This is a genomic window from Enterobacter sp. PI-10 (assembly GCF_027947695.1).
GTDB lineage: Bacteria > Pseudomonadota > Gammaproteobacteria > Enterobacterales > Enterobacteriaceae > Enterobacter > Enterobacter vonholyi.
Genome location: NZ_JAJNOG010000001.1, coordinates 1 through 115,050, shown reverse-complemented (window position 1 = coordinate 115,050; position 115,050 = coordinate 1). Strand labels below are relative to the sequence as shown.

General features: G+C 55.7%; 105 protein-coding genes and 3 tRNA genes (1 of these 108 only partly in view). 30 read left to right on the top strand and 78 right to left on the bottom strand.

Annotation, left to right across the window (positions count from 1 at the left end):
* Both dxs and LRM19_RS00535 read left to right on the top strand, forming a co-directional pair.
* Window positions 1-1,468, top strand: the 3' portion of a protein-coding gene (gene dxs, locus LRM19_RS00540) for a 1-deoxy-D-xylulose-5-phosphate synthase (protein ID WP_271366881.1). 395 nt of this gene lie to the left of the window's left edge; 1,468 of the gene's 1,863 nt are visible here — the last part of the coding sequence; its start codon lies off the left edge, out of view; the stop codon is at window positions 1,466-1,468.
* A 62-nt stretch (window positions 1,469-1,530) separates the two neighbouring features.
* Window positions 1,531-2,505 carry an aldo/keto reductase gene (locus LRM19_RS00535; protein ID WP_271366880.1) on the top strand — a complete coding sequence of 325 codons (975 nt, stop codon included), beginning with the start codon at window positions 1,531-1,533 and terminating at the stop codon, window positions 2,503-2,505.
* 62 nt (window positions 2,506-2,567) lie between these two features.
* Here LRM19_RS00535 and thiL read toward each other — a convergent pair whose 3' ends face one another.
* The 5 genes from thiL to nrdR all read right to left on the bottom strand — a co-directional run bounded on the left by thiL (window position 2,568) and on the right by nrdR (window position 6,173).
* Window positions 2,568-3,539 (bottom strand): thiamine-phosphate kinase, encoded by a 972-nt coding sequence (gene thiL, locus LRM19_RS00530; protein WP_115874341.1) that lies wholly within the window; start codon window positions 3,537-3,539, stop codon window positions 2,568-2,570.
* A gap of 77 nt (window positions 3,540-3,616) precedes the next feature.
* Window positions 3,617-4,036, bottom strand: a complete 420-nt coding sequence (gene nusB / locus LRM19_RS00525) for a transcription antitermination factor NusB (protein ID WP_006809908.1) — start codon at window positions 4,034-4,036, stop codon at window positions 3,617-3,619.
* A 21-nt stretch (window positions 4,037-4,057) separates the two neighbouring features.
* Complete coding sequence (ribH, locus tag LRM19_RS00520; protein ID WP_006176874.1) at window positions 4,058-4,528, bottom strand: 6,7-dimethyl-8-ribityllumazine synthase; 471 nt, start codon at window positions 4,526-4,528, stop codon at window positions 4,058-4,060.
* Window positions 4,529-4,615: 87 nt separating this feature from the next.
* Complete coding sequence (gene ribD / locus LRM19_RS00515; RefSeq protein WP_127729763.1) at window positions 4,616-5,719, bottom strand: bifunctional diaminohydroxyphosphoribosylaminopyrimidine deaminase/5-amino-6-(5-phosphoribosylamino)uracil reductase RibD; 1,104 nt, start codon at window positions 5,717-5,719, stop codon at window positions 4,616-4,618.
* A gap of 4 nt (window positions 5,720-5,723) precedes the next feature.
* A complete protein-coding gene (nrdR, locus tag LRM19_RS00510) occupies window positions 5,724-6,173 on the bottom strand; it encodes a transcriptional regulator NrdR (protein ID WP_008503337.1) in 450 nt (149 codons plus the stop codon).
* A gap of 152 nt (window positions 6,174-6,325) precedes the next feature.
* Here nrdR and LRM19_RS00505 point away from each other — a divergent pair, with 152 nt between their 5' ends.
* Both LRM19_RS00505 and LRM19_RS00500 read left to right on the top strand, forming a co-directional pair.
* Window positions 6,326-6,865 (top strand): DUF3251 domain-containing protein, encoded by a 540-nt coding sequence (locus tag LRM19_RS00505; RefSeq protein WP_111963494.1) that lies wholly within the window; start codon window positions 6,326-6,328, stop codon window positions 6,863-6,865.
* 270 nt (window positions 6,866-7,135) lie between these two features.
* Window positions 7,136-8,014 carry a nucleoside-specific channel-forming protein Tsx gene (locus LRM19_RS00500; protein WP_271366876.1) on the top strand — a complete coding sequence of 293 codons (879 nt, stop codon included), beginning with the start codon at window positions 7,136-7,138 and terminating at the stop codon, window positions 8,012-8,014.
* An 88-nt stretch (window positions 8,015-8,102) separates the two neighbouring features.
* Here LRM19_RS00500 and LRM19_RS00495 read toward each other — a convergent pair whose 3' ends face one another.
* From LRM19_RS00495 to queA, 7 genes are all read right to left on the bottom strand, one after another.
* Complete coding sequence (locus tag LRM19_RS00495) at window positions 8,103-8,783, bottom strand: helix-turn-helix transcriptional regulator (protein WP_111963426.1); 681 nt, start codon at window positions 8,781-8,783, stop codon at window positions 8,103-8,105.
* 14 nt (window positions 8,784-8,797) lie between these two features.
* Entirely contained in the window at window positions 8,798-9,163 is a 366-nt protein-coding gene (locus tag LRM19_RS00490; RefSeq protein WP_115874339.1) for a VOC family protein, read from the bottom strand.
* 142 nt (window positions 9,164-9,305) lie between these two features.
* On the bottom strand, window positions 9,306-10,277 hold the full coding sequence (secF, locus tag LRM19_RS00485) for a protein translocase subunit SecF (protein ID WP_008503342.1): 972 nt from the start codon (window positions 10,275-10,277) through the stop codon (window positions 9,306-9,308).
* A 10-nt stretch (window positions 10,278-10,287) separates the two neighbouring features.
* Entirely contained in the window at window positions 10,288-12,135 is a 1,848-nt protein-coding gene (gene secD, locus LRM19_RS00480) for a protein translocase subunit SecD (protein WP_071957349.1), read from the bottom strand.
* Between the two features lie 27 nt (window positions 12,136-12,162).
* A complete protein-coding gene (gene yajC, locus LRM19_RS00475; protein WP_003859109.1) occupies window positions 12,163-12,495 on the bottom strand; it encodes a preprotein translocase subunit YajC in 333 nt (110 codons plus the stop codon).
* A gap of 22 nt (window positions 12,496-12,517) precedes the next feature.
* Entirely contained in the window at window positions 12,518-13,645 is a 1,128-nt protein-coding gene (gene tgt, locus LRM19_RS00470) for a tRNA guanosine(34) transglycosylase Tgt (RefSeq protein WP_003859110.1), read from the bottom strand.
* Between the two features lie 53 nt (window positions 13,646-13,698).
* Window positions 13,699-14,769 carry a tRNA preQ1(34) S-adenosylmethionine ribosyltransferase-isomerase QueA gene (gene queA / locus LRM19_RS00465; protein ID WP_115874337.1) on the bottom strand — a complete coding sequence of 357 codons (1,071 nt, stop codon included), beginning with the start codon at window positions 14,767-14,769 and terminating at the stop codon, window positions 13,699-13,701.
* Window positions 14,770-14,860: 91 nt separating this feature from the next.
* Between queA and acpH the strand changes: the two genes are divergently transcribed.
* Together acpH and LRM19_RS00455 are read left to right on the top strand one after the other, a co-directional pair.
* Window positions 14,861-15,442: an ACP phosphodiesterase gene (acpH, locus tag LRM19_RS00460; RefSeq protein WP_115874336.1), complete on the top strand. Its 582-nt coding sequence runs from the start codon at window positions 14,861-14,863 to the stop codon at window positions 15,440-15,442.
* A 251-nt stretch (window positions 15,443-15,693) separates the two neighbouring features.
* Complete coding sequence (locus tag LRM19_RS00455) at window positions 15,694-16,296, top strand: peroxiredoxin (RefSeq protein ID WP_008503347.1); 603 nt, start codon at window positions 15,694-15,696, stop codon at window positions 16,294-16,296.
* A 43-nt stretch (window positions 16,297-16,339) separates the two neighbouring features.
* Here LRM19_RS00455 and LRM19_RS00450 read toward each other — a convergent pair whose 3' ends face one another.
* The 7 genes from LRM19_RS00450 to phoB all read right to left on the bottom strand — a co-directional run bounded on the left by LRM19_RS00450 (window position 16,340) and on the right by phoB (window position 27,595).
* The gene (locus LRM19_RS00450; protein WP_271366868.1) at window positions 16,340-17,725 is read right to left on the bottom strand and encodes a DUF3999 domain-containing protein; all 1,386 of its coding nucleotides are present in this window, start codon (window positions 17,723-17,725) and stop codon (window positions 16,340-16,342) included.
* Entirely contained in the window at window positions 17,722-20,337 is a 2,616-nt protein-coding gene (locus LRM19_RS00445) for a DUF2339 domain-containing protein (RefSeq protein ID WP_271366866.1), read from the bottom strand. Before LRM19_RS00445 ends, LRM19_RS00450 begins: the two co-directional genes overlap by 4 nt.
* Window positions 20,338-20,423: 86 nt before the next feature.
* A complete protein-coding gene (gene malZ / locus LRM19_RS00440) occupies window positions 20,424-22,241 on the bottom strand; it encodes a maltodextrin glucosidase (protein WP_271366864.1) in 1,818 nt (605 codons plus the stop codon).
* Between the two features lie 163 nt (window positions 22,242-22,404).
* On the bottom strand, window positions 22,405-23,778 hold the full coding sequence (proY, locus tag LRM19_RS00435) for a proline-specific permease ProY (RefSeq protein WP_008503261.1): 1,374 nt from the start codon (window positions 23,776-23,778) through the stop codon (window positions 22,405-22,407).
* 81 nt (window positions 23,779-23,859) lie between these two features.
* Entirely contained in the window at window positions 23,860-25,179 is a 1,320-nt protein-coding gene (gene brnQ / locus LRM19_RS00430) for a branched-chain amino acid transporter carrier protein BrnQ (RefSeq protein ID WP_111963434.1), read from the bottom strand.
* Window positions 25,180-25,588: 409 nt separating this feature from the next.
* The gene (gene phoR / locus LRM19_RS00425; RefSeq protein ID WP_045909799.1) at window positions 25,589-26,884 is read right to left on the bottom strand and encodes a phosphate regulon sensor histidine kinase PhoR; all 1,296 of its coding nucleotides are present in this window, start codon (window positions 26,882-26,884) and stop codon (window positions 25,589-25,591) included.
* A 21-nt stretch (window positions 26,885-26,905) separates the two neighbouring features.
* Window positions 26,906-27,595: a phosphate response regulator transcription factor PhoB gene (gene phoB / locus LRM19_RS00420; RefSeq protein WP_008503265.1), complete on the bottom strand. Its 690-nt coding sequence runs from the start codon at window positions 27,593-27,595 to the stop codon at window positions 26,906-26,908.
* Window positions 27,596-27,782: 187 nt separating this feature from the next.
* On the opposite strand from phoB, the gene sbcD reads away from it, so the two are divergent.
* Window positions 27,783-28,988 (top strand): exonuclease subunit SbcD, encoded by a 1,206-nt coding sequence (gene sbcD, locus LRM19_RS00415; RefSeq protein ID WP_271366863.1) that lies wholly within the window; start codon window positions 27,783-27,785, stop codon window positions 28,986-28,988.
* A complete protein-coding gene (gene sbcC / locus LRM19_RS00410; RefSeq protein WP_271366862.1) occupies window positions 28,985-32,116 on the top strand; it encodes an exonuclease subunit SbcC in 3,132 nt (1,043 codons plus the stop codon). Before sbcD ends, sbcC begins: the two co-directional genes overlap by 4 nt.
* A gap of 76 nt (window positions 32,117-32,192) precedes the next feature.
* On the opposite strand, the gene mak is transcribed toward sbcC, so the two are convergent.
* A complete protein-coding gene (gene mak, locus LRM19_RS00405; RefSeq protein ID WP_271366861.1) occupies window positions 32,193-33,098 on the bottom strand; it encodes a fructokinase in 906 nt (301 codons plus the stop codon).
* Between the two features lie 123 nt (window positions 33,099-33,221).
* On the opposite strand from mak, the gene rdgC reads away from it, so the two are divergent.
* Window positions 33,222-34,136 carry a recombination-associated protein RdgC gene (rdgC, locus tag LRM19_RS00400; RefSeq protein ID WP_023310540.1) on the top strand — a complete coding sequence of 305 codons (915 nt, stop codon included), beginning with the start codon at window positions 33,222-33,224 and terminating at the stop codon, window positions 34,134-34,136.
* 48 nt (window positions 34,137-34,184) lie between these two features.
* On the opposite strand, the gene ppnP is transcribed toward rdgC, so the two are convergent.
* The 5 genes from ppnP to LRM19_RS00375 all read right to left on the bottom strand — a co-directional run bounded on the left by ppnP (window position 34,185) and on the right by LRM19_RS00375 (window position 36,822).
* A complete protein-coding gene (gene ppnP, locus LRM19_RS00395; RefSeq protein ID WP_008503270.1) occupies window positions 34,185-34,472 on the bottom strand; it encodes a pyrimidine/purine nucleoside phosphorylase in 288 nt (95 codons plus the stop codon).
* A 71-nt stretch (window positions 34,473-34,543) separates the two neighbouring features.
* Window positions 34,544-35,221: an AroM family protein gene (locus tag LRM19_RS00390; RefSeq protein ID WP_032661586.1), complete on the bottom strand. Its 678-nt coding sequence runs from the start codon at window positions 35,219-35,221 to the stop codon at window positions 34,544-34,546.
* 237 nt (window positions 35,222-35,458) lie between these two features.
* On the bottom strand, window positions 35,459-35,650 hold the full coding sequence (gene yaiA, locus LRM19_RS00385) for a protein YaiA (protein WP_023334675.1): 192 nt from the start codon (window positions 35,648-35,650) through the stop codon (window positions 35,459-35,461).
* Between the two features lie 44 nt (window positions 35,651-35,694).
* Window positions 35,695-36,219 (bottom strand): shikimate kinase AroL, encoded by a 525-nt coding sequence (aroL, locus tag LRM19_RS00380; protein ID WP_271366860.1) that lies wholly within the window; start codon window positions 36,217-36,219, stop codon window positions 35,695-35,697.
* Between the two features lie 144 nt (window positions 36,220-36,363).
* Window positions 36,364-36,822: a YaiI/YqxD family protein gene (locus LRM19_RS00375; RefSeq protein ID WP_010428006.1), complete on the bottom strand. Its 459-nt coding sequence runs from the start codon at window positions 36,820-36,822 to the stop codon at window positions 36,364-36,366.
* A 97-nt stretch (window positions 36,823-36,919) separates the two neighbouring features.
* Here LRM19_RS00375 and proC point away from each other — a divergent pair, with 97 nt between their 5' ends.
* Entirely contained in the window at window positions 36,920-37,729 is an 810-nt protein-coding gene (gene proC, locus LRM19_RS00370) for a pyrroline-5-carboxylate reductase (RefSeq protein ID WP_111963440.1), read from the top strand.
* Between the two features lie 14 nt (window positions 37,730-37,743).
* On the opposite strand, the gene adrA is transcribed toward proC, so the two are convergent.
* From adrA to LRM19_RS00340, 6 genes are all read right to left on the bottom strand, one after another.
* The gene (gene adrA, locus LRM19_RS00365) at window positions 37,744-38,847 is read right to left on the bottom strand and encodes a diguanylate cyclase AdrA (protein WP_111963441.1); all 1,104 of its coding nucleotides are present in this window, start codon (window positions 38,845-38,847) and stop codon (window positions 37,744-37,746) included.
* 102 nt (window positions 38,848-38,949) lie between these two features.
* The gene (gene psiF / locus LRM19_RS00360) at window positions 38,950-39,270 is read right to left on the bottom strand and encodes a phosphate starvation-inducible protein PsiF (RefSeq protein ID WP_008503278.1); all 321 of its coding nucleotides are present in this window, start codon (window positions 39,268-39,270) and stop codon (window positions 38,950-38,952) included.
* 89 nt (window positions 39,271-39,359) lie between these two features.
* Complete coding sequence (gene phoA, locus LRM19_RS00355; protein WP_271366857.1) at window positions 39,360-40,775, bottom strand: alkaline phosphatase; 1,416 nt, start codon at window positions 40,773-40,775, stop codon at window positions 39,360-39,362.
* Window positions 40,776-40,874: 99 nt separating this feature from the next.
* Entirely contained in the window at window positions 40,875-41,135 is a 261-nt protein-coding gene (gene iraP / locus LRM19_RS00350) for an anti-adapter protein IraP (RefSeq protein ID WP_024906786.1), read from the bottom strand.
* A gap of 209 nt (window positions 41,136-41,344) precedes the next feature.
* Window positions 41,345-42,559 carry a multidrug efflux MFS transporter gene (locus tag LRM19_RS00345; RefSeq protein ID WP_115874325.1) on the bottom strand — a complete coding sequence of 405 codons (1,215 nt, stop codon included), beginning with the start codon at window positions 42,557-42,559 and terminating at the stop codon, window positions 41,345-41,347.
* 168 nt (window positions 42,560-42,727) lie between these two features.
* Window positions 42,728-43,411 (bottom strand): extensin-like domain-containing protein, encoded by a 684-nt coding sequence (locus tag LRM19_RS00340; protein ID WP_271366855.1) that lies wholly within the window; start codon window positions 43,409-43,411, stop codon window positions 42,728-42,730.
* Between the two features lie 103 nt (window positions 43,412-43,514).
* On the opposite strand from LRM19_RS00340, the gene ddlA reads away from it, so the two are divergent.
* Window positions 43,515-44,615, top strand: coding sequence for a D-alanine--D-alanine ligase (gene ddlA, locus LRM19_RS00335; protein ID WP_271366854.1), 1,101 nt, complete (start codon window positions 43,515-43,517; stop codon window positions 44,613-44,615).
* On the opposite strand, the gene LRM19_RS00330 is transcribed toward ddlA, so the two are convergent.
* Window positions 44,612-44,848: a DUF2754 domain-containing protein gene (locus tag LRM19_RS00330; protein ID WP_032646131.1), complete on the bottom strand. Its 237-nt coding sequence runs from the start codon at window positions 44,846-44,848 to the stop codon at window positions 44,612-44,614. The genes ddlA and LRM19_RS00330 overlap by 4 nt on opposite strands.
* Before the next feature lie 247 nt (window positions 44,849-45,095).
* Between LRM19_RS00330 and LRM19_RS00325 the strand changes: the two genes are divergently transcribed.
* A complete protein-coding gene (locus LRM19_RS00325) occupies window positions 45,096-45,395 on the top strand; it encodes a DUF2755 family protein (protein WP_008503287.1) in 300 nt (99 codons plus the stop codon).
* Here LRM19_RS00325 and LRM19_RS00320 read toward each other — a convergent pair.
* The 3 genes from LRM19_RS00320 to LRM19_RS00310 form a co-directional block, all read right to left on the bottom strand.
* Window positions 45,392-46,489 carry a DUF1615 domain-containing protein gene (locus tag LRM19_RS00320; protein WP_271366852.1) on the bottom strand — a complete coding sequence of 366 codons (1,098 nt, stop codon included), beginning with the start codon at window positions 46,487-46,489 and terminating at the stop codon, window positions 45,392-45,394. The genes LRM19_RS00325 and LRM19_RS00320 overlap by 4 nt on opposite strands.
* A gap of 14 nt (window positions 46,490-46,503) precedes the next feature.
* Window positions 46,504-47,724, bottom strand: coding sequence for a peptide antibiotic transporter SbmA (gene sbmA, locus LRM19_RS00315; RefSeq protein ID WP_104949290.1), 1,221 nt, complete (start codon window positions 47,722-47,724; stop codon window positions 46,504-46,506).
* Between the two features lie 115 nt (window positions 47,725-47,839).
* Window positions 47,840-48,373, bottom strand: a complete 534-nt coding sequence (locus LRM19_RS00310; protein WP_115874321.1) for an isochorismatase family protein — start codon at window positions 48,371-48,373, stop codon at window positions 47,840-47,842.
* A 204-nt stretch (window positions 48,374-48,577) separates the two neighbouring features.
* On the opposite strand from LRM19_RS00310, the gene ampH reads away from it, so the two are divergent.
* Window positions 48,578-49,738, top strand: a complete 1,161-nt coding sequence (gene ampH / locus LRM19_RS00305; RefSeq protein ID WP_271366850.1) for a D-alanyl-D-alanine-carboxypeptidase/endopeptidase AmpH — start codon at window positions 48,578-48,580, stop codon at window positions 49,736-49,738.
* Window positions 49,739-49,740: 2 nt separating this feature from the next.
* Here ampH and LRM19_RS00300 read toward each other — a convergent pair whose 3' ends face one another.
* Together LRM19_RS00300 and LRM19_RS00295 are read right to left on the bottom strand one after the other, a co-directional pair.
* Window positions 49,741-50,364 (bottom strand): helix-turn-helix domain-containing protein, encoded by a 624-nt coding sequence (locus LRM19_RS00300; protein ID WP_127729731.1) that lies wholly within the window; start codon window positions 50,362-50,364, stop codon window positions 49,741-49,743.
* A 93-nt stretch (window positions 50,365-50,457) separates the two neighbouring features.
* On the bottom strand, window positions 50,458-53,232 hold the full coding sequence (locus LRM19_RS00295) for an autotransporter outer membrane beta-barrel domain-containing protein (RefSeq protein WP_271366849.1): 2,775 nt from the start codon (window positions 53,230-53,232) through the stop codon (window positions 50,458-50,460).
* A gap of 452 nt (window positions 53,233-53,684) precedes the next feature.
* Between LRM19_RS00295 and hemB the strand changes: the two genes are divergently transcribed.
* Window positions 53,685-54,659, top strand: a complete 975-nt coding sequence (hemB, locus tag LRM19_RS00290; protein ID WP_248172652.1) for a porphobilinogen synthase — start codon at window positions 53,685-53,687, stop codon at window positions 54,657-54,659.
* A 127-nt stretch (window positions 54,660-54,786) separates the two neighbouring features.
* The gene (locus LRM19_RS00285; RefSeq protein WP_271366848.1) at window positions 54,787-56,511 is read left to right on the top strand and encodes a lysophospholipid acyltransferase family protein; all 1,725 of its coding nucleotides are present in this window, start codon (window positions 54,787-54,789) and stop codon (window positions 56,509-56,511) included.
* Between the two features lie 63 nt (window positions 56,512-56,574).
* Here LRM19_RS00285 and tauD read toward each other — a convergent pair whose 3' ends face one another.
* The 6 genes from tauD to mmuP all read right to left on the bottom strand — a co-directional run bounded on the left by tauD (window position 56,575) and on the right by mmuP (window position 62,485).
* Window positions 56,575-57,426: a taurine dioxygenase gene (gene tauD, locus LRM19_RS00280; protein ID WP_111963457.1), complete on the bottom strand. Its 852-nt coding sequence runs from the start codon at window positions 57,424-57,426 to the stop codon at window positions 56,575-56,577.
* Window positions 57,423-58,250: a taurine ABC transporter permease TauC gene (tauC, locus tag LRM19_RS00275; RefSeq protein WP_271366847.1), complete on the bottom strand. Its 828-nt coding sequence runs from the start codon at window positions 58,248-58,250 to the stop codon at window positions 57,423-57,425. The genes tauD and tauC overlap by 4 nt, the downstream gene beginning before the upstream one ends.
* Window positions 58,247-59,014, bottom strand: a complete 768-nt coding sequence (gene tauB, locus LRM19_RS00270; RefSeq protein ID WP_111963460.1) for a taurine ABC transporter ATP-binding subunit — start codon at window positions 59,012-59,014, stop codon at window positions 58,247-58,249. The genes tauC and tauB overlap by 4 nt, the downstream gene beginning before the upstream one ends.
* A gap of 10 nt (window positions 59,015-59,024) precedes the next feature.
* The gene (gene tauA / locus LRM19_RS00265) at window positions 59,025-59,987 is read right to left on the bottom strand and encodes a taurine ABC transporter substrate-binding protein (RefSeq protein WP_271366844.1); all 963 of its coding nucleotides are present in this window, start codon (window positions 59,985-59,987) and stop codon (window positions 59,025-59,027) included.
* Window positions 59,988-60,165: 178 nt separating this feature from the next.
* The gene (gene mmuM, locus LRM19_RS00260) at window positions 60,166-61,098 is read right to left on the bottom strand and encodes a homocysteine S-methyltransferase (RefSeq protein WP_271366843.1); all 933 of its coding nucleotides are present in this window, start codon (window positions 61,096-61,098) and stop codon (window positions 60,166-60,168) included.
* Window positions 61,085-62,485: an S-methylmethionine permease gene (gene mmuP / locus LRM19_RS00255; protein ID WP_008503244.1), complete on the bottom strand. Its 1,401-nt coding sequence runs from the start codon at window positions 62,483-62,485 to the stop codon at window positions 61,085-61,087. Before mmuP ends, mmuM begins: the two co-directional genes overlap by 14 nt.
* 334 nt (window positions 62,486-62,819) lie before the next feature.
* On the opposite strand from mmuP, the gene LRM19_RS00250 reads away from it, so the two are divergent.
* Both LRM19_RS00250 and LRM19_RS00245 read left to right on the top strand, forming a co-directional pair.
* Window positions 62,820-63,929: an AI-2E family transporter gene (locus LRM19_RS00250; protein ID WP_271366841.1), complete on the top strand. Its 1,110-nt coding sequence runs from the start codon at window positions 62,820-62,822 to the stop codon at window positions 63,927-63,929.
* Between the two features lie 119 nt (window positions 63,930-64,048).
* Entirely contained in the window at window positions 64,049-65,833 is a 1,785-nt protein-coding gene (locus tag LRM19_RS00245; RefSeq protein ID WP_271366839.1) for a diguanylate cyclase, read from the top strand.
* Window positions 65,834-65,864: 31 nt separating this feature from the next.
* On the opposite strand, the gene LRM19_RS00240 is transcribed toward LRM19_RS00245, so the two are convergent.
* Both LRM19_RS00240 and LRM19_RS00235 read right to left on the bottom strand, forming a co-directional pair.
* Window positions 65,865-66,374: a hypothetical protein gene (locus LRM19_RS00240; RefSeq protein ID WP_115874312.1), complete on the bottom strand. Its 510-nt coding sequence runs from the start codon at window positions 66,372-66,374 to the stop codon at window positions 65,865-65,867.
* A gap of 16 nt (window positions 66,375-66,390) precedes the next feature.
* On the bottom strand, window positions 66,391-67,290 hold the full coding sequence (locus LRM19_RS00235; RefSeq protein WP_271366838.1) for a LysR family transcriptional regulator: 900 nt from the start codon (window positions 67,288-67,290) through the stop codon (window positions 66,391-66,393).
* Window positions 67,291-67,399: 109 nt separating this feature from the next.
* Here LRM19_RS00235 and LRM19_RS00230 point away from each other — a divergent pair, with 109 nt between their 5' ends.
* From LRM19_RS00230 to catA, 4 genes are all read left to right on the top strand, one after another.
* Window positions 67,400-68,605, top strand: a complete 1,206-nt coding sequence (locus tag LRM19_RS00230; protein ID WP_271366837.1) for an L-dopachrome tautomerase-related protein — start codon at window positions 67,400-67,402, stop codon at window positions 68,603-68,605.
* Between the two features lie 695 nt (window positions 68,606-69,300).
* On the top strand, window positions 69,301-69,795 hold the full coding sequence (locus LRM19_RS00225) for a molybdopterin-dependent oxidoreductase (RefSeq protein WP_008503255.1): 495 nt from the start codon (window positions 69,301-69,303) through the stop codon (window positions 69,793-69,795).
* Window positions 69,796-69,812: 17 nt separating this feature from the next.
* Window positions 69,813-71,744, top strand: coding sequence for a putative bifunctional diguanylate cyclase/phosphodiesterase (locus LRM19_RS00220; RefSeq protein WP_025912596.1), 1,932 nt, complete (start codon window positions 69,813-69,815; stop codon window positions 71,742-71,744).
* Window positions 71,745-71,807: 63 nt separating this feature from the next.
* Entirely contained in the window at window positions 71,808-72,485 is a 678-nt protein-coding gene (gene catA / locus LRM19_RS00215; protein ID WP_271366834.1) for a type A chloramphenicol O-acetyltransferase, read from the top strand.
* Between the two features lie 351 nt (window positions 72,486-72,836).
* Here the strand turns inward: catA and LRM19_RS00210 are convergent, their stop codons facing one another.
* The 5 genes from LRM19_RS00210 to proB all read right to left on the bottom strand — a co-directional run bounded on the left by LRM19_RS00210 (window position 72,837) and on the right by proB (window position 78,649).
* The gene (locus LRM19_RS00210; protein WP_262808681.1) at window positions 72,837-74,444 is read right to left on the bottom strand and encodes a hypothetical protein; all 1,608 of its coding nucleotides are present in this window, start codon (window positions 74,442-74,444) and stop codon (window positions 72,837-72,839) included.
* A 9-nt stretch (window positions 74,445-74,453) separates the two neighbouring features.
* Complete coding sequence (locus tag LRM19_RS00205) at window positions 74,454-75,152, bottom strand: hypothetical protein (RefSeq protein WP_262808682.1); 699 nt, start codon at window positions 75,150-75,152, stop codon at window positions 74,454-74,456.
* 941 nt (window positions 75,153-76,093) lie between these two features.
* Window positions 76,094-76,169, bottom strand: a tRNA-Thr gene (locus LRM19_RS00200).
* A gap of 111 nt (window positions 76,170-76,280) precedes the next feature.
* The gene (gene proA / locus LRM19_RS00195; protein ID WP_232927822.1) at window positions 76,281-77,534 is read right to left on the bottom strand and encodes a glutamate-5-semialdehyde dehydrogenase; all 1,254 of its coding nucleotides are present in this window, start codon (window positions 77,532-77,534) and stop codon (window positions 76,281-76,283) included.
* A gap of 11 nt (window positions 77,535-77,545) precedes the next feature.
* Window positions 77,546-78,649, bottom strand: a complete 1,104-nt coding sequence (gene proB / locus LRM19_RS00190) for a glutamate 5-kinase (protein WP_021242883.1) — start codon at window positions 78,647-78,649, stop codon at window positions 77,546-77,548.
* A gap of 304 nt (window positions 78,650-78,953) precedes the next feature.
* On the opposite strand from proB, the gene phoE reads away from it, so the two are divergent.
* Window positions 78,954-80,006 carry a phosphoporin PhoE gene (gene phoE, locus LRM19_RS00185; RefSeq protein WP_111965853.1) on the top strand — a complete coding sequence of 351 codons (1,053 nt, stop codon included), beginning with the start codon at window positions 78,954-78,956 and terminating at the stop codon, window positions 80,004-80,006.
* Between the two features lie 69 nt (window positions 80,007-80,075).
* Here the strand turns inward: phoE and crl are convergent, their stop codons facing one another.
* From crl to gpt, 3 genes are all read right to left on the bottom strand, one after another.
* Window positions 80,076-80,477 (bottom strand): sigma factor-binding protein Crl, encoded by a 402-nt coding sequence (gene crl, locus LRM19_RS00180; protein ID WP_008500249.1) that lies wholly within the window; start codon window positions 80,475-80,477, stop codon window positions 80,076-80,078.
* A 57-nt stretch (window positions 80,478-80,534) separates the two neighbouring features.
* Entirely contained in the window at window positions 80,535-81,779 is a 1,245-nt protein-coding gene (frsA, locus tag LRM19_RS00175) for an esterase FrsA (RefSeq protein ID WP_111965855.1), read from the bottom strand.
* Window positions 81,780-81,883: 104 nt separating this feature from the next.
* Complete coding sequence (gene gpt / locus LRM19_RS00170) at window positions 81,884-82,342, bottom strand: xanthine phosphoribosyltransferase (RefSeq protein ID WP_010427903.1); 459 nt, start codon at window positions 82,340-82,342, stop codon at window positions 81,884-81,886.
* Between the two features lie 260 nt (window positions 82,343-82,602).
* Between gpt and pepD the strand changes: the two genes are divergently transcribed.
* Window positions 82,603-84,060 (top strand): cytosol nonspecific dipeptidase, encoded by a 1,458-nt coding sequence (pepD, locus tag LRM19_RS00165; protein WP_271366828.1) that lies wholly within the window; start codon window positions 82,603-82,605, stop codon window positions 84,058-84,060.
* A 77-nt stretch (window positions 84,061-84,137) separates the two neighbouring features.
* On the opposite strand, the gene dinB is transcribed toward pepD, so the two are convergent.
* From dinB to LRM19_RS00125, 8 genes are all read right to left on the bottom strand, one after another.
* Window positions 84,138-85,196, bottom strand: a complete 1,059-nt coding sequence (gene dinB / locus LRM19_RS00160) for a DNA polymerase IV (RefSeq protein WP_111965857.1) — start codon at window positions 85,194-85,196, stop codon at window positions 84,138-84,140.
* Between the two features lie 107 nt (window positions 85,197-85,303).
* Window positions 85,304-85,507, bottom strand: a complete 204-nt coding sequence (nqrM, locus tag LRM19_RS00155) for a (Na+)-NQR maturation NqrM (RefSeq protein WP_023615899.1) — start codon at window positions 85,505-85,507, stop codon at window positions 85,304-85,306.
* On the bottom strand, window positions 85,507-86,730 hold the full coding sequence (gene nqrF, locus LRM19_RS00150; protein ID WP_223581313.1) for an NADH:ubiquinone reductase (Na(+)-transporting) subunit F: 1,224 nt from the start codon (window positions 86,728-86,730) through the stop codon (window positions 85,507-85,509). Before nqrF ends, nqrM begins: the two co-directional genes overlap by 1 nt.
* Before the next feature lie 10 nt (window positions 86,731-86,740).
* Window positions 86,741-87,337 (bottom strand): NADH:ubiquinone reductase (Na(+)-transporting) subunit E, encoded by a 597-nt coding sequence (nqrE, locus tag LRM19_RS00145; protein ID WP_023334613.1) that lies wholly within the window; start codon window positions 87,335-87,337, stop codon window positions 86,741-86,743.
* Window positions 87,338-87,343: 6 nt separating this feature from the next.
* Entirely contained in the window at window positions 87,344-87,982 is a 639-nt protein-coding gene (locus LRM19_RS00140) for an NADH:ubiquinone reductase (Na(+)-transporting) subunit D (RefSeq protein WP_045330387.1), read from the bottom strand.
* A complete protein-coding gene (locus LRM19_RS00135; protein ID WP_115874296.1) occupies window positions 87,975-88,769 on the bottom strand; it encodes a Na(+)-translocating NADH-quinone reductase subunit C in 795 nt (264 codons plus the stop codon). Before LRM19_RS00135 ends, LRM19_RS00140 begins: the two co-directional genes overlap by 8 nt.
* On the bottom strand, window positions 88,762-89,997 hold the full coding sequence (locus tag LRM19_RS00130; RefSeq protein WP_271366822.1) for an NADH:ubiquinone reductase (Na(+)-transporting) subunit B: 1,236 nt from the start codon (window positions 89,995-89,997) through the stop codon (window positions 88,762-88,764). Before LRM19_RS00130 ends, LRM19_RS00135 begins: the two co-directional genes overlap by 8 nt.
* A gap of 3 nt (window positions 89,998-90,000) precedes the next feature.
* Window positions 90,001-91,344, bottom strand: coding sequence for a Na(+)-translocating NADH-quinone reductase subunit A (locus LRM19_RS00125; protein WP_271366821.1), 1,344 nt, complete (start codon window positions 91,342-91,344; stop codon window positions 90,001-90,003).
* 298 nt (window positions 91,345-91,642) lie between these two features.
* Here LRM19_RS00125 and dpaA point away from each other — a divergent pair, with 298 nt between their 5' ends.
* Window positions 91,643-92,383, top strand: coding sequence for a peptidoglycan meso-diaminopimelic acid protein amidase (gene dpaA, locus LRM19_RS00120; RefSeq protein WP_111965861.1), 741 nt, complete (start codon window positions 91,643-91,645; stop codon window positions 92,381-92,383).
* Here the strand turns inward: dpaA and LRM19_RS00115 are convergent.
* Window positions 92,354-93,121: a class II glutamine amidotransferase gene (locus LRM19_RS00115; protein ID WP_008500262.1), complete on the bottom strand. Its 768-nt coding sequence runs from the start codon at window positions 93,119-93,121 to the stop codon at window positions 92,354-92,356. The genes dpaA and LRM19_RS00115 overlap by 30 nt on opposite strands.
* A gap of 46 nt (window positions 93,122-93,167) precedes the next feature.
* A complete protein-coding gene (lpcA, locus tag LRM19_RS00110) occupies window positions 93,168-93,746 on the bottom strand; it encodes a D-sedoheptulose 7-phosphate isomerase (protein WP_021242877.1) in 579 nt (192 codons plus the stop codon).
* A gap of 239 nt (window positions 93,747-93,985) precedes the next feature.
* Here lpcA and fadE point away from each other — a divergent pair, with 239 nt between their 5' ends.
* A complete protein-coding gene (gene fadE, locus LRM19_RS00105) occupies window positions 93,986-96,430 on the top strand; it encodes an acyl-CoA dehydrogenase FadE (protein ID WP_115874293.1) in 2,445 nt (814 codons plus the stop codon).
* 108 nt (window positions 96,431-96,538) lie between these two features.
* Complete coding sequence (locus LRM19_RS00100) at window positions 96,539-97,309, top strand: amidohydrolase (RefSeq protein WP_023343415.1); 771 nt, start codon at window positions 96,539-96,541, stop codon at window positions 97,307-97,309.
* 51 nt (window positions 97,310-97,360) lie between these two features.
* Here the strand turns inward: LRM19_RS00100 and LRM19_RS00095 are convergent, their stop codons facing one another.
* The 9 genes from LRM19_RS00095 to dnaQ all read right to left on the bottom strand — a co-directional run bounded on the left by LRM19_RS00095 (window position 97,361) and on the right by dnaQ (window position 106,454).
* The gene (locus LRM19_RS00095) at window positions 97,361-98,962 is read right to left on the bottom strand and encodes a gamma-glutamyltransferase family protein (RefSeq protein WP_271367673.1); all 1,602 of its coding nucleotides are present in this window, start codon (window positions 98,960-98,962) and stop codon (window positions 97,361-97,363) included.
* A gap of 9 nt (window positions 98,963-98,971) precedes the next feature.
* Window positions 98,972-99,847: an ABC transporter permease gene (locus LRM19_RS00090; protein ID WP_111965866.1), complete on the bottom strand. Its 876-nt coding sequence runs from the start codon at window positions 99,845-99,847 to the stop codon at window positions 98,972-98,974.
* Between the two features lie 2 nt (window positions 99,848-99,849).
* Window positions 99,850-100,791: an ABC transporter permease gene (locus LRM19_RS00085; protein WP_023310491.1), complete on the bottom strand. Its 942-nt coding sequence runs from the start codon at window positions 100,789-100,791 to the stop codon at window positions 99,850-99,852.
* A gap of 18 nt (window positions 100,792-100,809) precedes the next feature.
* On the bottom strand, window positions 100,810-102,324 hold the full coding sequence (locus LRM19_RS00080) for an ABC transporter substrate-binding protein (protein ID WP_271366815.1): 1,515 nt from the start codon (window positions 102,322-102,324) through the stop codon (window positions 100,810-100,812).
* A gap of 2 nt (window positions 102,325-102,326) precedes the next feature.
* Window positions 102,327-103,409, bottom strand: a complete 1,083-nt coding sequence (locus LRM19_RS00075; RefSeq protein ID WP_127729680.1) for an ABC transporter ATP-binding protein — start codon at window positions 103,407-103,409, stop codon at window positions 102,327-102,329.
* Window positions 103,406-104,419, bottom strand: coding sequence for an ABC transporter ATP-binding protein (locus LRM19_RS00070; RefSeq protein WP_271366813.1), 1,014 nt, complete (start codon window positions 104,417-104,419; stop codon window positions 103,406-103,408). Before LRM19_RS00070 ends, LRM19_RS00075 begins: the two co-directional genes overlap by 4 nt.
* Complete coding sequence (locus LRM19_RS00065; protein WP_023334601.1) at window positions 104,416-105,135, bottom strand: FadR/GntR family transcriptional regulator; 720 nt, start codon at window positions 105,133-105,135, stop codon at window positions 104,416-104,418. Before LRM19_RS00065 ends, LRM19_RS00070 begins: the two co-directional genes overlap by 4 nt.
* A 378-nt stretch (window positions 105,136-105,513) precedes the next feature.
* Window positions 105,514-105,590, bottom strand: a tRNA-Asp gene (locus LRM19_RS00060).
* 132 nt (window positions 105,591-105,722) lie between these two features.
* Window positions 105,723-106,454, bottom strand: a complete 732-nt coding sequence (gene dnaQ, locus LRM19_RS00055) for a DNA polymerase III subunit epsilon (RefSeq protein WP_048029949.1) — start codon at window positions 106,452-106,454, stop codon at window positions 105,723-105,725.
* Between the two features lie 64 nt (window positions 106,455-106,518).
* Here dnaQ and rnhA point away from each other — a divergent pair, with 64 nt between their 5' ends.
* Window positions 106,519-106,986 carry a ribonuclease HI gene (gene rnhA, locus LRM19_RS00050; protein ID WP_008500276.1) on the top strand — a complete coding sequence of 156 codons (468 nt, stop codon included), beginning with the start codon at window positions 106,519-106,521 and terminating at the stop codon, window positions 106,984-106,986.
* On the opposite strand, the gene LRM19_RS00045 is transcribed toward rnhA, so the two are convergent.
* Window positions 106,987-107,703, bottom strand: coding sequence for a class I SAM-dependent methyltransferase (locus tag LRM19_RS00045; protein ID WP_271366808.1), 717 nt, complete (start codon window positions 107,701-107,703; stop codon window positions 106,987-106,989). It abuts the gene before it with no gap.
* Window positions 107,704-107,735: 32 nt separating this feature from the next.
* Here LRM19_RS00045 and gloB point away from each other — a divergent pair, with 32 nt between their 5' ends.
* Window positions 107,736-108,494, top strand: a complete 759-nt coding sequence (gene gloB, locus LRM19_RS00040) for a hydroxyacylglutathione hydrolase (protein WP_115874288.1) — start codon at window positions 107,736-107,738, stop codon at window positions 108,492-108,494.
* A 68-nt stretch (window positions 108,495-108,562) separates the two neighbouring features.
* Window positions 108,563-109,927, top strand: coding sequence for a murein transglycosylase D (gene mltD, locus LRM19_RS00035; protein WP_115874287.1), 1,365 nt, complete (start codon window positions 108,563-108,565; stop codon window positions 109,925-109,927).
* A gap of 52 nt (window positions 109,928-109,979) precedes the next feature.
* Here mltD and LRM19_RS00030 read toward each other — a convergent pair whose 3' ends face one another.
* The 3 genes from LRM19_RS00030 to LRM19_RS00020 all read right to left on the bottom strand — a co-directional run bounded on the left by LRM19_RS00030 (window position 109,980) and on the right by LRM19_RS00020 (window position 112,941).
* Window positions 109,980-110,753, bottom strand: coding sequence for a class I SAM-dependent methyltransferase (locus LRM19_RS00030; RefSeq protein ID WP_271366806.1), 774 nt, complete (start codon window positions 110,751-110,753; stop codon window positions 109,980-109,982).
* 75 nt (window positions 110,754-110,828) lie between these two features.
* Window positions 110,829-111,629 carry an endonuclease/exonuclease/phosphatase family protein gene (locus tag LRM19_RS00025; protein ID WP_024909448.1) on the bottom strand — a complete coding sequence of 267 codons (801 nt, stop codon included), beginning with the start codon at window positions 111,627-111,629 and terminating at the stop codon, window positions 110,829-110,831.
* Window positions 111,630-111,765: 136 nt separating this feature from the next.
* The gene (locus LRM19_RS00020) at window positions 111,766-112,941 is read right to left on the bottom strand and encodes an MFS transporter (RefSeq protein WP_271366804.1); all 1,176 of its coding nucleotides are present in this window, start codon (window positions 112,939-112,941) and stop codon (window positions 111,766-111,768) included.
* 104 nt (window positions 112,942-113,045) lie between these two features.
* Here LRM19_RS00020 and yafC point away from each other — a divergent pair, with 104 nt between their 5' ends.
* On the top strand, window positions 113,046-113,951 hold the full coding sequence (gene yafC, locus LRM19_RS00015) for a DNA-binding transcriptional regulator YafC (protein WP_045909864.1): 906 nt from the start codon (window positions 113,046-113,048) through the stop codon (window positions 113,949-113,951).
* A 29-nt stretch (window positions 113,952-113,980) separates the two neighbouring features.
* On the opposite strand, the gene dkgB is transcribed toward yafC, so the two are convergent.
* Together dkgB and LRM19_RS00005 are read right to left on the bottom strand one after the other, a co-directional pair.
* Entirely contained in the window at window positions 113,981-114,784 is an 804-nt protein-coding gene (gene dkgB / locus LRM19_RS00010) for a 2,5-didehydrogluconate reductase DkgB (protein ID WP_271366801.1), read from the bottom strand.
* A 160-nt stretch (window positions 114,785-114,944) separates the two neighbouring features.
* Window positions 114,945-115,021: transfer RNA gene (locus LRM19_RS00005), tRNA-Asp, on the bottom strand.
* Window positions 115,022-115,050: the final 29 nt, after the last annotated feature.

The window sequence follows — 115,050 nt, the reverse complement described above, 5'->3', positions numbered from 1 at the left end:
TATTGCCGTTGCCGCCGAGAAAGAGAATAGGCAGCGCCGCACCGTCTGCGTGATTGGCGACGGCGCCATCACCGCCGGTATGGCCTTCGAAGCCATGAACCACGCGGGCGACATCAAGCCGGACATGCTGGTTATCCTCAACGATAACGAAATGTCGATTTCCGAAAACGTCGGCGCGCTGAACAACCATCTTGCTCAGCTGCTCTCCGGCAAGCTTTACTCGTCGCTGCGTGAAGGCGGTAAAAAGGTCTTCTCCGGCGTACCGCCGATCAAAGAGCTGCTCAAGCGTACCGAAGAGCACATCAAAGGCATGGTCGTGCCGGGTACCCTGTTTGAAGAACTGGGCTTTAACTATATTGGGCCGGTTGACGGTCACGACGTGCTGGGTCTGGTGACCACGCTCAAGAACATGCGCGACCTGAAAGGCCCGCAGTTCCTGCACATCATGACCAAAAAAGGGCGCGGCTACGAACCGGCGGAAAAAGATCCGATCACCTTCCACGCGGTGCCTAAATTTGACCCGTCCAGCGGCTGTCTGCCAAAAAGCAGCGGCGGCATGCCGAGCTATTCAAAAATCTTCGGCGACTGGCTGTGCGAAACCGCCGCAAAAGACAACAAGCTGATGGCGATCACCCCGGCCATGCGCGAAGGCTCCGGCATGGTGGAGTTCTCCAGAAAATACCCGGACCAGTATTTCGACGTGGCCATTGCCGAGCAGCACGCGGTGACGTTTGCAGCGGGCCTGGCGATCGGCGGCTACAAGCCGGTTGTCGCTATCTATTCCACCTTCCTGCAGCGCGCCTACGATCAGGTGATCCACGACGTGGCGATTCAGAAGCTGCCGGTGCTGTTTGCTATCGATCGTGCGGGCATCGTCGGTGCCGATGGTCAGACGCACCAGGGCGCGTTTGACCTGTCGTTCCTGCGCTGCATTCCGGATATGGTTGTCATGACGCCAAGCGACGAGAACGAATGTCGTCAGATGCTGTTTACCGGCTACCACTATCAGGATGGCCCAAGCGCCGTTCGCTACCCGCGCGGCAATGCGGTAGGCGTTGAGCTTCAGCCGCTGGAAAAACTGCCGCTTGGTAAAGGAGTGGTTAAGCGTCGCGGTGAAAAAGTGGCGATCCTGAACTTCGGCACGTTGATGCCCGAGGCCGCGAAAGTGGCTGAAACGCTGAATGCCACGCTGGTGGATATGCGCTTTGTGAAGCCGCTCGACGAATCTCTGATCCTGAGTATGGCTGAGGCCCACGACGTGCTGGTGACGCTGGAAGAAAACGCCATCATGGGCGGTGCGGGCAGCGGCGTGAACGAGGTACTGATGGCAAATCGTAAAGCCGTGCCGGTGCTGAACCTCGGCCTGCCGGATCATTTCATTCCGCAAGGTACCCAGGACGAAGCCCGCGCGGCGATTGGCCTGGACGCTGCCGGTATGGAAGCTAAAATCCGCGCCTGGCTGGACTAATCCCTCCCCTTTTCCGCTCCTGCTATGCTTAAACCTGGTGTTTAAACAGCAGGAGCGGAACCGTGCAATACACAACATTAGGAAAAACGGACCTTAAGGTTTCCCGACTTTGCCTGGGCTGCATGACCTTTGGCGAGCCCGATCGGGGGAACCACGCCTGGACGCTGCCGGAAGAGAGCAGCCGTCCGATTATCAAACGCGCCATCGAGGGCGGCATTAACTTCTTTGACACCGCCAACAGCTACTCCGACGGCAGCAGCGAGGAGATTGTCGGCCGCGCCCTGCGCGATTTTGCCCGTCGGGATGACGTTGTCGTTGCCACCAAGGTCTACTACCCGGTGGGTGACCTGCCGCAGGGCCTTTCTCGCGCGCAGATCCTGCGCTCCATTGATGACAGCCTCAGACGCCTGAACATGGATTACGTCGACCTGCTGCAAATTCACCGCTGGGATTACAACACGCCGATCGAGGAGACGCTTGAGGCGCTCAACGACGTGGTCAAAGCCGGTAAAGCACGCTACATCGGCGCGTCGTCTATGCATGCGTCGCAGTTTGCCCAGGCGCTGGATCTGCAGGCGCAGCACGGCTGGGCGTGCTTTGTCACCATGCAGGATCACTACAATCTGATCTATCGTGAAGAAGAGCGTGAGATGCTGCCACTGTGCCATCAGGAGGGCGTGGCGGTCATCCCGTGGAGCCCGCTCGCGCGCGGTCGCCTGACCCGTCCGTGGGGCGAAACTACGGCCCGTCTGGTCTCGGATGAAGTGGGAAAAAATCTCTATGAAGGAACAGAGGCCAGCGATGCACTGATTGCCGAACGCCTGGCCGGGATTGCCGATGATACCGGCGCAACCCGCGCCCAGGTGGCGCTGGCGTGGCTGCTGGGCAAGCGCGGCGTCGCGGCTCCCATTATCGGCACGTCCCGGGAAGAGCAGTTGGACGAACTGTTAAACGCGGTGGATATCACGCTGACGCCCGAACAGGTTGCCGAGCTGGAGACGCCGTATCAGCCGCATCCGGTGGTGGGGTTTAAATAAGCCCCATCTTTTGTAGGCCGGGTAAGGCGGAGCCGCCGCCCGGCAATACAAAGCGTACAAACTCACGCGAAGTGATCGTACCCTTTCCAGTCCAGCGTAACCGGCGCACCGTCTTTCACAAACTTCAGCCCTTCACTCTCCGGCATGATCTGACCTATGCAGGTGAATTTCGCACCAAGGTGCGCTAACGCCACGTCGAGCGTTCCGCGGTTCAGCTCCGGAACGGTAAAGCACAGCTCGTAATCTTCGCCACCGGACAGCGCCCAGCGCAGCGCCTGCGCAGGTTCGACATGACGAAGCAGTTCCTCTGACAGCGGGAACAGATCCAGATCAACGCGCGCCCCAACGCCGCTGGCCTTTAAAATATGGCCAAGGTCTGAGATCAGCCCGTCAGAGAGGTCGATAGCAGAGCTCGCGCGCTCGCGCAGCGCCTGGCCGTGCAGAATACGCGGCGTCGGGCGCAGATGGCGTTTCACCAGATACGCCGCGTCGTCGGCATCCTTTACGGTTAAGCGATCCTGGAGAATCGCCAGCCCTGCCGCACTGTCGCCCGGCGTACCGGTGACGTAGATCCAGTCGCCGGGTTTTGCACCCGAGCGCTTCAGCGCGCGGCCGAGCGGCACATAGCCGTGGATCGCCAGCGTCATCGACAGCGGCCCGGCAGTGGTATCACCGCCAATCAGCTGCATATCGTAGTAGTTAAGCTGCTCAAACAGCGCATCGCTGAAAGCTTCAAGCCAGGCTTCGTCTACCTCTGGCAGCGTCAGCGCCAGGGTTAACCACGCGGGATCGGCCCCCATCGCCGCTAGATCGCTGACGTTAACCGCCAATGCTTTATACGCCAGATCGGCAGGATCGATATCCGGTAAGAAATGACGGCCGCACACCAGAGTGTCGGTGCTGATGGCCAGCGTCTGTTTTTCTGGAATATTGAGAAGTGCACAGTCATCGCCGATGCCGGTTTCAACATCAAGACGAGAGGTTCTGACACGGTCGAAATAACGGGCAATCAGGGAGAATTCGCCGCATGCCATACGTTATGCCTCAGCAAATAAAAGAAAAAACCGGAGCCGCACCGCCCGTCAGGCAATGCAGGACTCCGGTTTGCGGATCACTTTTTGTGGGGACGGATCGCAGGTGCTGCTTTATCAAGTACGCCGTTTACAAACTTGTGGCTGTCTTCAGCGCCGAAGGTTTTCGCCAGTTCGATCGCTTCGTTGATGGCCACTTTGTACGGCACATCATCACGTTTAGACAGCTCAAACAGCGCAATACGCAGCACTGCTTTTTCTACCTGGCCCAGCTCTTCGAGCAGACGGGACAGATAAGGCTTCATCAGACCATCGAGATACGCGCTATTAGTCGCCACTCCCGACAGCAGTTCACGGAAGTACAGAACGTCAACGTCTTTCACGTCCTGTTCTGACAGGAACTGGTATTCAACATCAGCGATGTCGTTCTGGGACAACTGCCAGGAGTAAAGTGCCTGGACGGCACATTCACGGGCGCGGCGACGAGCAGCAGGTTTCACGGAATTCCCCTTACAAAAAAATCAGGCCTTGATGGCTTTCAATACATTAATCATTTCAAGCGCGGTCAGTGCAGCTTCTGCACCTTTGTTACCGGCTTTGGTGCCAGCACGTTCGATGGCTTGTTCAATACTTTCGGTGGTCAGCACGCCGAATGCGACAGGAATTTCAGCATCCTGCGCAACGTGTGCCAGGCCGTTGCTTGCACCGCCCGCAACGTATTCGAAGTGCGCAGTGCCGCCACGAATAACGGTACCCAGCGCAATCACCGCGTCGTATTTACCGGTTTTCGCCAGCGCGCCTGCCGCCAGTGGCAGTTCGTAAGCGCCTGGAACCCAAACAACGGTAATGTTGTCATCTTTAACCTGGCCGATACGTTTCAGGGCGTCAATCGCACCTTCCAGCAGGCTGTCGTTGATGAAGTTGTTGAAACGCGCAATGGTGATGGCGACGCGAGCGTCCGGGGTAGCTACAGCAGCTTCAATAATGTTCATACTCTTCCTTTACGGGTTCATTTGGCCCCGCAGGGGGGCGGATTTTATCATAATACTTTGCGCACTGCTTCCCTATTTCAGGAGCAATTACGCTGTCGTTAAGTGGAGGCAGACATCCGGACCTACCGGACGAATCTCGCTAAATGTGAGTTGCGGTGCGTCGGCCAGTTTTTCAAGGCCGGGCAGCACAAAGAGGCCGCGCGCGTCGTGGCCTAACAGTTTAGGCGCAACGTAAACAAGCAGTTCATCCACCAGCCCGGCCTGTAAGAGCGCACCGGCGAGCGTTGGCCCCGCCTCTACCCAGATGCTGTTCACCTGCTGCTTGCCGAGCAGCATCATCAGCACCACCAGATCCAGATGGCCGTTATGCTCCGGCACCAGAATGCTGCGCACGCCTTCCGGCCATTCGCGCGTATCTTCTTTGGTGCGGGCAATCCAGGTCTCACCAGGCTGCTGGACGATGCGGTGCTCCGGCGTCACGCGGTTCTGGCTATCAATGACAATACGCAGCGGCTGACGCAGGTTCTCCTGCGGGTAAAGAGCCTGGGTATCGGCATTCAGCTCGTCCCAGCGCACGGTCATGGCCGGATCGTCAGCCAGAACGGTTTCACTGCTGGTGAGAATAGCATGGCTTTGCGCGCGCAGACGTTGCACATCGCGCCTTGCCTGTGGAGAAGTGATCCACTGGCTTTCACCGTTTGCCATTGCCGTACGGCCGTCCAGCGAGGCGCCCAGCTTGAGCTGAATATACGGGAACCCCGTGCGCATGCGCTTCAGGAAACCTTTATTGAGCGCTTCCGCATCCTGCATCATCAGACCATGGCTGACGTCAATGCCTTCCTGCTGCAGACGATACAGACCGCGTCCCGCCACCTGCGGATTTGGGTCCTGCATCGATGCGACCACGCGTGAAACACCCGCCGCGATCAACGCTTCACAGCACGGCGGCGTACGCCCGTGATGGCTGCAGGGCTCCAGCGTGACGTAGGCTGTGGCACCGCGCGCCTTCTCACCGGCCATGCGCAACGCATGAACCTCGGCATGCGGTTCGCCCGCCCGATAGTGAAACCCCTCTCCGACAATCTCGCCATCGTTGACGATAACGCACCCGACGTTCGGGTTGGGATGGGTAGTAAAACGACCGCGCTGCGCCAGCTTCATGGCTCGCGCCATGTAAATCTCATCCTGCATGAGCTTAATCCTGTAAGCGGGCGATCTCTTCGCCAAACTCTTTGATGTCTTCGAAGCTGCGGTAGACCGAGGCGAAGCGGATATAGGCGACCTTATCGAGCTTTTTCAACTGCTCCATCACCAGGTTGCCGATCATTTTGCTTGGCACTTCACGCTCACCCAAACCACGAAGGTAAGATTTTATGTGGTTTAACGCCATCTCCACGTCGTCCGCGCTGACGGGACGTTTTTCGAGGGCCTTCAGCATCCCGCTGCGCAGTTTCTCTTCGTTAAACGGCTCGCGCACGTCGTTACTTTTTACCACGCGCGGCATTACCAGCTCTGCAACCTCAAAGGTCGTGAAACGCTCGTTGCACACCAGACACTGCCGACGACGGCGTACGGATGACCCTTCGCCCACAAGACGAGAGTCGATGACTTTGGTATCCACAGCGGAGCAGAATGGGCAATGCATACGGTATCCCTGTTATCTGGTTAACTAATTTTCATTTTACCCTGATCTGGCCTGACAACAAAGGAAGAGCTTTTTGAGACAAAGGATCTATATCTCACATGATGATGCTGGTTAACATTAAGGCGATCCGTTATTTCAAGGAAATAAACGCAATGACAAGACGTTACCTGAAAATCTTGCTGGTGGGGAGCCTCTTCACCCTTAGCGCCTGTGCACAGCAAACCGAAGTCCGTCAGTTGAAACAGAGCGTCAATACGCTCAATACGGCGATGGACAAGCTGAACAAAGAAACGGTGAAAATCACCCAGCAAAACGCGCTGAATGCCAAATCCAGCAGCGGGGTTTATCTGCTGCCGGGCGCGAATACGCCTGCGCGTCTCAATAGTCAGATCGGCACGCTAAAAATGTCTCTGGTGAATGTGGCGGCGAACGCAGATGGTACTCGCGCAACATTACGCATCCAGGGAGAGTCCAACGATCCGCTGCCAGCCTTCAGCGGCACCGTCGAGTGGGGGCAGATCCAGGGCACAACGGAGAACTACCAGGAGGTGAACGTGAAGAATCAGCTCTTCACCGCCCCGGCCAGTGTTTTAGCACCAAGCGATGTGGATATTCCGCTTCAGTTAAGCGGCGTTACGCCGGAACAGTTAGGCTTTATCCGCATTCACGACATTCAACCCGCCGCGCACTAATCCCCTCCTTTTTAGCGGAGCGCAATGTCACTCCGCTAACATTTACATTTCGTATGGATTGGCAACATAAATGATTGCCGCTACAATCCCGCCCGTTTAAAGTACGCAAACGTGAACGCAATCGATTACGCGCATGAGAGATATGTGAAACAACACATATTTTTGTGAGCAGGGATTCCTATAATAGGCACCGCAGAAACACGAAATATTTAGAAACGCAATTCGCGCATTTTTCACTCCCGAAAGGGAATTTCAATCAGTGGCATGATTATGAAAAAAACATTACTCGCAGCTGGCGCCGTGCTGGCACTTTCTTCCTCTTTCACTGTTAACGCAGCGGAAAACAATAAACCACAATACCTCTCCGACTGGTGGCACCAGAGCGTTAACGTAGTCGGCAGCTACCACACCCGTTTCGGACCACAGATCCGCAACGATACCTACCTGGAGTACGAAGCATTCGCCAAGAAAGACTGGTTTGATTTCTACGGCTACATGGATGCACCGGTCTTCTTCGGCGGTAACTCTCAGGCAAAAGGTATCTGGAACCACGGTTCTCCGCTGTTCATGGAGATCGAGCCGCGCTTCTCCATCGACAAGCTGACCGGCACCGACCTCAGCTTCGGTCCGTTCAAAGAGTGGTACTTCGCGAACAACTATATCTACGACATGGGCCGCAACGAGTCTGGTCGTCAGAGCACCTGGTATATGGGTCTGGGTACCGATGTTGACACCGGCCTGCCAATGAGCCTGTCCCTGAACGTTTACGCGAAATACCAGTGGCAGAACTACGGTGCAGAAAACCAGAATGAGTGGGATGGCTACCGTTTCAAAGTGAAATACTTTGTACCAATCACTCAGCTGTGGGGCGGTAACCTGAGCTACATCGGCTTCACCAACTTCGACTGGGGTTCAGAACTGGGAGATAAGAGCGGTTACGCAGAGAACGGTATTAAACAGCGTACTAACGACTCCATCGCCTCCAGCCACATCCTGGCGCTGAACTACGATCACTGGCACTACTCTGTAGTGGCGCGTTACTGGCACAACGGCGGTCAGTGGAACGACGATGCCGACCTGAATTGGATGAAAGAAAACGTCCGTTCTACCGGTTGGGGTGGTTACCTGGTTGTAGGTTACAACTTCTAATCAGTGTGGGTTTCGCCCGGTGGCGCTACGCTTACCGGGCCTACGACCCAAATGTAGGCCGGGTAAGGCGTAGCCGCCACCCGGCCTTTTACTGCTTCACCTTCCGCAAAAAATCCGCCAGAGACCTGTCCGCGCTCTCGCTAAAACGCCTCTCCGTAGCCACAATATTGAGGCATCGGTCGAGCCGGAAACAGCGATAGTCATCGCGCCGTTCACACCACGCAGCCAGCAGCCAGCGCTCTCCCCAGAAGAATAGCCCCAGCGGCTGAACCTCGCGCTTTGAGAGCTGTCCTGCTTCATCACGGTAATGCAGCGCCAGCACGCGCTGGGCGGAAATCGCCTGATGAATCATGTCAAAATCGCTGCGGGAGTGGCTTTGCATGCAAAAGTCCGGGGCGTAGATCCGCGTCTGCTCCGCCTTTCGGCGGCTCTCCTCGGGCAGGATAGCCAGCACCTTCTCCTGAGCCGACTCCAGCTCGCGCGACAGCGATTCCCCACCCCAGGTTTTGAGCAGGCGAATCGCGACGATCAGCGCCTCGGACTCCTTATTTGTCAGCATCAGCGGCGGCAGGTCAAAGCCCGACATCAGCCGATATCCACTTCCCGCCTCACCTTCCACCGGCACGCCGGAAAGCGACAGGTCGCGGATATCGCGATATACCGTGCGCTCGGACACGCCAAGCCGGTCCGCGAGATGCGCTGCCGTTGTCAGACGCCTGCCCCGCAGGATCTGCACAATCTGAAACAAACGGTCAGCGCGTCGGGTCATAACTTTGTCCGCTCTCAGGCAGGTTGATGGAGCCCGACGCGGTTGCCCTCGCTGTCGGTAAACAAGGCGATAGTGCCAATGCCATGCGGCAGTTCCAGCGGGCCAAACACGCACTCGCCGCCCGCAGAGGCGATGCGATCGAGCGTGGCCGCCAGATTGTCAGTATGCAGGTAAATAATAGCGCCCTGCAAAGACGGTGTAACGCCGTCAAATTTTGCCAGTGCGCCTCCGGTACCCGGATCCTCATGCGGGAAAACGGCCAGCTCCGCACAGTCCATTTTCTCGCGACGCAGCGCAAGCTGCATCACGGGCTCATAAAATTTGATGGCGCGCTCCATATCCGAGACCGGAATTTCAAACCAGTTAATGACGCTTTTCATACATCCTCCTGCCTGTTGTTTGGGTTCAGAAGGAGTCTACGACAGGGCTCCTGACAGCATACTGTCAGGAGTGTTTGTCAGGAGCAGATAAAAAAAATCCCGGTCAACCGACCGGGATTTCGATAACGCGCTAAACGTCGCCTTACGGCAGAATGGACGGCTGATCCGCCCCTTCTTTCTCGACTTTCTGCTGGAGCAGGTGCTCGCGCTTCATGCCGAGTTTCAGTGCCAGGGCGGACGCAACGTAGATAGACGACGCCGTACCGATGGTGACACCAATCAGCATGGTCAGCGAGAAGCCTTCCAGTACCGGACCACCGAAGAGGAACAGCATCAGGATCACCATCAGGGTGGTACCGGATGTGATCAAGGTACGGTGCAGCGTCTGGGTCAACGACACGTTAAAGATCTCGTACGGCGTACCTCGACGGATCTTACGGAAGTTTTCACGGATACGGTCAGATACCACGATACTGTCGTTCAGCGAGTAACCGATAACGGACATCAGTGATGCCACGATCGTCAGGTCAATCTCAATGTGGAACAGCGACAGTATGCCCATGGTGATCACCACGTCGTGCGCCAGGGCGATAACCACACCGGCCGCCAGTCGCCACTCAAAGCGGAAACCGACGTACACCAGGATGGAGATCAGCGCCACCAGCAGCGCCATCGCGCCGGTCTGCGCCAGGTCAGCACCTACGCTTGGGCCGACGAACTCAATACGCTTAACCGCCGCGTTCTGGCTGGTTGTTTCGTTAATCACGCTAACAACCTTACTGCCCAGCTCCTGGCTGCCGTTGGCATCGTGCACTGGCGGCATACGTACCATAATGTCGCGGCTGCTGCCGAAGTTCTGCAGCAGCGGCTCTTCAAAGCCCGCTTTCTGCAGCGATTCGCGCATCTGGTCCATATCGACCGGTTTTTCCAGGGAGATTTCAATTACCGTACCACCGGTAAAATCGAGCCCCCAGTTAAAGCCTTTCACGCCCATAATGACGATGGACAGAATCAGCAGGAAACCTGAAATGCCGAAGGCCCAGTAGTCCCAGCGCATAAAGTCCCAGACTTTACGGCCGTGGTTCAATTGTTCAACAGTATATTCCTGTGCCACAACGCACTCCTCAGATAGACAGCTTTTTGACGCGCTTGCCGCCGTACAGCAGGTTCACGATGGCACGGGTGCCGACAATAGCGGTAAACATTGACGTTGCGACACCGATACCGGTTGTAATCGCAAAGCCTTTGATAGCGCCGGTACCCACTGCATACAGGATAAGAACCTTGATCAGTGTTGTTACGTTCGCATCGAAGATAGAGCTGAACGCGCCTTTATAACCTTCGTCAATCGCCTGCTGAACAGAACGACCGTTGCTCAACTCTTCTTTGATACGTTCGTTAATCAGTACGTTGGCGTCGACCGCCACCGCAAGGGTCAGAACGATACCCGCAATACCCGGCATGGTCAGCGTCGCCCCCGGCAGCAGGGACATGATGCCGATAATCAGCACCAGGTTCGCAATCAGCGCAGAGGTCGCAATCAGACCAAACTTCTTATAGAAGAAGATCATGAACAGAATAGAGACCACCAGACCGGCCAGACACGCTTCCAGGCCCTGCTGGATGTTTTGCATACCCAGAGTTGGACCAATGGTACGTTCTTCAACAATCTGAATTGGCGCAATCAGCGCACCGGCACGCAGCAGCAGGGAGAGCTGACGCGCTTCGTTCGGGTTGTTGATGCCGGTAATACGGAAGCTGTTACCCAGACGAGACTGGATATTGGCGATGTTAATCACCTCTTCCTCTTTCACCAGCACAGCACGGCCGTTTGCATCTTTCTTACCGCTGTCTTTGTACTCCACGAACAGGGTTGCCATCGGTTTACCGATGTTGTCCTTGGTGAAGTTAGACATGATGTTACCACCCGCGCTATCGAGCGAGATGTTAACCTGCGGCTGGTTGTATTCGTCCTGGCTCGACGTGGAGTCGGTGATGTGATCACCGGTCAGAATCACGCGTTTGTACAGCACAACTGGCTGACCTTCGCGGGTCTGTTTCACTTCGGAGTCACCCGGAATACGGCCAGAAGCGGCAGCAGACTGGTCAACGTTGGTATTCACCAGACGGAATTCCAGGGTTGCGGTCGCACCCAGAATCTCTTTCGCACGCGCGGTGTCCTGAATACCCGGCAGTTCAACCACGATACGGTCAGCACCCTGACGCTGTACAAGCGGCTCGGCCACACCCAGTTGGTTTACACGGTTACGCAGAATGTTGATGTTCTGCTGAACGGCATATTCACGCGCTTCTTTCAGGCGCGCATCGGTCATCACCGCACGCAGCTGGTTGCTGCCCTGCGAGGAGATCACCAGGTCACGGTGACGTTGAGTCAGATAATCTACAGCCTGATCGCGCGCCGCGCTGTCGCGGAACGTGATGCTCATGCCGTAGTTATCTTCTTTACGCACGGTGGTGTAAGCGATGCCTTTATCACGCAGATCGCTGCGCAGGCTGTCGATATTCTGTTCCTGCAGCTTGCCGAGCGCGGTATCCATATCCACTTCCATCAGGAAGTGAACGCCGCCACGCAGGTCAAGACCGAGTTTCATTGGCTCTGCCTTCATCGCAGCCAGCCAACGCGGGGTTGCAGGGGCAAGGTTAAGCGCCACGACGTATTTGTCACCCAGCACGCCCATCAGCGCTTCGCGAGCGCGGAGCTGCGTGTCGGTGGTGTCGAAGCGAGCAAGAATTGCGCCCTCTTCCAGAGCCACAGACTTAGCGGTAATTTTTTCTTCTTGTAACGTTTTCTGGACCTGGATCAGCGTTTGCTCACTGGCGGCGACACCGCGCGCGCCAGTGATTTGAACAGCCGGATCCTCACCATACAGGTTGGGAAGCGCGTACAGCAGGCCGACGAGAATCACGACGACCAGCATGATGTACTTCCACAAAGGATAACGGTTTAACACGGCAGTTCCCTTTGGGAAAAGTTGGGATTACAGCGCCTTCATGGTGCCTTTCGGCAGAACGGCAGCTACGAAGTCACGTTTGATGACCACTTCAGTGGTGTCGTTCAGGGCGATAGCAATGTAGCCGTTTTCAGCCACTTTGGTTACGCGACCGACCAGACCACCGTTAGTCAGCACTTCATCGCCTTTCGCAATGGAGTTCATCAGGTTTTTGTGCTCTTTGGTGCGCTTCTGCTGTGGACGCAGGATCATGAAGTAGAAGATCAGACCGAACACAACCAGCATCAGAATCAGAGACATCGGGCTGCCCTGCGCTGGAGCACCTGTTGCCGCTACCGCATCAGAAATAAAAAAGCTCATTCAAATTCCCTCATTATTAAAATTAATCAACGTTCAACGGTGGAACATCCCGCCCCTGACGTTGGTAGAAATCGGTCACGAAGCTCTCTAATTTACCCTCTTCGATAGCCTTACGTAAACCAGCCATTAAGCGCTGATAATAACGAAGATTATGAATGGTATTGAGACGCGCGCCCAAAATCTCGTTGCAACGATCGAGATGATGCAGATACGCGCGAGAATAATTGCGACAGGTATAGCAATCGCACTCAGAATCGAGCGGGCTGGTGTCACTCTTATGCTTCGCGTTACGGATTTTCACCACGCCATCGGTAACGAACAAATGGCCGTTACGCGCGTTGCGGGTTGGCATGACGCAGTCGAACATATCAATGCCGCGGCGCACGCCTTCAACCAGATCTTCCGGTTTCCCCACGCCCATCAGGTATCGTGGTTTATCCGCAGGGATTTGCGGGCAGACATGCTCCAGAATGCGGTGCATGTCTTCCTTCGGCTCACCTACAGCCAAACCGCCGACAGCGTAGCCATCAAAACCTATCTCTACCAGACCTTTAACAGAGATATCGCGTAAATCTTCGTAAACGCTGCCCTGGATAATGCCGAACAGCGCATTTTTGTTCTGCAGGGAGTCAAAGCGGTCACGGCTACGCTTCGCCCAGCGCAGAGACATCTCCATTGAACGCTTGGCGTAATCCCAGTCGGCCGGGTATGGCGTACATTCGTCGAAGATCATCACGATATCAGATCCGAGATCGTACTGAATCTCCATCGATTTTTCCGGATCGAGGAAAATCGGATCGCCGTTGATCGGGTTACGGAAGTGAACGCCCTGTTCGGTGATCTTACGGATATCGCCCAGGCTGAAGACCTGGAAGCCGCCGGAATCGGTCAGGATTGGGCCTTTCCACTGCATGAAATCGTGCAGGTCGCCGTGGAGCTTCATGATCTCCTGACCCGGACGCAGCCACAGGTGGAAGGTGTTGCCGAGGATAATCTGTGCGCCCGTGGCTTCTACTTCTTCCGGCGTCATCCCTTTTACGGTGCCGTACGTGCCCACAGGCATAAACGCGGGGGTTTCCACCACGCCGCGATCAAACACCAGGCGACCGCGACGCGCGCGACCGTCGGTGGTATCGAGTTCAAATTTCATTTTTTCTCCGACGTCAGAAAAACAGTCCAACGTTGTAAAACGGTGCCGCGGACTTATTCCCCGACACGCTCATTCAAAGCCAGCGGATTGTACGTGATAAACATCGCGTCCCCGTAGCTAAAAAAGCGATATTTTTGTTCTACCGCAGACTTGTAGGCCGCCATAGTGTGCTGATAACCGGCAAACGCGGAAACCAGCATAATCAGCGTCGATTCAGGCAGATGGAAGTTGGTCACCAGCGCGTCAATTACTTTGTACTGATAGCCCGGGTAGATAAAGATCTGCGTATCGCCAAAGAATGGCTCAATAAGATCGTTCTTCGCTGCCTGCGCGGCGCTCTCAAGTGAGCGCACGGAAGTCGTACCGACCGCCACGACGCGGCTGCCGCGCGCTTTCGCCGCCAGCACCGCGTCCACCACGTCCTGAGGCACTTCAGCATACTCAGAGTGCATGATGTGATCTTCAATGCTGTCCACGCGCACCGGCTGGAAGGTCCCCGCGCCGACGTGGAGCGTCACGAACGCCATCTCCACGCCCTTCGCGCGCAGTTTCTCCAGCAGCGGCTCATCAAAATGCAGGCCCGCGGTCGGCGCAGCGACGGCGCCAGGCTTCTGGCTGTAGACGGTCTGGTACAGCTCGCGGTCAGCCTCTTCGTCCGGACGCTCAATATACGGCGGCAGCGGCATGTGGCCGATGGCGTTCAGGATATCGAGCACCGTGCGTTCGTCGTTGAACTCCACCTCGAACAGCGCGTCGTGGCGCGCGGTCATGGTCGCTTTGATGCTCTCATCATCGCCCAGCAGCAGCTCCGCGCCCGGCTTTGGCGCCTTAGATGCGCGAATATGTGCCAGAATACGTTTATCATCGAGCATACGTTCGACCAGCACTTCAATCTTGCCGCCGCTGGCTTTGCGGCCGAACAGGCGCGCCGGGATCACGCGGGTATTGTTAAAGACCAGCAGATCGCCAGGGTTGAGCTTGTCGAGCAAATCGGTGAAAGTACCGTGCGTCAGCTCGCCCGTTGGCCCATCCAGTGACAGTAAGCGACAGCTGCTGCGCTCAGGCATGGGATAGTGAGCAATCAGGGATTCAGGTAGTTCAAATGAGAAATCGGCGACGCGCATGACGTATACTCGTGACTTAAAAACAGGCGGCATAGTCTAGTGCTCACACCCTTTTGCTGCAACAACTAGCCGCCCCCGGACAAAAAAACGCATGAATTTTCTCGCTCACCTGCATCTCGCACACCTCGCTGACAGCTCCCTTTCCGGCAATTTGCTGGCCGATTTCGTTCGCGGCAACCCCGCGGAGGACTACTCCCCTGAGGTTGTCGACGGGATTTTTATGCACCGCCGCATCGACGTGCTGACGGATAAACTGCCGGAAGTGACGGAAGCCAAAGCGTGGTTCCGCCCTGAAACGCGCCGCGTTGCGCCGATCACGCTTGACGTGATGTGGGATCACTTCCTGTCGCGCCACTGGGCACAGCTCTCGCCGGAGCTACCCCTGCCCGAATTTGTGCGCTATGCCCACCAGCAGGTGTCGATCATTCTGCCCGACTCGCCGCCGCGCTTTGTGAATCTGAACAACTATCTGTGGTCGGAACGCTGGCTGGAGCGCTATCGCGAGATGGACTTCATCCAGAACGTGTTGAACGGGATGGCGAGCCGTCGCCCGCGCCTGGATGCGCTGCGGGATTCCTGGTATGACCTGGATGAACATTACGATGCGCTGGAGACCCGCTTCTGGCAGTTTTACCCGCGCATGATGGTGCAGGCGAAAAACAAACAGCTTTAAATACACGTCATCCTTCAAGCTGCCTCTGCGTTGGCTACGTCTGCTCACCCCAGTCACTTACTTCAGTAAGCTCCTGGGGATTCCCAGACTTGCCGCCTTGATGCAACTTGAATGATTTTGTGTATAAAAATGACATTGATAGGTAAAAGCTGGCGGAACGATTGTCACCACCTCTTTGTCTTATCGATGCACACTCTCTATACTGGCTCGCGTTGCGTTCCAAATAACCTTAGTATCTACAGGAGAATCATATGGTTCTGGTAACTCGTCCGGCTCCGGATTTTACAGCTGCAGCAGTTCTGGGCAACGGTGAAATCGTTGAAAACTTCAACTTCAAACAGCACACCAACGGTAAAGCGACCGTTCTGTTCTTCTGGCCAATGGACTTCACTTTCGTTTGCCCGTCTGAGCTGATCGCATTCGACAAACGTTATGAAGAATTCCAGAAGCGTGGCGTGGAAGTTGTTGGCGTCTCCTTCGACTCTGAGTTTGTACACAACGCATGGCGTAACACCCCTGTCGACAAAGGCGGCATCGGTGCGGTGAAATACGCAATGGTTGCGGACATCAAACGCGAAATCCAGCAGGCTTACGGTATCGAACATCCGGACGCTGGCGTTGCGCTGCGCGGTTCCTTCCTGATCGACGCGAACGGCATCGTTCGTCACCAGGTTGTGAACGATCTGCCGCTGGGTCGTAACATCGACGAAATGCTGCGCATGGTTGACGCGCTGCAGTTCCACGAAGAGCACGGCGAAGTGTGCCCGGCTCAGTGGGAAAAAGGTAAAGAAGGTATGGCTGCTTCCCCAGACGGCGTAGCTAAATACCTGTCTGAGAACGTATCCAGCCTGTAATCGGCACGGTTTACGAAAAAGGCCCGCTTATGCGGGCCTTTTTTTATGCCTTACGCTGCGTCTCTCGCCAGATGCGCCAGGCCATGCCCGCCAGCAGGATCACGCCCGCAATCAGTACGCCCCATACCAGCAGGGCGTTCAGCCAGCTCGCCCGCTCAGCTGCAGAGGTGGCGTTCAGCCGCCCCTCGCCGCCCAACGCGACATCATCCACAATATCGGCCTGCGGCAGGTTCGCCATATCATAGGTCTTGCGCAGGTCGGCTGGGATCAGCATGTCAGGCTCCACGCTGGCAGGCTTTGCGGCACCGTTGCCCCATGCGAGGACGTACGGCGCTTTCCCCTGCGCGTTGAACACAAGATCATAGCGGTCGCGATGCCCCGTAACGCTCGGCAGGTATTCTGGCAGACGCGCATTCAGCGTCGTGATTTTCACTGCCTGCACCGGGCCCCCGCTAAGCGAAACCGGTCCGGACGTTTTCCCCTCCAGACGGTAAATCACCTCTTTCTTCAGGGGGTGCCATGCCTCTTTTTCGGTACTCCGCCACGCTATCTCCACGGGAAGGACGCCATCGCCGTTCAGCGAGATGCTGACAGCACTCAGCGGCTGCGGGCGCGCCCAGCGCCACTGAGCTTCACTTGTCGATAGCTGCTCACCTTCCCCTTCAAGACTAATCTCTTCCGGGGCCGCCTGGGCAGGTGCGCTGATTGCGTTTACGCCGGTCAACGTTACCCCCTGGCTCTGCGTATTCAGCACCACCATGAGATAGCGATTCGCATCGGGAGATAAAACCGTATCGGTATCGAGCCGATCGAGCTTAAGACGATCCTGACCGCTGACGACGTCCAGCAGCGGCATATCCTCGCGCAGGGTATACCACCGCTTGAGATCCTCGCTGTAATAGACCGACGCCGTTCCCTGCCACGGCGTCTCATGGGTATTCCAGAGGAGCTGCAACTGGGATATGACCAGTTCACCCGTCGTCTGCTCCGGCAGGGTCAGCAGGTAATGTTGCCCGGCCGCGGCGGCTTTTTGCCCCTCCAGCACAATCTCAATGCCGTTTCGGGAACGGAGCCGGATCTTATCGCTGTCACCGGCGTCTGAGGCAGCCGCGAGCGGCGAGGCATCCAGCGGAAAGAGGCGCAGCGCCGTGGACTGCGCTGTCGCCTGCGGGCGCGTCGCGGCGATCAGGCTAAAGGGAACCGGCTCACCCGACTGGTTAAAGACGCGGACATCGTGCAGATCCGGCGACGTGCTTTGCTCATAGACGGCAAGCGGCAGCATTACCCGATACCACCGGGAAGGAACGGACGTGTCGAGTGAACGACCAAAGGCATAGTCACGGGGCGATTCCGTTGGTACTTCGTCGCAGAACGCCGGGCCGGAAAGCGCCAGTAGCGCGGTACACGCAACCGCTTTCATCCATTTCATTTTTCATCTCCTGTTTTTGGCGGTAGCGGCGAGAAATAGCCCACTATCAGTACCAGTATCGCCACGCCGATAAACGCCACCGCGCGCGACAGACCGCCTCCGCCCGCGCTGTCCACCAGCATCAGTTTCACCATCACCACACCCAGCAGCGCGGCACCGCAAAGCCACTCCTGCCGGGAAGCCTTGCGGGTGGCATGGATCATGACCACCAGCGCGCTCAACATCCAGAACAGGGCAAAGCTTGTCTGGATCAGCCGCGAATCCCACAGCGATGCCATATTCCAGGCCACGTCGCCGTACCAGGCCAGGGCGCGCATCAGCACACCGTTTAGCCACCAGAAGCCAAACGCCATAATCGCGACGGCAGGCCACGGGCGCGCTTGCGCAAGCCATGACGGGTAGTAGCGATCCACCGCCCGATAAAAGATCACCAGCCCCAGCAAGGCGAACGCAGCACCTTCCTCGAGCGGGTTCACCAGCGGCAGCCAGGTCTGACGATAGATCACGCCGTCCTGGAAATTGGTCACCACCAGCAATACCAGCAGCGCCACGACGACAGGGATCGATGCCAGACACGCATAGAGCGCAGGCCACTCCCGGAACGGCCACACGCGACGCCGTACGGCTGCAGAAAGCGCCATAATAATCCCGCCACCTGCGGCCATCGCTAATCCGCTTCCCCAGGCCGCCATTCCCCACGGCAGAGACCGGGCAAACCAGTAAAGCTCCGCGGCCAGCGCCAGCAAAATCATCCAGAACAGCGACAAATGCAGCCCCATCGCGATGCGCGGCAGGAGTCTTTCACCATCGCGCCGTAACAGCATTAGCGCGGCAGGAAGCGCAACGCACCAGGCCAGGTTTGACCAGCCGGCGGTAACGATCTGCTGATGCCAGAGCTGATAACCCACCATCAGCAGCATAACCGGCCACAGCAGCCATTTGCTGGCGTCCAGCTCCCGCCACGTCAGGCGAGCAGCCACCTGCCGCCAGCCCCAGACCGACGCCGCCGTCAGCGCCAGCACGCCCGCCAGAATCGGTAATTCCTTCGTCAGTACCAGCTGCGACGCGCCCAGCTGCGCCACTATCCAGAACAGCAGCCCGCCTGCCAGTAGCGCCCAGCTGACCGGCAGAAAGAGATTCCGCCACAGCCAGGCCGCCGCCAGCCAGCAAAGGCTGAGGATGGCGAAGATGAGGAGCAGGCTCAGCGCCGTAACGCCGTCCGTTTGTGCCCACAGCGCGCTGCCGAGCGCCAGCAGCAGCAGCGCCGTCCCGCTATAGCTCATGCGCCGCTGATGCTGCTGCACGCCCAGCCAGAGAATCCCCAGCCCCTCCAGCGCCCAGGCCATCGCCGTCCAGCGCGCCGACAGCGCCAGCGGAATGGCGAGCGTGGCGAACCCGCCGCCGATCGCCAGCGCCGCCATGACCAGCGGTCGTCCGAGGGAGGGGTAGCGACGCAGCGCGAGGAACGCGAGGGTAAGATAAAAAGCACCATATCCGAGGGCACTCAGCGCCGGGCCATAGTCCCAGTGTCGGGTCATGCCGTACTGCATCCCGAAGCCGATCAGCGGCGGGGCGAACAGCAGCACGCCGTCGATAATCTGCTTCCCTTTCTCCTGCGCCCGCAGCGACAGCGCCACGCTCAGCACGCCGAATATCAGCGTATTGGCAATCAGGAACAGCTGGCAGATCCAATAGTCTTCAGGCTGGTAGTCATTCAGCCCCCACAGGCCGCCCACGCCGAACGTAAACAGCAGCCCGAGCAGGTTCAGCTCGCGCCAGTGCTGCCAGATGCTGATCGCGAGAATGCCGATGGACAGCAGAAGATAGAAAGAGAACAGCGCGACAAAGCTGCCGCCCCCGGTAGATAAGAGCAGCGGCGCGAGATATCCGCCAAGGCTCGCCAGCATGGCAAGGCTCAGCGCCTTCTGCAGCACCGCCAGCCCGACGCTCGCCGCGCAAATCACCACCAGCAGCGTAAAGGCCAGCGTCATCGGCAGCATTTGCCAGAGCCGAAATGCACCAAACACCGTCAGGTAGAGCACGCCGGTCGCCCCGCCCTGGAGGATCAGCGCATAGACGCGCTGCCTGTGCCGCACCCGCCACCCAATCGCCAGCAGAACAACGGCAAACAGCGCCGTTGCCACGAGGCGCAGCTCAAGCGGGAACAGGGAATGTTCGACGGTATAGCGCAGCAGGAAAGAGAGGCCGAGGAAGAGCAGCAGAATGCCAAGCTTCGCCAGCGGATTGCCCTGCATGAACCAGCCCGCAAGCGACGTCAGGATGCCGCCAAAGGCTGAAGGCTGTTTTGCCGCTGGCGCAGGCGCCAGAGCGGGTTCTGCCACGGCAGCGGAAATATCGGGGCGCCAGGGGTCAACAGCCGCGGGAGCTTCCTCCACTATCGGCGCGGTAACAGCCTCCGGCGCGGCGGTCTGCACCGGTTCCGGCGCCTTCTCAGACACGCCGCGCTGCTCAAGCGCCTCAATGCGCTGGCGCAGCAGGGCTATCTCCTGCCGCGCTGCCGTACTTCGATTAAACCCGATAACCGCAAGCACGGGCGCAACCAGCAGCGCAAAAACCAGGAATAAACAGCCAAGGATGTAAAGCTCGTCCATGTTTCCACCTTCACCGTAAACGATCTGTTAAGATTGACACAAATCGTTGCATTTGCGCCATCTTAAAAGGTGGAAACATTAGCGCATTAGCTGCCGAACCAGATCGTCGCGGATATCGCAGGCAGCGCCAGCACGCCGTCCTGAATCGTGGCCTTGCCCTCTTTACTCTTCCACGCTGCCACCTTCAGCAGCGGCGAATCATCCAGCACCACTTCGCAGGCCTCGCCCCGGTTTATCGCCACCAGCACGCGCTGCTGGTTATAGATGCGAGCAAACACCACCACGTTATCGTGGGCGTACACCACCTGACAGCCGCCATAGCGCATGGCGAGACTCTGATTACGCAGCTTCGCCAGGCGCTGATACAGGCTGAACAGCACCTTGTCCTGTTTCGCTGGCTCCCAGGGGAAAGTTTTGCGGCAGAACGGATCGTTGTTGCCGTCCAGCCCCACTTCGTCTCCATAATAGATACACGGCACGCCCGGCCAGGTGAAGAGCCAGGTCACCGCCAGCGGCAGACGCGCAACATCCTTGCCGAGCAGGGATTTAAAGCGCGCGGTATCGTGGCTATCGAGCTGGTTAAACATCCGCAGCTGCTGCTGATGCGACAGGCCGGCGCGGTAGTTCTCCATCCACGCCATGCAGGTTTCAGCATCGATATGATTCGGATCGTAGGAGATATCGGTGTTGGCGAGGAATCCCCACAGCGGGAAGGTAAAGCCGCGATAGTTCATCGCCGCATCTTCCGCATCGTTCTGCAGCCACTGGCGCGCGTCACCAAAGTGCTCGCCAAAAACGAACGCCTCCGGCTGAGCCGCTTTCGCCGAGCGCGTGATCCCGGCGACGTGCTGAAGGTTATTCCGCGCTCCGCCCGCTTCACCGAGCATATGCACCACGTCCAGGCGCCAGCCGTCCATATTCCATGGTGCCTTCAGCCAGTGGCGCACGATGCTGTCTTCCCCGCCGTAAATCTCGTTCACCAGAGACGGCGACTGGAAATCCAGCTTCGGCAGGCTTGGGTAACCCAGCCAGTCCAGCGCACGCCCCTCCTCGTTAAAGCTGTACCAGTCGCGCTGCGGCGAGTCCGGGTTATGACATGCCCCGCCCATCGACTGGTTATGCCGGTCAAACCACGTATGCGAATCTCCGCTGTGGTTGAACACGCCGTCCAGAATCAGGCGCATGCCTTCGTTTTGGGTGTTCCTACGCAGGCGCAGCAGCGCCTCGTCACCGCCAAACTGCGCGTCAACGTGGCGATAATCTTCGGTATCGTATTTGTGTACGCTCGGGGCTTTAAATACCGGGTTGAGATACAACGCCGTCACGCCGAGTTTTTTCAGGTACGGCAGCTTTTCGCTGATGCCGTCGAGATCGCCGCCGTAGAAGGTCGATCCGCCCGCCTGCGCGGTTAATGGCTCGTCCCACGCTTTCAGAATAATGTCATGACCCGCCGCATGGTGGTGATAGATCTTATCCTGGTCGGCAGTGCGCTTTTCGCTGCGCGCAAAACGGTCCGGGAAAATCTGGTAAAAGACCTGATCGTTAACCCACTGCGGGCCGTTATCCGGGTAATCGACCGCAAACTGTTCCAGCCGTGCGGGCGGGAAACGATTAAATCCCTGCGGGGTAAACCACAGCTGGCGGTTGTTCCATAAAAGCTTAAAGCTGTAACGGCGGCGCGGCTGCCCGCTGCGCAGGTCGATATTCGCCCGCCAGGCCGTGATGCCAGGCTGCGGCTGGCTGCGCAGCTTGTGCATTTTCAACCCGGTCTCTTCGTTATCGATTTCGGCGCGGAGCGTCACGCGTTCAGGCTGATTTTCCCCCGCCAGCCAGAGCGTAATCACAAGGTTGTCTTTGTTTTGCTTAACAAATGGGGCAACCGGAAGGTGCCAGGCATTTAACATCACGAATCCCCTTTGATGAAATTGACGTCACCTTGCCACAGGGTGGTTAAGGATAGCTCACCATGATGGGATTTATTGGGGGAGGAGGACGGGGGAGGAGGCACCAGTGCAGCCTGATGCCCTCACCCCAACCCTCTCCCACAAGGAGAGGGAGAAAAAAAGATTACTGCGCTTCCGCCAGCTGACGGTCGCGGCGGCATTTAAACACCCAGCCCACCAGCAGCAGCACAATCCACGCGCAGCCCACGTACAGTGAAATGCGGGTGTCCGGATGGTAGCCAATCAGGCCAATGATAAACACCAGGAAGATCAGCCCCACGACGGTCGTCGCAACGCCGCCCGGTACTTTGAACTTCAGCGCTTTCGCCTCATCCGGCGACAGGCGACGGCGGAAGGCAATCTGCGACAGCAGGATCATGATCCACACCCAGACGGTTGCGAAGGTCGCCAGGGATGCAATCACCAGGAAGACGTTCTCCGGCATGATGTAGTTCAGGTAAACCGAGAACAGCAGCGCCACGGTCATCACCACGACGGTCACCCACGGCGTGCCGCGGCGTGAGGTTTTGGCGAACACCTTCGGCGCACTGCCCTGCTCCGCCATGCCGTGCAGCATACGGCCTACGCCAAAGACGTCACTGTTAATCGCCGAAAGCGACGCGGTCAGCACCACAAAGTTCAGAATGCTGGCCGCAAAGGCAATGCCCATATGCTGGAAGGTCAGGACAAACGGGCTACCGTTGGTGCCTACCTGGTTCCACGGGTAAATGGACATGATCACGAACAGCGTACCCACGTAGAACACCAGAATACGCATCGGCACAGAGTTGATGGCGCGCGGAATGGATTTCTCCGGATCTTTCGCTTCCCCGGCGGTGATACCGATAATCTCGATACCGCCGTAGGCGAACATCACCATCTGCAGCGACATCACCATCCCGAGCCAGCCGTTGCTGAAGAAGCCGCCGTTGCTCCAGAGGTTGTGGATCCCGGTCGGCTGCCCGCCGTTGCCAATCCCCCAGATAATAATCCCGAAACCGGCCACAATCATGATGATGATGGTCGCGACCTTGAAGAAGGAGAACCAGAACTCCAGCTCGCCGAACACCTTCACGCTCATCAGGTTGACGGCGCAAATGATCAGCACCACGCTCAGCACCCAAATCCAGTGCGGTACCGCCGGGAACCAGACGCCCATATAGATGCCAAACGCCGTCACGTCGGCAATCGCAACAATCAGGATTTCGAAGCAGTAGGTCCAGCCGGTGATAAACCCGGCCAGCGGGCCGAGGTTTTCCTGCGCGTAGCGGGAGAATGAGCTGGCGGAGGGGTTGTGAACCGACATTTCGCCGAGGGCGCGCATGATGATATACGCCGCCACGCCGCCGATAATGTACGCCAGCAGAACGCTAGGACCGGCCATTTTGATGGCATCTGCCGAGCCATAAAAAAGACCGGTGCCGATAGCAGAGCCCAGCGCCATAAAGCGGATGTGGCGCGTGCTCAATCCACGTTTAAGTTTGTTAGTGCTTTCCATTTAAATCTTGCCATTCAACACGAAAAAAACAAAAAACCACGGGGCCTTAAGCCCCGTGGTTAAACAGTTTGTTGCCGTTGATTAATGAGCGTTCGATGCGACCTGACGCCCTGCAGCACGGTCCCAGATAATCGCCAGAACCAGTGCAACAACGGTAGGCATCAACCAGGCCAGACCCTGCTCGGACAGCGGCAGACGCTGTGTCCATGCCGGCAGTATGTGCGCGAAAGCTGATGCTTTAATCCCGTCAAGGATACCAAAAATCAGGCTGATAAACATGGCTGGCGCAATAATTCGTGAAGAGTTGTTCCACCACGGACGAGTAAAGCTCAGCACTACCAGTACGATGCACGGCGGATAAATCGCCGTCAACACCGGAATAGAGACCTGAATCAGGTGGCTCAGACCGAGGTTAGACACCGCCATGGAGAAGATACCGAGGATAAATACTAGGGTGCGGTAAGAAAGCGGCAGATACTGTGCAAAGAACTCTGCGCAGGCGCAGGTCAGGCCAACCGCGGTAACCAGACAGGCCAGGAAGATCAGCGCTGCCAGCAGCATACTGCCCGCACCGCCGAAGGTGTGCTGCACGTAGGCGTGAAGGATAGCCGCACCGTTGGCGTTCTGCTCAACCAGCATGGCGCTATCGGAACCCAGACGGAACAGCGCCAGATACAGCAGGGTCAGCCCCACACCGGCCATCAGACCGGCCCAGATGGTGTAGCGGGTCAGCAGACGCGCTTCGGTCACACCGCGGGAACGCGCGGCGTTAACGATAACAATACCAAACACCATGGCGCCTAGCGTATCCATCGTCAGGTAGCCGTTCACGAAGCCGTTAGAGAACGCGGCGTTTTTATAGGCGTCCATCGCGTCGCTAATCGGGCCGGCTGGCCAGACGATGGCCGCTACCGCCAAAACAATCAGCGCCACAATTTTCAGCGGAGCCAGGAAGTTACCCACGGTATCCAGCAGTTTGCCCGGATAGAGGGAAACCAGAATCACGATCGCGAAGTAGATCAGGCTGTAGATAAACAGCGGCATCGCACCGTCACCGGTCAGGGGAGCAATACCCACTTCGAAGGACACGGTTGCCGTACGCGGGGTCGCAAACAGCGGGCCAACGGCGAGATAGCAGACGGTTGCCAGCAGAACGCCCGCCACTTTGCCAATCGGGGTGCTGAGGCTATCCACACCGCCGCCGACTTTCGCCAGCGCGATGACGGTCAGCACCGGCAGACCCACGGCAGTAATCAGGAAACCAAACGCGGCGGTCCAGACGTGTTCACCCGCCTGTAAGCCAACCATTGGAGGGAAAATGATGTTGCCTGCGCCAACGAACAGCGCAAATGTCATAAAGCCCAGCGCGATGATGTCACGCGATTTTAAGTGATGGGTCATAAAACCTTACTGCCTGTGGATGTGGTGTTGAAAACATTGAGATTTTCGATATCCCTCACGGGACGATACAGCCGAAAATTTGCTCAATTTCAGCGGGAAATGCTCCCGTCCTGGCGTGGAGAAGAATAGTTTTTCGATTTACCACGCAAATACAGTCGGTCTGACAGTATCTGGGGCGCAATTTAAACGCTTATAACGTTTAAAGGCAAGGTGGGATCGCAAAACCAGAACAATATGCCAGCATGAAAATACGCACCAGCACAATACGCTGTTTATAAGAAAAACCCATGGCTAATCATGCGAACAAAAAACAGCCAGCCGTATAAAATTCATCCGCGTTTCGCTTGACTGCAAAGCAAACGGGCCAGCGATGGCTGACCCGTGGAAAGGTAAAATGACACGCCCGCCGTCAGGCGATCTTTTTGGCAATTAATCGTTCCGGAATAACGAAACTGAAGCGGGTTCCTTTACCCAGCGTACTCTGAATATCGAGACGGCTTTCATGGTGATTCACCGCGTGTTTCACAATTGCCAGCCCCAGGCCGCTTCCGCCCGTCTGGCGCGATCGCGCTTTATCCACACGGTAGAAGCGCTCGGTCAGACGCGGAATATGCTCCGGCGCAATCCCCGGCCCGTTGTCCTCCACGCTAAACTCGGCCCCCGTTGGGGTATGGTGCCAGCGCACCACGATATCCGTCCCCTCCGGCGTATGATTCACCGCGTTATACACCAGGTTGGAAATGGCGCTGCGCAGCTCATCTTCGCTGCCCAGCACCTTCAGCGTGTTGTCGACGTCAAAGGTCAGGTGATGCTTTTTGTGGCTTAACGTCTGCGCTTCACGCTCCACGACCCGCAGCATCATCGGGACATCAATGGTGTCATTCAGCGCGAGCGTTGGCGCCGCTTCAATCTTCGAGAGCGTCAGCAGCTGCTTCACCAGCCCTTCCATCCGGTGCGTTTGCTCGCGCATGGTGTGCAGCGCTTTTTCACGCGGCGCACCTTCCAGCGTTTGCTCCTGCATCATCTCCAGGTAGCCCTGCAGCACGGTCAACGGGGTTCGCAGTTCGTGGCTGACGTTGGCGAAGAAGTTGCGACGCGCCCCTTCCAGCTGGTGCATCTGGGTAACATCGCGCGCCACCATCAGCCACTGCTTATCGCTGTAGGGCATCACGCGTATTTCCAGATGGCGGCCATTATTGAGCTTCAGATTGTGCGGACGGGTGAAATCACGCTTTTTCAGATACAGCGTGAACTCGGGATAACGCAGAAGGTTGAGGATATTCTGGCCATTGTCATCCGGCCAGCGCAGGCCCAGCAGCTGCTGCGCCAGGCCGTTACACCAGAAGATCGTCCCTTCTTCGGTGGTCAGGATCACGGCATCCGGCAGCGACTCTGCACCGCTGCGAAAACGCTTAATCAGGCTTCCCAGCTCGCGGCGACGCTTTTTATTACGCATCTGCATCTGATGCAGACCGTAAAGCAACGGCTCCCAGCTGCCGCTTCCCGGCGGCGGCGTCATGCTTCGGTCAACCCACAGCCACCAGGAGAGGCGCAGCAGGTTCCAGAAATGCCAGATCAACAGCCCGGTGACCGACGCCAGCAGAAACCACGGCAGGTGTCCAAGAAAGGCCCCCAGAATGAAGGCCGGAATACAGCATAAGATCAGTTCAAAGACGAGCCTTTTCCATGACAGACGTTCCAGCACGCGTCACACTCCTGTCATTGTTCAGAAACGGGTAGAAAAACGATAACCCGTGCCGCGGACCGTCTGCACCATGCGATCGTGGCCGCTCAGTTCCAGCGCTTTTCGCAGGCGGCGGATATGTACGTCAACCGTCCGGTCTTCGACATACACGTTAGTTCCCCAGACGTTATTCAGCAACTGCTCGCGGCTGTAAACGCGCTCCGGGTGGGTCATAAAGAAGTGCAGGAGTTTAAATTCGGTTGGCCCCATGTCGAGGGGATTTTCACCGGTCATCACACGGTGAGAAGTAGGATCAAGGCTCAGCCCCTGCATTTCGATCACCTCTTCCACCGCCATCGGCGAAATACGGCGCATCACGGCTTTAATGCGGGCCACCAGCTCTTTTGGGGAGAACGGTTTAGTAATGTAATCGTCCGCACCGGTCTCCAGACCGCGCACGCGATCCTCTTCTTCTCCGCGCGCCGTGAGCATCACAACCGGGATGTCGCGGGTCAGCGCTTCACGCTTCAGGTGTTTGATAAACTGCAGTCCGGAGCCGCCGGGCAACATCCAGTCCAGCAGAATCAGATCGGGCCAGGGTTCATTCAGCTGGTTCACTGCGCTGTCATAATCTTCCGCTTCAACCGGCTGGAAGCCGTTTTGCTCGAGCACGAAGCACACCATTTCACGAATTGGAGCTTCATCTTCTACGACCAGAATACGTCTCGCCATACTTTGCCCTGTCTTATCTTATTTACGTTACAAGTTTGTAATTCGGCGCCATTATGCGTCAGATTTATGACAGATTTATGAAAAACAGTACCACGTTAACGGGCAAACCGTTGTTTTATTACAGCGGTTATTTTCCCTTCTCTGAACGTTTATAATCCTGCTTTCTCTTTTTTGCCACGGATCAGCTATGCGCATACTTCACACCTCGGACTGGCATCTGGGTCAAAATTTTTACAGCAAAAGCCGTGCGGCTGAACATGAAGCGTTCCTGGGCTGGCTGCTGGAAACGGCCCGGACGCACGAGGTGGATGCGATTATCGTGGCGGGTGACATCTTTGATACCGGCTCGCCGCCGAGCTATGCGCGCGAGTTGTATAACCGCTTCGTGGTGAATCTGCAGCAAACCGGCTGTCATCTGGTGATTGTCGCCGGCAACCATGATTCCGTCGCAACGCTGAATGAATCCCGCGACATCCTGGCGTTTCTCAATACCACCGTCGTCGCCAGCGCCGGGCACGGCCCACAGATCCTGAAAAAGCGCGACGGGTCGCCGGGGGCGGTGCTGTGTTCGATTCCCTTTTTACGTCCGCGCGACATCGTGCAAAGCCAGGCGGGACTGTCGGGCGCGGAAAAGCAGCAACATTTATTACAGGCCATCACCGACTATTACCACCAGCAGCACGCCGAAGCTTGTGCCCTGCGCGGTGACCAGTCGATTCCGGTGATTGCGACCGGGCACCTCACCACCGTCGGGGCCAGTAAAAGTGACGCCGTGCGTGACATCTATATCGGCACGCTGGATGCCTTTCCGGCGCAGCACTTCCCGCCAGCCGACTACATTGCGCTCGGACACATTCACCGGGCGCAGATCGTCGGCGGCTGCGAGCACATCCGCTACTGCGGCTCCCCCCTTTCGCTCAGCTTTGACGAAACGGGCAAAGCCAAATCCGTACATCTGGTGACCTTCTCCGACGGAAAACTCAGCGCCGTCGACACGCTGGAGGTGCCCGTAACTCAGCCGCTGGCAGTGCTGAAAGGCGATCTCAATGCCATCACCGCACAGCTGGAGCAGTGGCGCGGCGTCGAGCAAGATCCCCCCATCTGGCTGGATATCGAAATCACCACCGACGACTACCTGCACGATATGCAGCGAAAAATCCAGGCGCTGACCGAAGACTTGCCGGTAGAGGTGTTACTGGTGCGCCGCAGCCGCGAGCAGCGCGAGAAAATACTGTTAAGCGCTCAACGCGAAACGCTCAGTGAGCTTCGGGTTGAAGAGGTGTTTGAACGCAGGCTCTCGCAGGAGGAAATCGACGACACGAAGCGCGCAAGGCTCAGCGAACTGTTCAGCCATACCCTGCATGCGCTCAATGATGAGGAAGAAAACGCGTGAAAATTCTGAGCCTGCGCCTGAAAAATATCAACTCCCTCAAGGGCGAGTGGAAAATTGACTTTACCGCTGAGCCGTTTGCCAGCAACGGGCTGTTTGCCATCACCGGCGCGACCGGGGCAGGTAAAACTACCCTGCTCGACGCCATCTGTCTGGCGCTTTATCACGAAACGCCGCGCCTGAATAAGGTCTCCCAGGCGCAAAACGATCTGATGACGCGCGACACCGCCGAGTGCCTGGCTGAAGTGGAGTTCGAGGTAAAAGGCATCGCTTACCGCGCCTTCTGGAGCCAGAACCGGGCGCGCAACCAGCCTGACGGGAACCTGCAGGCACCGCGCGTTGAGCTGGCGCGCTGCGAAGATGGCAAAATCCTGGCCGACAAAGTGACGGATAAACTGGAGCAAACCGCCGCGCTCACCGGGCTGGACTATGGCCGCTTTACCCGCTCGATGCTGCTCTCACAGGGGCAATTTGCTGCCTTCCTCAACGCCAAACCGAGCGATCGTGCCGAGCTGCTGGAAGAGCTGACCGGCACCGAGATCTACGGCCAGATTTCCGCCATGGTGTTTGAAAAACACAAAGCCGCTCGCAGCGTGCTTGAAAAGTGCGAGGCGCAGGCGGCGGGCGTCGTGCTGTTGAGTGAAGAGCAACAGCAGCAGTTACAGCAAAGTTTGCAGGCACTTACTGACGAAGAGAAAATCCTGCTGGAACAGCAGCAAAGCCAACAGAAAGATTTTCAGTGGCTTACGCGCCATGAAGAGCTCGTAAGAGAGCAACAGCGCGTCAACGCGCTCCAGCAGCATGCGCAACAGGCGCTGGCGGACGCAGCACCTGAGCTGGCAAAACTCCAGCTTGCTCTGCCCGCCGCCCAGCTTCGACCGCTTTGGGAGCATCAGCAGGAACAAACCGCACGCCTGACGCAAACGCAGCAGCGTATTATCGAAGTAAATACTCGCTTACAAGCCAGAATCGCGCTGCGTTCGCGTATTCGCAATACCGCCCTGCGTAACCACGAGCAGCTTCAGACCGAACTGACGGCGCTGGCGCAGTGGCTGGCGGAGCACGAGCGTTATCGCCTGCTGGGGCAGGAGATCGCCGGATGGCGTGCCCAGTTCTCGCAGCTTAACCGCGATAAAACGCAGTTAGCCTCGCTTGCGGCGCGGATAAGTGAATTACGCAACAGGCTGGCTGCGATGCCGGAAAATGCGCTGACGCTAACGGCGGACGAAGTCAGCGTAGCCATGGAGCAGCAGTCCCGGTCACGCACGCTGCGCCAGCAGCTGACGTCGCTGCATGCCCGCTATCAGCCGCTGCAAAAGCGCCTGCGTCAGAGCGGTGAAAGCGTGCAGAAGGCGCAGGCCGAACAAAATAAACTCAATGAAACGCTGACGCTGCGCCGCCAGCAGTACAAAGAAAAAAACCAGCACTATCTCGACCTGAAAGCCCTGTGCGAAACCGAAGCAACAATCAAGAAGCTGGAGCATTACCGTTCGCAGCTTGAGGCGGGTAAACCCTGTCCGCTGTGCGGTTCCTGCGAACATCCGGCCGTTGAGCAATATCAGTCGCTTGAGCTGACGGATAACCAGCGCCGCCGTGATGCCCTGGAAAAAGAGGTCGCCGCGCTTAAAGAGGAAGGCCTGCTGGTGCTGGGACAGGTTAATGCCCTGACTCAGCAGATCCAGCGTGAAACAGACGACGCGCAGACGCTTTCTCAGGAAGAGCAAGCGCTCACTAAAGAGTGGATGGCGGCCTGCACGTCCCTGAACATTGCGTTGAATATTCAGGATGATATCGCACCATGGCTGAACGAACAGGAACAGTACGAGCGCCAGCTTTATCAGCTCAGCCAGCGTCTGACCCTGCAGAACCAGTTGAACGAGCAGGAAGCGCAGGAGCGACAGTATGAGCAGCAGCTGGCGGCCACGCGCCAGGCGCTGGAACATGCCCTGCTCGCGCTCTCACTTAACGCACCTGAAGAGGGTCAGGAAGGCGCCTGGCTTCAGGCCCGTGAAGCTGAATTCGCGCAGTGGCAGGAGAAGCACGCGCAGCACGGCGTGCTTCAGGAACGCATAAACGCCCTGAAGCCGCTGCTCGACGCGCTTCCGGAAACGCACAGCGAAGAGGCCGAACCGGCCATTCCGGACGGCTGGCGCGACGTGCACGACGAATGCGTGTCGCTGCAAAGCCAGCTCACCGCGCAGCAGCAGCAGGAAAAGCTGGAGCAAGAGCGCCTGCAGCAGTCGCAGACGCAGTTCACCGCGGCGCTCTCGGCGAGCTGCTTTGCCGATCGGGAGGCGTTCCTTGCCGCCCTGCTGGATGACGACGCTATTCGTCGCCTCGAACAGCGAAAGCAGTCGCTGGAAAACCAGATACAGCAGGCTGCGGCGCTGTGCGGGCAAGCGAACCAACAGCTGCAGTCTCATCTGACTCTGCGGCCGGAAGGGCTCGACGAAGATGCTCCTGCGCTGCAAAGCCAGCTGCAGCAGCTGGCGCAACGGCTTCGCGAGAACACCACGCATCAGGGCGAGATCCGTCAGCAGCTTAAGCAGGACAGCGATAACCGGCAGCACCAGCTGGCGTTGATGCAGGAAATTGAAGAGGCCGCGCGCCAGGCAGACGACTGGGGGTACCTGAACGCGCTGATCGGCTCGAGCACCGGCGACAAGTTCCGCAAGTTCGCCCAGGGGCTGACGCTGGACAATCTTGTCTGGCTTGCTAACCAGCAGCTTAACCGCCTGCACGGGCGTTATTTATTGCAGCGTAAGGCCAGCGACGCGCTGGAGCTGGAAGTGGTGGATACGTGGCAGGCGGATGCGGTTCGCGATACCCGCACGCTCTCAGGCGGCGAGAGCTTCCTGGTCAGCCTGGCGCTGGCGCTGGCGCTTTCCGATCTTGTGAGTCATAAAACGCGGATCGATTCCCTGTTCCTGGATGAAGGGTTCGGCACGCTCGACAGTGAGACGCTGGATACGGCGCTGGATGCGCTCGACGCACTGAACGCCACCGGGAAAACCATCGGCGTGATCAGCCACGTAGAGGCGATGAAAGAGCGTATTCCGGTGCAGATCAAGGTGAAGAAAATTAACGGGCTGGGGTATAGCAGGCTGGATAAGGAATTTGCGGTGGGGTGAAGGGTGGAACGGTGCGTTCTGGTGCCCCTTACCCTTGCCCTCTCCCACAGGAAGAGGGAATAAACACTATTTGCTTTTATTCCGGCCACAGCCACGCCGCGCCGCGCACGCCGCTGGAGTCACCGTGGACAGCTTTGCGGATCGGAGTTTCACACTCGCCGCCGAAAACCCACTGCTTCACCAGGTTCGGCACCGTGGCGTACAGCCGGTCGACGTTGCTCATGCCGCCGCCGAGCACAATCACGTCCGGATCGAGAATATTCACCACGTGGGCCAGCGATTTCGCCAGCCGCATTTCGTAGCGGCTCAGCGCCAGCTCCGCCACAGGATCCTGCGCTTCGACCAGACGCATGATCTCATTACCCTTGAGCGGCTGGCCGCTCAGGCGATGGTAGTCGGTCGCAAAACCGGTACCGGAGATAAACGTCTCAATACAGCCCTGTTTTCCGCAGTAGCACGGCACTTCAGCGCGGTATTTAAGCTCGTCTTCATCCATCCACGGCAGCGGGTTGTGACCCCACTCACCCGCGGTGCCGTTACCGCCGATATGGGCGCGTCCGCCAAACGCCACGCCCGCACCGCAGCCGGTACCGACGATCACGGCAAACACGGTCTGGGCACCTGCCGCCGCGCCGTCGATGGCCTCGGAGACCGCCAGACAGTTAGCGTCGTTGGCCAGACGCACTTCCCGGTTCAGGCGCACGCTCAAATCTTTATCAAACGGCTGGCCGTTAAGCCAGGTGGAGTTGGCATTTTTAACCACGCCGGTATACGGCGAGATCGACCCCGGGATCCCCATCCCTACGCTCCCGGTTTGCCCTGTCGCCTGCTCGGCCATCTCAACCAGTTGGGCAATCGTCTCGATAGTCTGGCGATAATCATCGCGCGGCGTTGGCAGACGATGGCGAAACAGCTGCTGCCCCTGCTCGCTCAGCGCGATGACTTCTGTTTTGGTGCCGCCCAAATCGATCCCAATACGCACAAGACTCTCCTCATTATTTTGATTATCAACAGAGTAGAAGCACGCATCCCGATTAGCAATGCAAGCGATGCGACAATTCGTTATCATGCCCGCTGATTTAACGACAAGGCCGTGGAAATTATCATGCTGTGGTTCAAAAATTTGATGGTTTACCGTCTCAGCCGCGACGTTTCGCTGCGTGCAGAAGAGATGGAAAAACAGTTAGCCGCTTATACCTTTTCCCCTTGCGGTAGCCAGGATATGGCAAAAACCGGTTGGGTTCCGCCAATGGGTTCACAAAGCGATGCACTGACCCACGCCAGCAGCACGGGTCAAATTATCGTCTGTGCCCGTAAAGAAGAGAAAATCCTGCCGACGCCGGTGGTTAAGCAGGCGCTCGAGGCGAAAATTTTTAAGCTGGAAGCCGAACAGGGCCGCAAGCTGAAAAAAACCGAAAAAGATTCGCTGAAGGACGAAGTACTGCACTCCCTGCTGCCGCGCGCCTTTAGCCGCTTCAGCCAGACCATGATGTGGATCGACACCGTCAACGGGCTGATCATGGTGGACTGCGCCAGCGCCAAGAAAGCAGAAGATACGCTGGCCCTGCTGCGCAAAAGCATCGGATCTTTACCGGTCGTTCCGCTGGCGCTGGAAACGCCGATCGAGCTGACGCTGACCGAATGGGTACGCAGCGGCGCTGCGGCCCAGGGCTTCCAGATCCTTGATGAAGCCGAGCTGAAAGCCCTGCTGGAAGATGGCGGCGTGATCCGCGCGAAGAAGCAGGATCTGGTCAGCGACGAGATCGCCGTACACATCGAAGCGGGTAAAGTGGTCACCAAGCTGGCGCTCGACTGGCAGCAGCGCATCCAGTTCGTGATGTGCGACGACGGCTCCGTGAAGCGTCTGAAGTTCTGCGACGAGCTGCGCGATCAGAACGAAGATATAGACAGGGAAGATTACGCCCAGCGTTTTGACGCGGATTTCATCCTGATGACCGGCGAGCTGGCCGCGTTGATTCAGAATCTGGTGGAAGGTCTCGGCGGCGAAGCGCAGCGATAACGGGCAAAACGTAGGCCGGGTAAGCGTTAGCGCCACCCGGCTAATTTTTTATTTCAGGTAGCGGCACAGATAAGAGGTGGGCTCAGCCACCTGCAAATGAAATTCGCTGTGGCCAGGGACGTTGAAAACTTGCCCGGCAGCGTAAACTTTCCATTCCGTTTCGCCCGGCAGCAGGACGTTCAGCGCACCGCTGACGACCGTCATTTCTTCCGCTTCCGCCGTGCCAAAGGTGTATTCCCCTTCCGCCATTACGCCAACGCTGGCGCGGCCAGTGCTGCTGCTGGTAAAACCAATGGATTTCACTTTACCGGAAAAGTATTCGTTACTCTGAAGCATGAACTGGCCCTTATATTTTTAAATAAAAATTCACTATAGGGGCCATGCTCATCACCTGTCACGCAAAATCATTACACGAGCAGTTCCGAGGCCAGGCGAGCCATCAGTACGTTGGATAACAGCACCGGGACATCCAGCGCTTTTTGCAGTAAATCACGATGATGCTGGTGGAAACCCAGGCAGTCCAGAATCAGGACATCGGCCCCTCTCTCCAGCAGTTCCTTCCCGGCAGCAATGAGTTTGGCCTCACTGTCCCAGAACGGATTGGCCAGTGCGTACAAGGGCACTTTTTCCAGCACGTGCCATTTTGCCTCCTGGTTATCCATGAGCTCCTCGATGGGGACAATCACCCCCACCTGATGGCCATCCACGATGGAGGCCACCAGCGGCGGAATGATCCGCATAGGTTCCAGCAAAATCGCATTGCGCGCCGTGAGCCCCTTAATGGGAGCCGTGCTCATCAGCAAAATAACGTCATAACCTTGATTATCGAGCACTTCTATCACGCCCTGCAGCGAGCGCTCGATTTTCTGGCGTGAAACGTGCGCCAGTTTACCGTCACTTAATAACGTCGCCAGGGGATCCTCCCCCGCCTCGACAGCGTAGTCCTCCATGACCTCTTCCCGACTCATCTTCCCCAGCAGGCTAAGATGCGTTATCTGTTGTTCAGATACATGCTCGGTTAAGAGCGGTAACACTTCGCTTACAGGGACCACACCAATGGTGAGGATCGCCAACGTTGCCTTCATCTTTATCGCCTTCCATTACTCCAACATCGTGCACACAGGTACAGGCTCACTACGCTGCACAGTTCGTTTTTTCAACAAAACAGCACCAAGCGTAGCAGGTGATCCCGACATCGAAATGTAAAGATCGCCTGCCGATACCAGAGTTACTTGTAATAACTAAATATTAACTCCTGCTTAACTTTCACGATGAGTAAAAAGTGTGATTCAGGCACGATCCTGGAGCGTTTAGGAAAACATTCAGGTTATGTCGGGATCTTCATAGCGCCGTTTCGCATCCAGCGCTTCCTGTTCAGTCTCGTGTTCACTGATCAGCGAGTCCGGCTTGGGGTGATCGGCACGCAGTTGATACCAGGTCACGGTATGACCCGTATGGCCTTTTTCAACGGTAACAATGCGCGCTTCACGCGGATAGGGAGGTCTGGTTGGCATAGCTCATCCTTTTTTTATGTCTGAGCTATAAGTATAGACGCCGCTTAGCTGGCACAAGCCAAACGCAGGGCGGTAATAATCTGAATCACAACGTCTTCAGGAGAGGCTGACGCATCCACCACGTGGTGAGCCGCTTCGCGGTATAACGCATCGCGTTCCGCCAGCACTTCACTCACCTCTTCGTTCAGCGGCCTGGAGGTCAGCGCAGGGCGTTGTCCCTCTTCCGGAAAGGCTTCCAGACGCCCAACCAGGGCCGACACCGGCGCGCTAAGGTAGATCACAATCCCCTTTTCGCGCATAAAGTGACGATTACACTCCGCCAGAACAATGCCACCCCCGGTCGCGATCATGGCTGACGGGGTGGTGACCGCTTTCAGCGCGGCCGTTTCGCGCGCGCGAAAGCTCTCCCATCCCTCTTGCTCAACAATCTCAGCGATGGTTTTTCCAGCCTCGGTTTGCAGCCAGTGGTCGGTATCCACAAACTGGCGATGACACACGCGTGCCAGCTCCAGGCCAACGGTGGTTTTCCCACAGCCGCGGGGGCCAACTAAAAAGATGGGTTGGGTCATAGCCAGGTGTTCCCCTTGATGCCGGATGGCTGAAGAGTGTAAAGAAATAATTGCAGAAGATGTTGCGATTACTTTACTGCAAAGCGGTACGGGATGACAACCCTGTGGAAGCCACACTGTACCACAAATTGACAATAATTATCATTACGCTGTGCGGCGCTTCACCTCCAGCAGCCATTTATCCAGTTCGGCAGCAAACTGCTGACGATCGCGCTGTGACAGGCTGTCCGGCCCCCCGGTCTGCACGCCGCTGGCCCGCATCGTATCCATAAAATCGCGCATGGTGAGCTTCTCGCGAATGGTCGACGGCGAGTATCGCTCTCCGCGCGGATTGAGCGCCGCGGCCCCTTTTTCCAGCACTTCGGCAGCCAGCGGAATATCCGCCGTGATCACCAGATCCTCCGCGCTGCACAGGCGGACAATTTCGTTATCCGCCACGTCGAACCCGGCCGGCACGCGCAAAGAGCGGATGAAGCGCGAAGGCGGTACGCGAATATTCTGGTTCGCCACCAGCGTCAGCGGCATCTGAACGCGCTCGGCGGCGCGAAATAAAATCTCTTTAATCACATTCGGACACGCGTCCGCATCAACCCAAATCGCCATATTGTCTCCCCATAATAACTCTGCCGGCTATTGTCGCCTGCATTTCGTTGTTAAGCTATCAATCAGAGAAAACAACGCATAATGACGGAGAATCGTGATGGACAAGAAAATCGGGTTTATCGGCTGCGGTAACATGGGCAAAGCCATCCTGGGCGGCCTGATCGCCAGCGGGCAGGTGCTGCCGGGTCAGATTTGGGTCTATACCCCGTCACCGGACAAGGTCGCCGCGTTGCGCGATCAATACGGGATCAACGCCGCCGAAAGCGCGCAGGAAGTGGCCCAGGTCGCCGATATCGTCTTTGGCGCCGTCAAGCCGAACATCATGATCAAAGTGCTGAGCGATATCACCTCCAGCCTGAATAAAGAGACGCTGGTCGTGTCGATTGCCGCGGGCGTCACCCTCGATCAGCTGGCGCGCGCGCTGGGTCACGATCGTAAAATCGTCCGAGCGATGCCCAATACCCCTTCGCTGGTCAACGCCGGCATGACCTCCGTCACGCCTAACGCGCTGGTGACCTCAGAAGAAGTGGCTGATGTACTGAACATTTTCCGCTGCTTCGGCGAAGCAGAAGTGATTGCCGAATCGATGATCCATCCGGTGGTCGGCGTCAGTGGATCAGCCCCTGCGTATGTCTTCATGTTTTTAGAAGCGATGGCCGATGCCGCCGTGCTTGGCGGAATGCCGCGCGCCCAGGCGTATAAGTTCGCCGCGCAGGCCGTCATGGGCTCCGCCAAAATGGTGCTGGAGACCGGTAAACACCCGGGTGAGCTGAAAGATATGGTCTGCTCCCCAGGCGGTACCACCATTGAAGCGGTGCGGGTGCTGGAGGAGCGCGGGTTCCGCTCGGCCGTCATTGAGGCAATGGCAAAATGCATGGAAAAATCAGAGAAGCTGAGTAAATCCTGATTTCTGACCGGGCGTCAGGCGGCCACTTCGGTGCGGCCGCGCCCGGCATTTTTCGCCCTGTACAGCGCCACGTCAGCCGCCTTCAGCCATTCCCGATAATGTCCAAACTGCGGCCCCCAGGGGGCAACGCCTACGCTGATGCGCAGCGCTTCTTTTGGTGCGCACGGTAACGTCAGTTTTTCCAGCCGCTCATGCAACCGCGACATCACCGCGATGGCGCTTTCCGCCGCGGTCTGCGACATAATCACCGCAAACTCATCCCCACCAAACCGGCCTATAGCATCACCTGACCGTACTGACCGCTGGAGCTGACGCGTAATGGCGATGATCGCCTCGTCGCCCACAGCGTGCCCCCAGGTGTCGTTGATGTTTTTAAAGTGGTCGATATCAATCAGCAAAATCGTGGCGGTGCAGTGGTCGCGGCGGCAATGCTCAAATTCATTTCGCAGCAGCATTTCCCAGTGGCGGCGATTAAAGACCCCGGTCATGCCGTCACGGGTGCTCATCATTTCCAGCCGCTGCTTGTGCTCTGCAAGCCTGACGGCGGTGCGGTGGCTGAGCCAGGCAAACAGCATGGGATAAAGCACCAGTACGGGCAGCGTTAGGCCCCACTCTACCGGGTCGGGCCTGAAAACAGCCACGCTCCCGACAAGCGGCAGCGTCACCAGAGCGGAGAGCAGAGTCAACAGGATCCCCGGGATAAACAGGCGACAGCCCCCAGAGCCCATCATATTCATACCTACCATCATCACCAGCGCTGCCGAGGGTAACGCGCTCATCCCCATCACGCCGATCCAGAGCCCGGCAATGATGGCATCGATCTTAAGATTGAACACTTCCTGCTGTTGAGGTGACGCGGCCCGGCAGGATAACTGCCAGGCGAAATGGGGCCAGACGAACGCCCACCCCACCAGTAAAAGCCACCAGCCTCCGGGTAAAAAATGGGTGACCAGCATTCCCGCAACCGGGAAAAACATCGCTGCCAGCCCCACGGCGCGCGCCAGCCGAACCCGCCGGGCAAACTGAATGCCGGCGCGGTGAGGGTCATCCTGAGAAAGGGTTAAATTCCACTCTTCCCGAATGCGCTTTTTGTTGTAATACGTTTCATCATTCATCATTTTTGGGAATATTCTGAAACATTTTCCCAAATTATAGAGAGGGGGTCTGCGGGGAAAGTATGAAATTTCGGGTGAGCCGCCGGTGCCGCTCACCCGTTCGAACTACACTTTTTTCTTCAGGCAGGCACTCATGAACTTGCTGCGGTCATCCCCTTTAAGGGACTGCTCGGTTGCCTTGGCATTACACTCGCGCATCTTTTGCTGCTGAGGCGTCAGGCTTTTTTCAGCCGGCTTCGAGGCGCCGTTTTTGAGGCAGTCGCTCATGTAGGTCTTACGAGCATCGCCCTTCAGACTCTGAGACGTCGCCTGTTGATTACAGGTGGTCATACGCTGCTGCTGCGGCGTTAACGTTTTCTCTTCCGCATTCGCCGATGCGACCAGGAACAGGCCGGAGAGCAGAGTAACCAGTAATGTTGTTTTCATTGCACCATCCTTTTGTGAACATTCCCTGTAAGTCTGGTTCGTGACAGGAAAAAAACCACCCGGCAGATGTGATTTCCGCCGGGATTTTATTATTTAAGGCCCAGCGCCGCCTTCATGGTGTAGAACAGATCCGTTTGATCGGTCAGGCCTACCACGTTGGCCGCGTGCGGGCCGTAGGCGGCAATACGCAGCTGGGTGCCCGTGTGCTCCATGGACTCTTCTTCAGAGTTACCGTAGCTCATCACCATGACGGCACCATCTTTGGTGTTCAGCGCCTGCGTCAGGCCAGGGGCTTTGGTATCTGGCGGAACGATCTGGCTGGCGTGCGCGTGGTCCGCGGTGACGATCACCAGGGTGTTACCGTCTTTTTTCGCGAACGCGAGCGCCTTCTGCACCGCTTCGTCCAGATCGACGGTTTCGCCAATCTGACCGCACGGATTCGCCGCATGATCCTGCTTATCGATCGACGCGCCTTCTACCTGCAGGAAGAACCCTTTTTCGCTCTTGCTCAGCAGAGAGATCGCTTTATCGGTCATCGCCGCCAGCGTCGGTACGCTGTCCGTGCGTTTCGGGTTTGGCGTACAGGTCACCGCAGGCTTATCGATATTGCCGTGATACGAGGCTTTTGGTCCTTCCCAGCGCACGGGCATGTTGCCGTCAGAGAACAGCCCCAGCAGCGGTTTATCCTGGTTCGCCTCGCTTATCGCCGCCAGAGCATTTGCGTCACTCACCAGCTGATAGCCGCGAGCCTGCGCCTGCTCGCGCAGCGTTTTGCCCTGCCACTCGCCCGCCGTCGCGGTTTCCGCGAAGGTTTTCGCGCCGCCGCCCAGCGTCACGTCAGGACGCGCGTTCAGCAGCTGTTCCGTAATCGAACCTTTGCCGCCTTTTTCCAGCGCATTTGTAGGGCATTTTTCGCTGGTCACTGACGGGCCGTAGCACTTACGCGAGGTCACGTGTGCCACCAGCGCCGCAGGCGTCGCATCCTGAAGTTCAGCGGTGGAGACGTTGCCGGTCGCCAGGCCCGCCGCTTTTGCCATCTCCAGAAGGGTTTGATGATCTTTTTCGTGAATATCCACGCCCAGCGCACCATTATAGGTTTTCACGCCGGTGGACCACGCCGTGGCAGAGGCCGCGGAGTCCGTTACGTAATCCGGTTTACCGGTTTTTTTATCCAGCGCGTAGTGGGTATATTGTCCGGTCAACGGTAATGCGTCGATACCTTTAAAAAAGCCGCCCGCACCCTCGGCATAATTTCGCGCCGCCGTGATTTCGGAATCCCCCATTCCATCGCCAATCAGCAGAATAATATTTTTCGCCGGCTTATAATTCAGCGAAGCGCGAATAGCAGCAGTTTGATCTTCTGATAAACGACGCGCGCCGCCAGGCTGGGTGATATCCCCTTTTGCCGCACGATTATCCAGCACGCTGGTTTGCGTCGTATCAGCATAAATGGCAGGGGTAATTAACAGGGGAAGTAATGCGATGAAAAGTGCGCTCTGTTTCAATTTATTTTCTCCATGTACAAATACATAAAAATAAAAACAGAGCGACTATAGGCATCCTGCATGACAATTCTATGACACGTCGTTACGTCCTGTGACGGTTTAGCTGCGCGGATGCCTTAACAGCTTCTTTACGTACTGGTGGAGCATCTCAGCATCCTCAACCGGTACCTGCGATTCAGGCCTGACGCTATCCAGCGCGCCTTCCACGCTCTCAATCAACGCCTGCTGATCGGTTTTCGCCATTTGTCGCAGCAGCGCGGTGACCACAATTTCAAGCGCTTCGACCTGAGCCACCAGCTCTTTTGACTCTTCTTCCTTTTGTGCCAGCTTGACCAGCAATTCAGCAATGAGGTTTTTCATCGTGCCAGTTCCTTTTCAGTTTTGTCTGAAGTTATCACTCTGAATCCCTATTGCAAAGAGAAGAAATTAATTATGGTATGCAAAAGTGATACAGGAACGGAAATAAAGAGGCAGCGCCGTGAGCGAAACGTTTTTCTATAAAAAGTAGCCGCATTTTGTTATATAAAAATGCGGCTACCATAAGAATATATAATACATCTGTGAAATCGTTACTTCGCCGATTTGGCCTCCGCCATTTGTCTGCGGCGTCGCAGCGCAATAGCCAGCTGGATAATATTGATTAAAACGACAATCGCTGTCGCCGCAAATACCCAACGAAAACCGGCCATCGCAGAAACGGATGCGCCAATAAGCGGGCCGGCAACATTCCCCAGATACATAAACGATTGGTTATATCCAAAAATACGCCCCGTCACCTGGTCGCTGGAATATTTGACCAGCAGGGTCTGTACCGCAGGCAACATGGCGCCATCAGCAAAGCCGAGCAGAAATCGCAATATGCCAAGCTGAAGCGGAGAGGTGACAAACGACATCGCGAAGAAGAGCACCACCGCAAAGATCAGCGTCGCCATCAGGATGCGCGCCGTGCCGATCCTGTCACCCAGTTTTCCCAGACGCGGCGCGGAAATCAGGGCGGATACGCCCGGCACGGCGGCAATCATGCCGCTCAGAAAAGCGATATTTGTGCTCTCCGGCTCCATCGACTTGATAAACAGCGCCAGAATCGGACCGACCGAACCGTTACAAAGCTGGATAACCATAGTGGTCACAAACAGGCTGATCATTAGTCCCGGATAGGGCAGCGAGGCGAAGACGGCCTTGCCGCTCAGGCGTTCAGATTTACTGATAACCGGGCGGCCCCCCTCTTTGATAAGAAAGAGCGTGACCAGAAAACTGACCACCAGCAGGATCGCGGTGATGATAAATACGGCGCGCAGCCCGACGTGGTCCGCCAGAAAGCCGCCCAGCAGCGGACCGCCGATGACGCCGCTGATCTGTGCCGTGGAGAGCGTACTCAACGCCCAGCCGCTACGCTCGCGCGGCACCTGAGAGGCGACCAGCGCCATGGCGTTTGGAATATACCCGGACGTCAACCCCATCACCGCCCGCAGGAAGAACAGCTGCCAGACGTTGGTGGCGAAGGCCTGCAGCAGAATGGCGATCGCCATCCCGAGCGAAGCGCGTAGAAGCATCAGCTTACGGCCTTTCCGATCCGCCAGGCTGCCCCACATCGGTGACACAATGGCGGAAACCAGAAACGTGACGCTGAACGTCAGACCGGACCACATGGAAAGTGCTTCATGCGAGGTCACCCCCAGCTGCGACACGTACAGAGGCAGGAACGGCAAAATCTGGCTGATGGCCAGTCCGGTAAAGAAGCAGCCGAACCAAACCGAGATGAGATTAACTTTCCAGGATTCCATAAAGAAATAGTCTTCATTTTTAGGCGAATTCGCCGACAGATTAGCAAGTTACGCGTATTAACGTCGCACCAGAGATGCGGCCCGACTGACTTTGGTGTTTTATCTCCCCAGTCATCATATTTGTGAAATAAGTCACAATTCATCCATTTTCTGGCGGAATATTATGCTTCAACGGCAGAGGCCAAAACCGCGCATTCCCAGATGAAAATGGTTGGCATGCGCCGCGTTATACTCCGGCCCCAGTCCGTTTCCGTAGTACCCACAGCTCGCCGCCAGCATGGCCTTCAGCCAGGGCTGCGTGGTGGCCGCCTTCCAGCCGTTCAGCACCGTGACGCGTTCACCGTTCGCCAGACGAAAAGCAGCGATATCCAGCGCCTCCGCCGTGGCATGTTCACTGCGGCGCGCGTCAGGGCGATGATAAATATTGCGGCAGGCAAAGCTGCCGAGGTGGTCGATACGCGCCAGGTCACTGCCCGTATAACGTTTTGTCAGCGGCCGGGCCTGCTGGCTGATAAAGAGGGCTGAGCTGAGCGCCAGCGGGCAGCTGGCAAGAAAACTGCTGTTCAGCCCGACCGGGCCGAAGTCACTCACGCGCACGACGTTATTAAGCGGACACGCGCCGCCGCTGTCAGCCACCGGCCGGGTGCGGATGAGATCGCGTTGATTAGCCTGTGCGAGCAGGCTCGCGCACGCCTCGGGGGTTAAACGCCGAAGCTTATACTGGGTGATTCGACCCGGCGGGTCGTCAAGCGTCAGCGGCATGAAAGGGTTGTAGTAAGGCGGCAACCAGCGGTAACCCACCGTTGCAATGGCCAAAATGATAAATACGGTCAGCAGCGTTTTTCCTTTCACACTCCCCCCTCAACATTCCCCAAAACATTATGGCAGAAGGCCGCGAAACCCGCCGGGCATCGTGGTATGTTATTGGCTTTTCGTCATACTGGAAGAGAGTGAGATGGCTAAGCAGCGCGTAGGTATTGTCTTTGGGGGAAAATCAGCGGAACACGAAGTGTCATTGCAATCGGCCAAAAATATCGTTGATGCGATCGATAAAAGCCGTTTCGACGTGGTGCTGCTGGGCATTAATAAACAGGGCCAGTGGCACGTTAACGATGCCAGCCAGTATCTGCTGAATGCCCACGATCCGGCACATATCGCCCTGAATCCTTCAGAAATTAGCGTCGCCACCGTACCCGGCGTCGTAAAAGGGCAGCTCATCGACGCCGGCAATGCGCAGGCTCTCGCCCAGATCGACGTCGTCTTCCCGATTGTTCACGGCACCCTGGGCGAAGATGGTTCCCTGCAGGGAATGCTGCGCATGGCCAACCTGCCGTTCGTCGGCTCGGACGTCCTCGGCTCAGCCGCGTGCATGGACAAAGACGTCACCAAACGCCTGCTGCGCGATGCCGGGCTGAATATTGCGCCGTTCGTGACGCTCACCCGCGCCAACCGCGACAAACACAGCTTCATGCAAATCAGCGCAGAGCTGGGTCTGCCGCTGTTTGTGAAGCCTGCAAACCAGGGCTCCTCCGTGGGCGTCAGCAAAGTGACCAGCGAAGCTGAGTTCACGCAAGCCGTCCGCCTGGCGTTTGAGTTCGACCATAAAGTGGTGGTTGAGCAGGGCATCAAAGGTCGTGAAATTGAGTGCGCCGTGCTGGGCAACGATTTTCCCCAGGCGAGCACCTGCGGTGAAGTGGTCTTAAACAGCGACTTCTACTCGTACGACACCAAATACATTGATGATAAAGGCGCACAGGTTGTCGTGCCTGCGGATCTCGATCCGGCGGTTAACGATAAGATCCGGGCGATCGCCATTCGCGCTTATCAGACGCTCGGCTGCTGCGGCATGGCGCGCGTGGATGTGTTCCTGACGGCGGAAAACGAGGTGGTGATCAATGAAATTAACACGCTGCCGGGGTTCACTAACATCAGCATGTATCCGAAGCTGTGGCAGGCGAGCGGCCTGAGCTACCCGGAATTGATCACCCGCCTGATCGAGCTGGCGCTGGAGCGTCACGCCGCCGACAGCGCGCTTAAAAATTCCGTAAACGGTTAATCGGCGCTCTTCGCCGACTCAGCCTCATCCGCTGTCGTCTCTTCAGGGCGACGGCGGATAATCAACCCCGCCAGCCAGAAACTAATGACCCAGGTCACCAGCCCTACGGCATACGTTTGCCAGCCTTTTGCTTCAAACCCCAACAGGCCCACAACACCGTTAAGAATAAAGATCAGCCCGATAGCGAAGGCGTAGTAGTGCCAGTCACGGCGTAGTTTGGACGTGAGCTTCATAACAACTCCGGCAGGAAAAAAAGACATCCTCTCACAGTTTTACGGCCAGGTCTGTGGCAGATACGGAAATTCTGAAACGCGACGCAATTTCACTTAAGTTAATAAATTGTGACGTGCTGCAGAAATCAACAATCCAGGAGGATTCCGGCGCGTAAATTACCACGATTCTGATATTGACAAATGCGATGACCTGTCAAACTCACCCTGTACGAAGCGTATTAACAGAGCGATTTATCCGGAGGTCATCATGGCTGACTTTACATTGTCGAAACCGATTTTTGGCGGAAAACCAAAAACCTCTACGGCGGGTAATATCGCGTATGCCCTGTTTGTCCTGTTTTGCTTCTGGGCCGGCTCACAGCTGCTCAATATGCTGGTCCATGCGCCTGGCGTTTATGAACACCTGATGCAGGTGCAGGATAACGGACGCCCGCGAGTTGAGATTGGCTTTGGCGTCAGCACCCTGTTCGGCCTGATCCCCTTCCTCGCGGGATGTATGATTCTGGGCGTTGTGGCATTAGTGCTGCGCTTTCGCCGTCGCCGTTAAAGCCCCATACAGCGAGCCCGACGATCGTCCACGCGTTTTGCGAACCACGCGGTGGTCAGGTTACGCGTGATCTTCGGGCTTTCCAGCTGAATGCCCGGCAGGATAGCCCTCGGTAACGTTTTCCCGCTTTTCTGCTCTGCGAGCGCAAACACCTTCTTGTACAGATCCGTTTTCTCAAAGGCCAGACTATCGCCTTTCTCAAGCTGACGGCGAATGTCGCTGTTGCTCAGACCCAGCGTTGTAGAAAGTTTCCGTACGGCCAGCTCGGTGCTCCCCGCCTCGCTGCTGCCGTAAGCGATGAGATCGCCGTCCAGCGCGAGCTTGACGCCGCTTGCGCGGCTGACCGCACTCTGGAATGCCGCATTACGGCTGGCATACCAGCCGGCGTTAAAGTCGGCAAAGCGGTACAGCGGCTCATCGTAGTTCGCCGTGTAGTTCAACAGGTGATACGTGCCGAACCACAGTCCGCCGCGCAGGGAGAAGACCTCCTGGCGCACCGTCCCGTCGATTTTCCACGGATAGCCGTCGGTGTGCTTCTCCGCGAACGCGATGCTCACCTGCATCGGACCACCGGTGTGGACCGGGTTCAGTGAACCAAACAGCTTCTGCCCCATTGGGACCATGCTGATGAAATCATCAAAGATGGCGCTAAGCTGTTTTTCGGTTTTCACCGTATCCAGCCGTTCGCTGTAGCTTTTGCCGTTCGGCGAGGTGATTTTAAGCGCGGTATGCACGAGGAACACCGGGATATGCATGGACTCCGCGCGGCGGTCGATCTCTTTCCAGGCGATTTTGTTCAGACCCGGCACAGCCGGATCTGACTGGTACATTGACTCCTGCTGCGCCACCGCCAGCACCGAACAGATGTTCTCCTCGGTCGGCGCGATCTTTTGGCTTTCAAAGGTTTTTGCCAGCGCGTCTGCCCACGCATTGCGATCCTTTACGCTGGCGGGCATTTTCTGCCGCACAACGCTCGCCACATCAACGGGCTTCTCGCCCTTTTTGAGCGGAGCAGCCCCCTTTTCGGCACAGCCTGCCAGTACAAAAGCGGCCAGAATGGTCAACGGTAACGCGCGCGGTACGGCAAAAGACATAGCAACTTCCTGTATTAGCTAAATGTGTTGGTGACTTCCTGCAGGTCACGATCGTCCAGCTCGCGTTCAAAGCTGCGCAGACGTTTGTAGATGGACATCAGTTCTACCAGCGTGGTCCAGGAGCTGATCAGGTACTGGAACGACCCGCGAACCTGACCGAAAACGTTGGTGATCTGCGTCATCAGACCGAGCGTAATCGTACCCGCAACAATGGACGGAAACAGCAGGAACAAACCGAAAACGTTATCCACCTGCAGATACAAAATACGCGCGATGTTGAAATACATATAGTGGAAGTAGAGACGGAAATAGTTGCGACGCACGGCGCCAAACAGCTCGCGGACGGTCGGCGGCGAGGCGCGGTTGGCATCGTCTTCGCCATAAACCAGCTCTTTACGGTATGCGGCTTCGACGCGTTGATTTTTAAACTCCAGCCCCGGCAGTTTGATCCCCACCACCGCCAGCAGGCCCGTCCCCATCAGCGACCAGACGATCGCGGCAATCACCAGACCATACGGAATATGGCCGACAATCGGCAAATCCGGTACATGCGCCGAGAGCGTTACCAGCACCGGCAGGAAGGCAATCAGCGTCATAATAGCGTTGATAAAGCTGACGCCCATGTCTTCAAGCGTGGAGGCAAAACGCATGGTGTCTTCCTGCACACGCTGTGCGGCACCTTCGATATGGCGCAGGTGCTGCCAGTGCGCCATATAATGTTCGTTCATCGCGGTACGCCAGCGGAAAACGTAGTGGCTGACGAAGAAGTTGTTCATCACGCCGATGATAACCGCAATCAGGGCGATGCCAAGGAAGACGCCAACTTCATGGTAGAACTGATTGATGGTCACCTTATGCGGCGAGCTCAGCGCGGTCTGGATCAGATCGTAGAACGGCGCATACCAGGCGTTAACCGCCACGCCCACTTCCACCAGAAACCAGGTGACGAAGATAATCAGCGATGTGCCGAGGATCGACCAGTACTGCCAGCGGTGCGGAGAATAGACAAACCAAAAAAGGGCAAACAGCCCTACGCACACCGTGTAGTAGGCATAAAACAGCAGGTAGCTGAGCGACCAGAAGCGCGCCGCGCTAATCGGTACCTCGCCTGTCGCTCCCGTGATGCGCGTCAGCCATGCGCCCCCTCCCGCCTGCCAGAAAATGACAGCGATCAGTGCCCAAATAAATGCCGACAGGAAAAAAGGCCCCGGCTTTGGGAAAAAAGACTTAAACATAATGCTTCCTTCTTGTTGTTATGGCTGTTGCTGTGCACAACATGTTACCAAACGAAATACCTGCCCAAGCCAGCCTCCCGGCTCAGGCAAAAAGGTCAGACCCGAGGGTTGATTATTAGTTCGCTTTCCAGTTTTCGAGAATTGTTTCGGTGCGTTTCACTGCGAGAGGGTTCGCTGGCGCAATGAAGTTACGCCAGACGTCGTTGTGATGGTTAATCAGGATCTGTGCTTCAGCAGCCGGGCGGTTGGATGTGGTATGGGCATCTTCCGCAACTGTGATGTGATAACCCCGGCTAACGCCGTTCTTGATCGTCGCATCAACGCAGTAATCGGTGGCGCAGCCGCAGATGACAAACTCGCGAATGCCCTGGTCACGAAGCAGCGTCTCAAGCCCGGTGTTGTAGAAGGCATCACAGGCCGTTTTGGTCACGTAAAGCGCGTCAGCCGGCTGATGGAGTTCAGGCAGTAGCGCAAACCCTTCACTTCCCTCTTCCAGCCCCCCGGCCTCGGTGTGCTGAATAAAAATCACCTTGTCGGCAGCCTGCGTAAGCTGGTTGATCAGAGAAACACACTTTTCGCGCTGATGACGAGGGGTTTCAAATACCCCGTTCTGCATATCGACAACCATAACCACACGCTTCTCAGACATACCGTTCTCCGTAAGATTGAGTGACACTGGTGCCTATCATAAGCCCGATGTCACAAAATGGGAGATGGCTCGTAAGTAAATTGTTCATATTTACCCATGGTTACGTTTTTCTCGCTATCGTTATGCAATTCGGGGCATTGCGCGGTACCGTTTAGTAGTATAAATACCCATAACTTTCCTATTTCACTTCATGGATGCTTTTCGTTGAAACGTTGTCTGCTCTCTTTTGCCGCGCTGTGTGCGGTGAGCTTTTCTACCGCCCAGGCAGCCCAACCGCTGACGGCTCCCGTTTTAGCTTCAGATATTGCCGATCGCTACGCGAACCTTATCTATTACGGCAGCGGCGCGACCGGAATGGCGATGGTCGTCATCGACGGAAACCAGCGCGTGTTCCGCAGCTTTGGCGAAACGCGCCCGGGAAATAACATTCATCCGCAGCTGGATTCCGTTATCCGCATCGCGTCCTTAACCAAGCTGATGACCAGCGAAATGCTGGTGAAACTGCTCGACCAGGGCGTGGTGAAGCTCGACGACCCGCTCAGCAAATACGCGCCTCCAGGCGCCCGGGTTCCAACCTATCAGGGTACGCCGATTCGGCTTGTGAACCTTGCCACCCACACCAGCGCCCTGCCGCGTGAGCAGCCGGGCGGGGCGGCGCACCGTGACGTATTTGTCTGGCCAACGCGCGACCAGCGCTGGAGCTATCTGAGTACCGCCACGCTGAAGGCGGCTCCGGGTTCGCAGGCCTCTTATTCAAACCTGGCCTTTGACCTGCTGGCGGACGCTCTTTCAACGGCGGCTGGCAAACCTTATACGCAGCTGTTTGAAGAGCAGATAACCCGTCCGCTGGGCATGAAAGACACCACCTTTACCCCGTCCCCGGATCAATGCCGTCGCCTGATGGTGGCGGAGAAAGGCGCAAGCCCCTGTAATAACACGCTCGCGGCCGTGGGCAGCGGCGGGGTCTATTCCACGCCTGGCGACATGATGCGCTGGATGCAGCAGTTCCTTTCCTCGGATTTCTACGCTCGCAGCAGCCAGGCCGATCGTATGCAAACCCTGATTTATCAGCGTACCCAGCTGCACCGCGTCATCGGGATGGACGTGCCGGGTAAAGCCGATGCGCTCGGCATGGGCTGGGTCTATATGGCGCCAAAAAATGGCCGTCCGGGAATTATTCAGAAAACCGGCGGCGGTGGTGGGTTCATCACCTATATGGCCATGATCCCGCAGTCAAACGTGGGCGCATTTGTGGTGGTCACCCGCTCCCCGCATACGCGTTTCGTCAATATGAGTGACGGGATTAATAACCTGGTGGCTGAGCTGAGCGCCAATAAGGCCCAGGTTATTACCGCGTTCAACTGATATTAATATTCCGTGGGCAAGCGGTTGATGCTGACCAGCTTGCCCCGGCTCATATTGATATAGTTTCCCTGTCGCAGGGCGGCCAGAACCTCGGCAACAACAGAACGTGAAATACGTGTGCTTTGCTGAATATGATTCATCACACCGATTTTTGAACGCAGCGTTTCATCCCACTCGGCCATATTTAACAGCATCGCGCGGATCTGGTGATAGGAGTTATTGCCAACCAGCTGCATATCGCGTTTTTCAAGAATGTAATTTATCCACGATAACCAGCAGAAGGCCTCTTTCCAGAGTGAATTCTGTTGAATGAGTTGACGGGTGGTTTCCGTAGACAAATAAAAACCGGTACAGGCCGTTTTTGCCATCACCCTATATTCCTGAGAGTGATGAATCATCACCGTCGACAGACCGAAAATAAAAGGAGCAGTCGCAATTCCAACCAGCAGCTCATCAGAGGAACGGTAGACCTCAATAACACCGGTTTGTAATACGATCGTACGAGGCTCATTCCATTCATCTGACGTTATTAATTGTTGGGGCGTACATGTAAAAGGAGTACTGGCCGATATTAAACACTGTTCGAGCCGGCGTAATTCAGAAAGCGGTTTCGCATTAACGTTCATGCAGACCTTAAAACATCCGTATTTGTCGGTTCAATATTATTTTTATTGCTTTTGGAAAAAGTGGGGAGGTCATCCCTCCCCCGCTTTTATGCATTACCAGTTATATTTCACGCCAAGGTTTGCGCCCCAGTTCTGGTCAACGTCACCGCCGCCCAGATAAGTGGCATCAGTGTAAGCACTGAAGTTCTTCGTGAAGCTGAACTGGGTGCCCAGCCCAACACGAACAGCTGAACCTTTCACGCCGTTATCAATGCCGTCGCCGTTAATATCGGCATTGTTATCGGCGTCGTCATAGACATAGGCCAGTTTGAAGTAAGGGGTCAGAGCCTGATCGCCGCCGTAGTTGAAGGTGTAACCCGTATCAACACCGAGTTCATAACGCAGGCTGTCGTAAGATTGCCCATCCATGCGCATGTCATTGCTCAGACGATAATCATCACCAGACTGGAACAGGCCAGATACGGCTGCATATGGCGTAACGTAGCCAGAGAGGTTTGGTTTCCAGTCATAGCCCAGCTTCAGCCCAAAACCAACAGCGTCGCTGGTGGTATTACCGTCAACATACTGGCCGTTGCTCATGTTAGCGGAAAGATCGCTGTTGAAGCGGGTGTAGCTCAGGGAGCTGTCAAGGAACAGGTCGTTCATAAACTTCGCTGACGCGTAGATCATCGCCGTCTGGCTGTCCTGATCGACCTGACCGGTACGATCGCTGATATCACCCTTCGCGAAACCTGCCGCACCACCGACGATCCACTTCGCGTTATTACCGTCAATCTGGGTATCCAGACCCACCATAATACCGCTCACGTCCTGATCGTAGCTGATAACGCCACTGTCACCGTCGAAGTTGCCGCCGAAGTAGCTCACCCACGCTCCGCCGTTATCCGCCAGGCCGTGACGGCTGTTTGTCAGACGCGAGCCTACGGTATCCTGCTGCAGATTCCAGATATTGGTATTGGCAGAAGGAATGCTCAGCGCCATATTCGCGTAGTCGGTCAGCGCTTTCTGCTGGAGGACAACGGAGTCAACCTGCTGCTGCGCCTGGTAAGTGTAAGCACCTAAATCGGCTCTGTTTGCGGCAGTGAAGCTGGCTGTGGTATCCGCGTTATTGTCATAAACGCGAATAATCTCTTTGTTTTTGTAATCAGCAACGGAACCTGCTCCGGTCGCGCCGTCAATACGGACCTGGTAGTTGCCTGCAACATCACCGTTCACCGCCAGATGGCCGTCAGAGTTAATGGCCACAACGCCGTAGTCATAATCGGCGCTGCGCTTATCGTTGGTGATATAGCGAGCGTTGTTCAGATCGCTGTTCAGCACGTAATCACGGCTGGCAACGTTTAACACACCGCCATCGGTCAGTACCATATTGTGCGTATCAACCTGGCCCAGCCCCAGCGCCAGTTCTGCACCGTTATCCACGGTGATAGTGTTGGCATAAAGATCGGCCGTTTCTTCCGTCAGTGCCGCACGGCTATAGCTGTCCAGATACAGATGGTCGGTGGCTACGTCGCCGCTGTCGCCGATATTCAATGAGGAAGCATTGGTCAGAGTGATGGTATCCGCCAGCAGGCCAGAGCTTTCAACATTGACCTGAGAATGGTTGTTTACCGTCAGCGTGTCGATGTTAGACATCTTACGGGTATCCCACTCGGAGCCGTTATCCAGCGCGATGTTAAACAGACCGCTCTGATACACCGCTTCGCCCGCAACGTGTCCGTTGCTGTCATAGGTGGAATCCGGCCAAATGCTGTTAGGAGACAGAGTGCTCCAGTCTACGTTGCTGTAGCCCTGGCCATACATCTGCGCCGTGCCAATAGCCTCGACGCTGGACTGCGCTGCACCGACCCATTTGCTGCCGTTGGTGAGAGTAACATCCAGCTTATCGGTGCCATCCCAGCCGTTGGTAGTAGGGTTAGAGATGCCGTCTGCGGTGGTATCGGTTGCCGGATCGCCGTTCGGGAAGAAGTTGTTGTCGAAGGTGCTGGAGAACAGAATATCGCCAGTAACGGTGGAGTGATCGAACGTGGCGGTGGTCTGCATCGCGTTATCAGACGCGCTGGCGGCCACAATCAGCGCCGCATCATCTGCCGCTGTCGCGCTGGTTTCACCGTAGTCGCTCGGCTTCGCGCTTTGACCGTAGAATCCGCTGGTCCCTAAATCGCTGTACGCACCGGAAGTCAGTACCGAATCTTTCACAACTAGCGTGTCGGTAAAGACTTTGCTGCTGTTGGCTACGCCTTCAACTCCGTCGTATGGGGTATTATCCAGTTCCTGATACCCCTGTGTGAGCGTAATCCCCGCAACGTGGGAGTTATTCTGGATCACAATATCCGATTCAACATCCAGGGTAATCGCGTTACCGAGAGCATAGGTGTCCAGATAATGCGTTTCTGTGCTCTGACCATTTACGACGTCATAAGCGTAATGCTCATAGGTATCGTTGATCGTAGAGTTATCCACGGTCAGGCTAAAACGATCGTACTGAGAATGGGTCGTGCCGTCGGTATCTATACCATCAGCACACGAGGCGGTCATACATTCAGAAGTGATCATGCCATGAATGGTGCTGTTGGAAATGCTCAACGCATTTGCCCGACCATTGATACCATCATCAAGATAATACGTTGAAATAACGCCATTCACGGTGGCTTTATTAATCACAGGATAAATATCACCATCGTGGATGGCATCTGAGTAATCCCAGTCGGCATAACCATAATACCAGGGGTTGGACGCTGTATTATCGTATCCGAAGGTATTATATGTCGTACCAGAAATATCCTTCGCATTGGCCTGAGAAGCGATAGCCAGGGTGCAGGCTAATGCAAGTTGAGATACAACCAGTTTCTTTTTCCATGTTTGCATTGGGTCATCCCTCCTCAGGGACGTAAGCAAGTTTGTCCATCAATGAATTTGCAATATTTAATTGCGGAGGGAATTATGCAGTTTCACTTCGAAAAGGTTCAATGAATGTTTCCATTAAGTCCGTATTCAGACAAAAAACACATCCAGACCACAAAGCATAAGGCGTCATAAAATAAATATTATAAAAACAGAATGTTAATGCACGGCCAAATCAATCGAAAAAACACCATAAAAATAATAAATCATTTTTGATTATGCATTCATTACCATATAGAAATAACACGAATATCTCATTCTTATTTCAGAGTTATAGTGACCTGCATTATATATTATTGGTAACAGGCAAACTCACCTGCCGCATTTTGCAAAAGCAAAATGCCCACTTTAGTAAAACACCCGTCGCCACTTTGAGGTACACTAGCCTTCTTTGTTCCACAAACATCAGGCATACCATGACCGATTTAATTGCACGTCCCCGCCGCCTGCGCAAGTCACCTGCACTGCGCGCTATGTTTGAAGAGACAACCCTGACCTTAAACGATCTGGTGTTGCCGATTTTTGTCGAAGAAGAGATCGATGACTACAAAGCCATCGAAGCCATGCCGGGCGTAATGCGCATTCCGGAGAAATATCTGGCGCGTGAGATCGAACGTATCGCCAACGCGGGTATCCGCTCGGTGATGACCTTCGGCATCTCCCACCATACTGACGCGACCGGCAGCGACGCGTGGAAAGAAGATGGCCTCGTCGCCCGCATGTCCCGCATCTGCAAAGAGACCGTGCCGGAAATGGTGGTGATGTCCGACACCTGCTTCTGTGAATATACCTCTCACGGCCACTGCGGCGTGCTGTGCGATCACGGCGTGGATAACGATGCTACCCTGCTAAACCTCGGCAAGCAGGCGGTCGTCGCGGCCGCTGCGGGTGCGGACTTCATCGCGCCATCTGCCGCAATGGACGGACAGGTTCAGGCGATTCGTCAGGCCCTGGACGCGGCCGGTTTCACCGACACCGCCATCATGTCTTACTCCACCAAATTTGCCTCCTCCTTCTACGGCCCGTTCCGCGAAGCGGCGGGAACGGCGCTGAAAGGCGATCGTAAAACCTATCAGATGAACCCGCTGAACCGTCGGGAAGCGATTCGTGAATCCCTGCTCGATGAAGCCCAGGGCGCAGACTGCCTGATGGTGAAACCGGCTGGCGCGTATCTCGATATCCTGCGCGACATCCGCGAGCGCACCGACCTGCCGCTGGGCGCTTACCAGGTCAGCGGTGAGTACGCGATGATCAAATTCGCCGCGCTGGCGGGTGCAATTGACGAAGAGAAAGTGGTCCTGGAAAGCCTCGGCGCTATCAAACGCGCGGGCGCGGATCTGATCTTCAGCTACTTCGCGCTGGATCTGGCCGAGAAAAAAATTCTGCGTTAATCCGCTTTAGCGCCGGGTGGCGGCTTCGCCTGGCCCGGCCTGTTCTCTGCGCTAATCTTCACCAAACTGCAATACAACCGACATCTGCTCCTTCTACTGTCTTCGCAAGACGGCAGGAGGAGTAACCATGTTTAGCCTCGATAGCGTTCTCGACGATCTTTGGCCTCAGGCGAGGCCCGCCCCCTGGCAAAAAAGTCTGTTAAAAAGACTGTTCTACGAAGACGAATTTCAGCAATTTGCCGCAGCCCACCGCCACCTGAAAGGACTGGATATGGTGGAGCAGGTTCTGGAGCACCTTGATATTCTCTGCACCGTTTCCGCCCGCGATCTCGAACAAATCCCCGAACATGGCCCGCTGGTCATCATTGCCAACCACCCGACGGGTACGCTGGACGGCCTGGCGCTGATGTACGCCGTCTCCCGCGTGCGGCGCGATGTTAAAGTCGTGACCAACCGGATGCTGGCCCACCTTGAGCCTCTCAGCTCGCTGTTTATTCCGGTGGACAATATGGGCGGCAGGACGGCGAAATCGTCCCTGGTGCAGATGGAACAGCATCTGCAAAACGCGGGCGTGCTGATCTTCTTCCCGGCCGGAGAAGTTTCCCGCCCTACGCTCAAGGGCATTCGCGATAAGAAATGGCACTCCGGCTTTATCAAACTCGCCGGCAAGCTGCGCGCCCCGCTGCTGCCGGTGCATATTCAGGCGCATAACAGCCTGCTCTTTTATGCCAGCACGCTGGTCTCTCCGACGCTGTCGATGCTGCTGCTGATGCAGCAGATGTTCCGCCGCCGCCACAGCCAGCTGCCGATCAAAATCGGCCAGCAGATTACGTGGCATCACTGGCACAGCGCTAACCTTTCGTCGCGTGAGATGGCCGAGCAGTGCCGTCAGCACGTGATGCGTCTTGGCAAGGGATTGCCCGGGGTCTTTAAAACCCAGTGCGCGATTGCCCGTCCGGAAGACCGGGCCACACTGAAACGCGCGCTGGCGCAGGCCGAGAACCTGGGAAAAACCAGCGACGGTAAAACCATCTATCTTTGGCAGCGAAACGGCCAGGAAGACGCCCCGCTGCTGCGCGAGCTGGGCCGCCTGCGCGAGATTGCCTTTCGCGCGGTGGAGGAAGGGAGCGGCAAACGCCGGGACACCGACAGCTACGACGATGATTATCTGCACCTGATCCTGTGGGATGAGGACGATCTGGAGATTGTCGGGGCGTATCGCTTTATGCCGACGGCCATGCAGATCGAAAAACGCGGCGTTGAGGGGCTGTACAGCTATAGTCTGTTCCACTACGACGACAAAATGCAGGACGTGCTGGAGCACGGCATTGAGCTGGGGCGCAGCTTTATCCAGCCACGCTACTGGGGACGCCGCGGCCTGGACTATTTATGGTCCGGCATTGGTGCCTATCTGGCGCGTTATCCGCACTACCGCTATCTGTTTGGCCCGGTCTCCATTTCCGGCGGCTTACCGCCTGCCGCGCGGGATCTGCTGGTGGCATTTTATCGCCTGTGGTTCCCGGCGACGCATCCGCTCGCCGCCTCGCGCCAGCCGTATCCCGCATCGCTGCCGGACGTGCTCGCGCAGTTTGGCGGCGTGGATTACGTGGACGATCTGACAAAGCTGAAATCCCTGCTCGGCAATCTTGGGTGCGGCATTCCGCCGCTCTACAAGCAATATTCCGAGCTGTGCGAGCCCGGCGGCGTGCAGTTTATTGATTTTGGCAGCGACCCGGCGTTCAACAACTGTATTGACGGGCTGGTGCTGGTGGATTTGTGTTATCTGAAGGCGAACCGCTATCAGCGGTATATTGAGGCGCATTTAATACCCTCACCCCAGCCCTCTCCCTAAAAGGGAGAGGGTGAAAATCGCACCGGGCAGTCCCCTCGCCCCTTTGGGGAGAGGGTAAGGGGATCAAGGCGCCCGGTAAAACGGCTTATCGCCCAAAATCGTCGCCCGCTGCATAATCCGGCGTTGCGGCAAATAGTCCGCATTGGCGTAGTGCTGCGTCACGCGGTTATCCCAGATCGCCAGGTCATTCTCCTGCCAGCGCCAGCGTACCTGGAACTCCGGTTTGGTGATATGCGCGAACAGGAAACCTAACAGCGCCTCGCTCTCTTTCTCGGACACATCCACAATGCGCGTCGTGAATCCTTCGTTCACAAACAGCGCCTGCTTGCCCGTGACCGGATGGGTCCGCACCACCGGGTGCAGCAGCGGAGGATGTTTCGCAACCGCCTCCTGCCAGCGCTGATGCTCCTCTTCACTCTTGCGGTACTTGTACTCCTGGAACGATTTTTTGAAGTCGTGCTCCGCCCGCAGCCCGCTCAGCAGCGTCCGGAACGGCACTGACAGCGCCTCATACGCCGCAATCCCGCTGGCCCACAGCGTATCGCCCCCCGTATCCGGCAGCAGCTTCGCCGCCAGTATCGCCCCCGCAGGCGGCGTCTCGATAAAGGTTACGTCGGTATGCCAGTTGTCGTTGTCCGGCGGATTATCGTTGTGGGTGTCGAGGACGATAATCTCCTCCACCCCTTCCGCATGCGGATAGACGGGGTGAATATGCAGATCGCCAAAGCGCAGGGCCAGCGCGCGCTGCTGCTGCGGAGTGATCGCCTGCTCGCGCAGGAATACCACCTGATGACGCAGCACCGCGTGGTATAGCTGCTCGAACTGGTTATCACTCAGCGGACGGGTCACATCCAGGCCCGATACCTGTGCGCCAATGTACGGCCCCAGCGGGGTAATGGTCAGACGTTCACTCATTGTATTTCTCCATGCCAGGGCGTCAGACGGCGCTGTAACGCGCGCAGCCCCAGTTCTAATCCGAAGGCGATCGCGGCGATCACCGCGATCCCAGCCAGCACCACGTCAGTCGCCAGGAACTCCCCCGCCGACTGCACCATAAAGCCAAGGCCGCGCGTGGCCGCAATAAGCTCTGCGGCTACCAGCGTAGACCAGCCCACGCCAAGGCCGATGCGCAGCCCGGTTAAAATCTCCGGCAGTGCGCCCGGTAAAATCACGAACAGCAGCACCTGCGTGCGGCTGGCTCCCAGCGACTGCGCCGCGCGGATCCGCACCTGCTGGGCGCTCTTCACGCCCGCCAGCGCCGACATGGCCACCGGGGCGAAAATCGCCAGATAAATCAGCAGGATTTTTGACGTTTCACCGATGCCGAACCAGATCACCATCAGCGGCAGATAGGCAAGCGGCGGGACCGGGCGGTAAAGCTCAATCAGCGGGTCGAGGATGCCTCGCACCGTCGAGCTCAGCCCCATCGCAATCCCCACGGGAATGCCGATAATCACCGCCGCCAGCAGCGCCACCAGAATGCGCGCCAGGCTGGCACCTAAGTGCTGCCAGAGCGTGGCATCCATAAAGCCCTGCGGCCCGGCGATGGTAATGAGTTTGGCCAGCACCTGTCCCGGCGGCGGCAGAAACAGCGGGCTGACCCACTGCAGGGCAGCAACTGCCCACCACACCGCCAGCAGCATCAGCAGCGTACCGACGCTCAACGTGATTTGACGTGAGAAAGGCCAGCGCAGCGCCAGACGCGTGCGGCGCGTTTTTTCACTGAAGACGATGCTCATGAGAAAGCCTCCCGCTGTTCAAACACGCGGCTTAAAACGTACTCACGCTGTTCGATAAACAGCGGATCGGATTTGATGCTGCGCACGGGTTCCCCGGCGACGTAGCGGCGGGCGAAATCCAGCGGCAAACGCTCCAGCACGCGGCCCGGCCCCGGCGAGAGCAGCACCAGCTCCGTCGCCATAAACACCGCCTCTTCGATATCGTGGGTAATCAACAGCACCTGCTTGCCCGTCTCATGCCACAGGCGCAGCAGCAGGGTTTGCATCTGCTCGCGGGTGAAGGCGTCGAGCGCCCCGAACGGCTCGTCCAGCAGCAACAGCTGCGGATTCGCCGCCAGCGCGCGGGCAATACCTACGCGCTGCCGCTGGCCGCCGGAAAGCTGCCAGATGAAGCGTTTTTCCGCCCCTTCCAGCCCCACTTTTTTCAGCATCGCCCGCGCCGTTTCCAGCCGCTGTTCACGATTGATGCCCGCAAGCTGTAGCCCAAACGCCACGTTTTCCTGCACGTTGCGCCACGGGAGCAGGCCTTCATTCTGGAAGACCACGCCGCGCTCGGCGCCGGGGCCTTCCACCTTTTTGCCTTCCAGCTGAATGGTGCCATGCTGATAAGGGACAAACCCGGCGATCAGATTGAGCAGCGTGGTTTTTCCGCACCCGGACGGACCCAGCACCACCAGCAGTTCACCGCTGTCCAGCGTCAGGTTGATATCCTCCAGCGCGGGTTTACCACCGTAATCAGCAGACAGATTTGTAATATTCAGCATGGCGGACTCCTTATTTCACAAAAAGATCGGTTACGTACTGGCTGTAATCCGTCGCCACCGCGGGCACTTTGCCCTGCTCTTTCAGGAAGGTGGCGGTATCAACAATCGCTTTGTTTACCGGCCCGGTCAGCTGCTGCACCTGCTGCGCGGGGGTCAGATAGGTATTGCCCTTCACCAGCCCCGGCACGTCCGCTTCCGGCACGCCGCTCAGGCGGGAGAGTTTTTCCAGGTTAGCGGGCTGCTTCAGCCATTCATCAGGATTGCTGATGTACGGCTGCTGGGCATCAATCGCGCTTTTGGCGAAGGCTTTCACCACCTCAGGATGTTTCTCGGCGAAGTCTTTACGTACGACCCACACGTCGAGAGTTGGCGCCCCCCACTGGCCCACTTTTTCGGAGTCGGTCAGCACAGTGCCGTCTTTTTCCAGCTCGTTCACGGCCGGTGCCCACACATAGGCCCCGTCAATGTCGCCGCGCTGCCAGGCCGCGATAATCGCCGGCGGCTGGAGGTTGATAATTTGTACCTGCCCCGGCTTGATGCCCCAGTGTTTCAGCGCCGCCAGCAGGCTGTAGTGGGTGGTGGAGATAAACGGCACGGCGATGCGTTTGCCGATCAGGTCTTCCGGTTTGGTGATGTTTTTCTTCACCACCAGCGCTTCAGAGTTACCGAGCTGCGAGGCGAGCAGGAACACCTCAATCGGCACCTGCTGGCTGGCCGCAACCGCCAGCGGGCTGGAACCGATATTGCCGATCTGCACGTCGCCGGAGGCTAGCGCACGCACCACGGACGCGCCGCTGTCAAACTTGCGCCAGTCGACTTTCGCGCCGCTCTCTTTGGCAAAGGTGTTGTCCGCCTGCGCGACTTTCGCCGGTTCCGCAGAAGTTTGATACGCGACGGTGACGTCCACCGCCTGCGCCTGAAATGCCCACAGCGCCAGTGCGCCGAGAAGTGTGATTCGCGATGAAATTGCCATAGTGCCTGCTCCCCTTGTTGTTATGAGGGCAGTATTTCCAACGCGGGAATTTTGATAAAGGAATAAAAATGAATCGCTCATAACGATTCGTTTTTAGATAAAAAGCGGGAAAGGATAGTTGGTTTTGTGCGGTTCGTTTTTTCCCCTCTCCCCGTGGGAGAGGGTCAGGGTGAGGGCATCAGCGCTGCGCGTTCAGCTCAGCAATATCCTTCGGCGTGGTGCGACAGCATCCGCCAATCAGCTTCGCTCCGGCTTCCAGCCACTGCGGCAGATACCCCGCCAGCGTCTCGCAGGCTTCACCGTGGTGGTGCCAGGTTTTGGTCACCGCGTCATAATGCTCGCCCGAGTTCGGGTAGACCACCAGCGGCAGCGGCGTCAGGCTTTGCAGATGCTTCAGCGCGGCCGTGGTGTTTTCCAAGGCGATACAGTTAATGCCCAATGCGACAATGTGCGGCGAGTGTGCCAGCACGCTGACCACGTCACGCAGCGGCGTACCGTCGCTCAGGTGCTCGCTGTCCCGCAGGGTAAAGGAGAACCACGACCGGGCGCGGGGATACCCGGCCAGAAGCGCCGCCAGCGCCTTAATCTCGGCAAACGAGGGCAGCGTTTCGCAGGCCAGCAGGTCAGCGCCCGCGTCCAGCAGCGCTTCAACTCGCGGGCGGTGGAAGGCAGTAAACTCCTCAGCGCTGCGCACGTAGTCGCCGCGATACTCTGAGCCATCCGCCAGATACGCGCCGTATGGCCCAACGGATCCCGCCACCAGCAGCGTGCCCGCATGCGGATTTTCAGCCAGATACGCTTCACGCGCCTTACGTGCCAGCTCCACGCTTTTGCCAATCAGCGCCCGGGACTGCGCCTCATCCAGACCGCGTGCCGCAAAGCCCGCAGGCGTGGCCTGATAGCTGGCGGTGATCGCCACCTGCGCGCCCGCGCGGTAATAATCAAGATGCACTTCACGGATAAGCTCCGGGTTTTCCATCAGCACTTTGGCAGACCAGAGGCTGTCTGCCAGGTTACAGCCGCGCGCTTCCAGCTCCGTCGCCATCGCGCCATCCAGCACCACAAACGGCTGTTTTTCAAGGATGGCGGTAAGCGGATTATTCTGCGACATGTTCAGGCTCCTGCGATGTCATATTTCGGGTCAGGTAGTAGGCACCATAACACAGGGCGACAAACGGGATCCCGCAATAAAGGGCAATGCGCTGGCTTGGGTCAAACCACAGGCCGACACAGGCCACTACGCAGAGGATAAAACCGAGCACCGGCACCAGCGGATACCACGGCGCGCGGTACTGCAGCGCAGAGAGCGGCTGCCCGGACTGCAGATGGCGACGACGGAAAACGAAGTGCGACGCGCAGATGCTGATCCAGACGGCCACCACCGCAAAGCCCGAAATTGCCGAGAGCGCCACGAACACCGTGTCCGGCGCCACCACGCTTGAGAACAGCGCCAGCACGCCGCCGAGCATAGAAACCGAGAGCGCCGTCAGCGGCACGCCGTTTTTGTTCACCCGGGCAAAGCAGCGCGGCAGCGTTTTCTCATTAGAGAGCGACCACAGCATGCGCCCGGAGGCATACAGCCCGGAGTTCGCCGCCGAAAGGATCGCCGTCAGGATCACGAAGTTAAAAATATCCGCCGCGTAAGGAATACCGACCTTTTCAAACACCAGCACGAACGGGCTCTTTTCCACGCCCGCCTGCTGCATCGGGATCAGCGCCGCCAGCACAAACACGGTACCGATAAAGAAGATAATGAGGCGCGCAATGGTAGTGCGGATCGCGACCGGAATCACCTTGTGCGGATTTTCAGTTTCCCCCGCCGCAATACCGATGAGCTCGGTCCCGGAGAAGGCAAAGTTCACCGCCACCATGGTCATCAGGATCGGCAGGCCGCCGTGCGGGAACCAGCCTTCGGCGGTAATGTTGCTTAAGCCCGGCGCGGGTGAACCATCCTGCATCGGGATAAAGCCAAAGACCGCCGCGCCACCCAGAATAATAAAGGCGATGATGGTGATGACTTTCACCAGCGAGAACCAGAATTCGCCTTCAGCAAAGAAGCGCGTCGAGATGACGTTCAGGCCAAAAATCACCACGCAGAAGACAACGCACCACGCCCAGACGGGCACCTGCGGGAACCAGTACTGCATGCAGAAACCCGCGGCGGTGAAGCTCGAGCCGAGCGCCACCGTCCAGGTGAGCCAGTAGAGCCATGCCACGGTGTAGCCCGTCGCCGGGCCAAGATAGCGAGCGGCATAGACGTGGAACGCGCCGGTTTCCGGCATCGCTACGGAAAGTTCGCCCAGACACTGCATCACCAGCCAGACCACCAGCGCGCCTATCAGGTAGGCCAGCAGCGTGCCCGCTGCCCCGGTCGTGGAAATGATGTAGCCGGTATTGAAGAATAACCCTGTCCCAATCACGCCACCCAGCGAGAGCATAATCAGGTGGCGTGTTTTCATGGTGCGCTTAAGCTGCCCATTTTCTTGTTGTGTTTGCATATTACCTTCTATACGTATGGACATCTAAACATCCAAAGAAGGTGTGTTATACCGCGATTGTTAATAAAAAGCTAGATGACCAGACGCAAACGGGCGCGCCGCGCGCTGAGTCTGGGGTGGGTTGTGAGGATCACATAGAGAATCGGACGCCAGGCCATAAGCACCTCCGCAAGCAGATACTTACAGCATGGTGCGGGAAAAGGCGAACTTCGGTCAGTCGAAAGTGGTATCCGTGAAGAGCAGAGTCATACCGCAACACTGCCCGGCGCAAGGGTTGGTAATTCTCACAATCAGTTCTATAGTCGACACTGCTTATTCGTTACCAGGAATCACTATGCGCTTTAATGGACTGACTAAAGCTTTCTTTATTTTCATTCTCGCCCTCGTCACCTGGGCCTTCTTCGACGTGCTGTCGCCCTACTTCTCCGCCATTCTGTGGGCCGCCATTCTGACCGTTATCTTCAATCCGGTAAAAAACAAGCTGCGCGCCGCGCTGGGGGATCGCAACGGGCTGGCCTCGCTGTTGACCATCGGTATTATCTGCCTGATCGTCTTTATTCCGCTGATGGTGATCCTCTCTTCGCTCGCCATTGAGCTGAACGTGGTTTACACGAAGCTCCAGGAGAACAACACCCAGTTCCCGGAAGTGGTGGCGAGCATCTTTAACCACCTGCCTGACTGGGCCAGCGGCTTCCTGGCGGATCACAACCTGACCAACGCGGCGCAGATCCAGAAAAAACTCTCCGATGTTGCCCTGCAGGGCGGGCAATATCTCGCCGGCAGCGCGTTCCTGATCGGCAAAGGCACGTTTGGCTTTGCGATTAGCTTCGGCATTATGCTTTATCTGCTGTTCTTCCTGCTGAAAGACGGCCCGTATCTGGTGCGCCAGATCCTCGACTCTCTGCCGCTGTCTGATTTCGCCAAGCAGCACCTGTTCGCCAAATTCGTCGGTGTGTCGCGGGCCACGGTAAAAGGTACGGCGGCGGTGGCGGTTGTTCAGGGCATACTCGGCGGGATTGCGTTTGCTATTGCCGGTATTGACGGCAGCGTGCTCTGGGGCGCGCTGATGGCCTTCCTTTCCCTGGTGCCCGCCATCGGCTCGGCGATTGTCTGGGTGCCCGCTGCAATCTTCCTCTTCGCCACGCACCAGATCTGGCAGGGGCTGTTTATTGTCGGCTTCTTCGTGATCGTCGTCGGGCTGGTGGACAATATCCTGCGCCCGCTGCTGGTCGGAAAAGACACCAAAATGCCGGACTACCTGATTCTGATCTCCACCCTCGGCGGCATGGAGCTGTACGGCATTAACGGCTTTGTGATTGGGCCGCTCATTGCCGCGCTATTTATCGCCTGCTGGAACCTCTTCTCAGGGCGCGATCACGAAGGTAACGCCGAAGAGCTGGACCCCGACTTCATCGAAGAAGGAAAAAATCCTCCAGATTTGTAAGGACGTGACGATAAAGACCACACCAGGCGGCACTGAGCCGCCTTTTTTTTCGCCTTAAATCAGACGTTTTCTATAATTTGAAGAACGCCATCCTACTCATGTCGTAAAAGGATCATCTGGTGCGAATCGCGACGATAACAAACTGGGCCTATGGGGCCACGGTCTGCCTGACCATCGCCTCCGGCATCATCATGCTGATGGCGTCCAATGCAGATACCCTTGAGCGCCAGGCCGTTGAACAACGGCAGAAATTTGATCAGCTGACGGAAGATATCGAAACCGATATCTGGGCGCAGTCTGATTTAGCACGGCTGTACGTCATCAAAAAAGATCCTCAGGCTCTCAAGGAATATAACCAGGCAGAAAACAGCCTGAAGCGCATCGAGCTTCGGCTGGAAAAGCTGCAGGATAATGGCGCATCGGATGAAGAACTGGCCCTGCTGCATGAAGGAATAAAGATCGTCGATGAGCTGCAGGACGAACAGCAAACCGCCCTCGCCAGCCTTGAACGCGGAGAAGACGCCCAGGCCGTAGCCTTGCTCTATGGTCAGCCCTATGAGCAGGAGCTTGAGCGCGCGCAGAATCAACTCGATCACTTCCGCCAGATACTCGATAAGCGCGTCATAGCCGCCGTTCAGGAGGCGACAAAAAAATCGAAAGCGCTGCGTACCGCCTCTGAGCTGACGGTCGGCCTGACCGCCCTGCTGTTCCTGTTTGTGCTCGGCTTTATATTAAAACGCCGCGTGCTCCGCCCCGTGGTCCGCCTGAGCGACGTGGTGCACCGTCTGGCATCCCAGGATTACGCGGTTGAAACGCCCAATTTCAACCAGATTGATGAGATAGGCGATATGGCACAGGCCATCAGCATCTTTCGTGAAAACGGCCTGGCGCGGCAGCGTCTGGAAAAAGAGCGCGATGCCGACTGGGCCATCCGCGAGCTGCTGGCGCGCATGACCCAGCGGCTGCAGGGGTGTGAGAACTTTAACGATGTGATTAACGTGGCGGAGCTGTTTGCTCCCAATATCGCGCCGGGGATCGCGGGCCGACTCTACGTCCTTGACCGCGAACCGTGGCAGATGCGCTGCGTCGCGCAATGGCTCTCGCCGGTTGGGGAAGAGACGACGTTCCATCCGGACGAGTGCTGGGCCGTGCGTCGCGGGCAGAGTCACCCGCCGGTGAACGGCGAGCCGGATATTGCCTGCTACCATCTTCCCGCATCACAGGCGGAAAGCGCGCTTTGCGTGCCGCTTATCGCTCAGGGCGAGGCCATTGGCCTGCTCTCCTTCCAGAATATCACAGCGGACAATGCCCCTTCTCGCGCGTATCTGGAGCTGATGGCCGAGGCGCTCGGCCTGGCGCTGGCCAACCAGCGTCTGCGCGACGCGTTGCTGGAAAAAGCGTTGTTTGACCCGCTCACCGGCCTGCGTAACCGTCATCATCTGGAAGATACCCTGCAAACCCAAACGGCGCAGGCGATACGCACTGGCGTACCGTTAAGCTGCATGATGATTGATATTGACCACTTCAAGAGCATCAACGACCGTTTCGGCCATGAAGCGGGCGACCTGGTGATTAAAAGCGTGGCGTCAATTGTTCAGCGGGCCGCACATGATAACGGGCTGGCATTCCGCTACGGGGGCGAGGAGTTTCTGGTGCTGCTTTCCGGTGCCGATGAAGCAGAAGCGTACGCCTGCGCGCAGAAGATTTACACCGGCGTGCATGAGCTGTCGATTCGCTACGGGCTGACCGAGATTGGGCCGGTGGACGTGTCGATTGGCATTGCCAGCTACCCACAACATGCCCAGACCGACAACCTGCTGCGCGCTGCGGATGTGGCGCTATACCGGGCAAAAGAGCTGGGACGCGCGCGGATTGTGAGTTTTGGGATGCTGGAGGCGGGCTGACGCTGATTCTCGCGCCCTGACTTTCCCGGGTTCAGGCGCGCGTGATAGCCCAAAGCACCACAATCCCCAGGGCATTGCTCCGCTTTTCCACATACAGTGTGGTATCGGAATAAACGTTACCCTGCGGGTTACAGATGCGGATCTCCTTCTTTAATTCCGGCTCGTAGACTTCCGCACCCGAGCAGCTGTGGCGGGTACTGGACTCATACCGGTAAGGTTTGCTCCAGGCCGAATAGACCCCCTCCAGCAGCCAGGCCGTTGTAAAGACCACGAACATGGCAACCGGCAGGCTGCAAATAAAGAAGCCGAGGTAAATTTTTACCGCGTCAGCAAGGCGCTTACCTTTCAGTCTCCCCTTTCTGATGAAATAGACCATCGGCACCAGCGCCAGCAGCAACGCCCCACAGGCAAGGTACTGCTCCCCGCGGATCGAAAGGTATGTCACGCGGTAAATGTTGACTGACCAGACCACAAAACCCGATATCAGTGCTATCCCGCCCGCGATGAGAGGGATCCAAAAGGAAAAACGCGCTTTTTTCATGGTGGACTCGTCCTTGTCATTCTTGTCGGGTCAGAAGGTCAATCATTGCCCGGGTGGCTGCTGACTGACGTCGGTGCGGGGCAAACAGCACGGAGAAAGGTCGCGATCGTCCCCGAAGGTGCGGCAGCACCTCAACTAACTGGCCGCGCTCTATTCTGTCGCGAACGATAAATTCATAGCTCTGGCAGATCCCCATCCCCTGCTCCGCCAGCGAAACCACGCCGAGTACATCGTCTGATATTTCGATAGTTGAGCCCGGCATCCAGTCAATATCGCGCCCTTCGTCATGAAATACCCAGAGGGCGATACGCCCGGTGCGCGGCATGATAAACGGCAGGCACTGATGGCGCTGCAGCTCTTCCAGCGTCTGAGGCTTTCCTCTCCGATGCAGGTAGTCCGGAGAGGCGACCAGAAGCAATGCCGCGTCTTCCAGCTTACGCGCCACCAGCCCGCTGTCAGGCAACTGCCCCAGACGGATCGCCAGATCGAACCCCTCTGCGATCAGGTCAACGTTGCGATTGGTAATGTTCAGCTCCACCTGAACGCGCGGATATTGTTGGGTAAAGCGTGCCAGCAGCGGCGGCAGGCGGTAGTGGGCATAGGTGGTCGGGACACTCATTCTCACGCGACCGGTCAGATCGCCCTCCTGACCCCGGCCAACGCGTTCGGCGTCATCAAGCAGAGAGAACGCAGAACGCGCCTGCTCAAGATAGACGCGTCCGGCTTCAGTCAGCCCCACACGGCGGGTCGTGCGCTGTAATAGCTGCCGTCCAAGACGCGCTTCCAGGCGAGTAACCGCGCGGCTCAGTACCGAAGGGGTGGTTGAAAGGGCAACCGCTGCGGCAGTAAATGAGCCGTGTTCAACCACAGCAATGAACACTTCAACGTCGCCTAGGTAATCGAATTTCCGGCTCATTTTGCTCTCTCAGGAACAAATGTTTTTCAATTTGGCTAATTTATCTCCCGTTGGGCGATGAGTAAAGTGGCCAGCATTCATCACCTGAACGTTCCACTGGAGCCTGTCAATGTTCAACCGCCCCCTTATTCTGCCCGCCATCGCAATGGCGGCGCTGTTCTCTTTCCCGAGTGTTGTCAACGCGGCGAACCACGCGCCTCTGGAGCGCTGGCGAAGCTACGCCGGTGTGAGCTGGGATACCGCTCAAGACGGAAAGATACCGGCGGCGTTCTCCGGTTCGGTCAATGCTCCTATTGCGGGTATCCACTTTGATGCAAAGGACCGGGCCTTTGTCAGCACGCCCCGGCTGGTTTCCACCGCAGCACCCGCCACGTTAAGCATTCTGGATACAACGGTACAGTCCGGCCCTGCCCGCCTGACGGCGTTTCCCTCCCGCGAGGGGAATGCGGTGAACACCGATCCCGCTCAGAGCCTGCGTAACGTGCTCGGTTTTTATATTGACCGTAAAAACGGCTGGCTATGGGCGCTGGACATGGGGTTTGTTGCAGGCGAAACAGAGTCCCCCGCGGGGTCGCAAAAACTGGTCGTGCTGGATCTCAGCTCAGGCCGAACCATTAAACGTATCGCCCTGGACGGCGTAGCGGACCGCAAGGCAAGTTTCCTTAATGATGTGGTTGTCGATGAGAACCGCCGTGTCGCCTATATCTCCGACAGCGGCTCGCGGAGTGCTCCTGAAAACCAGGTGGGACTAATTATCGTTGATTTCGCCGCCGGTACAGCCCGGCGCGTGCTCGATCGTCATCCTGCGCTGCAGATTGAGCCAGGCGTTAACGTCGTCTCGCACGGGGCTGAAGTCTGGCCAGGTAAACCATTACTGATTGGAATTAATGGCATCGCACTTTCTCCCGATGCGGGCACGCTGTACTGGACGGTGACAACCGGCACGCGCGCGTATGCGGTACCGACCGCGATACTGAGGCAGCCCGCGTCAACCGATGCGCAAATTGCCGGGCAGATCCGCAATCTGGGGAGCGTGGGGGGCAACACCGACGGAATGGTGACAGATGTAAAAGGTAACCTCTACATTACCGATGTCACACGCAATGGCATCGTCAGATACGATCCTGAGAGCCTTTCCATGTCGCTGATTGCGGCAAGCCAAGCGGTCCACTGGCCAGACACGCCGGCAATCCGTCCGAACGGAGACCTGGTATTTACCTCGAGTCGCCTCAATGACCACTTCGCGGGAGCCGTTAAACCGGGAGAAGAACGCTATGATTTGTGGCGCTTGCCTCTCAGTGCTTTACAAAAATAAGAGCAAGTAAACCAGGAGCCCTGCATATATGGGCTCATAATTTCACACGTTCTTATTTCCTTAAAGGCTGAACGTGATGTCTTCCTCCTGCTCAGAAAGAAGTGGTTAACATTGCGCTCCTGGAAATTCCGTGAGGCGCGTTTTACTTCGCGCTTCACCGAAGTAACGCACGTTTGCACAACGTAGACTGGGTCTCCTTTAATCAACTGGTTCACGCGTGGATCTACCGGGACGCAGTGTTTGCCAGCATAGCGAAAGGGGCCAGTCGGCGTAAGCCATCCGGGAGGACCTGAAGTAAGGCAAGTGGTAGGGGACACGCACAGTCGGACTGTGCGTGTCCTCGCTTGTCATCATCCTGAAACAACGGACACAACCGGAGCACGTATTTGGTCTCCAGATTCGCGCGTCAATACGCCACGAACACCCCACAATTGTCTTAGAAGATAATATCCCTCAATTAAAGCGATTATTTTTTAATCAACAGAGCATTTATGCCCGCAATTTTAGCTTTTATCAAAAAGTTAAGTGTCGCTTGCGTATCAAACACCCTCACACCCACACAACCTAACTCATTGATTTAATTTACATATCATCAATAAAAACGATAAAACCCCTGACTTCCCAACAAAATATATCAACTCGTGTGATATCTAAATTATAATTCTTATACTTCTGTTAAAAAGGTGGAGGTCAAAATGCGATTAACCCTACTGCTGTTATGCTGTCTGGTACAGAGTGTAACCTGGGCTGGCGACCTGCCAAAACCAGTTGGTAAACCCATATTAACGATTTCCGGTAATATAGAAAATACCAATGAAAATGGAAAAGCAGTGTTTGATCTCGCCAGCCTTGAAAAACTTGGAGTGGTGAGTTTCGAGACAACCTCCCCCTGGTATAACGGTCGTACGAAGTTTGAGGGTGTCCCAATGAGCAAGCTCATGGATTATGTGGGTGCAAAAGGTACGAACGTTAATGTTATTGCGCTCAATGATTACTCAACCATCATCCCTCTTAGCGACTTTAAAAAATACAACGCCATCCTTGCCTTAAAGGTCAATGGCGAATATATGCGCATCCGCGATAAAGGCCCATCGTTCATTGTATACCCCTATGACAGTCTTCCTGAGTTGAATAATCAGATTTATTACTCACGATCAGCATGGCAGGTAAGCAAAATGAAGATTGAGTAGTCGTTCAGGAGAACATAATGAACAGGATACTGGTTGGTATCATTTTTTCTCTTTTTATCACGACAGGATATATTGCATACCTTGTTTATGATCGTCAGCAAGAATTGCAAAAACTGACTCAATACACTGAGTCCTGGTCCGTGGCACAACTGGTATCAGAGTATTACCGTTTTGAATCATGGCTTGGTCTATACGCAACCGATACCGATGACGTTACGATAGACCAGGTCCGCATGCGTCTCGAAATTATGCTCAGTCAGGGCGATTTAATGAAGGGGGGCGATTTAGGTCGCTACATTGACAGCGATAAAACGCATCAGGAACTCGCTTTACGCTTAGAAAACATACTGGCCTATCTGGATAGCCATCTTGAAAATATGAGCCACCCGGAGTTAAAAGCATACCTGACAAATATGCATGAACTCGATGCACCGCTAAGCCAGCTTTCTGCCACGGCATTAACAAAAGATATTAACACAGTTAACGAATCCAATAAGAAAATACAGATACTGTATTATATCTACTCGGCGCTTTCATTGCTCCTGGTGATTTTAAGCTTTATTCTCGGCTTCTTAATGATCTACCAGAATAAAAACATTCTGAAAGCACACATGCAGGTTAAGAGCCTGGCTGACGAGCTTCAAATATCAAAAGAAAAGCTGCAAATTCAGAACTCGAAGCTGGAGTATGATGTTTATCATGACTCCCTCACCGGCATGAAAAACCGCCTTTTCTTCTGGGACGATCTCAACAAAATTAATCTTCAGGCAGATAAAAACCACGTCCCCGTCACCGTAATGTTATTTGATTTAGACCGTTTCAAAGAGGTCAACGATACCTATGGCCATGATACGGGAGATTTGCTGCTGAATCAGGTCTCCCGACGGCTGACCTCAATGAGCAGCGCAACGGATACGTTTTACCGTTTGGGCGGCGATGAATTCGCCCTTCTCTCCAGCGGACTCACGGAAACCGCCGCCGTTTCGCGCGCCAAAGAAATCAGCGATCATATCAGCCAGCCCTATACGATTAATAACCAGCTGATAAAAATTGCCACCTGCGTGGGTATCGTTTTATCTGATAATGAACGACGCTCTGATTATCTATACAAATTTGCCGATCTGGCCCTTTACGAGGCGAAAAAAGAAGGTTCGCAGCAGATCAAAGTCTTCCGTCAGTGGATGCTGCAAAGACTGCAGGAAAGCAGAACCCTTGAACATGATATGGCTCTGGCGATCGATCACAATGAATTCGTTGTCTATTACCAGCCTATTGTCGATTCATTCAGCAATGAAATTTATGGCTATGAAGCGCTTATTCGCTGGATACACCCGGTGAAAGGGATACTCGCGCCAGATTATTTTATTTCCGTCGCTGAAAAAACGGGGATGATCAATGAGATCGGCAAGTCGGTGCTTGAGATGGCCTGCCGGGAAGCGGTGTCCTGGGCGGTGCCGGCCAGGATCTCGGTGAACGTCTCCCCCGTTCAGCTAGGCACGAAATCATTTACCGCGATGGTGCAGTCCATCCTGAAAGAGACAGGCCTACCGGCCAGCCGACTTGAGCTAGAGGTAACAGAGTCTTCGCTCTTCAGTGACAGCAACATGCCGATCACTATTCTCAAAAAGCTCCGGGCACTGGGTGTCAAAATTTCCATCGATGATTTCGGAACCGGATATTCCTCGCTCTCACGACTGAGTGAACTGAATTTTGATAAAATTAAAATAGATAAATCTTTTGTGAATCCGATATCCACGCAGGATGATGCCCTTAATATCGTTAAATTGATTACCGGCATGGCGAAGAGCCTCAACATGCGAGTCATTGCAGAGGGTGTTGAAACCGAAGCGCAGCTTGAACGGCTTCAGGCGCTTGGCTGCGATCTCGTGCAGGGATACCTGTTCGGAAAGCCACAGGCTGAGATTGACAGGAAGATTAGATACGGTTGAAATGGTTGTCCGGTTGTTTCTGGCCAAAAATCACGTAGACGGTTGATAATCAAAGGTTAAACAATGAAAAAAACAGCCCCGGTGTATACGCCTGTTGATTTATCTCGTTGGCCAAGGAAGGAGCATTTTGAAGTCTTCCAGTCATTTGCTGAATGCACAATTAACCAAACCGTTCTCATCGACATTACCGCGCTGCGAAAACATATCAAAGCGGTGGGCTGGAAGTTTTACCCGACGATCATTTTTCTCCTGTCTAACATCATGAACCGGCATCCTGAGTTCCGCATGGCCATGAAGGACAATGAGCTTGTCATATGGAATGAAGTTCATCCCAGCTACACCATTTTCCACCCCGAAACGGAGACCTTTTCGTCACTGTGGAGCCACTATGACGGCAATATTCATCACTTCCAGAATACGTATGCAGAAGATACGGCCCGCTATGGAAATAGCCTTTCCTACTGGCCGAAGGAAGAGTCCCGGGAAAACGTCTTTTTTGTGTCGTCTATTCCGTGGGTCACGTTTACCAACTTTAATATGAACATTGCGCACATGAAGAACTTCTTTTCGCCTATGTTCACGTTTGGGAAATACTACGAGCAGGATGGAAAAGTGCTGCTGCCGCTCGCGGTGCAGGTCCATCATTCGGTATGCGATGGCTTCCATGTGGCAAGGATGTTTAATGAGTTGCAGGAGATGTGTGATGGTTTGCCGGCGTTGTCGGAAGAAAGTTATGTCTGATGTACAAGGGACAAATGTTGTTTATTTGGTAGTCGGAAGACTACGTTTAAAGATGGTGCGATAATAGGAACGATACACAACATAGCAAGACTATGATTTATAAAAATTTATTGCTATTGCATTTTTCAAGATACCCCACAAGTACCCCCAAAATATTTTATCTACTTAATAGATCGCAGTGTTTCGATGATAAGTCCGATGGTTTAATGTCAAGAACGGTTGAATCTGAGCTTTAAAATACGCCACAACTCCATCGAATGGATGGTGAAGTTATGGCGCTATAATAAAAAAAATCATTTATCTGTATAAAGATAATACACTTCGTAGAACACATTCGCCTGCATCAGAATATCACCCTGAAATATATTCAAGAAGTTCTGCAGTCGCAGCATTTTTCATAGTCCGAGCTCTCGAAGGGCCTACTCCATATATTTTTTCAATTAGGCTTTCTTCAGTATTACTATGAAGATCTTCAATTGTATTGATGCCAACAGACTGTAATCTTTCTTTTTGCCATTTTGTGAGTGCTACCAATACATTAATTGGTTTTTTCAGGAGAGATCTTAAGGACTCTTCATATTGAAGTTCATGCTTATTTAGAAGTTTTTCACTTCCGGCATAGCTAGCATGGTTCTTACCAAACTCAGGGAATTTTTTAACAGACAAATTTTTATAAAATTCTTTTGAGTCAGAATGTGGGTTACTTTCTAAAGATAACATGCACCCATATTTTATTTCATATCGTGTACCAAGCTCAGATCTGGTGGCTCTAACCGCACTATCGATCTTTCTAATAATCCCCGTATAAGTTAAAAGCCTTAAAGATTCTTTAACAGGCTCTGGCGCATCTTTATGTATCCAAAAATAAATTGTAGATTCATCTGTACCCTTATCTCTTCGAGTCTTATTATAATCTTCTACTCGAGGTATAACAGAGTTCTCCAAGAAATCTCTACCCCAATCTATAACTTCACGATGCCCCTTGTACTTTTCACCCAAATCAGTATGTTCTGTCCAAATTTGATTTCGATAAAAGGACTTTATTATGGAGTTAACTCCACTGGCATTTAATTTTGATAGATCTTGCAACGTTCTCAACAACATTCGAGGATTACCGCCTGAAGCAAGAGCTAACGTATTGAAAAGATCTCTTTGATTATCTATCTCTTTCTTTAGCGACTCATCTGATTGCTTAAATACAATATCTTTGAAATATTGAAGGTAATCTGATTCTAAAATATTTCTTTCTAGTTTTTTGAATACACAATCATGAATTGGTTCAAAAGAATCACCAAAGTGAGTGACTCCAGGATAAATAGCCGCATTACATGTAATATATGGTGAACGAAGATCTTTGAATAAACTAAAGAATTGACGCTGCTGCTCAGGTCTAAACACATGCGCCGCCTCATCAAAAAAGAAAACAACTCTATCTAGATTATTCTCCTCACAAATTATTTGTATTGCCTCTTTGACATCTTCAATATCAGGTAGCGATGATATATCTACAGCAATCTTTCCTTTATAAGAATCTTCGAAAAGTCTTACGATTTCTTTCAAACTGGTTTCAACGCTTTCTTCTGTGTCATTATGATCATTACTGAGCAAATTAGAAGTCAAGCCTGAAACAACCATCCCCATTTTTCTAAGCTTATTAAGTAAGTATTTTAATGTCTTAGCCATCATCCAATGATAAAACTGAAGGTTATCATCGGTAGTTATCAATGAGCTCATGTTGAAGGGAACAAATACTGTTACGCATGCCTTATCCCCTTCTTCTAACTCTAATTCCGCAACCCTCATAAGGAACGACTTACCAGTACCCCTTGAGCCCTCAAGAAGACAAGGTTCATTAGATTTCAGAGCTTCAAGAATCCCTCTGTCAGTTGAATTTACAACTGACAAGGATAGAATATCTGATTGTTTTATGCTTTCTGTGCGTAGATAAAATTCACTCATAATTCATTCCTATGATATACCGAATAATTCTCTAATTTTTTCTATATGATTAAATTCTTCAGGCAAAAATTGCATAGATTCGCGCTCATTATCATCAAAAGTTTTCGCGTATCTACATGTAGCTGCGAACAATATAGATTCAGTTACACGCTTGTAATACTGACAATATTGTTCGAATAGCTCATTTTTATACATAATTTTGATACTTCCATTTATCCATGTCTCGTTGTTGCCATGAACATATTCTGAAAGTTTTCTATAAACGCCAATTGCATTTGCTCGATATTCGCCAGCATCATCAACTAAATCTGGGAAAAATGCCATAATAAATCTTTTGGAATACACGCCATTATCTTCATCTATTATTCTTGACCATTTTATATCCCTTCGTCCATCAAGCCACTCATGCATTTCTAATTTACTGGCAGAAAAATAAATACCCCCCAACCCCATTTCAAGTGCGAGTCTTAGTGATGAAAATGCTTGTCTATATAAGCCCACAATTAAACTATAGTTTGATGATTCTAGTTGAGCGCTAACAGTTTCTAAAATTCTTTTTTCTTGGGGGTCTCTCAAAACATTTGACATCTCGTATATGCACGATGACAAATGGTGTAGTTTGCCTAAAGTTTCTTTTTGATAAATAGACTGTTCGAAGACGGTTTGGGATTCTGCATTTAACTTAGTAAAATACTCTTGAATATCCATAAATCATTTAACCTCCAATTTAACTACCTCATCACCATAAAATAAAATTAAAAAGTCAACAACGTCATTACAACTACTAATTAGATTTTAGGATAATACAATATAAGAAGAGAAAGTTAAACTTTTTCATAGTTTAAACTTTAAGCAAGACCTTACTACTACATTATCATTGCGGTAAATAGCGTGATCTAAATCACTATTAGAATGATACCTCCTTAAAACTATATATAAATTGTTCATTACAGAATGAAGTAACTGTAACTTAGAGCGCGTACGGCCAAAAATCCCCGCTGGCGGTGCCGGTGAGTGACAAGTTTTGACAGGTACATCCCACGAGCTGTACCTGAAGTTTTCTGAAGAGGTAGCCCCTAGTAAGGCATAACAAACCATAACAGGCTGACACCTGCCCTGCTTCGCATCTGGACTAACAAAAGCTCACCGCCGGGCTCAACAAATCCCAACGCCAGCCCTTTACACTTCTGCTTAAGCTGCTGCTCGTGGGCATTAGGATCCGTTAGGTTGGGTTGACACTTTTCCCTGTTTCTCGCGAAAAAGTATCAAGTTTGAGAGGCTGGGGGTTTACAGCTTTTCGCCTTCCAGGAGGCAGAGCGCCCCTAATCCTGTTTTGCTCCAGTCATCCGGAGTATCAGGGTGCATTGTGGCAACGTAGGCCAGCTCAGAACGAATAAACTGTAAAGCGCCCGCTGCACGGTCTTTGCCATAGAAGCTGTGGGTTTCTTCATCCAGCCGACAGAAAATCAGCAGTTGCTCTTCGGACTCGTGCTGAACATCAAAACCCAGCTCAGCGGCTGCTACCTCTCCGCTGGTTTAACTCAATACAGTTTCCCGGGCAGAGCTGGACGAAGCTGGGACCGTTCGCATACTCGCAGGATGAAATACAAGGAAAAATGGACGATTGGGGATGGTACTGGATGAAAAGATGGTGCCGATAATAGGAGTCGAACCTACGACCTTCGCATTACGAATGCGCTGCTCTACCAACTGAGCTATATCGGCCCTGAGAGGCCGGTTACGAGTGTAACCACGGGGCAAAAGGTTAGATCTATCCGGGTGATGCGTCAATGCCCTTTTGAATCAAACGGCTATTTTTGCATCACCCGTGATTATTTACGCACGAATCGTATCGTCGCCGAAGCCGATCCACTTGTACGTGGTCAGCGCTTCCAGCCCCATCGGACCGCGCGCGTGCAGTTTCTGCGTGCTGACCGCCACCTCTGCGCCGAGGCCGAACTGGCCGCCGTCGGTGAAGCGGGTGGAGGCATTCACATACACCGCAGAGGAATCCACTTCGTTCACAAAGCGATCGGCATTGCGCAGCGTACGCGTCAGGATGGCGTCAGAATGCTGCGTGCCATGCTCACGGATGTGCGCAATCGCGTCGTCAAGATCGCTCACGATTTTCACGTTCAGATCCAGTGACAGGAACTCGTCGTCGTACTGCTCCGCGTTGACGGGAACGACGTTAGCCGGGCCATCCTGCAGCAGCGCGAGCGCACTGGCGTCAGCGTGCAGCGTCACGCCGCTCTCTGCCATCTGTTTGCTCAGGGCCGGCAGGAAGGTGCTCGCAATGTCCTGATGCACCAGCAGCGTTTCCACGGTGTTACAGGTGCTTGGACGCTGGGTCTTCGCGTTCACGATAATCTTCAGCGCCGGTGCAATCTCAGCGCTGTCGTCTACCACGATATGACACACGCCAATACCGCCGGTGATAACCGGAATCGTCGACTGCTCGCGGCACAGCTTGTGCAGCCCCGCGCCGCCGCGTGGGATCAGCATGTCGATGTATTTGTCCATGCGCAGCAGTTCGTTGACCAGCGCGCGGTCCGGGCTCTCAATTGCCTGCACGGCACCCGCTGGTAAGCCACACTCTTCCAGCGCCTGCTGAATGACTTTCACCGTCGCGGCGTTGGTGCGCCAGGTCTCTTTCCCACCGCGCAGAATGGCGGCGTTGCCGGTTTTCAGGCACAGGGAGGCGACATCCACCGTCACGTTTGGACGGGCTTCATAAATAACGCCGATAACGCCGAGCGGCACGCGACGGCGCTCCAGGCGCAAACCGCTGTCCAGCAACCCACCGTCAATCACCTGCCCTACCGGATCGGCCAAATTGCAGACCTGACGAACATCGTCGGCGATGCCTTTCAGGCGGGCCGGGGTCAATGCCAGGCGGTCGAGCATCGCTTCGCTCAGACCGTTGCGACGCGCTTCCAGTAAATCCTGCTCGTTGGCGAGCAAAATCTCCTGGGACTGAGATTCCAGATAATCAGCGATTTTTTCCAGCACGCGGTTTTTCTCGCGGCTGGAAAGGAGCGCCAGTTTATAAGAGGCGGCCTTCGCGGCGGCGCCCATTTGTTCCAGCATGTTCTGGCTCCTTAACGAATAATCATGTCATCGCGATGCACGGCAACCGGGCCATATTCATAGCCCAGAATGGCGTCGATCTGCTGCGAATGGTGACCCGCGATGCGGCGCAGGGCATCGCTGTTATAACGGCTTACGCCGTGGGCGATGTCGCGGCCTTCGAGGTTACGAATACGGATCACTTCACCACGGGAGAAGTTGCCTGTCACGCTTTTAATTCCTTTAGGAAGTAATGAACTTCCTCGTTCCAGAATCGCGGCGGTTGCCCCTTCATCGACGACGAGTTCGCCCGCAGGCGGCGCGCCAAATATCCAGCGCTTACGGTTTTCCAGCGGAGATTCCTGAGCGTGGAAGCGGGTGCCGACGGAGATGCCTTCCATCACGTCGCCAATCACGCCAGGGCGGCTGCCCGCCGCAATGATGGTGTCGATACCGGCGCGGCACGCCACGTCGGCGGCCTGCAGCTTGGTCCCCATCCCGCCCGTTCCGAGGCCTGAAACGCTGTCACCGGCGATGGCGCGCAGCGCATCGTCGATACCATGAACGTCGGTAATCAGCTCGGCTTCCGGGTTAGCGCGCGGATCGGCGGTGAACAGCCCCTGCTGATCGGTCAGAAGCAGTAATTTATCGGCGCCGGCCAGAATGGCGGCCAGCGCAGAGAGGTTATCGTTATCACCCACTTTGATTTCAGCGGTAGCAACGGCATCGTTTTCGTTAATGACCGGAACAATATTGTTGTCCAGCAGCGCGCGCAGGGTATCGCGGGCGTTCAGGAAGCGCTCTCTGTCTTCCATATCCGCACGCGTCAGGAGCATCTGCCCGACATGAATGCCATAGATAGAGAACAGCTGTTCCCAGAGTTGAATGAGTCGGCTTTGTCCCACGGCGGCCAGCAGCTGTTTGGAGGCGATCGTCGCGGGGAGTTCGGGGTAACCCAGGTGTTCACGCCCGGCGGCAATCGCCCCGGAGGTCACAATCACAATACGATGCCCTGCGGCATGTAACTGAGCGCACTGACGTACAAGCTCAACAATGTGGGCGCGATTTAGGCGGCGCGATCCGCCTGTTAAAACACTGGTACCGAGTTTTACCACCAGCGTCTGGCTGTCACTCATGATTCTCTGCCGTTCAACGATAAGGGAAAGTAATGTCAAACGAACGTTTTAACAGGAGTCAGCCCCGTTGCCAACTGCCTTAGCACATCGCGAAACACTTTGTTGCGCGGGATCAGGAAGCGTAGCGGGAGAATTTGACAGTTTTATTACCGAAATAATAAATCACAGTTTTTTAAAATTATTCTTAGTTTGTCATAAAAGTTTCATTCCAGAACGATAAAACCCTTCCTGTTTTTTCACGGGACTTAAGCATGAGCTTATCGTCCAGCGAATTTTTTAGCGCGTTTATAAGACAGGATCGAAAATGAAAAAGAGCACTCTGGCATTAATGGTTATGGGCGTAGTGGCTTCTGCATCCGTTCACGCAGCTGAAGTTTATAATAAAAATGGTAATAAGCTGGACGTGTACGGCAAAGTGAAAGCCATGCACTACATCAGCGATGATGCTACCAAAGATGGCGATCAGACTTACGTTCGTTTCGGTTTTAAAGGCGAAACGCAGATTAACGATCAGCTGACGGGCTATGGCCGTTGGGAATCTGAATTTGCAGGTAACAAAGCCGAGAGCGACTCTACTCAGAAGACGCGTCTGGCGTTCGCGGGCCTGAAGCTGAAAAACTTTGGTTCACTGGATTACGGTCGTAACCTGGGTGCCCTGTATGACGTCGAAGCATGGACCGATATGTTCCCTGAGTTCGGTGGCGACTCTTCCGCGCAGACCGATAACTTCATGACCAAGCGTGCGACCGGTCTTGCCACCTACCGTAACACCGACTTCTTCGGCGCGGTTGACGGCCTGGACATGACCCTGCAGTACCAGGGAAAAAACGAAAACCGTGACGCCAAGAAACAGAACGGTGACGGTTTTGGTACCTCTCTGACCTATGACTTCGGCGGCAGCGATTTCGCCGTCAGCGGCGCCTACACCAACTCTGACCGCACCAACGCTCAGAACCTGCTGGCGCGTGGCCAGGGCCAGAAAGCAGAAGCCTGGGCAACCGGTCTGAAATATGATGCGAACGATATTTATCTGGCTGCAATGTATTCTGAAACGCGCAATATGACGCCAATTTCCGGTGGGTTTGCAAATAAAGCGCAGAACTTTGAAGTGGTCGCACAATATCAGTTCGACTTCGGTCTGCGCCCGTCCCTGGGTTATGTCCAGTCTAAAGGCAAAGATATCGAAGGTATTGGTGACGAAGATCTGGTGAAATATATTGACGTTGGCGCGACCTATTACTTCAACAAAAATATGTCCGCCTTTGTTGATTATAAAATCAACCAGATTGACGACAAAAATAAACTGGGCGTGAGCAGCGATGACATCGTTGCACTGGGTATGACCTACCAGTTCTAAGATTATCCGAATAAGAAAATCCCGGCAGTTGAGCCGGGATTTTTTTTGCCCGGTGGCGCTGTGACGCTATCAGGCAGTCAGCTTCACCGCTTCGCTGGAAAAGTCATCTGCGGGTTCGAACTTGAGATCCAGAGTCGCCAGCAGTGCGCTCGCTTTGTCGTGAAACTCTTTCAGGGTGTATTCCAGGCGGTCAATGACTTCCTGATCTTTAATGGTGGTCGCCTGCCAGTTGCCGTCTTTATTAAACAGGCCAAACTGGTAGCTATACGTAAAGCGTTTTTCCTCTGCTTCCATTTCCATCCACCAGCCCCAGAATTCACGTTTTTCGGGTGCAGGCTTCACGTTGACGCATACAGCCAGGCAGTCGAAAAAAAAGCGATTCTCTTCACACTGCTCTTCTCGAATATACGGGCCAAGAGCCATGAACTTCTTAATCAATCTACTTTTCGGGTGTCCACTCGGTAACGTCATTGCGATCTCCTTTTGTGAAGCCACTGTTTTACCAAACCAGCGAAATTTAGCAATCTATTAACACAATCTCTGAGCTATCCAGCGCGTAATCTCTTTCAGTGCTTTGTCGAAATTCTGATAGACCGGGCTGAACGGCACCTCAAGCAATTTGCCATCCGCAGATGACGAAGTGATTAAGCGCGACTCTTCTTCCGGGCTAAACGGATCGTTTTTCCAGAACCCCGACAGCATCGGCGTTGGGCAGCGACGTCCCAGCAAGCCTTGCGTTTTTAACGAGTAGCGATTGAGCTCAACGCGCAGCGCTTCGTCTGATGCATCATGCATGCCAAGACGGCTGGCCAGCACATCCAGGTACATTTCAGGCACGCTCCCCTGACGTGCGGGATCGCTGAGCAGGGCGTGTACGACCGGGCCGAGGCAGGCGACGGCTTTAAGGCGAGAAGATTCAAGGTAAGCCAGACGCACCGCGACGTTAGCGCCGAAACGGAAGCCGAATGCCGCCACGCGGGTATGGTCAACCCACGGAATGTTTTCCAGCGCTTTTAACGCATGCTGGTGCAGCAGGCTGGAATCCTGAGTCAGTTTCCATTTGGATGAGAAACCAATTGAAGGCATATCAAGCGTCAGCATCGCGATCCCTTTTGGTGCGAAGTAGCGCTCATACAGGCTGTAATAGTCGATTTGCAGCGAATCCAACCCCCCGCACATGAGGACAGTCGGGAACGGGCCTTCACCTTCAGGCATATGCAGGAACCCGGTGATGGATGACCCACCCGGAATGGTAAACTCGAGTTCGCGCATCTGGCCCGGCAGGCGTTGAGCCGCCTCTTCGTAAGCGCGATTCGCCAGCGCCTGTGCCTGCTCAGCCAGCTCATCACCTTTCAGATGTGGATACGCGGCAATGGCGTAGAGATTGGCCGCATGCAGCCAGTGCTTGCCGCTGCGCGTGGCATCCTCTTCCTGGCTGGCTTTTTGCTGCCAGACCATCGCCTGTTTAGACCACTCGTAGATCCAGTTTCCGCCACGGTAGCCCACCACGGTATCATAGAGTTCGCTGTCGGTACGCTCGGCTTCACTCATCACGATACGTGCCTGTACATCGAGGATTTCACGGGGGTCGATACCGCGCCAGATCCACATCAGGCGGTTAATCATGCGATACCAGTGAGGCACGTTTTTACCGTCTAACGCGGACTGGACGGCAGGCTGGGTACCCGGATTAAAGCGACGCACCAGCGTCGACGTTTCAGGGTGTTTGAAACGGGGTTTGAAGAGTGTCTCGGTGAGATTCGCCTGCGTCATTGCGTTGCCTCCATGAATACGTCATATGAAGACTATTGTAACGCGTGGCAGGCCAAAAAGAACAACGCCCGACATAGCCGGGCGTGTAAAGTTACGTACTGGTATTAACGGCCTGAAATCGGCGGTACGAAGACCACGCCCATATCCCATGGCTGTTCAATCCAGGTATCCTGCGGGATATCAATCACGTAATCGTCAACCAGCGGGCGGCCAGCCGGTTTAGCGAAGATAGTGACGAAGTGCGCTTTAGGATACATTTCGCGGATAGCGACCGCAGTACCGCCGGTATCCACCAGGTCATCAATAACGATGAAGCCTTCACCGTCACCTTCCGCACGTTTCAGCACGGTCAGCTCGCGCTGGTTATCATGGTCATAGCTGGAGATGCAAACGGTATCGACATGACGAATACCCAGCTCACGTGCCAGCAGCGCCCCCGGTACCAGACCGCCACGGCTGACGGCAATAATGCCTTTCCACTGTTCGGAAGGCATCAGACGCGCAGCCAGTTTGCGTGCGTGAATCTGCAACATGTCCCAGGTGACGACGTATTTTTCGCTCATGTGAAGTGTCCCAGCCTGTTTTTATACGGCTTAAAAAGTGTTCGAGGGGGAAATAGGTTGCGCGAGATTATAGAGATCTGACGCACTAAAAACCAGTGTTTAGCGCCCTCTGCCTGAGTTTTTACATGCTTTATGCTACCAGCCAGCAGAGAAAGTGGTATTCTCAGTTTCATCTCGCAAGCCTGACTTGTGGTAACTATTAACCTGCTAACCCTGTGACCTGCAACCCTGTTTGCAGCGCCTCGACAAGGAGACTTATCGTGTCTGAACTGTCTCAACTATCTCCGCAGCCGCTGTGGGATATTTTTGCCAAAATCTGCTCCATTCCACACCCTTCCTACCATGAAGAACAGCTTGCCGAACATATTATGGGCTGGGCGAAGGAAAAAGGTCTGAATGCTGAACGCGACCAGGTTGGCAATATTCTGATCCGCAAACCTGCAACCGCAGGCATGGAAAACCGCAAACCGGTTGTGCTGCAGGCCCACCTGGACATGGTGCCACAGAAGAACAACGACACCGTTCATGACTTCACCAAAGACCCGATTCAACCGTACATCGACGGCGACTGGGTGAAAGCACGCGGTACCACGCTGGGAGCGGATAACGGCATCGGTATGGCGTCTGCGCTGGCGGTGCTGGCTGACGACCGCGTTGAGCACGGTCCACTGGAAGTGCTGTTAACCATGACCGAAGAAGCGGGCATGGACGGCGCGTTCGGTCTGCAGGCGAATTGGCTGCAGGCGGATATCCTGATCAACACCGACTCAGAAGAAGAAGGCGAGATCTACATGGGCTGCGCGGGCGGGATTGATTTTATCTCTACCCTGCCGCTGTCTCGCGAAGCGATACCTGCGGGCTTCCAGACCTTCAAGCTGACGCTGAAAGGGCTGAAAGGCGGCCACTCCGGCGGCGATATTCACCTGGGTCTGGGCAACGCCAACAAGCTGCTGGCACGCTTCCTGGCAGGCCATGCGGCCGAGCTGGATCTGCGTCTGGTGGATTTCAACGGCGGTACCCTGCGTAACGCGATCCCACGCGAAGCGTTCGCCACCGTAGCGGTTCCAGCAGCAAAAGCGGACGAGCTGAAAAAACTCTCCACCGTATACCTGGATATCCTGAAAAACGAACTGTCGGCGAAAGAGAAAAACCTGACCGTAGTGCTGGAATCTGTTTCTACAGATAAAGCCGCGCTGACCGTGCAGTCTCGTGACACCTTTGTTCAGCTGCTGAACGCGACGCCAAACGGCGTGATCCGCAACTCTGACGTGGCGAAAGGCGTGGTTGAAACCTCACTGAACGTGGGCGTGGTGACCATGAGCGACGACAGCGCGGAAATCATCTGCCTGATCCGCTCGCTGATCGACAGCGGTAAAGAGTACGTGGTGAGCATGCTGGAATCTCTGGGCACGCTGGCGGGAGCAAAAACCTCTGCAAAAGGCAGCTACCCGGGCTGGCAGCCGGATGCAAGCTCTCCGGTGATGGCGCTGGTGCGTGAAACTTACCAGCGTCTGTTCAACAGCACGCCAAACATTCAGGTGATCCACGCGGGTCTGGAATGTGGTCTGTTCAAGAAACCGTATCCGGATATGGATATGGTGTCCATCGGGCCAACCATTACCGGTCCACACTCGCCGGATGAGCAGGTTCATATCGAAAGCGTCGGTCACTACTGGACGCTGCTGACTGAACTGCTGAAAGCGATCCCTGCGAAATAACATCTTCATCCCAGCCCTCTTCCTGTGGAAGAGGGTGAAAAATCCAGGCCCGGTAAGCGTAGCGCCACCGGGCTTTTTTACAATCCCAGAACCAGCTGTCGCTCTAGCTGCGGATCCAGCAGCGTGACGTGCAATCCCACCAGCCTTACCCCTCGCCCGCCCCGGCGCTCTTCCCATGCCTTTTTTGCCGTCGCGATAAGATCGTCTTTATTCAGTCGCGGCCAGACGTGTTCCTGCGTGGTCTGCTGGAAGTCGTTGAATTTTAATTTGATACCCTGACGGGCAATCAGCAGGTCCGGCTTCACCTTGATTAAACGCCGTTCCAGCTCCGGATAAAGCTGTTCCGTGATGATCATTTCGCATTCAGACCAGTCATGTATATCTTCAATGAGGGTGCGCTCAACGCCGACGGATTTACGGAGCCGCTCGCTGTTCACATCGCGATCGTCAATTCCCTGGCTGCGCTCCCACAGCACGCGGCCAAACTTCCCGAAACGCTTGAGCAGCATGGCGAGATCGCTTTGCTGCACGTCTTCACAGGTCCGTAGCCCCATGCTTTCCAGCTTTGCGGCAGAAACTTTTCCTACCCCGGGGATTTTGCCGAGCGGCAGCGTTTTTAAAAATGCAGGCACCTCTTCCGGTGTGATGACGTACTGACCGTTGGGCTTATTTAAATCGGAGGCGATTTTGGCAAGGAATTTAACGGGCGCGACGCCCGCCGACGCCGTCAAATTCAGCTCGTTGAAAATCGTCTGGCGGATCTCCTTCGCCATCAGCGTGGCGGAGCCGTGGCAGTGAACGCTGTCGGTCACGTCCAGATAGGCTTCGTCGAGCGACAGCGGCTCTATGAGAGAGGTATAGCGGGAGAAGATTTCCCGGATGTGAAGGGAAGCCTCTTTATAGGCTTCAAACCGGCCGGGCAGAAGCGTGAGATGAGGACAAAGCTTTAAGGCCATCGCCGTCGGCATGGCGCTGCGCACGCCAAATTTGCGCGCAGGATAGTTGGCGGTGCTGATGACGCCACGCTGAACGCGGCTGCCGCCAATGGCGATGGGAATATCCCGCAGCGCCGGGTTGTCTCGCATCTCCACTGCGGCAAAAAAGCAGTCCATATCAACATGGATTATTTTGCGCATAGTATGCCCTCACTTATCACTGGATAAGTATACAGTAAACAAATGAGGGTTGAGAAGCGTGCGTGGAAATTGTCGGGTGACGGCTTCGCCTTACCCGACAGACAAGACTAAATAATGCGCTGCTGCTCGCGCGCCATCCTTTTCTTCCGCGCATCGCACGGTTCCGGGCAGTCGCAGACCTTCTCCATACCAATGGAGGAAATACCGCCGCAGCTGCCCTGAATGCTTTTCCGCTTAACGATCCAGCCTAACGACATGCCGAAGATGACAAGCACAAAAACCACAAAGGTTGCCAGAAACGTCAGCATCATCAGCCTCCAAAGTCGTCGAGCAAGATGCTCTCATCTTCGACACCGAGATCTTTCAGCATCTTAATCACGGCGGCGTTCATCATCGGCGGGCCACACATATAGAACTCGCAGTCCTCGGGTGCCGGGTGCTGTTTGAGGTAGTTTTCATACAGCACGTTGTGGATGAACCCCGTATAGCCCGTCCAGTTATCTTCCGGCTGCGGATCGGAAAGCGCAACGTGGAAGGTAAAGTTCGGGTTTTCACGCGCCAGCTGTTCAAACTCGTCGTCGTAGAACATCTCGCGCAGGGAGCGCGCACCGTACCAGAAGCTGATTTTACGCTTGCTGCCGAGCCGCTTGAGCTGGTCAAAAATGTGCGAGCGCATCGGGGCCATACCGGCACCGCCGCCGATAAAGACCATTTCCGCGTCGGTATCTTTCGCGAAGAACTCCCCGAACGGACCGGAGATCGTCACCTTATCGCCAGGCTTCAGGGACCAGATGTATGACGACATCACGCCCGGCGGTGCATCCGGCACATTCGGTGGCGGCGTGGCGATACGCACGTTGAGCATGATGATGCCTTTCTCTTCCGGGTAGTTAGCCATCGAGTAGGCGCGCAGCGTCGGCTCTTTTACCTCCGATACAAAACGGAAGAGATTGAATTTGTCCCAGTCGGCGCGGTACTCATCCGGCACGTCGAAGTCCGCATACGCCACGGTATGTTCAGGACACTCAATCTGAATGTATCCTCCGGCGCGGAACGGAACATCTTCCCCTTCCGGTACCCGCAGCTTCAGCTCTTTAATAAAGGTGGCTTTGTTATCATTAGAAATAACCTCGCACTCCCATTTTTTGACGCCGAAGATCTCTTCCGGCAGCTCAATCTTCATGTTCTGACGCACCGCGACCTGGCAGGCCAGACGGCAGCCCTCTTTCGCTTCACGCTTTGTGATATGCGCCAGCTCGGTTGGCAGAATATCGCCACCGCCCTCTTTTACCGTCACGCGGCACTGCCCGCAAGAGCCGCCACCGCCGCAGGCTGACGAGACAAAGATCCCATTGCCCGAGAGCGTATTGAGCAGTTTGTCACCCGCTGGCGTGCGGATCTGATTCTGCGGCTCGTCGTTAATATCAATCACCACGTCACCGGAATTCACCAGCTTCGCGCGCGCCGCCAGAATTAACCCTGACAGCACCAGTACGATCAGCGTGAACATCACCACGCCAAGGATAATTTCCATCTGTTAGCCCTTATAGCTGCACACCGGAGAAGGACATAAAGCCCAGCGCCATAAGCCCGGTGGTGATAAAGGTGATCCCTAAGCCACGCAGACCCGCAGGCACGTTGGCATATTTCATTTTCTCGCGGATCCCCGCCATGGTGACAATCGCCAGCATCCAGCCGATGCCGGAACCAAAACCGTACACCACGGATTCACTGAAGTTGTAATCACGCTGAACCATAAACGAGACGCCACCAAAGATGGCGCAGTTCACCGCGATCAGCGGGAGGAAGATCCCCAGCGCGTTGTACAGCGACGGGAAGTACTTATCGAGGATCATCTCGAGGATTTGCACCAGCGCCGCGATCACCCCGATAAAGGTGATGAAATTCAGGAAGCTGAGATCAACCCCCTCCACCAGTGCGCCGTCACGCAGCACAAAGTTGTAGACCAGATTGTTAATCGGAACCGAAAGCCCCAACACAACGGTGACCGCCACGCCCAGCCCAAATGCCGTGGAGACCTTTTTAGACACGGCAAGGAACGTACACATGCCGAGGAAAAACGCTAGCGCCATGTTTTCAACAAACACCGCCCGCACAAACAAACTCAGGTAATGAGCCATCGTCGGTTACTCCTTTTCCTGCTGTTCTGGTCTCAACGTACGAATCAGCCAGATCAACAAACCGATAATGAAAAATGCGCTAGGGGCCAGCAGGAACAGGCCGTTTGGCAGATACCAGCCGCCGTTCTGCACCGTGTCCAGCACCGTGATGCCAAACAGCTTGCCGCTGCCAATCAGCTCGCGCAGAAACCCAACCGTAAGCAGGATCGCGCCGTAGCCGAGGCCGTTGCCGATACCGTCCATAAAGCTCGCCAGCGGCGGCATTTTCATGGCGTAGGCTTCCGCACGCCCCATGACGATACAGTTAGTGATAATCAGCCCGACAAACACCGAGAGCTGTTTGGAGGTTTCATAGGCAAAGGCGCGCAGCAGCTGATCGACCACGATCACCAGCGAGGCGATGATCGCCATCTGGACGATGATCCTCACGCTGTTGGGGATGTGGTGGCGGATCATCGAGATAAACATGCTGGAAAACGCCGTGACCAGCGTAACCGCCAGCGTCATCACTACCGCCGTTTCCAGTTTGGTCGTCACCGCCAGGGCTGAACAGACGCCCAGCACCTGCAGCGTGATCGGGTTATTGGCGAGCAGTGGGCCAATGAGTACTTTTTTGACTTCTTTCAGTTCACCGGTATCAGCCATTGTTCAGCGCTCCTTCACGTACGTTTTTCAGGAAAGGACCAAAGCCCAGCTCGCCCATCCAGAAATCAAAACTGTGCTGCACGCCTTTTGATGTGAGCGTGGCGCCGGAAAGCCCGTCAACGGCGTAGTCATCACCGGAACGAGCCGCCCCTTTCATCACCTTCAGCGCAGGCAGGCCGTTATCGTCGAGCACTTTCTTGCCGACAAACTGTGCCCGCCAGTTAGGGTTCTCAACTTCACCACCCAGCCCCGGGGTTTCGCCCTGGTCGTAATACGTAATGCCTTTGACCGTGCGGCCATCGGTATCAAGAGCGACAAAGGCATACATCATTGACCACAGACCATTACCGTAAATAGGCAGTACCACTTCCTGAATGCGTTTTTGGGGATCGCGAACCAGATAAACTTCGGCAAGGTTGCTGCGACGCTTAATCCCCGCGGGATCCTGGGATGCCTCCAGCGTCAGGCTCATCTGCGGATCTTTAAGCGCCAGCGCCTGGTTGAATTTTGCCGGGTCTTTATCGAGCAGTTCACCCGTTTTTAAATCCACCAGACGCGCCGAAATACGTTCAGCAAAGACGGCAGAAACGTCGTCTGCGCTCATTCCTTCCTGCATCAGCCCGGCGACGGCCAGAATGTTGCGCTGTTTATCCAGCGCACGTTGCTCCTGCTGCAGGGGTTTTAACCCCACGGCAGAGCCGGCTACGACAATGGAGCAGACCAGGCAGAGCACCAGCACCACCAGCAGCGTTTTGCTGATGCTGTCGTTATTTTTTACTTCAGCCACGCGCCTTCCTCCGCTTGATGTTGGCCCGCACCACCAGGTAATCGAAGAGTGGCGCAAACAGATTGGCAAACAGAATGGCCAGCATCATCCCCTCTGGGTACGCCGGGTTGACCACGCGGATCAGGACACACATTGCGCCAATGAGCACGCCATAGCTCCATTTACCTTTGTCAGTGAAGGAGGCCGAGACCGGGTCGGTTGCCATGAACATCATGCCGAACGCGAAGCCACCCAGCACCAGATGCCAGTACCACGGCATGGAGAACATCGGATTGGTGGTCGAACCGATAACGTTGAACAGGGTGGCGGTCAGCACCATGCCGATCATCACGCCCGCAACAATTCGCCAGGAGGCCACGCGGCCAAAAAGAATGATCGCGCCGCCGAGCAAAATCATCAGCGTAGAGACTTCTCCGATGGAGCCCGGAATGTTGCCAATAAAGGCATCAAACCAGGTCACGGGCTGACCCGTCGCGTTGTTCACCAGCGTTTCGCCGCCGTGTGCGGCCCATTGTGAAAGCGGCGTCGCGCCGGAAAAACCGTCTGCCGCCGTCCAGACCAGATCGCCTGAGATTTGCGCCGGATAGGCAAAGAAGAGGAACGCACGTCCCGCCAGCGCCGGATTGAGGAAGTTTCGCCCGGTGCCGCCGAAAATTTCTTTAGCAATGACCACGCCGAAACTGATGCCCAGCGCCGCCTGCCAGAGCGGTAAGTTTGGCGGGACAATCAGTGCAAACAGAATCGAGGTCACGAAGAAACCTTCGTTGATCTCATGTTTACGGATGATGGCGAACAGCACTTCCCAGAAGCCACCCACGATAAATACCGTGATGTAAATCGGCAGGAAGAACACCGCGCCCAGCGTCATCATGCTCAGCCAGCCCGCGTCTGCAGCAAAGCTTACCCCTAGCGACTGCGCCAGGCGGTAGTGCCAGTCAGACTGGATCACCTGCGCCAGCTGCTGGGCATCGTACATATGGTGCAGCGCCGGAATGGTCTGCAGACCGACGTTGTACATGCCCCAGAACATCGCCGGGAAGACCGCAAACCATACCAGGATCATCATGCGCTTAAGGTCGATGGCATCGCGAACGTGCGCCGCCCCTTTCGTCACCAGCCCCGGCGTGTAGAAAATAGTCGTCGTGGCTTCATACAACGGGTAGTACTTTTTGAGCTTCCCTTCGGTAAAGTGCGGCTCAATTTTTTCAAAGAGGTGTTTTAAGCCCATCGGTTATCCTTCCTGCTCAATGCGGGTTAACACCTCGCGCAATACCGGTCCATATTCGTATTTGCCCGGACAGACATAGGTACAGAGCGCCAGATCTTCTTCGTCCAGTTCCAGACAGCCCAGCGCCTGCGCGCTATCGGTATCCCCAGCGAGCAGATCGCGCAGCAGCATGGTAGGCAGAATATCCAGCGGCATGACGCGCTCGTAGTTGCCAATCGGGACCATGGCGCGCTCGCCGCCGTGCGTGCTGGTCGAGAAGCTAAACAGCTTATTACGCAGGAAGTGGCCCAGCGTAGTCCGGGTGACGGAGTATTTTTCCGCACCGGGCAGCACCCAGCCGAACAGCTCTTTTTCGCGCCCTTCCTGCACAATGCTGACCTGCAGATGGAAACGTCCCAGATACGCGTGCGCATTGACAGCATGGCGGCCACTGAGGACCGAACCGGAAATCAGGCGGTTTTCACCCTCTTTCATTTCCCCCACCAGCAGTTCATTGATGTCTGCCCCCAGCAACGTCTTCACCAGGCGCGGGTTTGCAGCCTGCGGTCCACCGATGGCGATTATCCGTTCAGCGCAGAGTTCACCAGCGGTGAAAAGCTTACCGATGGCGATGACGTCCTGATAATTAAGGTGCCAGACCTGTTTCGTCAGGCTTACTGGCTCAAGGAAATGGATGTGCGTCCCGACCAGCCCCGCCGGATGCGGGCCAGCAAACTCATTAAACGTGACCTGCCCTTGCGGATGCCCCCCAAGCTTGCCGCCGCCGGCCTGGCAAACGTGGACTTTCCCCGAAGTCAGGCGGGTTAAAACGGTCAGTCCGGCATCAAAGGCTTTGCGCTGCGCCAGAATAACCGGCTGCGGATCCACGCTGAGCGGGTTGGTGTCGATTGCCGTGACGAAAATCGCGGCCGGTTCCGTGCCCGGAACAGGGGATTTGCTGAAGGGACGCGTACGAAGCGCGGTCCATAAACCGGACGCCAGAAGCTGAGCCTGAACGGCGTCACGGTTCAGCGCAGCGAGTTCTGCGGCGTCATAATGGGCAAACTCACGCTTTTCATCGCCTTCAATGCGGATAACCACCGACTGCAGAACGCGCCGTTCGCCACGGTTGATGGCCACAACGGTGCCGCTCGCGGGGGCCGTGAACATCACGCCGGGATTTTTTTTGTCCTCGAAGAGCGCCTGTCCTTTGATCACGCGATCGCCCTCCTGTACCAGCATTGAAGGGCGCATTCCCAGATAGTCGTCGCCCAAAATGGCGACATGACGGACGCTTGCGCCTGTCGAAACGTGCTGCGCGGGCACGCCTGCAATCGGCAGATCAAGTCCTTTTTTTATTTTAAACATGTGGTTAGCAGGTTTCCATGAACAACAATCCAGTGGGCGCAAAGTGTAACATTTTCCCCTTTCCGCGGGCAGGGTATCCGCCATTGCGCGCGCCAAATTGCGAGCTAATGCGCAAAGTTTCTGGAGCCATCGCGATTTTGATGGTTTATTAAGTAAAACTAATTTGTAAACTCACCGCCCGGCTCTTGCGAAAATCTATAGCGGTGCTAATGTGAGCGCTCCTAACAGAATAATCTGATTTCGGGTCTCTTTTGCCGTCCTGGCAAGTTGGTCATGGTTTTATCAAGGAACTAGTAGTATGCGTAAAATCGCATTGTTCATTGCGATGCTTCTGATTCCGTGCATGTCGTTTGCCGGACTGCTCAGCAGTAATAGCTCAACGACGCCGGTCAGCAAGGAATATAAACAGCAGTTAATGGGATCGCCGGTTTATATTCAGATCTTCAAGGAAGAGCGCACTCTCGATCTGTTTGTGAAAATGGGCGAGACATATCAGCTGCTTGATAGTTACAAAATTTGTAACTACTCCGGCGGACTGGGGCCAAAACAGCGTCAGGGCGATTTCAAAAGTCCGGAAGGGTTCTACAACGTTCAGCGCAGCCAGCTCAAGCCTGACAGCCGCTTCTATAAAGCCATTAACATCGGCTTCCCGAATGCCTATGACCGTGCACACGGTTATGAAGGTAAATATCTGATGATCCACGGTGCCTGCGTGTCTATCGGCTGTTATGCGATGACCGACTCCGGCATTGATGAGATTTTCCAGTTCGTGACGGGCGCGCTGGTCTTTGGGCAGCCTAACGTACAGGTCAGCATCTATCCGTTCCGCATGACGGACGCCAACATGGCGCGTCACAAGTACTCATACTACGCGGATTTCTGGAAACAGCTGAAGCCTGGTTACGACTACTTTGAGCAGACCCACAAGCCACCGGTGGTCTCTATCGTCGATGGCCGTTACGTGGTCAGCAAACCGCTGAGCCACGAAGTCGTCCACCCGCAGCTGGCGTCAAATTACACGGTCCCCGAGACAAAATAGCACCCACTCGCCTGGCATAATCTTTTGCCAGGTTTCGTTGCCCGTCAGCGGCTGCGTTGCGATAACAGTGACCACATCGTTCGGTGTGGTCTCCTTCTGAAAGTCTATCTCCACATCCTGATCGAGAAGCGTCGCAACGCCAAACGGCGCACGGCGGGTGATCCAGAACAGATTCGTCGAGCAGAACGCCATCACATAGCGGCCGTCAGAGAGCAGCATGTTGAACACGCCTTTTTCGCGCAGTTCAGTTGCCAGCGTCGCGATGTATTTGAACACGGCGGCCATGTTGCCGGGCGTGCGGGGATAGCGCTCCGTCAGCTTGTGCAGCAGCCAGCAGAAGGCTTTTTCGCTGTCCGTCTCGCCGACCGGGCGGAAATTGCCCGTCTCCAGCGACTTATAGCCCGTGAGTTGCCCGTTGTGCGCATAGGTCCAGTTACGGCCCCACAGCTCGCGTGTAAACGGATGGGTATTTTCCAGCGCCACTTCGCCACGGTTAGCCTGACGGATGTGGGCGATCACCGAGCGGGACTTTATGGGATAGTCCTGCACCAGTTTGGCAATCGGTGAGTTAAAGCTGGGCTGTGGATCTTTGAACGTGCGACATCCTTTGCCTTCGTAGAAGGTGATGCCCCAGCCGTCTTTATGCGGCCCGGTTCCTCCACCGCGCTGCACCAGCCCGGTGAAACTAAAGCAGATATCGGTTGGCACATTCGCGCTCATCCCGAGCAGTTCGCACATACATCACCTCCACAACTGCGGGGGCAAGAATGCCCCCAGCGAAGTCTTACTTAGCCATCTCTTTTTCGATCAGCTGGATCAGGATGTGGATCACTTTGATGTGAATTTCCTGAATGCGGTCAGCATAACCGAAGTGCGGAACGCGAATTTCGACATCCGCCGTACCGTCCATCTTACCGCCATCTTTACCGGTCAGGGTGATGACTTTCATCCCTTTTTCACGCGCGGCGGCGATCGCTTTGATCACGTTGCCGGAGTTGCCGGAGGTAGAGATCCCCAGCAGCACGTCGCCTTCACGGCCTACCGCTTCAACGTAGCGGGAGAAGATGTGGTCGTAACCGAAGTCGTTGCCTACGCAGGAGATGTGGCTGACGTCGGAAATCGCAATCGCCGGGTAGCCAGGACGGTTTTCGCGATAGCGTCCGGTCAGCTCTTCTGCGAAGTGCATCGCGTCACAGTGAGAGCCGCCGTTACCGCAGGAGAGCACTTTGCCACCCGCTTTGAAGCTGTCGGCCAGCAGGACCGCTGCGCGCTGAATAGCGTGAATATTGGCATCATCTTTCAGAAAGTTAGCCAGCGTTTCCGCCGCTTCGTTCAGTTCGTTACGAATAAGATCCTGGTACATGAGGATAATCCTTCAGTATTGATGAAATAACACAGTGGAGTGTACCGGATAGCGGGAAAAGCGAGAAGCTAAAGCCATGCGAATCGTCCGGCGTTTTGATTTTTTGTGCCGGCTAAAACACGAACAATGTGAACCAGGTTGTAATTATTTTGTAAACACATTGCTAAAGGAATTCACATCAACTACAACCATATCATCACAAGTGGTCAGACCTCCTACAAGCAAGGGAGCTTTTCTTTATGATGATTTTGAGCATTCTCGCAACCGTTGTTCTGCTCGGTGTGTTGTTCTATCACCGCGTGAGTTTATTCCTGAGCAGCCTGATTCTTCTGGCCTGGACGGCTGCGCTTGGCGTCGCAGGCCTCTGGAATATCTGGCTTTTAGTCCCTCTTGCCATCATTCTTCTGCCGTTTAACTTTGCCCCGATGCGTAAATCAATGATCTCTGCGCCGGTGTTCAAGGGCTTTCGCAAAGTGATGCCGCCAATGTCGCGTACCGAGAAAGAAGCGATTGACGCAGGCACTACCTGGTGGGAAGGCGATCTGTTCCAGGGCAACCCGGACTGGAAAAAGCTGCATAACTATCCGCAGCCGCGCCTGACCGCTGAAGAACAGGCCTTTATTGACGGCCCGGTTGAAGAAGCGTGCCGCATGGCAAACGACTTTGCCATCACCCATGAAATGGCCGACCTGCCGCCGGAACTGTGGGCGTACCTGAAAGAGCATCGCTTCTTCGCGATGATCATTAAGAAAGAGTACGGCGGCCTGGAGTTCTCCGCCTACGCTCAGGCCCGCGTCCTGCAAAAGCTGGCGGGCGTCTCCGGGATCCTGGCGATTACCGTTGGCGTGCCTAACTCCTTAGGCCCGGGCGAACTGCTGCAGCATTACGGTACTGAAGAGCAGAAAGATCACTACCTGCCGCGTCTGGCACGCGGTCAGGAAATCCCTTGCTTCGCGCTGACCAGCCCGGAAGCGGGCTCCGATGCGGGCGCGATCCCGGATACCGGCGTGGTCTGCATGGGCGAGTGGCAGGGCGAGCAGGTACTGGGCATGCGCCTGACCTGGAACAAGCGTTATATCACCCTGGCGCCTATCGCCACCGTGCTGGGTCTGGCCTTTAAGCTCTCTGATCCGGAAAGACTGCTGGGCGGCGAAGAAGATCTGGGCATTACCTGTGCGCTGATCCCAACCTCTACCCCAGGCGTTGAAATTGGTCGTCGTCACTTCCCGCTGAACGTACCGTTCCAGAACGGTCCGACCCGCGGCCAGGATATCTTTGTACCGATTGACTATATCATCGGTGGTCCGAAAATGGCCGGTCAGGGCTGGCGTATGCTGGTGGAATGTCTGTCTGTGGGCCGCGGCATTACACTGCCGTCGAACTCAACCGGCGGTCTGAAGTCTGTGGCGATGGGGATTGGTGCCTACGCGCACATCCGTCGTCAGTTCAAAATCTCCATCGGAAAGATGGAAGGTATCGAAGAGCCGCTGGCGCGTATCGCGGGCAACGCCTACGTGATGGACGCTGCCGCCACGCTGATTACCTACGGCATTATGCTGGGCGAAAAACCAGCCGTACTGTCGGCCATTGTGAAGTACCACTGTACCCACCGCGCGCAGCAGTCAATTATTGACGCGATGGATATCGCGGGCGGTAAAGGCATTATGCTCGGCGAAGGCAACTTCCTGGCGCGCGGCTATCAGGGCGCACCGATTGCCATCACCGTGGAAGGGGCGAACATCCTGACCCGCAGCATGATGATCTTCGGTCAGGGCGCAATTCGCTGCCATCCGTACGTGCTGGAAGAGATGGCCGCTGCGCAGAACAACGACGTGGATGCCTTCGATAAGCTGCTGTTCAAACATATCGGTCACGTGGGCAGCAACAAGGTACGTAGCTTCTGGCTGGGCCTGACGCGCGGCCTTACCAGCGCCACGCCGACCGGCGATGCAACCAAACGTTATTACCAGCATCTGAACCGTCTGAGCGCCAACCTGGCCCTGCTGTCTGACGTCTCCATGGCGGTGCTGGGCGGCAGCCTGAAGCGTCGCGAGCGTATCTCTGCCCGTCTGGGCGATGTGTTGAGCCAGATCTTCCTGGCCTCTGCGGTCCTGAAACGCTACGACGATGAAGGCCGTCAGGAAGCGGATCTGCCGCTGGTACACTGGGGCGTTCAGGATGCGATGTATCAGGCTGAACAGGCGATTGACGATCTGCTGGCAAACTTCCCGAACCGCTTCGTGGCGGGTGCCCTGCGCGCGGTGATCTTCCCGACCGGTCGTCACCATCTGGCGCCGTCCGACAAGCTGGACCACAAGGTGGCGAAGATCCTGCAGGTTCCGAGCGCAACCCGCTCCCGCATCGGTCGCGGTCAGTATCTGGCACCGACGCAGCATAACCCGGTGGGTCTGCTGGAAGAGGCGCTGCTGGACGTGATGGCTGCCGACCCGATTCATCAGAAGATCTGTAAACAGCTGGGCAAAAACCTGCCGTTTACCCGTCTGGACGAATTGGCAAAACAGGCGCTCGCAGGCGGTATTATCAATAAAGACGAAGCCGCCCTGCTGGTGAAAGCCGAAGAGAGCCGTCTGCGCAGCATTAACGTGGATGATTTCGAACCGGACGAGCTGGCGACGCAGCCGGTAAAGCTGCCGGAGAAGCACCGCAAACCTGAAGCGGCATAACGCGTTTCGCTTATACAAACCCCGCCTCGCGCGGGGTTTTTTATTGCCACATTTTCTCGTTATGTCGTGCTACAGTGTCAAAAAGTGGTCGTTTGAGGAGTCTGAATTGTGCCTGGTCTGAAGATTTCTATTTTGCAGCAACCTTTAGTGTGGATGGATGGCCCCGCCAACCTGCGCCACTTTGATCGTCAACTGGAAGACATTACCGGGCGTGATGTGATTGTCCTGCCGGAAATGTTCACCACCGGCTTCGCCATGGAAGCGGCAAAACAGTCAATGCCTCAGGATGAGGTGGTCGCCTGGATGCACGCCAAAGCGCAGCAGACCAACGCGCTGATTGCCGGAAGCGCCGCTCTGCAGACCGAACGCGGGCCGGTGAACCGCTTCCTGCTGGTGGAGCCGGAAGGGAAAGTGCATTTCTACGATAAACGCCACCTGTTCCGCATGGCGGATGAGCATCATCACTATGAAGCCGGTAACGAGCGCGTGGTGTTTGAATGGCGCGGCTGGCGTATTTTGCCGCTGGTCTGCTACGACCTGCGTTTCCCGGTGTGGTCGCGTAACCGCAACGATTACGACCTGGCGCTGTATGTTGCCAACTGGCCTGCACCGCGCTCCTTGCACTGGCAGTCGCTGCTGGTGGCGCGCGCGATAGAGAACCAGGCGTACGTGGTGGGCTGCAACCGCGTGGGGACGGACGGTAACGGGCATCACTATCGCGGCGACAGCCGGGTGGTGAATCCGCAGGGCGAGATCATCGCCACCGCCGAGCCGCACCAGGCAACGCGCATTGATGCCGAACTGTCGTTGACGGCGCTGAAGGAGTATCGGGAGAAGTTCCCGGCGTGGCAGGATGCGGACCCGTTTAGCATTGAGTGAAATTATCCCCTCACCCCGCCCCTCTCCCAAAGGGAGAGGGAGGATAAAATATTAACTCACCAGCGCCTGCCCGTCCTTGCGGCTTTCCGTCGCGGCCACGTAGTGTCCTTCCGGCAGGCGGTAAATTACCTGCGCGCCACCGAAGTTGTAATCCTGAAGCGGATCTTCCACCACAATCTGATGTCCGCGCTCGCGCAGGGCGGCAATCGTGTTGCGATCGAACGTCGATTCAACGATCACCTCCCTGCCCTGCACCACGCGCCAGCGCGGGGCGTCGATTGCCGCCTGCGGGTTTTGCCCGTGCAGCATAATGCGCAGCGCCATCTGCATGTGCCCCTGCGCCTGCATCGGGCCGCCCATCACGCCGAAGGACATCAGCGGATGGCCGTTGCCGTCCATCGCAAAGCCCGGAATGATGGTGTGGAACGGGCGCTTGCTGCCCGCCAGCGCGTTCGGATGACTGGGATCAAGCGAAAAACCACAGCCCCGGTTTTGCAGGCTGATGCCGGTGTCAGGCACCACGATGCCTGATCCAAAGCCCATATAGTTGGACTGAATAAACGAGACCATCATTCCGCTGGCGTCCGCGCTGCTGATGTAGACCGTGCCGCTCTGGGTCGGGGAACCGTAGACAAAATCGGACGCCTTGTCATGATCGATAAGCGCCGCGCGTGACTTCAGATAATGGTCGCTCAGCAGCTCTTTCGCCGCGAACGCCATATGGTCTTCATCCGCCACGTAGCGGTCGAGATCCGCCAGCGCCAGCTTCATCGCCTCAATGGACAGGTGCAGGGACTGCACGGAATCCGGATGATGCTTCTCAATGCCGCACTGCTCAAGAATGCCGAGCGCAATCAGCGTGGCGATCCCCTGGCCGTTTGGCGGCAGCTCCTGCACCGAACCGCCCGCGAAGTCGCGCGACAGCAGCTCTACCCAGTCCACGCGATGGCTCGCCAGATCCTCGGCCGTCAGGTGCGCGCCATGCTCTTTGGCGAAGGCAGCAATTTTCTGCGCCAGCTCGCCGCGGTAAAAGGCTCCGCCGTTGGTGCGGGCGATCAGCTCCAGCGAGTTCGCCTGCGCCGGGTTACGGAAGATCTCCCCCACGCGCGGGGCGCGGCCTTCCGGCGCGAAGCAGGCGCTGAAGCCCGGCTGATCTTTCAGCTTGCTATAGCCGCGCTGCCAGAGATGCCCAATCAGCGGGGAGACCGGGAAACCGTTGCGCGCGTAGTCAATGGCAGGCTGCGCCAGCGTGGTCAGCGGCAGCGTGCCGAAGCGTTCCGCCAGCGCGACCCAGCCGGATACCGCCCCCGGCACGGTCACCGCGTCCCAGCCAATTTCCGGCACCGCGGTTTTACCGGCAAACAGATCCGCATGCCAGCTCGCAGGCGAACGACCGGAGGCGTTCAGGCCGTGCAGCTTTTCACCGTCCCAGACGATGGCAAAGGCGTCGCTGCCGATCCCGTTACCGGTCGGCTCTACCACCGTCAGCGCCATCGCGGTGGCAATGGCCGCATCAACGGCGTTGCCGCCCAGCTGCAGCATTTTCATCCCCGCCTGCGCCGCCAGGGGTTGCGACGTGGCAACAGCATTATGGCCCATCATTGGCGGGCGTCGTGAAGCGTAACCGGACGTAAAATCAAGCGCTTTGGTCATCATGACTCCTTAGTCGTGGCGCGGATCGAGCGCATCGCGCAGCCCGTCGCCAAGTAAATTAAAGCCCTGCACGGCAAGGAAAATCGCCACGCCGGGGAAAACAGACATCCACGGCGCCTGCTCAAGAAACCCTTTCGCGGTGTTGAGCATTGAGCCCCAGGACGGATTGGGCGGCTGCTGCCCCAGCCCTAAAAACGACAGGCTGGCTTCGGCGATAATCGCTGAGGCAATCGCCAGCGTGGCCTGCACCAGGATCGGCGACATCACGTTGGGCAGGACGTATTTGATGATGATCCAGCGATCCGGCAGGCCAATCGCCCGCGCGCCGTCGATATACTCTTCGTTGCGAATAGCGATCACCTGACCGCGCGTCAGGCGGGCGAAGATCGGCATCGCCGAAAGACCGATGGCGATCATGGCGTTCGTCAGGCTCGGGCCCAAAAACGCCCCCAGCGCGATCGCCATGATCAGGAACGGACACGCCAGCAGCGCCTCGATAAACCGCGAGATCACGCCATCCCACATCTTCTGGAAGTAGCCCGCCACCAGCCCCAGCGGCACGCCGATAACCACCGCGATAACGACCGACATACAGCCCGCCATCAGCGAGGTGCGCGCCCCCCAGATAATGCGGGATAGAATGTCGCGCCCCAGTTCGTCGGTGCCGAACCAGTACATCGCCGACGGCGCTTTGCGCACCGCCAGGAAGTTAGCTTTAACCGGATCGAACGGGGCGATCCACGGCGCCAGCAGCGCCACCAGCACAAAGAAACCCACCACCACCGCGCCGATCACCGCGCTTTTATTGCCGAGGAATTTCTTCAGCACCCGGTTTTGCGCCCGCGGCAGCGCGGGCACAACGGTTTGCGTCGTCAGTTCCGCCATGGTTACCCTCGCATTTTCGGATTGATAAGGACGTAGAGCACGTCCGCCAGCAGGTTGAGCATCAGGAAGCCGATTGCCACAATCAGCACTACGCCCTGCACCACCGCGTAGTCACGGTTGAACACCGAGTCGACGATCATCTTGCCGAAGCCCGGAATGGTGAAAACCTGCTCGGTCAGCACCGCGCCGCCCAGCAGCTCGCCGAACAGCAGCGTGGTGAGGGTAATTACCGGCACCAGCGCGTTGCGAAAGGCGTGCTTCAGGATCACCGCTTTCGGTAGTAGCCCTTTCGCCCGCGCGGTGCGGATATAGTCCGCCTTCAGCACGGCAATCATCGAGGCGCGGGTGTGGCGCATCAGCGTTGCCGCGAGACCCGTTCCGAGCACGGATGCGGGGAGCAGCAGCGTGCGCAGGTTCTGGAGCGGATCTTCACTGAACGGCACATAGCCGGACGCGGGGAGCCACTGCAGGTTTACCGAAAAGACCAGAATCAGCAGGATCCCCAGCCAGAAGTGCGGGATCGAGATCCCCGAGATCGCCACGAAGTTCGCCCCGTGATCGACCCAGCTGTTTTTGTTCACCGCCGCGAGGATCCCCATGCTGATGCCAAACACCAGCGCGATAATCATCGCCAGCAGCGACAGCTCCAGCGTGACCGGCAGCTTGCTGGCGATCAGCTGCGTCACCGGTTCATGCGTACGTAAGGAGACGCCCAGATCGCCCTGCAGCGCCCGCGTCAGCCAGTGGAAATACTGCACGGGGATCGGCGCATCGAGATTCAGCTCCGCACGCAGCTGGGCGATGACCGCCGGATCGCGCTCCTCGCCGGCCATGGCAATCAGCGGGTCACCGGGCAGCAGCTTTTGCAGCCCGAATACCATCATGCTCACCAGCAGTAGCGTCGGAATAGCCAGCAGCAGACGTTTGCAAATCAGTTCCAGCATGGGTTCTCCTCAGGACGTTTATTTCGCCAGCGTCAAACCCGCCAGACGCACGATGCCGTCCGGGTATGGCTTAAAGCCCTGCACGCTTTTGTTCAGACCGAAAATGCGCGGCTCGAAGTAGAGGTAGGCAATCGGCATATCCGTTTGCAGCTGCTTCACCACCTTGTCGTACAGCGGCTGGCGTGCGGCCTGGTCGGTGCTCTGGCGCGCCTGGATCAGCCACTCATCGACCTGCGCGTTGCTGTAGCGGCCATCGTTAAGCGTGCCTTTGCTGTTGATAAAGCCGTAGATGCTGCCGTCCGGGTCCGGGCGCCCCGACCAGCCGGAGAAGCTCAGCTGATAATCCCCGCTCTGCTGGCGGTCGAGCAGCGTGGCGAATTCGGTCATCTGCAGGTTCAGGTTAAAGCCCGCCTCGGCGACCATCGCCTGCAGCACCTGCCCCACCTGCTGTGAGGTGGGGTTGTTCGGCACCAGCAGGTTGACGTTTAGCGGCGCGGTAATGCCTGCCGCTTTCAGCAGGGCTTTGGCCTTGTCGACGTCACGCGGCGGGACCGGCAGGTTAACGTGATACGGGCTGACCGTCGAAAACGCCTGGTTGGCTGGCGTATACAGCCCTTCAAAGACCACCTGGTTTAACGCATCGCGGTCGATAGCCTGCGAGAAGGCTTCACGCACGCGGGCGTCCTTGAACGGGTCGTTGGCCGGCACCTTGCCGTTGTTGATGTTGAAGGTAATGCCCTGATAGCCCAGGCCGGTTACCTTCGCCAGCGCCAGCTTGCTGTCGGCTTCGACGGTTTTAACGTCGCTGGCGGCGATGCCTTCGGTCAGGTCAAGATCGCCCGCGCGCAGGTTCGCCAGACGCACGGAGGCATCAGGGATCGGCAGATAGATAATTTTGTCGAAGTGGTAGGCGTCTTTGTTCCAGTAGTTATCGAAGCGGCTCAAAACGATGCGGTCCTGGGACACGCGGCTGTCGAATTTATACGGGCCGGAGCAGACCGGATGGGCGGCAAAGTCAGGCTTTTTTGCCGCTTCAGGGGCCATCATGGCGCCCGCACGGTCGGTGAGTTGCATCAGCAGCGCGGCATCAGGCGTTTTCAGGTGCAGCGCAATCTGCATCGGGCCGGTGACCTCTACCGATTCAACGGAGGAGATCTCGCTTTTACGCAGGGAGCCTTTGAGGGTCAGGGCGCGGTCGAGGTTGTATTTCGCGGCGGCGGCATCGAATTTCTCTCCGTCATGGAAGGTGACGCCTTCGCGCAGAGCCATGGTCAGCGTTTTGCCGTCGGCGCTCCAGGCCCACGATTTCGCGAGACCTGGCACGACCTTCAGATGCTCGTCGACGTCCACCAGCCTGTCGCACAGGGAGGCAAACACGAAGCGGCCATAGTAGGTGCGCGCCAGGTGCGGGTCGAGCATGTCCGGGTCTGCTCCCAGGCCGATTCGCAGCACGCTTTCAGAATGAGCGGGCAGCGCCGCGCCAAGCAACATAACACTTCCCAGTACGGTCAAAAGAGAATTACGGATTGTCATTATCATGAGTTCCTTGAAGGAAGGGAGGAGTGAGTGGCCGCGTGTTCAAACAGCGCGCGGCGGCGCAGAAAAGCGGCGGATGGCGGTGCGATCTGAATAACGCTGCGATCGCGGTTGATCTCCTGCCAGCGATGGCAGGCAACCTGACGTCCACCGTCGAGCACCTGATTGATCGGCTCAACCTGGCGGCATTCGTCGGTGACGTACGGGCAGCGGGTGTGGAAACGACAGCCGGACGGCGGGCTGGCCGGGTTGGGCAGATCCCCCTGCAGCAGCGGTGCGTCGCGTTCAGTGCCCGGCTGCATCTGCGGCGCCGAGGCGATCAGCGCCTGAGTATAGGGATGCAGCGGCGCGTCAAAAATCTCGTCAACGGTGGCGAGCTCGACGATTTGCCCGAGATACATGACCGCCACGCGATCGCTCATGTGGCGGATCACCGCCAGACCGTGGGCGACAATCACCATCGTCAGCCCCAGCTGGTTCTTCAGGCTCTCCAGCAGGTTAACCACCTGCGCCTGGACGGAGACGTCCAGCGCGGAAACCGGCTCATCCCCCAGCAGCAGCTTCGGTCCCGAGGCCAGCGCGCGCGCAATGCCGATACGCTGGCGTTGTCCGCCGGAAAACTCGTGCGGATAGCGCCCAGCCCAGGCGGCAGGCAAGCCCACGGTTTTAAGCAGCTCGGCAACGCGGTACTGGCGGTCCGCTTTCTTCATGTTCTGGTGCAGCCACAGCGGCTCGCCGACGATCTGCTCCACCGTCATGCGTGGGTTCAGGGACGCGAAGGGATCCTGAAAGATGATCTGCAGCTCGCGGCGGAGCTGATTGAGGCGCGCGCCCGAGGCGTGGGTGATCTCTTCCCCCTGATAAAATACGCGCCCTTCGCTGGCGGCCAGCAGGCGCAGCAGCAGACGGCCAAGCGTGGATTTTCCGGAGCCGGACTCGCCGACAATCGCCAGCGTTTCGCCCGGCATGACGGCAAGCGACACGCGATCGACCGCCGTGACAAACCGTGCCGGAGTAAAGAGCTTTTTGGGGCCTGGGAAAAGCTTGCTGAGGTCACGGGCTTCAAGTATGGGCGTGGTCATGCGGTCTCTCCCAGGGCAATGTGATGTTCGAGCGGCACGCGGAAGCAGGCGACCCGATGGCCCGCGCCGAGCGTGGTGAGCTGCGGTTTTTCATCATGGCAGCGCGACTGCGCAAACGGACAGCGCGTCGCAAAACGGCAGCCTTGCGGCATGGATTCCGGGAGCGGGACCGCGCCGGGAATGGTGGAGAGCTGGCCCTTGCGTGCGCCAAGGGAGGGAATCGAGCCCATCAGGCCGATGGTGTACGGATGCTGCGGATCGGCAAATATCGCCTCCACGCTCCCCTGCTCCACTACCTGTCCGGCATACATCACCGCTACCTGCTGGGCGACTTCTGCCACCACGCCCAAATCGTGGGTGATCATCAGTACCGCCGTGCCGGTTTCCTCTTTTAAGGTGTTGAGCAAGGCGAGGATTTGCGCCTGGATGGTGACGTCGAGCGCAGTGGTCGGTTCGTCGGCAATCAGCAGTTTGGGGTGGTTAATCAGCGCCATTGCAATCATCACCCGCTGGCGCATGCCGCCGGAAAGCTGGTGAGGATAAGCCTTGAGGCGCATCTCTGCCGCCGGGATCTGCACTTTCTCGAGGATCTGCAGCGCGACCTTCATCGCCTCTGCGCGCGAGACGTTCTGGTGTCGCATAACCGCTTCGCTCAGCTGATCCCCCAGCGTAAATGCCGGATTGAGCGAGGTCATCGGCTCCTGAAAAACCATCGCCAGCTCGCTGCCGCGCAGGTCGGCATATTCCCGCGGCGAGAGCTTGCGCAGATCGTGGCGGCGAAACAGCATCTCCCCGCTGACGATCCGTGCGCTGGCGGGCAATAACCCCATCAGCGCCAGTGAGGTAATACTTTTCCCGCAGCCGGACTCTCCCACCAGCGCCAGCGTTTCGCCCGCCCTGACGGTCAGCGAGATACCGTCAAGCACGCTAACCGGCGAGCCCGCGAACGTAACGTTGAGGTTTTGCACTCGCAATACGGGGGTGGCGTCCTTAAAAGGTATAGTCGTCATGGCGTGAAGTCGTCCTCAAGGTGGATCGCCTGAATCAGGGCGGTTTGCAGGCTGAGCAGGTGTTCGCGCATGGCTGCCGCGGCTTCATTAGGCTGGCGATGGATAATCGCAGACATGATCTTATGGTGGTGGTCGTTATAGCTGTCGACACGTTCGGGCGTGCGGGCTAATTCACGAAGATGCTGCCAGCCCGGTTCGCGCCGAACGGCATCAATGGCATCAAACAGGCCGAGCATCAGGCGGTTGCCCGCAGCCTCGGCAATAGCCCGGTGAAAGGCGCTATCCCAGAGTTCGTTGAGATCGCGGTCGTCCGGGCTGACCTTGTCGATGCGTTCCAGCATGCGCTGCATAAGCGCGAGGTTTTCCCTGGTGGCACGCAGTGCCGCAAGCCGGGCTAAGCCGGGTTCGAGCTGTAGACGAGCTTCCATCACTTCCAGAAGGTTGGTCTGCTGAACCAATCCCTGAAGGGCCAGCGGTTCAACGGGTGCCGCCGGGCCAATAAAGGTCCCTTTGCCCTGCTTACGCCAGATGCGCCCCTCTTCTTCCAGCACGTCGAGCGCACGACGCACTTCACGTCGCCCTACGCCGAGAGTGTCCGACAGCTCACGTTCCGTGGGCAGCGGTATGCCTGGTGTTGACTCGTGCTGGTTGATAAGCCCGCGCAACTGCTCAAGCGCGGTGCTGGAATTGGCCAGAAACCGTGACGGTTTTTCCATATTGGTTCGCTCGCTTTCATCATTGCTTTATTTTTATTAACGATAAGTTATTGATATGGAATGACGCTTATCGTGCTAATGATTAAGCAATAAACAAACCAATACTGAATTGGTTCGGTCTTTTTTTGGGCGCGGGAGATAACCAAATGATTTTGCGTGAATTTTTTTTACAGAAAGACACATTCTGAATGAGGTCTGAAGAGAGGCGCGGTGGAAAAATGCACAACAACAGTGCAAATAACGCACCACATCCGTGCAATTGTTAATTAATTGCACTAAAAACATTAACTTTTTGTTAACGAAAAGAGAGAGGATGAGATTACAGAACGCTGAAACGACGAAGGCCTGAATCATTTCTGATTCAGGCCTTCTGAATAGTGGCGGAACGGACGGGACTCGAACCCGCGACCCCCTGCGTGACAGGCAGGTATTCTAACCGACTGAACTACCGCTCCACTGTTCCCGTTTGGGGAACGAGGCGCATATTACGGTGCGCCTCCGATCTCGTCAACGCTTTTTCTCGCGTTTTGAATCGTTTGCTGCAAAAATCGCCCAAACGATGATTTTACAGGCATTCCGGCGTTTTTTCAGGCACGCCACAGACAGCTGCCGCCCTTCTTCTGCACCAGATCAAGACGGGATTCGTGGTTAAGCAGCTCTTCATCACTGGCTAAAACAACCCGTAGCCGGCTTGCCTGACGGACAACACGCTGAATACCCGCTTCGCCCTGCGTCTGCTGAGACTCATTTTCCATACTGAACTTCATTGACGTCTGCCCGCCGGTCATCGTCAGATAGACATCGGCCAGGATCTGGGCATCGAGCAACGCCCCGTGGAGCGTTCGCTTGGTATTGTCTATCTCGTAGCGCGAGCAGAGTGCATCCAGGCTGTTACGCTTGCCGGGGAACATCTTCCTTGCCAGCGCCAGACTGTCCGTCACCTTACAGAAGGTGTTCGTCTTCGGGATATCACGATTAAGCTTGCTGAATTCATAGTCCATAAAGCCGATATCGAACGAGGCGTTATGGATGACAAGCTCGGCGCCCTTGATGTATTCCAGGAACTCGTCAGCCACATCCGCAAACGTCGGCTTATCCAGCAAGAACTCATCGGCAATCCCGTGAACGCCGAACGCTTCGGGGTCCACCAGCCGATCGGGCTTGAGGTAAACGTGGAAGTTGTTCCCCGTAAGACGACGGTTCACCACTTCAACGGCGCCGATCTCGATGATCTTATGCCCTTCGTAGTGCGCGCCGATCTGGTTCATACCGGTGGTTTCGGTATCGAGGACGATCTGGCGAGTAATTGCAGTGCTCATAGCGGTCATTTATGTCAGACTTATCGTTTAACTGAACGTTTCGAATACAGGAAGTCTACCAGAGATGCGTAAACAGGTAGAAATTTTCACCGATGGATCTTGTCTCGGTAACCCAGGGCCCGGCGGCTACGGCGCGATTATGCGCTATCGCCAGCACGAAAAAACCTTTAGTGAAGGCTATTTTCTGACCACCAACAACCGGATGGAGTTGATGGCGGCCATCGTGGCGCTGGAGGCATTAAAAGAACATTGTGACGTGGTGTTAAGTACCGACAGTCAGTACGTGCGTCAGGGGATCACCCAGTGGATCCATAACTGGAAAAAACGCGGCTGGAAAACCGCCGATAAGAAACCGGTCAAGAACGTCGATCTCTGGAAACGTCTTGATGCTGCGCTGGGTCAACACCAGATTAAATGGGAGTGGGTTAAAGGGCACGCCGGCCATCCGGAAAACGAACGCTGTGACGAGCTGGCGCGTGCGGCGGCCGCTAACCCTGCGCATGAGGACGCGGGCTATCAGCCCGAATCCTGATCACGGCTTTTTGTATTGCCGCGTGGCGCCGACGGTCTGGCGGATGGGCGTTTTCGATTTGCTTTGCTTCATGGGGTTAAGCGTAAGGGGAATGGTTCGCTTACGCGCGACGATAAACTGCAAACAGCCCAGGGCGGGGAGATGGGTGCTCAGCACCACGCCACCCTGACGCGCCCAGGGCAGCACCTGAAAACCACCGTAGCAAAGCACTTCAAAGTTCAGCAGTGAAAGCCAGTCGAGCTGGCGCATCATGGTGAACATCCGGCTGTTGTAAGGTGGATTCCTGCGTAGCACCGGCACCAGCTTACGCAGCCCCATCAGGCTTAACGGATTGAATCCGCTAAGTACCAGCCAGCCGTCATCAATAAGCACGCGATCGGCTTCACGAAGCAGACGATGCGGATCGCTGCACCAGGGCAGCGTGTGAGCGAGTAAACACGCATCAACGGATTTTTCCGCAAACGGCAGATGCAACGGTTCTGCTTTTACCTGAACCGGCGATCCGCCGAGAGAGACGTTGACCTGATGCGAGATAGCGCAGCTTTCGGTATTGATTTCCGCGCTGAGATTGCCAATCTTAAGCAGGTGAAAGCCATACATTTTCGCGAGCCAGGGCTTCAGCTGTTGTTCTAACGCTTCGCGATAATATTCACCCCAGGGCAATTCCGCCCAACGTTCCGGTGCTGCGACAGTCTGAGGTATCCTTGCCGGTTTCATCAAAACACCCGCCACGCTATAAGAGGTAATGTATGAATCTTATCAGTATTCCAGCGTTTCAGGACAATTACATCTGGGTTTTGGTTGACGACGATCGTCGATGCGTCATTGTCGATCCCGGAGAATCGGCCCCTGTTCTGCGCGCAATAAAAGAGAACGACTGGCAGCCAGAAGCCATTCTGTTGACGCATCATCATAACGATCACACTGGCGGCGTGCCTGAACTGCACGCTCATTTTCCGCATCTTGTGGTTTACGGACCGGCAGAAGCACAAGATAAGGGAATCACGCATGTAGTCGAAGAAGGCGAAAATATTCTCATACGTGAGTGGGAGTTTTCCGTATTTGCTACACCGGGTCACACTTTGGGACATCTGTGTTTCTACAGTAAGCCTTATCTTTTTTGCGGCGATACCCTGTTCTCCGGAGGCTGCGGAAGATTGTTTGAAGGTACGCCAGCGCAAATGTACCAGTCTTTACAGAAGATTAACGCATTGCCCGATGACACCGTTATTTGTTGCGCTCATGAGTATACATTAGGAAATATGAAGTTTGCCGTCAGCCTGTTGCCTGAGGATCGGGCGATTCAGGATTATTATCACAAAGTGAAGGAGTTACGTGCAAAAAACCAAAAAACACTCCCCGTAATTCTGAAAAACGAGCGCCAAATTAATTTATTTTTACGAACAGATGATACTGATTTAATTAATAAAATTAACCAAGAAACAAATTTGCAACAACCAGAACAGCGATTTGCATGGTTAAGGTCAAAGAAAGATAACTTCAGATAATTGCGGGTTGCCTTTTCAAAATTTCGCCGTTATCATCGCTCGTCTTTTAAGCAACTATTGACACACACATGAAGGCAAAAGCGATATTACTCGCCTCTGTCCTGCTTGTAGGTTGCCAGTCACAGAATGGCAGCAACGTACAACAGCACGCACAGAGCCTTTCTGCAGCTGGTCAAGGGGAAGCAGGGAAGTTTGCAAGTTCGGCGCGCTGGATGGACGATGGAACATCTTTCGCGCAGGATCAAGACTTGTGGACCTCTATTGGCGACGAGCTAAAGATGGGAATTCCGGAAAATACCCGGATTCGCGAACAGAAACAGAAGTATTTAAGAAATAAGAGCTATCTCCACGATGTAACGTTACGGGCAGAGCCGTATATGTACTGGATAGCCGGGCAAGTTAAGAAACGTAACATGCCTATGGAGCTGGTACTCCTACCCATAGTGGAGAGCGCTTTTGACCCACACGCGACGTCTGGCGCCAATGCCGCAGGCATTTGGCAGATCATTCCGAGCACAGGGCGAAACTATGGTCTGAAACAGACCCGCAACTATGATGCGCGTCGCGATGTTGTCGCTTCAACGACAGCCGCTCTCGACATGATGCAACGTCTGAACAAGATGTTTGACGGCGACTGGCTGTTAACGGTCGCAGCGTATAATAGTGGCGAAGGTCGTGTACTGAAGGCAATGAAAGCGAATAAAGCACGGGGTAAATCCACCGATTTTTGGTCGCTCTCACTGCCACAGGAAACAAAGATTTACGTACCGAAAATGCTGGCTTTGAGCGATATTCTCAAGAACAGCAAGCGTTATGGTGTACAACTGCCAACACCAGACGAAAGTCGTGCACTGGCGCGTGTTCGCCTCAGCAATCCAGTTGATATTCAACAGGTTGCTGATATGACGGGTATGTCGGTAAGTAAATTGAAAACCTTTAATGCTGGCGTTAAAGGCTCAACCCTGGGGGCAAGTGGCCCGCAGTATGTAATGGTTCCGCAGAAACATGCTGACCAGTTACGTGAGTCTTTAGCTTCTGGTGAAATCGCCGCCGTTCAGTCAACGCTGATCGCGGATGCATCATCAGTCAACAGCCGCAGCTATAAGGTTCGTTCAGGTGATACGCTTTCGGGCATTGCGTCACGTCTTGGCGTGAATGCGAAAGATCTGCAGCAGTGGAATAATCTGCGCAGCTCCGGCCTGAAAGTGGGTCAGACTCTGACGGTAGGTGCAGGTAGCAGCGCACAGCGTCTCGCCAGCAACAGCGATAGCATTACCTATCGCGTGCGCAAGGGCGATTCACTGTCCAGTATCGCAAAACGACACGGCGTAAACATCAAGGATGTGATGCGCTGGAACAATGATACTGACAATCTGAAACCTGGCGACCAGCTGACGCTGTTTGTGAAGAACAGCGCTACGCCAGACTCCTGATAGCACGATCGAAAGATAAAAAGGCACCGATTCCCCTCGGTGCCTTTTTTGTTTATCCCGCTTTTTGCGCTTCAGCCATGATGGTATCGCTGGTGAATGAACCATCGTTTTGCAGTTCAAAGTACGCCTTTACCTCCGCGGATGCACTCTCCTGATACAGCCTGATCGCCTGACTTAATGCTTCCGGGGTGCGCATACGCGCTATCCACGAGCTAAACTCCAGCGGCAAACGGTCTGTGATTAACGAGCGTGTAATCAGTCCCGCTTCCGTGATAAGCGATAACCACTCTCCGCTGGCGTAGTTTTGCACATGCGAGGTGTCGCGCAGCGCTTCCACCGTTTGCAGCCAGATATTGCGCACCGGATGCCCAGGTGACATCACATCCATAATGATGAATGTGCCGCCCGGCTTCAGAACGCGTTTGACCTCGCGTAATGCCTGGCCGACATCATGCCAGTGGTGCGCGGAATAACGGCTGATAACCACCTCAAACGACGCATCATCAAACGGTAAGGATTCGGCATAGCCCTGGCGCGTATTGATGTTGTTCAGCCCCTTCGCTTTCGCCGCCTCGGCAACGACGTCCAGCATCTGGCTGGATAAGTCATACGCGGTAACGTGCGCCACCTGCTGCGCAGCCGTAAAGCTGGCATGCCCTGCCCCGCAGCCTAAATCCAGCACGTGCGCCTGCGGAAATGCCGACAGGCGCTCACCGAGACGCACCAGATCGCGGCCTGAAGCGTGTACAGCGCTGCTCAGATAGGCACTTGCCTGAGAACCAAACTGTCTTTCTACGTTGTCATGATGGGAGTGTGTTGTTGTCATCGTACTGTCCTTTGTGAGTGAAAAATAAAGGGCAGCACCCGCGCAGGCCTGCCCCACGGCAGACCTGACACACCATTATTTATCAGGTTTGCCGGGACTGAATTCGACTAGTAGAGGGTTATGATCCGAGGCGCGCGTCACCAGAACAGAGGCATCGTGCACGCTCAAACCACGATAGAAGACGAAATCGAGAGGACGACCAAAGGCTTTTTTGCGCTGGTCGTCGCTAAAACGAACTTCACGCAGCGACATTTCGCGCGCGAAGCGATAGAGCGCATTCATGCGCGGACGGCTCCAGGCATTGAAATCGCCGGCCATAATGATGGGCCCGCTGTGATGCGCTATCTGATCGCCAATGGGAAGTAACTGCTTACTGTAGACATCCACGCCCAGGCTGAAATTTACCGCATGGATATTCACAACCATCAGCATTCGGGTATCCGGCAGCGGATAGACCGTCACCAGCGCCGATTTCGCCAGACGCAGGATAGGCTCGCGTTCGCGCAGCGGACAGCAATAGACGGGATGTGCTGCAGAAAGCGTCATCACGCCTGAGGGATGTTGCGGCAGGACAAATGCAGGCACCTGGTCGGCGGCAAGATAGTTCGTGGTGGCAAACCGTACCAGCTCCGGGGTGGTTTGCGCCTCCTGGAGCAGAACCAGGTGGGCATCTTTTCCAAAATTCTTGAGTACCGATAACCATTCGGCACGCTGCTGCTTAAAGATATTCCACACCAGTACGCGGATTTTTTCATCGCTGCTTAACGGCGTGCCGGCGGGTAATGCCTGGCTTATGCTCGCAAATGACCCCGGAGGCAAGATCCTCTCCGCGGGCATTCCGGCTACATAACGCATGGCATAGGTATTTTTTCGCACTTTTGGAAACAGCCTCTGTAACATGAACCAGCCCGGAAAACGGACTGGTTCTAATGTTATAGGGACTTTAGGTCATACTTTCAACGCAATTTCTGAGAAACCGCTTTCCAGTTTTGTCAGCAAGCGCTTACTTATATTAACCCAGCGCGATCCGAGCAGGTTTATCAAGGCGCCCGCTCAGGCCAATCAGCAGGAAGGCCACCAGGACAATCACCGCTCCAATCCACGGGGTCTGGGTTAATCCGAAGTGTTCGACGGTTTGCCCACCAACGATGGAGCCCAGCGCGATACCGATATTAAAAGCGGCAATATTCAGGCCGGAAGCCACATCCACTGCATTAGGCGTATAAAGCTCGGCTTTCTGTACAACGTAGACCTGAAGCCCGGGCACATTGCCAAAGGCGAAGATCCCCATGACCAGTACCGTGACCAGCGCGGCGTAGTGTATCGAAGCGGTGAACTGGAAAATCATCAGCAGAACAACCAGCGCGGCGAAGATAAATTTCAGCGCTGGTACCGCGCCATGCTTATCTGCAAGCTTGCCGCCCCAGATATTGCCAATGGCAACGGAAATACCGTATCCCAGCAAAATCCAGCTTACGGCATTGGGGGAGAAGCCAGCCAGATCCTGCATCATCGGCGCCAGGAAGGTGAAAGCGGTGAATACGCCGCCATAACCCAATGCAGTTACCGCGTAGATGATCAGCAAACGCGGATGCGTAAGCACCTTCAGCTGATCGCGCAGGCTGGCGCTCGCCCGGCCTGGAATATTCGACGGCACCAGCAGCAGGCTGGTCACCAGGGCAATGACGCCCAGTAAGGAGACGGCCAGGAACGTTTCACGCCAGCCGAAGTGTTGTCCGATGAACGTTCCCAGCGGTACGCCCGTAACGAGTGCAACGGTCAGTCCACCAAACATGATCGCAATAGCGGAGGCCGCTTTCTCTTTGGGTACCAGGCTGGTTGCAATAGTGGAACCAATCGAAAAGAACACCCCGTGCGCAAGGCCGGTCAACAGACGGGCAATCACCAGCGTGGTGTAGTCCGGTGCCTGCCAGGCCAGAATGTTGCCGGCGGTGAATAGCACCATCAGCGCGACTAACAGCTGCTTACGCGGAAAACGCCCGGTCAGTGCCGTCAGCACTGGCGCCCCGACGGCGACGCCCAGGGCGTAGATAGACACCAACAGCCCGGCAGAGGGTAACGAGATCGCAAGCTGGTTAGCAATAGTGGGAACCAGCCCCACGATAACAAATTCAGTCGTGCCAATTGCAAAGGCACTGATCGTCAGGGCAAGTAGCGCCAGTGGCATAAAATACTCCGTATCATCAGGATTAAGATGACAGGCAGTATGCGCCAGTGCTTAAATAACAAAAATGGTCAAAATCTCAATAGAATTTTGCAGGTGGTGCAACAATGAAAGCTACATCGGAAGAGCTGACAATCTTTGTCGCCGTCGTTGAAAGCGGCAGCTTTAGCCGCGCGGCCGAACAGCTGGGACAGGCTAACTCAGCCATCAGCCGTTCGGTAAAAAAACTGGAGATGAAGCTTGGAGTGAGTCTGCTCAACCGAACGACGCGACAGCTGAGCCTGACGGAAGAAGGAGAGCGTTATTTTCGCCGCGTGCAGTCGGTACTGCAGGAGATGGCCGCAGCGGAGACCGAGATAATGGAGACCCGCAGCACGCCGCGCGGATTGCTGCGCATTGATGCAGCCACGCCGGTTGTGCTTCACTTTCTGATGCCGCTGATTAAACCTTTCCGCGAACGCTATCCGGAGATGACGCTTTCTCTCGTCTCCTCAGAGACGTTTATTAACCTCATCGAGCGTAAAGTGGATGTGGCTATTCGGGCGGGAACGCTGACCGATTCAAGCTTGCGTGCCCGCCCTCTGTTTGCCAGCTACCGTAAAATTATCGCGTCGCCACAGTATATTGCTGAACATGGTAAACCGGAGACGGTTGAAGAACTGAAGCAGCATCTGTGCCTGGGCTTTACGGAGCCGGTATCGCTGAACACCTGGCCTGTCGCCTGTCATGATGGTCAACTTCATGAAATTACGAGCGGATTGTCATCTAACAGCGGGGAAACGCTGAAGCAGCTGTGCCTTGAAGGAAATGGTATCGCCTGCTTGTCAGACTATATGATTGATAAGGAGATTGCCCGGGGTGAGCTGGTGGAATTGATGGCCGATAAACGCCTGCCGGTCGAAATGCCTTTTAGCGCGGTGTATTACAGTGACAGAGCGGTGAGTACGCGCATTCGTGCCTTTATTGATTTTCTGAGTGAACATATAAAAACAGCTCCCGGAGGAGCTGTGTGAGGGTTCAGGTTACAGAGGGCGGGTCAAACTTAATCCCAGTCAGGAGCTAAACCTTCCGGGCTGACCAGACGATCGTTGCACTCCAGCGCGGCAATCGCTTTTTTATCGTCAGCATCCAGATGAAGATCCGTTGCTAACAGGTTGCTGGCCAGGTTTTCACGCTTAGTTGATGATGGGATCACGGCATAACCTTCACCCATTGCCCATGCCAGAATGACCTGCGCGGCAGTCGCGTTATGTTTCTCAGCGATACGCGTAATCACTTCATCTTTCAGCGCCTTACCGTAGGCCAGCGTCATGTATGAGGTGATGTGGATCCCGTGCTGTTTTGCCCAGTCCACGACTTTACGATTTTGCAGGTACGGAGACAGCTCAATCTGGTTGGTCGCAATATTTTCTGCGCCAACAGCAGCAATAGCTTTTTCCATCAGCGGGATCGTGAAGTTGGAGATCCCAATTTCGCGGGTTAATCCCTGCTTTTTCGCTTCCAGCAATGCCTGCATGAATTCTTCCACGGAGACGGCATCGTTCGGTGATGGCCAGTGGATCAGCGTCAAATCTACATAGTCAGTACGCAGTTTTTTCAGGCTTTCTTTCAGGCTTGGGATCAGCTTGTCTTTGCTGAGATTCTCAATCCAGATTTTCGTGGTGATGAACAGCTCATTACGCGGTACACCACTCTCTTCGAGAGCTTGTCCTACGGCAGCTTCGTTTTCATAGATCTGCGCCGTATCAACCGCGCGATAGCCCAGTTCGAGTGCGGTTTTAACTGATGCAATAACAACGTCGTCTTTAAGGCGGAAAGTGCCCAGACCAAATGCAGGGAGAGTCATACTATTCCTCAATCGTTATGTTCGTAAACTGAGGACGATTATCGCTGGCGTTGTTATAGAGAAAAAGATCGCAAAACGCAGAGGATTTTTGCTGATTTCGCAATAATTAAGCGTCAGATAAGAAAAAAGCCCTGAGCATTAGCTCAGGGCTTTTAATAAGTGGCGGAACGGACGGGACTCGAACCCGCGACCCCCTGCGTGACAGGCAGGTATTCTAACCGACTGAACTACCGCTCCACCGAAGACTGCTTGTAACCACCGGATTA

What these genes read in the sequence shown, in the direction of transcription:
- ddlA (WP_271366854.1), top strand. Translation starts at nt 43,515, where the DNA reads ATGGCTAAGCAGCGCGTAGGTATTGTCTTTGGGGGAAAATCAGCGGAA.
- LRM19_RS00070 (WP_271366813.1), bottom strand. Translation starts at nt 104,419, where the DNA reads ATGACGACTATACCTTTTAAGGACGCCACCCCCGTATTGCGAGTGCAA.
- LRM19_RS00300 (WP_127729731.1), bottom strand. Translation starts at nt 50,364, where the DNA reads ATGAACGTTAATGCGAAACCGCTTTCTGAATTACGCCGGCTCGAACAG.
- LRM19_RS00295 (WP_271366849.1), bottom strand. Translation starts at nt 53,232, where the DNA reads ATGCAAACATGGAAAAAGAAACTGGTTGTATCTCAACTTGCATTAGCC.
- LRM19_RS00285 (WP_271366848.1), top strand. Translation starts at nt 54,787, where the DNA reads ATGTTTAGCCTCGATAGCGTTCTCGACGATCTTTGGCCTCAGGCGAGG.
- proA (WP_232927822.1), bottom strand. Translation starts at nt 77,534, where the DNA reads ATGCTGGAACAAATGGGCGCCGCCGCGAAGGCCGCCTCTTATAAACTG.
- phoE (WP_111965853.1), top strand. Translation starts at nt 78,954, where the DNA reads ATGAAAAAGAGCACTCTGGCATTAATGGTTATGGGCGTAGTGGCTTCT.
- LRM19_RS00095 (WP_271367673.1), bottom strand. Translation starts at nt 98,962, where the DNA reads ATGACCAAAGCGCTTGATTTTACGTCCGGTTACGCTTCACGACGCCCG.
- LRM19_RS00450 (WP_271366868.1), bottom strand. Translation starts at nt 17,725, where the DNA reads ATGAAATGGATGAAAGCGGTTGCGTGTACCGCGCTACTGGCGCTTTCC.
- gloB (WP_115874288.1), top strand. Translation starts at nt 107,736, where the DNA reads ATGAATCTTATCAGTATTCCAGCGTTTCAGGACAATTACATCTGGGTT.
- catA (WP_271366834.1), top strand. Translation starts at nt 71,808, where the DNA reads ATGAAAAAAACAGCCCCGGTGTATACGCCTGTTGATTTATCTCGTTGG.
- LRM19_RS00240 (WP_115874312.1), bottom strand. Translation starts at nt 66,374, where the DNA reads ATGAAAAAAGCGCGTTTTTCCTTTTGGATCCCTCTCATCGCGGGCGGG.
- dkgB (WP_271366801.1), bottom strand. Translation starts at nt 114,784, where the DNA reads ATGACTCTCCCTGCATTTGGTCTGGGCACTTTCCGCCTTAAAGACGAC.
- LRM19_RS00325 (WP_008503287.1), top strand. Translation starts at nt 45,096, where the DNA reads ATGGCTGACTTTACATTGTCGAAACCGATTTTTGGCGGAAAACCAAAA.
- nqrF (WP_223581313.1), bottom strand. Translation starts at nt 86,730, where the DNA reads ATGGAAATTATCCTTGGCGTGGTGATGTTCACGCTGATCGTACTGGTG.
- hemB (WP_248172652.1), top strand. Translation starts at nt 53,685, where the DNA reads ATGACCGATTTAATTGCACGTCCCCGCCGCCTGCGCAAGTCACCTGCA.
- mmuM (WP_271366843.1), bottom strand. Translation starts at nt 61,098, where the DNA reads ATGTCGCAGAATAATCCGCTTACCGCCATCCTTGAAAAACAGCCGTTT.
- sbmA (WP_104949290.1), bottom strand. Translation starts at nt 47,724, where the DNA reads ATGTTTAAGTCTTTTTTCCCAAAGCCGGGGCCTTTTTTCCTGTCGGCA.
- rnhA (WP_008500276.1), top strand. Translation starts at nt 106,519, where the DNA reads ATGCGTAAACAGGTAGAAATTTTCACCGATGGATCTTGTCTCGGTAAC.
- thiL (WP_115874341.1), bottom strand. Translation starts at nt 3,539, where the DNA reads ATGGCATGCGGCGAATTCTCCCTGATTGCCCGTTATTTCGACCGTGTC.
- LRM19_RS00230 (WP_271366837.1), top strand. Translation starts at nt 67,400, where the DNA reads ATGTTCAACCGCCCCCTTATTCTGCCCGCCATCGCAATGGCGGCGCTG.
- LRM19_RS00375 (WP_010428006.1), bottom strand. Translation starts at nt 36,822, where the DNA reads ATGGCGATTTGGGTTGATGCGGACGCGTGTCCGAATGTGATTAAAGAG.
- tauC (WP_271366847.1), bottom strand. Translation starts at nt 58,250, where the DNA reads ATGAGCATCGTCTTCAGTGAAAAAACGCGCCGCACGCGTCTGGCGCTG.
- LRM19_RS00235 (WP_271366838.1), bottom strand. Translation starts at nt 67,290, where the DNA reads ATGAGCCGGAAATTCGATTACCTAGGCGACGTTGAAGTGTTCATTGCT.
- LRM19_RS00115 (WP_008500262.1), bottom strand. Translation starts at nt 93,121, where the DNA reads ATGTGCGAACTGCTCGGGATGAGCGCGAATGTGCCAACCGATATCTGC.
- crl (WP_008500249.1), bottom strand. Translation starts at nt 80,477, where the DNA reads ATGACGTTACCGAGTGGACACCCGAAAAGTAGATTGATTAAGAAGTTC.
- LRM19_RS00330 (WP_032646131.1), bottom strand. Translation starts at nt 44,848, where the DNA reads ATGAAGCTCACGTCCAAACTACGCCGTGACTGGCACTACTACGCCTTC.
- LRM19_RS00490 (WP_115874339.1), bottom strand. Translation starts at nt 9,163, where the DNA reads ATGAAAAGCGTCATTAACTGGTTTGAAATTCCGGTCTCGGATATGGAG.
- malZ (WP_271366864.1), bottom strand. Translation starts at nt 22,241, where the DNA reads ATGTTAAATGCCTGGCACCTTCCGGTTGCCCCATTTGTTAAGCAAAAC.
- LRM19_RS00250 (WP_271366841.1), top strand. Translation starts at nt 62,820, where the DNA reads ATGCGCTTTAATGGACTGACTAAAGCTTTCTTTATTTTCATTCTCGCC.
- acpH (WP_115874336.1), top strand. Translation starts at nt 14,861, where the DNA reads ATGAATTTTCTCGCTCACCTGCATCTCGCACACCTCGCTGACAGCTCC.
- iraP (WP_024906786.1), bottom strand. Translation starts at nt 41,135, where the DNA reads ATGAAAAACCTCATTGCTGAATTGCTGGTCAAGCTGGCACAAAAGGAA.
- LRM19_RS00505 (WP_111963494.1), top strand. Translation starts at nt 6,326, where the DNA reads ATGACAAGACGTTACCTGAAAATCTTGCTGGTGGGGAGCCTCTTCACC.
- nqrM (WP_023615899.1), bottom strand. Translation starts at nt 85,507, where the DNA reads ATGATGCTGACGTTTCTGGCAACCTTTGTGGTTTTTGTGCTTGTCATC.
- LRM19_RS00225 (WP_008503255.1), top strand. Translation starts at nt 69,301, where the DNA reads ATGCGATTAACCCTACTGCTGTTATGCTGTCTGGTACAGAGTGTAACC.
- tgt (WP_003859110.1), bottom strand. Translation starts at nt 13,645, where the DNA reads ATGAAATTTGAACTCGATACCACCGACGGTCGCGCGCGTCGCGGTCGC.
- dinB (WP_111965857.1), bottom strand. Translation starts at nt 85,196, where the DNA reads ATGCGCAAAATAATCCATGTTGATATGGACTGCTTTTTTGCCGCAGTG.
- yaiA (WP_023334675.1), bottom strand. Translation starts at nt 35,650, where the DNA reads ATGCCAACCAGACCTCCCTATCCGCGTGAAGCGCGCATTGTTACCGTT.
- sbcD (WP_271366863.1), top strand. Translation starts at nt 27,783, where the DNA reads ATGCGCATACTTCACACCTCGGACTGGCATCTGGGTCAAAATTTTTAC.
- LRM19_RS00030 (WP_271366806.1), bottom strand. Translation starts at nt 110,753, where the DNA reads ATGACAACAACACACTCCCATCATGACAACGTAGAAAGACAGTTTGGT.
- LRM19_RS00445 (WP_271366866.1), bottom strand. Translation starts at nt 20,337, where the DNA reads ATGGACGAGCTTTACATCCTTGGCTGTTTATTCCTGGTTTTTGCGCTG.
- LRM19_RS00455 (WP_008503347.1), top strand. Translation starts at nt 15,694, where the DNA reads ATGGTTCTGGTAACTCGTCCGGCTCCGGATTTTACAGCTGCAGCAGTT.
- adrA (WP_111963441.1), bottom strand. Translation starts at nt 38,847, where the DNA reads ATGATGAATGATGAAACGTATTACAACAAAAAGCGCATTCGGGAAGAG.
- LRM19_RS00140 (WP_045330387.1), bottom strand. Translation starts at nt 87,982, where the DNA reads ATGGCTGATACCGGTGAACTGAAAGAAGTCAAAAAAGTACTCATTGGC.
- tauB (WP_111963460.1), bottom strand. Translation starts at nt 59,014, where the DNA reads ATGCTGAATATTACAAATCTGTCTGCTGATTACGGTGGTAAACCCGCG.
- proY (WP_008503261.1), bottom strand. Translation starts at nt 23,778, where the DNA reads ATGGAAAGCACTAACAAACTTAAACGTGGATTGAGCACGCGCCACATC.
- phoB (WP_008503265.1), bottom strand. Translation starts at nt 27,595, where the DNA reads ATGGCGAGACGTATTCTGGTCGTAGAAGATGAAGCTCCAATTCGTGAA.
- LRM19_RS00075 (WP_127729680.1), bottom strand. Translation starts at nt 103,409, where the DNA reads ATGACCACGCCCATACTTGAAGCCCGTGACCTCAGCAAGCTTTTCCCA.
- LRM19_RS00320 (WP_271366852.1), bottom strand. Translation starts at nt 46,489, where the DNA reads ATGTCTTTTGCCGTACCGCGCGCGTTACCGTTGACCATTCTGGCCGCT.
- LRM19_RS00500 (WP_271366876.1), top strand. Translation starts at nt 7,136, where the DNA reads ATGAAAAAAACATTACTCGCAGCTGGCGCCGTGCTGGCACTTTCTTCC.
- aroL (WP_271366860.1), bottom strand. Translation starts at nt 36,219, where the DNA reads ATGACCCAACCCATCTTTTTAGTTGGCCCCCGCGGCTGTGGGAAAACC.
- LRM19_RS00495 (WP_111963426.1), bottom strand. Translation starts at nt 8,783, where the DNA reads ATGACCCGACGCGCTGACCGTTTGTTTCAGATTGTGCAGATCCTGCGG.
- ppnP (WP_008503270.1), bottom strand. Translation starts at nt 34,472, where the DNA reads ATGCTTCAGAGTAACGAATACTTTTCCGGTAAAGTGAAATCCATTGGT.
- yafC (WP_045909864.1), top strand. Translation starts at nt 113,046, where the DNA reads ATGAAAGCTACATCGGAAGAGCTGACAATCTTTGTCGCCGTCGTTGAA.
- dpaA (WP_111965861.1), top strand. Translation starts at nt 91,643, where the DNA reads ATGCGTAAAATCGCATTGTTCATTGCGATGCTTCTGATTCCGTGCATG.
- gpt (WP_010427903.1), bottom strand. Translation starts at nt 82,342, where the DNA reads ATGAGCGAAAAATACGTCGTCACCTGGGACATGTTGCAGATTCACGCA.
- LRM19_RS00065 (WP_023334601.1), bottom strand. Translation starts at nt 105,135, where the DNA reads ATGGAAAAACCGTCACGGTTTCTGGCCAATTCCAGCACCGCGCTTGAG.
- LRM19_RS00080 (WP_271366815.1), bottom strand. Translation starts at nt 102,324, where the DNA reads ATGACAATCCGTAATTCTCTTTTGACCGTACTGGGAAGTGTTATGTTG.
- LRM19_RS00310 (WP_115874321.1), bottom strand. Translation starts at nt 48,373, where the DNA reads ATGTCTGAGAAGCGTGTGGTTATGGTTGTCGATATGCAGAACGGGGTA.
- proC (WP_111963440.1), top strand. Translation starts at nt 36,920, where the DNA reads ATGGACAAGAAAATCGGGTTTATCGGCTGCGGTAACATGGGCAAAGCC.
- nrdR (WP_008503337.1), bottom strand. Translation starts at nt 6,173, where the DNA reads ATGCATTGCCCATTCTGCTCCGCTGTGGATACCAAAGTCATCGACTCT.
- brnQ (WP_111963434.1), bottom strand. Translation starts at nt 25,179, where the DNA reads ATGACCCATCACTTAAAATCGCGTGACATCATCGCGCTGGGCTTTATG.
- yajC (WP_003859109.1), bottom strand. Translation starts at nt 12,495, where the DNA reads ATGAGCTTTTTTATTTCTGATGCGGTAGCGGCAACAGGTGCTCCAGCG.
- mltD (WP_115874287.1), top strand. Translation starts at nt 108,563, where the DNA reads ATGAAGGCAAAAGCGATATTACTCGCCTCTGTCCTGCTTGTAGGTTGC.
- fadE (WP_115874293.1), top strand. Translation starts at nt 93,986, where the DNA reads ATGATGATTTTGAGCATTCTCGCAACCGTTGTTCTGCTCGGTGTGTTG.
- rdgC (WP_023310540.1), top strand. Translation starts at nt 33,222, where the DNA reads ATGCTGTGGTTCAAAAATTTGATGGTTTACCGTCTCAGCCGCGACGTT.
- LRM19_RS00125 (WP_271366821.1), bottom strand. Translation starts at nt 91,344, where the DNA reads ATGTTTAAAATAAAAAAAGGACTTGATCTGCCGATTGCAGGCGTGCCC.
- lpcA (WP_021242877.1), bottom strand. Translation starts at nt 93,746, where the DNA reads ATGTACCAGGATCTTATTCGTAACGAACTGAACGAAGCGGCGGAAACG.
- tauA (WP_271366844.1), bottom strand. Translation starts at nt 59,987, where the DNA reads ATGGCAATTTCATCGCGAATCACACTTCTCGGCGCACTGGCGCTGTGG.
- ribD (WP_127729763.1), bottom strand. Translation starts at nt 5,719, where the DNA reads ATGCAGGATGAGATTTACATGGCGCGAGCCATGAAGCTGGCGCAGCGC.
- ribH (WP_006176874.1), bottom strand. Translation starts at nt 4,528, where the DNA reads ATGAACATTATTGAAGCTGCTGTAGCTACCCCGGACGCTCGCGTCGCC.
- LRM19_RS00085 (WP_023310491.1), bottom strand. Translation starts at nt 100,791, where the DNA reads ATGCTGGAACTGATTTGCAAACGTCTGCTGCTGGCTATTCCGACGCTA.
- proB (WP_021242883.1), bottom strand. Translation starts at nt 78,649, where the DNA reads ATGAGTGACAGCCAGACGCTGGTGGTAAAACTCGGTACCAGTGTTTTA.
- LRM19_RS00390 (WP_032661586.1), bottom strand. Translation starts at nt 35,221, where the DNA reads ATGAAGGCAACGTTGGCGATCCTCACCATTGGTGTGGTCCCTGTAAGC.
- dnaQ (WP_048029949.1), bottom strand. Translation starts at nt 106,454, where the DNA reads ATGAGCACTGCAATTACTCGCCAGATCGTCCTCGATACCGAAACCACC.
- LRM19_RS00345 (WP_115874325.1), bottom strand. Translation starts at nt 42,559, where the DNA reads ATGGAATCCTGGAAAGTTAATCTCATCTCGGTTTGGTTCGGCTGCTTC.
- psiF (WP_008503278.1), bottom strand. Translation starts at nt 39,270, where the DNA reads ATGAAAACAACATTACTGGTTACTCTGCTCTCCGGCCTGTTCCTGGTC.
- nqrE (WP_023334613.1), bottom strand. Translation starts at nt 87,337, where the DNA reads ATGGCTCATTACCTGAGTTTGTTTGTGCGGGCGGTGTTTGTTGAAAAC.
- LRM19_RS00130 (WP_271366822.1), bottom strand. Translation starts at nt 89,997, where the DNA reads ATGGGCTTAAAACACCTCTTTGAAAAAATTGAGCCGCACTTTACCGAA.
- mmuP (WP_008503244.1), bottom strand. Translation starts at nt 62,485, where the DNA reads ATGCAAACACAACAAGAAAATGGGCAGCTTAAGCGCACCATGAAAACA.
- queA (WP_115874337.1), bottom strand. Translation starts at nt 14,769, where the DNA reads ATGCGCGTCGCCGATTTCTCATTTGAACTACCTGAATCCCTGATTGCT.
- LRM19_RS00205 (WP_262808682.1), bottom strand. Translation starts at nt 75,152, where the DNA reads ATGGATATTCAAGAGTATTTTACTAAGTTAAATGCAGAATCCCAAACC.
- LRM19_RS00210 (WP_262808681.1), bottom strand. Translation starts at nt 74,444, where the DNA reads ATGAGTGAATTTTATCTACGCACAGAAAGCATAAAACAATCAGATATT.
- LRM19_RS00020 (WP_271366804.1), bottom strand. Translation starts at nt 112,941, where the DNA reads ATGCCACTGGCGCTACTTGCCCTGACGATCAGTGCCTTTGCAATTGGC.
- LRM19_RS00045 (WP_271366808.1), bottom strand. Translation starts at nt 107,703, where the DNA reads ATGAAACCGGCAAGGATACCTCAGACTGTCGCAGCACCGGAACGTTGG.
- frsA (WP_111965855.1), bottom strand. Translation starts at nt 81,779, where the DNA reads ATGACGCAGGCGAATCTCACCGAGACACTCTTCAAACCCCGTTTCAAA.
- tauD (WP_111963457.1), bottom strand. Translation starts at nt 57,426, where the DNA reads ATGAGTGAACGTCTGACCATTACCCCGCTGGGGCCGTACATTGGCGCA.
- LRM19_RS00220 (WP_025912596.1), top strand. Translation starts at nt 69,813, where the DNA reads ATGAACAGGATACTGGTTGGTATCATTTTTTCTCTTTTTATCACGACA.
- LRM19_RS00090 (WP_111965866.1), bottom strand. Translation starts at nt 99,847, where the DNA reads ATGGCGGAACTGACGACGCAAACCGTTGTGCCCGCGCTGCCGCGGGCG.